The organism is Algoriphagus sp. 10J20-15, from assembly GCF_055809615.1.
In genome coordinates, this window is record NZ_JBVVUG010000048.1 from 114234 (window position 1) to 229576 (window position 115343).

Sequence of the window (115343 nt, forward strand, 5' to 3'; positions counted from 1 at the left end):
TATTGGTTTATTTTGGTGTAGCCTTATCTGTGATCAAATTTAGAAGGAAGCAACCAGCTAATTCAGGAGATTTCAAAATTCCATTTGGATATACAGTTCCAATTCTGGCAGCTGGAATTATCCTCTTTTTCCTATCCAATTTGACTGGCTATGAAAAAACAGGAATTCTTATTTTTATAGCTTCCCTTACCCTGATTTACTTCTTGGTAAAAGCAGTTTCAAAAGGAAAATTAAAATCAGAATAGCCAGCGTAAGAATCATCTAACATACACTAGAACTAGCTAATAATTAAAACAGATTTACCTATGGGACTATTTTGGGATCTAATCCAGCAAAGTCAAATTCAAGACCATAAAGCAAAAGCTGAAACACTCGAGGTCAGAGTCAGAAACTTAGAATGGGAACTAGCAAATACTAGAGAATTATTAATCAAAACACTTAAAATCCTCGAAGAGCAATCTGGTAGGGACATCGATGGAGATGGAAGAATAGGGTGATTTTTCTAGGATGAAAACTCTATCTTAGAATATCTAGTGAGACTTAGCCCAAATGACCATGTATAGATCAAGTTTCTATTTCCTTCTATTTTTACTGACCTCTAGCCTTGCGCTTGCTCAGGATGTCAAAGCTCTAAAAGATGTCGCTGTTTCCTTTGTAGAGACCTTGCCTGAAGAGCAGAAATTAGCTGTGAAGTTTGACTTTTCTGATAGTTTGAGAACCAAGTGGACCAATTTACCTTTAGGATTAGCTCCTAGAAGTGGGGTTCGGTTTGGTGATCTTTCGGATGAAAGCAAGATTCAATTTCATCGGGTATTGAGCACAATTTTAAGTTCTCAAGGCTATTTGAAAGTTTTCTCAATTATGCAGGTAGATGATATCCTGCATGAAATCATGGAAATCGGCTATCAGAAAGGTCAGATGAATGAAAATACTATCAAAATGATCCGAACCTTGGATTGGGACTATGGCAATTATTTTCTTGCCATTCTAGGTAATCCGAGTAAGGATGATAATTGGGGGTTGAAATTCGAAGGACACCATCTTTCTCTCAATCTGACTGTTTCAGGAGACAAATTTTCCATGACGCCTATGTTCCTTGGCTCTGATCCTGCACTGGTTGAAGTAACACAATATGCAGGGTTACGGCCTTTGAGTAAGGAAGAAGATTATGGTTTTTGGTTTGTAAATACACTCAATGAAGAGCAAAAAACTAAAGCGACATTAAGCGAAAAAGTACCTGGAGATATACTTACCAGCCCTGGTCGAGATCAATGGATCAAGGAATTTAAGGGAATCAAAGGGGCAGAACTAAGTGCCGACCAGCAGAAAATCCTTCATTACCTCATCGAAGAATACGTTAATAATCTAGACCACCCTAAAGCTGAGGAGTACCTTGCCATCCTGCATGCGCGAGGAATGGATGAAGTTTATTTCAGCTGGATCGGCAGCTATGAACCCATGAAAGCTCATTATTATATGATTCATAGTCCAGATTTCATCATCGAGTATGACAATGTAGGCTTTCTTGACAATGCCAATCACATTCATACTATTTGGAGGGAAAATGGAAATGACTTTGGCGAGGATATCTTAAAGCAACATCGTCTCGCACATCAACATTAGTGGGTTCCTTTTCTGTCATTTCTTGCAGGTCATTTACTAGGGTAATCTTGAACTTGTTGTAGCTATCACTTCTTCTACTGAAATTATTCTTATTTTGCTTCTTGCTTAGTCCCGCTTTTTTAATGCTACCCCAGTTTCTATGGATTTTATACTTCTGATCATTGCTTTTAGATTTCTTCAAACGCATGCGCAAACCAAGGAGCTTTATCCCGAATGGCAAAGCTTATTTTTGAAAGGTCTGATAGCTGTAAGTTGTTTTTTGGCTATCCAAGTAATTTTCAACTCAACAGATATTTTGATGCGTTGGGTTGCTCATTCCCTCAACCTCTATGTTATTTATGCAGCCTACAACAGGAATGTGTTCTCGCCGCTTAAGCCTTACGTATACGCATTCTTACCTGTAGTATTGATTCATGTAATTCAGGATTTCACTAAGCTGGTTGCAAGCGATTTTTATCACAGTTGGGAAAATTGGTTTGATACTGCTGCACTTTTTGGCTGGATATGGCTTGTCGCTCAATTCATTATTAATAGGAAGCAAAGAAAGGCCTTAGAGCTTGAGCGTATTAAAGCTGCAGCCCAAGAGCTTGAATTCAAGAAGTCCCAAAAACAAAAAGACGCTCTGGAAATCCAAGTGGCTGAACGCACAGCTGAAATCACTGCCCAAAAAGAGTCGTTGGAAAAGACCTTACACGAACTCAGAGCAGCACAATCACAATTAGTACATTCTGAAAAAATGGCCTCACTAGGTGAGCTGACAGCAGGAATTGCTCATGAGATTCAGAATCCTTTGAACTTTGTCAACAATTTTTCTGAGCTAAATAAGGAACTTCTGGAAGAATTAAAAGTAGAATTGGCTAAGGGAGATCTGGATGAAATAAAGCTTATTGTAAGTGATCTGGAGGCGAATGAGGAGAAGATAGTTCATCACGGAAAGCGTGCAGACGCCATTGTAAAGGGAATGCTCCAACATAGCCGCAGCAGTACTGGAGTGAAAGAACCTACAAATATCAATGAGCTGGCTGATGAATACCTACGCCTTTCTTACCATGGACTGAGAGCAAAAGATAAGTCATTCAATGCAAGCATAGAGACTGATTTTGATGAAGAAGTGGGAACAGTGGATGTCATACCTCAGGAGATAGGAAGAGTGATTCTAAATTTGGTGAACAATGCATTCTATGCTGTATCTGAGAAGAAAAAGATATTAGGCACCTTGGAGGATACAGAACTGGCGAAGAGCTACAAACCTACGGTTTGGGTGAGTACGAAACGAATAAGCAATGGAGTAGAGATCCGAGTGAAAGATAATGGTACCGGAATGCCAGACTCTATTAAGGAAAAAATATTTCAGCCTTTTTTTACGACCAAACCATCTGGACTTGGAACTGGATTAGGCCTCTCCTTGAGCTATGATATAGTCAAAGCCCATGGAGGAGAATTGGCAGTAACTAGTCAGGCAAGTGGGGTGGAAACCGGACAGGAGTCTTGGACAGAATTTTTCATTTCTTTAACCAATTAAAAGACCTACAAGTACAAAACAAACTTCCCATTAACTTTTTCAAAATTGGACTTTTCAAATTTCAACTTATACCCAAACTTTTTGAAATAAGTAAGAATCAGACGTTTTGCAGTGGGTTAAGATTGGAGCAATTATTAAAAAAGTGCAAAAATAGTTTTGTGTAAGGCATTTTATATGGCATAAAATATATTTACCTTTTACAATTCTTTTTAGGACATCTAGGCCAACGGATTTATACCAAATTGAGTTTTTGTGATGAGAAATTTTCTCTTTTTTTTAGGAGGCGTACTATTTATTTTTTCCTGTGCTACACCACAGGAGGGCAAATACGCACCTACAATTACTCCACTGGCTATTCCCCAAATGAACTCTCTGAGTGATCTCACAGACTCATTACAGCCGATTAAAACATATTTATCCAAAGTACCAGAACCAGTCCGAATAAAGGTTCCAACCCAATCTGGAAGCTCTTATACCTACATCAATGAATCTGGCACACCGTCTCGGGTCAATTTAGAAGCCCCAATTTCTCAAAACTTACCTTACTTAACGGATGAAAATGATCAATTAGTAAAAGATTCAGCTGGCAAGCCCTTCATCCAAGGCAACGGGGGAGTTTCACAATTCAAAAATTACTCGACTGACAATGGTTTGGCTTTAGATGCAGTCAACAGCGCCATTTTGGATAGCAGAGGACATCTTTGGTTTGCTACAAATGGAGGAGGTGTGAGCAGATTTGATGGTATAGCTTTTACAAATTATACAACCTCCCAGGGATTAGCTGGGAATTCGGTTCGTGTGGCGTTGGAAGATAGTAATGGCATTCTATGGTTTGGTACCGTGGGAGGTGGTGTCAGTCGCTATGATGGTAAGGTCTTTACAAACTATACCACTGAAAATGGTCTGGGAGATGATGCGATTTTGAGCATAATGGAGGACTCTGAGGGTAATATTTGGTTTGGAACCTATGGTGGTGGCGCAAGCAAATTTGATGGCAACACTTTCCAAGTTTACACAATGGAGGATGGGTTAGCAGATGATGTAGTGATTAGCATTGCACAAGACCATTCTGGTAATATTTGGTTTGGTACCAATGGTGGTGGGGCAAGCAAATTTGATGGTAATACGTTTACAACTTTTTCGGTTTCTGAAGGGCTCCCATCCAATAGGATTCGAAGTATCAAAGTTGATCGATCAGGAAAAATCTGGTTTGGAACTATAGGAGGCGGCGTCAGTAGCTACGATGGGCAAAACTTCAAATCCTTGGGTCATGCAGATGGACTTGCAAGCTTGGTAGTGCGAAACATAGCAGAAACCCGAGATGGAGTACTGTGGTTTGCCACTGAAAAGGGAGCGAGTAGGTATGATGGAAAGCAGATGACCACTTATACTAGAGAACAAGGCCTGGCTAGTAACAGTATCCTTGACGTAGTCATAGACGCAAATGGCAAACTTTGGTTCTGTACTGAGGGCGGGGGCGTCAGTAGGTGTGACGGGGGTAGCTTTACCAACTTTACCACATCTCAAGGTTTAGGTGGAAATATTGTTTTAAGTACGGTTGAGGATAGAGATGGAGATTTATGGTTTGGAACGGCAGGAGGTGGCGTAAGCCGTTTCAACGGTGAAAATTTCACAAACTATACCGCTGCTCAAGGGCTCGCTGGTGAAATCGTAAGTAGTAGTCATCGTGATCAAAACGATAATCTTTGGTTTGGTACGGGTGGAGGAGGCGTGAGTTTGTACGATGGAGAAGCATTCACTACCTACACAATTGACCATGGATTGGCAGCAAACGAAGTCTATAATATCAATGAAGACGATAAGGGAAATTTGTGGTTTGGCACTGATGGTGGAGGAGTCAGCAAATTTGATGGGGAAGCTTTTATTACTTACACCTCACAGAATGGCTTAGCAGGTGATGTGATTTTAGGTATTGAAGAAGATAATTTCAAAAAGCTATGGTTTGGAGCAGCAGATGGTGGATTGAGTAGATTTGACGGATTGACCTTCACAAATTTCACATCTGATCAGGGCTTAGCTGATAATGCCGTGATAAGACTTATAAAAGACAAACAAGGAAATCTCTGGATAGGCACTGAAAATGGACTAAGCATATTGAGTGCGGAAAAAATCAAGCAAATAGAAACTGTTCGTGAGCTGAATGATTACAAGACAATTTTAGAAGCCCCCACCTCTTTGTTTCAAAACTTTACCACAAATGAAGGGCTTCCAGACAATGTGATCCTACAAATCGCAGAATTGCCTAATGGAAAAATGGCAGTTGGAACCAATCTTGGGATCGCAGTTTTTGATGGAGCCAAAGAAGGTAAACCACTGGATTCACTCAGAAATATTGAAGTGTTTAATTCCGAAACAGGCTTTCCAGTCAAAGATCTTGTTGATGGACAAAATGGAATGTATGTCGATCAAAAAGGTATCCTGTGGGCGGGAACAGGGAATAACAAAACTGCTTTAGTCCGGTTTGATTATAATAAATTAAAGCGAAATCATACCACCCCATCTGTCCTGATAAAGGAACTTCGATTAAGCGAGGAAGTAGTATCATGGCACAGTTTAAGTAAGCAATATGAGGCAGTTTCTACCAATACTTTTCCTCGTACCATTGATGAATTAATTGTTTATGGTAAAGAATTGAGTGATACCGAGCGGAAAGAGCTGCAGGATAAATACAAGGGAATAGAATTCGACAGTATTTCTGGCTTCTATACTTTACCACAAAATCTTGTTCTTCCCTACAGAAACAATGACATCAATATTGACTTTGGAACAGACGAACTATCGAAGCCATTTTTGGTGGAGTACCAATATATTCTTGATGGGTATGATGAGCAATGGAGCCCGATTCTGAAAAAAACCACAGCCAACTTCGGTAATATTCAAGAGGGTAAATACACATTTAAGGTAAAAGCCCGCTTTACGGGTCCTGCAGACTCAGGTGCGGGGCAGTGGACAGTTCCAATTAGCTATAGTTTTGAGGTCTTACCTCCACTTTATAGAACTTGGTGGGCATATTTAATTTACGGGTTACTATTCATTTCACTGCTTTACCCAATTACCATTTATCAGCGAAATCAGGTGATCAAGGCTGAAAATGAACGAACGAAGGAACGTGAACTAGAACATGCCAAAGCTATAGAAGTAGCCTACACTGAATTAGCAACGACACATGAAAACTTGAAGGATACCCAAGCTCAGTTACTTCATTCTGAAAAAATGGCTTCTCTCGGTGAATTGATGGCTGGCATAGCACACGAAATTCAAAACCCGTTAAATTTCGTAAACAATTTCTCAGAAGTGACCAATGAATTGGTTAAAGAAATTAAAGAAGAAAGATCCAGACCTAAGGATGAGCGCGACGAAGAATTAGAAGATGATATTCTCGAGGATATTGAAAGTAACCTTGAAAAAATCACCAAGCATGGTAAGCGAGCCGGGGCTATTGTAAAGGGAATGCTTCAGCATAGCAGAAGTGGCAAAGGATCCAAAGAACCAACAAGTATTAATGTGCTTGCAGATGAGTATTTAAGATTATCTTATCATGGCCTTCGTGCTAAAGACAGCTCATTCAATTCTGATTTTGAAATGGACTTTGACTCAACACTGCCATTAATTCCAATGGTAAGTCAGGATGTAGGACGGGTACTACTTAACCTCTTTAACAATGCATTTTATGCAGTCAATGAAAAAAAGAGCGAGGCAGGAGAAGATTATAAGCCTTTAGTAACCGTGCAAACCTCGAAAATTGAGATGGGCAATGACAAAAATGGTATTCAAATCAAAGTAACTGATAATGGAAAAGGAATTCCAAAGGCTATCGTAGAAAAGGTTTTCCAACCCTTCTTTACAACCAAGCCAACCGGACAAGGAACTGGATTGGGGCTTTCTTTGAGTTATGATATTATCAAGGCTCACAACGGCGAAATCCGGGTGGAGTCTGTTGAAGGGGAAGGGACAACCTTTACAATCAACCTGTTTATTTCATCCTCCAACCCTAGTTAATTATGAAGAAAAGCTACCGTCTTGTATCAACCTATGTACTTTTTCTATGCTTGATAGTGATAGTAGCGTCCTGCCAACCAAGTGGTGAGGTACCTTTTCCTGAAAATCCCTCTAATTCCCAGGAACCAAGTGTAAAACCTTTTGAAATACCTAAAGGCAAACCGCTATCCTGGAATAAAATCCCAACTGAAAAGGTCCCAAAGGCGGTCACTCATACCATCGATTTTACTAAACTACCTTCCAAACCCTTTGACATTTTGGATTTTAAACCTCTAAAATCCAAACCATTCGTTACGCCAATACCCTGGCAGAATGAGGATGAAATAAAACTAAATCTAGATACTATTGCTGGAGTTTCCATTCCTGTTAGAAAGCAGTTATTACTAGAACCGCAGATTACAAAGCTGGCATTTCTTTCCAAGTCAGACTTATCCAATTCTGGCATTTTGAGAATTGGCCAAACTGAAGGGTTAATTGGAAATAGAGTCTTTGCCATGGTCACTGATATGAATGGCATGATTTGGATTTCCACCGAAAGAGGCCTTTCAAAATTTACAGGAGATCAATTTGAAAATTACAATATACTTCCTAGAAATCCTGATGGGCTGATCGACTACATTGTAGACTTAGAAATTGGAAATGATGGCAGTCTTTTGATTTTGTCTCAATTATCTGGTCTTTATGTACTTGACATAAACCACAGTTTGCTTACTAATTATCAAATAGGGACACAGTTTGCCAGAATATATGAGGATGAATCAGGACTATTTTGGGTTGCTAATCTTAATACAGGAATTCATTTTCTAAACCCCAACACTAGGACACTCCATTCTCTAAAATTCCTGAGTGAGCTAAGTACTCGGACCTCGGCGGGAATACACCTGGATAAATCCAATAATCTCTGGTTGGGAATGAAAGGAAAAATCGGAGTTGTCAACCCTGAGCGAACATCTATTAGATTTATCTCTGGAGATGAAGTAATTAGCTCAACTTCATTTTTCTATGAGTTTACAGAAAATTCGAAGGGTGAAGTATGGATATCCTCAGCTGAAGAAAGACCCATTGCTATATCTTTAGAAGAGAATAAGTTCACTAGACTTGGCCCTGAGCAGGGTTACTACGGCAAAGCCAGGTCTGTCACTTTTGACTTGCATAACAGGGCTTGGATTACCGACAATGATACCATCAGCCTCTATGATCCAGTAATTCAAAAAATCAAGAAAATTCATACGGGATCCAAATTTGCAGTTTCTGGTTTTCCCTCGACTACGATGACCGATGCCAAGGGAAATGTCTGGTTAGGCACAGAAAATTCTGGTGTCCTTTTGATCAATCCTGAGGGAATGCTGGCTCAGCACTTTAACGCCAAAAGCGGCCTGGTAAATGATGAAGTTTGGGGGATTCAAGAAGGGCCAAATGGGATGGTCTGGATGGCAACGTATGAAGGAATTAACATTTATGATCCTGCGAAAGAGAGAATATACCTTCTGAAGTTCCCAGGAAATGCAAATATCAATAACCATCGATCAGTCTCCAGAATATCTGATCACGAACTCTTATTTGGAAGTTTTGGTGGCTTTACCCTTGTTGACCTAAACACAAATAGTGCCTCCGTGTTTGAATTAGACCCAGGTGTTGCCAGAATCGCATGGAAGTCAATTCGTGATTCTAGGGGAAACATTTTACTGGGAACGGTAGACGGTGTACTCAAATTTAGTCCAGACCTCTCCTCTCTAGAAAAAACAGATGAATTTTCAGGGCTAGCATCCAGCCGTGTGTGGCTGATAGAAGAAGATAAAAACGGGAAACTATGGTTCGGTAATGACATAGGAGTAGACGTGTTGGATCCGTCATCTGGAAAGGTTAGCTACTTAAGCGAGCGAACTGGATTGACCAGCGATTACACTTCGATTATGATCAAAACTCATAATGAAGAAATAGTAATCGGGGGGGATGCTGGGTTCTCCATCATTGATTTGACAAGTAACACTATTACAAACTTAACTCCGGAGCAAGGCTTAAATCCGCCAGTGATGTACGATATGGTAGAAGTAGGAAATGACCTGCACATCGGCTCAGATAATGGTATTATAGTAGCAAAGCGCCCACTTCAAGACAATCCAAAATCCATTTGGCGCTTTTACAATTATGGTAAAAGGGAGGGCTTCCCCTTCAATGATTACAATCAGGCAACAGCAACTTATACCTCAAATGGTAATGTCTGGTGGGGTGCTGCCCCAATAATGTCTGTAAATACGCAGGTTCCTAAAATTGATACATTACCCCCAGCGGTAGTGCTCACCAAAATCAATATTATGGACCAGAATCCTGATTTTCTTGGCACCAATTTTATTAAAAGTTTATTCACCGATGAAGATTCCATTTGGAATACAGATCACACGGAATTTTACACCAAAAAAGATATTCCAAACGACAGCAGCTATTTGATTCAAAATCAAATCACCTGGGATAGTGTCAATTTGGTTAGTAAAATGCCGGTAGGCTTAGTTCTTCCTTTTGATCAAAATTCAATGAATTTTTCATTTATGAATCAGGATGTACTGGGAAGAGACAAAATAGTATATAGATATGTCTTGGAAGGTGAAGACAGGTCTTGGTCTGAAATCAGTGACCGAAGTACTACCCAAAACTATTACAATCTTCTTCCAGGTGAATATAACTTTAAAGTGGCTACAAGAGGGTTTAATGGGGTGTGGAGCGAGCCAGCCAGTATTAAATTTACAATCTCACCTCCTTGGTGGCAGACTTGGATAGCATACTTGATTTTCGCCTCCCTACTAGCAGCTTTTATTTACGCCATAGTCCAAGTACGCTCCAAATATCTTCAAAAAGAAAATCGCATTTTGGAAGAACGAGTATCTCACAGAACAGCTCAGCTTAAGAAGAGTATTGACGATCTGAAAAATGCTCAAAGCCAGCTTGTTCAATCAGAGAAAATGGCTTCACTCGGAGAGTTAACTGCTGGAATTGCCCATGAAATACAAAACCCTTTAAATTTTGTAAACAACTTCTCTGAAGTGAGCGGGGAACTGCTGGAGGAGATGCGGGAAGAATTGGAAAAGGGTGACCTAGAAGAAGCCAAAGCAATCAGTGTAGATATACAACAGAATCTGGATAAAATAAACCAGCACGGTAAACGCGCAGATGCTATCGTAAAAGCAATGCTTCAGCACAGTAGGATAAGCGGAGGCAATCGAGCGCTGACAGATATTAATGTACTCGCTGATGAATACCTGCGTCTAGCTTATCACGGTTTGAGAGCAAAGGATAAATCTTTTAATTCTTCAATGAACACCGATTATGATCCTTCAGTTGGGAAAATAGAACTAGTAGCTCAGGAATTAGGTAGAGTTTTACTTAACTTAATAAACAATGCTTTTTACTCAGTGTCTGAAAAAAGGAGCGAAAGCAAAGCTGGGTATGAACCACTGGTCGAAGTCTCCACCAAGCGACTTGGAGATTGGGTAGAAATCAAAATAAAAGATAACGGAAAAGGAATTAATCAATCAGTAAAGGAAAAAATTTTCCAACCATTTTTCACGACCAAACCTACTGGACAAGGGACAGGCTTAGGTTTGTCAATAAGTTACGATATTGTAAAAGCACACGGAGGAAAAATTCTTGTAGAAAGCAAAGAAGGTGAAGGCACAGAGTTTTGTATTCGATTACCGATAGATACCCAAAATTATGGATAAGGTACAAGAAGATTGGATTGAGAAAAATAAGGAGCTAAAACGCCTCCTAAAACTAAGAACACTGGAGCTTGAGAAATCCCTGAAAGGGTATCAGGAGCTTCAAGAGCAATTAGTATTACAGGAAAAACTAGCAAGTCTCGGGCAACTTTCTGCCGGTATTGCTCATGAGATTAAAAACCCAATCAACTTTATCAATAATTTTTCGGAACTAAGCATAGAGTATGTAGAGGAGATAGTAGAGGAGCTCAAAAACCTAAAGCAAAACGATACAATCGCGGATATTGAAGAATTGCTGCATGATATCAGATCAAACCTTGAAAAAATCCTCCAGCACGGAAAGCGCGCTGATGGTATAGTGAAGTCCATGTTGATGCACTCAAGAGGTGGGCAGAGTGAGTTTGTACAGACAAACTTGAATGGCTTGCTTCAAGAATTTGTGAACTTGGCTTTTCATGGGATGCGTGCAGGTAAAAACCCAATTAATGTGAGTTTTGAGTGGGATTTAGATTCAGAAATTGGATTGGTATCCATCATCGCAGAAGATTTCAGTCGAGTGATTGTGAACCTATGTAATAATGCATTTGATGCGATGAGAAGTAAGCTCAACTTACTTTCCGAAGGAGACCAAAAACCAACCTATCAGCCAAAGCTGATCATAAGAACTAAACAAAAGGCAACTAAAATAATAACTGAGATAGAAGACAATGGAGCTGGAATCCCAGAGCCAATCTTGAACAAAATTTTGGAGCCCTTTTTTACCACAAAAAAAGGAAAAGAAGGTACAGGCTTAGGCTTGTCAATAACGCACGATATAGTGAAAGCCCATAAAGGCAGCTTGGCGATTTTATCTAAAGAAGGCGAGTTTACCAGATTTGAAATTACATTACCACCCATATCACCAACAGCATGACAAAAATATTAATAGTCGATGATGAGCGAGACGTAGAACTACTTTTTCGTCAAAAATTTAGAAAAGAAGTTAGAAGTGGACTTTTAGAACTTGCCTTTGCCTTTTCAGGGGATGAGGCACTGAAGCTACTTGATAGCGAGCACCCACCCGAGGTTGTTTATGTATTTTCAGACATCAATATGCCAGGCATGACAGGCCTAGAATTGTTGGAAAGAGTGAAAAGCCAATTTCCAGCTATTAATGTCAGTATGATTTCTGCTTATGGAGATACTGAGAATTTTAAAAAAGCAATGGAGTCTGGCGCTAAAGAATTTTTCACAAAACCGATTGATTTTGATTCACTTCGTAAAGAAATCGGTAAAATTATTAACCAAGAGTAGATAATTAAACTATGTCTAAGATACTTGTAGTAGATGATGAGGCAGATTTAGAAGTCCTTATCACCCAGAAATTCAGGCGTAAGATCAGAGCAGGAGAATACGATTTTGTATTTGCGCTAAATGGTCGTGAAGCATTAGATATTTTAAAAGAGCAACCAGATATCGACATGATTCTGAGTGACATCAACATGCCAGAAATGGACGGTTTGACCCTATTGACCAAGGTGAAAGAGCAAAACCCTTTGCTGAAAGCTGTAATTATTTCAGCCTATGGCGATTTGGAAAATATCCGCACCGCGATGAATCGAGGAGCATTTGATTTCATCACCAAGCCGGTAGATTTTCAGGATTTGGAGATCACCATTGAGAAGACACTGCAGCACATCAATCAGATCAAATCAACCCTTACTGCCATGAGGGAAAACAACATTCTGAAAATGTATGTGGATGAGACTGTGCTTAACTTCATGGTGGGAAAGGAATCTGAAACCTCATTGATGGAAAATGAAACCGTGGAGGCCACCGTGGCTTTTGTGGATTTATGTGGGTTTACAAAGATTTCTGAAAATGAAGAGCCTAATATCGTAGTCCCGCTACTCAATGAATATTTTGATTTGATGGTCCGGGAGATAATCGAGGAAAAAGGTGCTGTGGACAAATTCATTGGAGACGCTGTGATGGCTGTTTTTAAAGGTCCAGATCAAATTGCCAGAGCACTAAGAGCTTGTGTAGCGATCAGAGATAAAATGAATGCTATGCCTATGTACTCCGAAAAATCGAATTTTAGCCCTAAAGTGTCAATTGGTCTGAATTCCGGTGAAATGGTATCTGGAAATATTGGTTCGCAGTCTTTGAAACGTCTTGATTATACGGTAATTGGGGATGTAGTAAATGTGGCTGCAAGACTTCGAAATGCTGCAGTTCCTGGCCAAATTTTGATCTTGGAGAAATGTACCCTTGAAATCCAGGATATGTTTACATTTAAAGATCTAGGAGAGTTCACACTTAAAAATAAAGCCAAGCCTGTATCAGTTCTAGAAGTAGTAAAATAAGCTACCTGAATTGCTTATTCCTCTAGCTATTCCTTACTTAGTACCGTGAAAAACAATCTCCTCACGGCAGTTCTCTTCCTACGATTCCTGACTTTTCGGAAACTTTTGAACTATGCCTTGTTGGCGATTTCTTTTCAGGTTTCAAGAATTTTAGGCAGACCTTTTCTCTGGGGAAAACCAACTACACTTTCGATAGAACCCACTACCAGCTGCAACTTAAGGTGCCCAGAATGTCCCTCCGGATTACGTGATTTTTCCCGCCCGACAGGAATGCTTCAAGAACGGCTATTTAAAAAAACAATAGATCAGGTTCAAGACCATTTAACCTGGCTACACCTGTATTTCCAAGGCGAGCCCTTTCTCAATCCCCGCTTTTTGGAAATGGTCAAGTATGCAAACTCAAAAGGCATTTTCACCTCCACTTCTACTAATGCACACTATTTACAGGAAAAACAAGTAGCTGAAATATTACAGAGTGGCCTCAGGCAATTGATCGTATCGATGGATGGAATTACACAAGACATCTATGAAAAATATAGGATTGGAGGTAATCTGGGAAAGGTACAGGCAGGATTAAAATTACTCTTGTCTGAACGAAAAAAATCCGGACAAAACTTCCCGCGTGTCGTCTTACAATTTCTCGTCACCGGACAAAATGAGCACCAGCTTCCAGAATTAAAGCGTTGGGCCAAAGAAATGGAAGTTGATGAACTTCAATTGAAAACAACCCAGATCTATGACTTTGAAAATGGTTCTGAGTTGATACCTTCCGACTTAGGCTATTCAAGGTATATACCTGCGGGAAATGGCAAATGGAAATTAAAAAAGCGCCTAGAAAACAAATGCTGGCGCATGTGGCAAGGTGCAGTATCCACTGGGACGGAAAGATTGTACCCTGCTGCTTTGACAAAGACGCTGAATATGTCATCGGAGAATTACAAAACCAATCATTTCAATCCATCTGGTCGTCCCTACCTTACCAAAACTTCAGGAAGCAATTGCTAAACGATCGATCACAGATCGAAATATGTAAGAATTGTACGGAGTGAGTATCTTCGAGGCGGCATGAGAACTTAGGTTTTTGGAACTATATTTGGTAGAATTAAGAAATTCATGGATTTTTAATCTCCATATTTGTTCTTGATTCACCTGGGACTACCTTTTCTATATGATTTCAATTATACGATTCTCTTACTTTTTTGTATTTATAGCCTTTTTGGGGTTAACAGTTGCTCCGACTTTTGCACAGGATATTAATGATGCTAGCAAAATCAAAGTTGATGAACTGTCTGACGATCAAGTTCAAGGTTTACTTGATCGGGCAACAAACGCTGGGCTTTCAAAGTCAGAGTTTTTGAAAACGCTTGAAATACAAGGCATGCCTCCGAGCGAAGTGGCTAAAATGAGAATGAGAATATCTCAAGGAGAAGAAGAATCCATCCGCAACACCAAAGTTTCCAAACGTGACGAACGCGAGCAAGTCGACATGGATGAAATAGCTTTAGGAATGCTACAATTTTCTGAGGGTACAATAAATCACACAGATGGGAATGAAATCTTTGGAACATCTCTTTTTTATCATAGAAATCGACGCTTAAGTTTTGAGCCAAGTCTAAATCAAGCCACTCCAAAAAGTTATGTATTAGGTCCTGGAGATGTGATTTATGTAGATATCTATGGGCAATCAGAGCAATATTATGAAGCGACAGTTAATCCGGATGGATTTGTTCTATTGGATAATATTGGACCTGTATCTGTATCTGGAAAATCTATTGAAGAAGCTACTGGAATCCTGAAAAATAGAGTCGGAAAATATTATCCTGGTATACTAGGGAGCAATCCCAACACATTTCTTCAAGTGACTTTAGGAAATGTAGGCTCCATTAAAGTCAACATTTTAGGGGAAGTTCGCCTGCCCGGTACATTTACCCTGAGCGCCTTCTCCACTGTCTTCAATGCATTGTATGCCGCTGGTGGGCCAAATGAAAACGGCTCCATGCGGAAAATCAAGTTGGTAAGAAATAATAAACAAATCGCTGAGATAGATGTCTACGATTTGTTGATTAATGGCACTGCAAAACTTGATCTAAAGCTACAAGATCAGGATGTAATCCTAGTACCTCCATACATTTCCCATGTCAAAATCAAAGGAGAAGTGAAGCGCCCAATGGTTTTTGAGGCTGTAGAGGATGATACGTTTTCTGATATTTTAAATTATGCTGGTGGATTTACCGATCAAGCATTCAAGGACCGAGTAGCCATTTCCAGAATCACAGGAAATCAGCGCTCTGTATCCGATGTTTATCAGAACCAATTTGACATGTTTATCCTCAAAGGAGGAGATGAAATCACAGTTCAGCGTATCCTGAATCGCTATTCCAATCGAGTTCAGATTAAGGGTGCTGTTTACAGAGAAGGTACTTTTGCTTTAGATGAGGGGCTTACCTTATCCCAATTGGTGAAAAATGCGGAAGGACTTCGAGGCGATGCTTATACTACTCAGGCAAGTATCCTAAGAACTAAGGATGACCTAAGCACAGAGATGATTCAGCTTAATCTAAGGGGAGTTATGGATGGAACTGCTCCTGACGTACCACTTCGCCGCGAAGATGTGGTAAGAATTACGAGCATCTACGATATTAACAATGAACAGTATGTGCAGATCCTTGGCGAAGTTAAAAAAGCAGGTGTCTATCCGTATTCTGCTGAGATGAAAGTAGAAGATTTGATCGTAATGGCGGGAGGATTCCAAGAATCTGCTAATGCTCAGGATATAGAAATTGCCAGAAGATTGGAAGATTCTGATTTAGGCACATTAGCCGACATCATTCCAACACAGGTAAATCCAGACTTAGGTTACAATCCAACTTCTCCTTCTTTGGTGCCATTTGACCAAGTCATTGTAAGAAAAAGAGCAAGCTTCACTATGCAGAAATTAACTGCTGTGGAAGGTCAAGTAAATTCACCCGGAATTTTCGCCATTCAAAGTAGTGGAGAACGTATTTCAGATTTGATCAAAAGAGCTGGGGGGCTCAATCAATTTGCTTACGCAAAAGGGGCTACTTTAATCAGACGCACTGAGTTTTTCAATACGGAATCCGAGCAAATTCGACGTCAACGGAATTTGGAAGGCTTAAAGATGAAACTTGCTGAAGACCCGAGCAACTCTGAGGCTCAAGCAGAATTGCTGCAACGCTTATTGACGGAATCTCCATCCAAAGAGTCTCCAGTTGACAACCAATTAGCTCAAAGCAAAAAGGAGTCACTGGATCAAATAGCATCAGAAACCCCAGGATTTGCGGTGAAACTTAAAGAAACTGAAGCAGTCGCTATAGATTTGGAAGAAATACTAAGAAATCCAGGCTCAGAAGACGATCTTCTCATTGAAGAAGGAGATATACTTTCTGTGCCAAAGCTTTTTCAAACAGTGCGGATGAGAGGTGATGTAGTATATCCAACTACCCTTCGTCACGAGTCAGGAAGAAGTTTGAAACACTACATAAATGGTGCAGGAGGTTTTGAGCGTCGTGCAAATAGAAAGCAAACGTACGTGGTTTATGCCAACGGTGCAGTAAAACGAACCAATGGCTTCTTAGGAATTAGAAATTATCCTTCGGTAGAACCTGGGGCAGAAGTAATAGTACCAACCAAAGGTCCAAAAGTACCTTTAAGATTAGGTGAAGTAGTTGGAATCACTACTGGTTTGGCAACCTTAGGCTTGGTAATTTCTCAAATCAACTGGTAATGTCCGGATCAAAACATTTCACAGAAAATCAATTCACCATCAAGGAAGTCCTCCAAAACTTCGGTAGTTGGATCGCTTATTTCATTTCCCAATGGAAAATTCTCCTCTTTGCAGCACTTCTGGGAATAGGATTGGGAGCATTAGTTTCTATTTATAAAAAACCTGTTTTCGTCGCGACTACTTCATTTGTACTGGAAGATGGAGATGGTGCCGGAATGGGTCAAATGTCGGGATTAGCATCATTGGTAGGAGTTAATTTGGGTTCCATGGGCGGGACCAGTGGGCTTTTCCAAGGCGATAATATTATGGAGCTTTATAGATCTGAGCGTATGCTGGATGAAGCGCTATTAAGTCCTTTTGATGAGAACCAACTATTGATCGATCGATTTATTGAATTTGAAAAAATCGATAAAAAGTGGGCTTCCAAAGTAGATATAGCGTCAATGGACTTTTCTATTCCACGGGAAAACTTCACCATAGCCCAGGATTCTGTAGTCAAAGAAGTAGCAAAACTTGTGCGGGAAAATCAGCTTTCAGTCGCTAAACCTGACCGTAAATTGACAATCATCCAAGTAAGTGTCTCCTCAAAAGACGAACACTATGCCAAGGCATTCAATGAACATCTGGTAGAGAATGTAAATGAATTTTACAGAGAGACTAAAACCAAAAAAACCAGCGAAAACTTAGCTATTCTTCAGTCTCAGGCAGATAGCGTCCGCAAAATATTAGATGAAAGCATAGGAGCCTTTGCATCCGCAACTGACCGTGTTCCCAATGCCAACCCACTGCGCTCTTCAGCAACCATAGAGACGAAAAAGAGGCAAATTGACGTACAAGCAACTGGTGCGGTATATGAGGAAGTGGTAAAAAATCTGGAAATCGCCAAAGTCAATCATCGAAACAATTCTCCTTTGATTCAAATCATCGACTCCCCGAGATTTCCATTGGAACGATCGGAGATTCGTCTGGTAAAAGGCATGGTTTATGGATGCGTTATCCTAGGAATGCTCACAATTATGTGGCTTTATTTCCGACGATTATACCGGAAGCATGTGCAGGAAAGCTAAATAACAGCTGGCATGCTAGAAAAACTCGGGCTCATTCCTTTAAGTAACATCGTTAAGAATAAATCTATCCAGAATTTTCTTTTTCTGGCGATTATTCAATCCTCCAATATTTTGATCACTATCATTTCCATGCCTCTGTTGATTCAGGGGATTGGAGTCGATCAATTTGGATTAGTTAATCTCGCACTTTCGGTCATTATACTTTTGAACATAATTGTAGGCTTTGGCTACAACCTAAACGCCCCCCGGGAAGTTGCTATTAATCAGCAAAATAGAGTTGAATTATCACATATAGTTTCCAACATTTTTTCGGCTAAAATTTTACTTGCTACAATAGCCAGCCTTGCTATAATCATCGGAGTTTTCGGCTTTAACCTATTCCAAGAATATCAGGTCATTTTGGTGTTTTCACTAATGCTCCTTTTTTCTGAAGCTACGTTACCGCTTTGGTTTTTTCAGGGTATGGAAAAAATGAAGCTGGTCAGCATAGCGAATATTTTCAGCAAGCTACTTTTCCTCTTAGGTATTGTGCTATTTATCCACAAGCCAGAACAAAGCAAATGGGTAAATTTCATGATGGGTTTTTTTGGTCTAGGAGTTAATATTTTTCTGCTGATCTACATTAGAATCTATATGCGGATCACATTTTATAGACCCGAGTTTCATGCTATTTGGAAGAGCCTTAGATCAAATGTTCTCCTGTTTTTCTCTAATCTAGGAAGTCATATAGCCGTAAATGGAGGATTGATAATACTCAGCTTTTTCACCGCTGCAGAAACGCTAGGTATGTATAGCTTAGCCGAGCGGGTGATCATGGTGATGCGTATGCTTCCTTCGCTAATTGTACAAGCGGTTTATCCAAATGCTGCCAAATTATACAGTGTAAACAAAAAAGCATTTGTGAGATTTTCAATCAAAGTATTACTCCTTTCCATTGGTTTAAGTGCGTTTTTGTCATTAATAACCTTTCTTTGGTCAGATTTCATTATCTCAGTTTTATCACGAGAATCTCTTCCAAAATCTGTCGAAATTCTAAAGATTTTAGCTTTTATCCCACTTCTGGCTTCCTTTAATATCTGGAATATTATAGTGTTTCTTATCAATGACCAGAAACAACTAATGTTCAGAACTTCTTGGCTGATGTGTATTTACATGCTTATAACCTCTGTATTCGCAACTGCTTATTATGGGGAAATAGGCCTAGCTTTTGCACTACTATCCACCGAAGTTGTTGCTTTTATTATCTCATGCTATTTCAACTGGAGCCACAATAAAGCGTTGGTACTTGGTCTTTTTACTAAAAATTGATTTTTAAAATCCATCTTTGATTTTTATTTGAGTCTTATATTTGAGCGCTGATACACATATTACTACAGCAACCACATACATTTTCCACAAACCTTTCTGAATGAGTTCTTCACCTTTTCCTTCCGTAGCAATAGTTTTGATCAATTGGAAAAATTATGAAGACTCTAAAAAATGCATTCTCTCACTTCAAAACTGTACCTATCCCAATTTTAAAACGATTATGATAGACAATCACTCCGGTGATGGTTCTGGAGAAAGGCTTGAGAATGAATTTGGAGATTTTGCACATTTTATCTTTACTCAGGAAAATCTAGGCTTCTCCGGGGGTAACAATGTGGGGTTTCGATATGCTTTGGAGAATGGGTTTGACTACATCCTAGAACTAAATAATGACACTGAAGTCGAACCCGATTTCCTGGATAAATTGGTTTTTTCTATTGATGATAAGCCTGAGTATGGTATTGCACAGCCCCTAATTTTCTATAATGGCGAACGTAGAAATGTCATATGGAATGCAGGTGGTAAACTCATTGCTTTTCTAGGTCTTTCTCTCACAAAAAAGGAAGGAAAAACTGATCTAAGTGATGTTAGATCGGAGGAGACAGATTGGACGACTGGTTGCGCTACTTTAATTAAAACAAAAGTACTTCGGGAAGCAGGTCTTCTGAAGGAATTCTTCTTTTTCGGTTCATTTGAAGATGTGGATCTTTCCATGCGAGTTCGTGAAAAAGGCTACAAGCTTTGGTTTGAATCAGAGGCAAAAATCTATCATTCCGTAGGGAATTCTTCCAAGTCAAAGACTAAGGGAAAAGAGGGTTTTCTAAACCCAATAGTCCATTATTTGGCCCAGAGAAATCAAATGATATTCATTAAACATCACACTAAAAATATTTTTATACCTTTGGCCGTGGCCGTCCAATTTGGCAAAATGCTTCTTTATTCCATTTATTTTATTGGTAGATGGAGGCTTCAAAAGTTAAAGATGGCCTGGAAAGGCTTTGCTGATGGCCTAATAAAAACCTACCATGATTAAGATTGAGGAGATTAAAAATAGAGTAGAAGAGTTTCACTCCGTCTGCACCTTTTCCACATTTAGTTATCGATGATTTTGTAGAAGAAAAATTTGCAAAATCTCTATCAGAAGAGTTTCCGGTGATAGGTGATGCTAGTCTATTCACCTATTCAAATCCGCTTGAAAAAAAGTCAGCTCTGAACGATTGGAATAAGTTTCCTGAGTATACTTATAAATTTTTTGAATACTTATGCTCTGAGACATTTGTCAACAACTTAGGAGCAATTTTGGGAATCAAATTGTATCCAGATTTTGGCTTACATGGTGGCGGATGGCACATGCATCCTGATGGAGGAAAACTCAATCCTCATCTAGACTACAACATTCATCCTAAGCTGGGATTACAGCGAAGAATAAATCTGATTATATATCTTTCTCAAGATTGGAAACCTGAATTCGGAGGCCATTTTGGACTTTGGAGTAATGATGCAGAAAACCATCGACCTCAAAAGCTGGAAAAGGAAGTGGAAGTGAAATTTAATAGGGCAGTTATTTTTGATACTACCTTCCAGTCATGGCATGGCTTAAGTAGAGAAGTGAGCACCGAAGGAACGAATATCCGAAAGTCTCTTGCGATCTATTATCTATGCGATCCTCCTGCTAATTCTGTCAATCGTCAGCGTGCTCTCTATGCACCAACGGAGGATCAAATCTCAAACCCTGAAATTGAAGAGCTAATCAGAAAAAGAGCTGATAATCAGCTTTACAAAGACCAATACATTACTAAAAGTTGATTTCAGGTTCGGCATTGCAACTTGCTTGTACAATTTTCAAAAGCTGGTTAATTTGCTTATTGTCGTTTGAAGCATTGATTCAATTATTACTGAACCTGAAAGTATAACATAATGGTAAGCCGATGCCTTTGATATTTTTCATTTTAATCGCACTTGCGGTAGCAGCCGGATCTCTCTGGACGCTTCAGGAAATGATATTTAAAGGGAAATGGACTTATTTTATCTTCTTCCTTGCTGCTTTTTTGCCATTTTATATCACCACGCTCAGTGTGGCATTTTTGGTGACTAGGTCGCCCATGATCGTAAGTTTATTTCAGGTCAGTAAGGAAATCATCGTTCTGACGGCAGGGTTGATTTTTGTTATTTATCAAAAGAAAATATTCAGCTACCCCTTGCGACTTCAATCCACAGATTGGTACTTGCTGGCTTTTATGGTATTGACAGTCGTTTTCCTTGTGGTACCAATAGGACAGGCAAGTTTTGTGAACAAAGCACTCTACTTCAAGAGTATGTTCATTCCTAGTTTGATCTACTTGCTTGGCAGAAATACTCAGTTTGGTGATTTCGAGTTGAAGCGATTGTTTCAGATCATTTTTATCATTGCCATTGGAGCATTTCTAATGAACTTGGTGGAAAACTATCTTTTAAATGCACACCTACAGCAATTTACTGGCTATGCCCTTTTCAACGAAGAAATAAATAATATTGAGCCACAGGGGCATTATAACCTGACGTGGACCTTTGAAACTACCAATGCAATGAAGCGACTCGGGAGTTTTTTCTCAGATCCTTTAGAGCTGGCCAGCTCTGTTTTAATGGGGTTTTCAGCAGGATTGATTTGGTTTTTAACTTCAGAGAGGTCACATCAATGGAAATATGTTCTTGTGATGCTTTGCTCTATTGGAAGTCTTGTCTTTGCTTCTTCCAGAGCATCATTTGCTGCATTTTTTCTGATGATATTCTTTGTTGCCCTGGTCTTCAAACTGTATAAATTAATTGGTTTTGGGTTCCTGAGTTTAGTCTTATTTGTGGGATACGTGCTTTTCTTTGCACCGGAGGATTTCTACTTCTACGTGATTGATACCTTAACGCTCGCAGATACATCAAGCATTGGCCACGTGGTGGAATGGGTACTGGCATTAGACTCAATGATGACAAATCCTATGGGCATTGGACTTGCTATGAGTGGAAATTTTGGCAGTGTGACTGAAGAATTACGGGTTGGCGGCGAAAATCAGTTTTTAATATATGGAGTTCAACTGGGTTGGGTTGGTATGTTTTTGTACATAGCAACACTCTTCTCAGGTATTTGGACTTCGATCTATGTCTTTAAAAATTCTGATAATTTGAATTTGGCAAGAATGGCATTTGTAGCAGGAACTGTAAAAGCAGGATTATTACTACCCTTATTTACTGCAAATGTGGAAATCTATACTTACATTCTCATGGATTTCCTGGTGGATGGTTGGAATTAGCGTGAGGGAATATTCCAGAATCCAAGTAGAAAACTATGGCAAAGAAATAGTAGTCTAATTTTAGGCCAATTAAAAAATTGTATAATTAAAGATTCGGCTATAAAGTTATTTATCAGAATATTATACTTTTTAAGAAACTGAATGAAAGAAATCTATTAACTCTACATGAAAGTCCTACTCGATTTACAATATTTGAACGTCGCCACTACAGGTATCAAAACCTATATGATGGAATTGGCGGAAGCCGCATTGGCTTATCCACATCCAGAGATCGAATGGATTTTTTCCCATGATCCAAAAACCCAAAGTGCTGATCAGACTTTTAAAGGGCCTCAATCCAAAATTCAGCGTCTCAATTATCACATGGATTACTTTCGCTGGAAGGAATTCCAATTACCTGATTTGGTGAAAAAGCACCAGCCGGATGTGTTGATTTGCCCGGATTTTGTCTCGCCTGTGGCAAGCCTTCCATGTCGGAGATTAACAGTGATCCATGATGCTTTCTTCTGGCAAATGCCTCAAAACTACCCCAAGTGGTGGAGAACATACTTCCTGCGGTTGATCAAAAAAGGCCTGAAAGAAAATACCGAGATCATCACCACAACGGAATACTCCCGAAAATCACTCTACAAATACTTAAAGAAAATATATCCGATGACCGTTATTTATCAAGCTCCAAAAAGGCTTGAGAATGGCCTGGATACTACTTTTTTGGAAGAGAATGGATTGGCAGACCAAAAATATTTTATGCATTTGGGCACCTTCGATAAGCGCAAAAACCTTCCCATGCTCGTTCGCGCTTTTGACAATTTCCTCAAGAAAACTAAAGTTGATTTCAAATTGGTATTAGCTGGAGGGGCCGGACAAAGTGCGCAAATGAATGACCTCCCCATTGTAGAAAAGCTGGTGGAAGAACTTGGCCTTCAGGACAAAGTTTTCCTGCTTGGATATGTAAATGATCATCAAGTGGCTGCCTTGTACAAAAATGCTTTTGCTTATGTATTCCCTTCCGAAAATGAGGGCTTTGGAATCCCAATTTTAGAAGCTATGGCAAATGGAATTCCTGTAATCCACTCTAACCAACCTGCATTGATGGAGGTAGCTGGAGGATGTGGACTTCCGTTCAAAACTGGTGACCAGCAAGATTTAATGGAAAAAATGATATTTTTGGCTTTAGATGATGACCAAATCAACTCGATGGTTGGTAAAGGTCTCGAGCAATCCAAGAAATTTTCTGCACAGAAATTTATTGAAGGATTTCAAAATGTAATCCTTAAAAATTAGCAACCGGTTTTTCAATTGACAGTACTCTTCCTTAATAGTTCATCAGACCGATATGGCTCTTCCAGAATACTGATTGAAGTAGTAAAGGTTTATAAAAATGCTGGACTAAAACCAGTTGTGGTCTTGCCCGAACCGGGCCCTTTGCAACAATATCTTGTAGAAGAAGGAGCTATAGTCCGAATTCAAAACCTTGGAATTTTGCGACGTAAATACGTGAACATTCCCGGACTAGTGAATAGGCTATCTATGAATTACAAAGCCTATAGATTTTTAAGCCAGCTGCACAGTGAGTTCAAGTTCGACCTAGTTTACTCCAATACCCTCGCAGTGGTAGTCGGGGCACAATGGGCAAAATTGCATAACCTGCCACACTTTTGGCACATACATGAAATCCTACTTGGGCCTACACCTTTGGTAGGCCTCTTACGACGATTGTTAGATCGTACTACTCCCTCACCCATCGTAGTATCACAAGCGGTGAAAAATCACTGGGACAATAAGTTAGAGGTATCAAAACCTACAGTTATCCACAATGGAATACCCTATTCAGAGTTTCTTGAAAAACCTGGAATACGCCCTCAGGAGTTAGGAATAGCCGATGATCACCTGATTATTACCATGGTTGGTAGAATCAATCCTGGTAAAGGACAACTTTTCTTCTTAGAAATGGCCAAGAGGATAGTAAGTTCTTATCCACATTGCCACTTTCTATTAGTTGGAGATCCATATCCTGGTTATGAGAATTTGGAGGTGCAAATGAAGCATTTTATCAATGAGCATAGACTGGAAAATCATGTAACAAATCTCGGCTTTAGAGAAGATATAGGCTCCATCCTGAAGACAACAGATATTTTTGTCTTACCATCGATTTTACCAGATTCATTTCCTACGGTCATACTGGAAGCCATGGCAGCAGCCTGTCCAGTCATTGCTACGCAATCCGGAGGAGCTTCGGAAATGGTGGTGAACGGTGAAACAGGATACTTAATCCCAATTTACAATCTAGATGAAGGAGTAAATGCGTTAATTAGTTTAATTTTGGATCAAGAACTTAGAGAGAGGTTTGGGAGTGCCGGTAGAAATCGGGTATTGAAGGAGTTCAGTTTGGATAGTTTTAGAAAAAAAATTGAAAACCATTTATGGCAGCAGCTAAGAAGAAATTAAAAGTAGCCATAATGGGGGCAAAAGGATATCCCTATGTGTATGGAGGATACGACACCATGGTCAAAGAGCTTGGTGAGCGACTCGTAGCCAAGGGTGTTCATGTCCGCGTATATAATCACAAAGCCCTATTTCAAGAAAAACCAAAATTTGTAAATGGCATAGAATGCATTTACATAGGAGCAATTGAATCAAAGATAGGCACCCAACTTTCGCATACTTTTTTCTCCATGATGCATGCCTGTTTCTCAGACGTGGATGTGATTTTCGTGGTCAACAGCGCTAATGGACCTATCGGCTGGTTTTCCAGACTTTTCAGAAAAAAAACGGTGATCAACGTGGATGGTCTGGAGTGGCTCAGACCAAAATGGAAAGGCATGGGATCAAAGTATTTTTTCTGGGCATCTAAGATGGCCACGAAATACTACGATCAACTGATCAATGACTCGGATGAAATGCAGCGTGTTTACAAGGAATTATTCAATGCAGACTCCAAAGTCATCGCATATGGGGCAAATCCACGAGCAGATGTAGCAGCTGATCCCATTGAGAAATGGGGAATTGAACCGCAGGATTATTTCCTGATCGTAGGCCGACTTATTCCGGACAACAATGCAGACCTTATAATCGATGGATTTTTAAAGTCTAACTCAAAGAGAAAGCTCGTAATAGTTGGCGACGTACCATTCAATGACGAGTATGCCAATGTCCTCAAAAACATAGAAGACGAAAGGCTATTGTTTTTGGGATACATCACTGATCAGAATGAATTAGCAGCATGGTACTCTCATTGCTACGCCTATTTTCACGGTCACGAATATGGTGGGACGAATCCAGCGATGTTGAAAGCACTTGGTTTTGGCTGCGCTATCTTAGCTTTGGATACCCCATTCAATCAGGAAATGCTCCAGAACGGTAAACATGGTTGGTACTTTCAAAAGACTAAAGAATCGGTTCAGGACATCGTGGAAGCAGCGGAAAGTAGTAAGGAAAGAATGGCATATTTCCGAAGCACCGCTCGCGAGGGGCTTGTACAAAGATACAATTGGGACTATGTGACCGATCAATATTTGGAGGTATTTCAGAATTTGTCAGGTAAAAAAGCATCAACTAACCCGCCTGAAAAACCGAAAATGGAAAAGGTGGAAAATTGATGATTCTAAGCTTTAGCTGAACTTATACGCACATATTTCCCTTTAACTATTATAACTTTTAACCCTAAAATCTTTTAAACCATGATCAGAAAAGCAACCGCCGTATGGCAAGGAACAGGTAAAGATGGCAAAGGTCATTTGACTACGCCTAGTACTGTTTTAGACAAAACACAATACTCTTTTGGGTCCAGATTCGAAAGTGGAGTGGGTACCAATCCTGAAGAATTAATCGCAGCAGCGCACTCTGGATGCTTCGCAATGAAATTGAGCTTCAATCTGCAAGAAGCTGGCTACACCGCAACAGAATTAGATGTGACTGCAAACATCACATTTGAAGAAGGAACATTGAAGCAATCTCACTTAGTCCTAAAGGCTAAAGTGGACGGTATCGCTCAGGATAAATTCGATGAGCTAGTGAAAGACGCTGAGGAAAATTGCCCTATTTCCAGAGTTTTGGATTTGGAGATCAGTGTGGAAAGCACGTTGAATTAAGAGCCTAGATTCAAGTATTAAGATTTAAGAACGGCGCTTTGATTCATTTCAAAGCGCCGTTCTTATTTCCGAAATTTCAAATTTCAAATCCACCAATTTCAAATTCTAACTCCATCTTCTCTTCCTCCAGTTTTCCTGTTGCTCTGGATTCAAGAAAGTCCATGCGATAAACCTGCTTTTTTTGTTACCCTGAGTCATTTGTATGATCCTCCGATCTGCAACACGGGCTTTTTTCAAAGCTAAAACCAATTCCTTTATGTGCTCTTCCTTAGAGACAATGGAGGTAAACCAAAAGCAATTGAATTTAAAAGTGATACTCTCACGAATCATTTTTTGAATAAATGCCAACTCGCCTCCTTCGCACCAAAGCTCGTTGTTTTTTCCTCCAAAATTCAATGTGACCTTCTTACCAACTTTTCCTTGTAGATTTTTCACTTTTCTAGTACTACTTGCTTCTGCAGCAGCTTGGGACTCATGGAATGGAGGATTACAGGTAACTAAATCAAAAACATCATCTGATTTGATGATTCCTGAAAGTATTTCCTTTGAATTTTCCTGAAGTCTTAAGGTGATTTTTCCTCGAAACTGAGGGTTCGCATATAGGTTCTCCTGAGCTGAGTCCAACGCTACAGTATCTATTTCGGAGCCAACAAATGACCAATCGTAAATAGCATTTCCTAGCATTGGATAGATGCAGTTCGCTCCTGTCCCGATGTCCAACACTTTGGTCTGATCACCGGCTGGCAGTTTATTACCATTGCTATCAGTAAGTAAATCTGCCAAATAATGAAGGTAATCTGCTCTTCCGGGTATGGGAGGGCAAAGGTATCCACTTGGAATATCCCAGGATGAAATCTTATAAAAATGCTTTAACAAAGCTCTGTTGAGTTCCTTTACTGCATTTGGATCAGCGAAATCAATGCTGAGGTCTCCGTATTTATTTTCTGCCACGAATCTGCCCAACTCAGGCTGAGTGGCAATTAAGCTTGGAAAATCGTAACGCTCCCGGTGGGCATTGCGGGGGTGAAGGGCGGTTTTTGTAGTCTTATTCTCTTTCACATCAATTCAATCTAGCACAAAGATAACTGCCTAGGCGGAATGGTGATTTATTTATCCTAATTGCCTGACTATTACTTGAAAATACTAGTCTTAAAGTAGCTCGATAGACTTTAATTTCAGGTGAAATTTCTGTTCTTTTTTATTCCCAATCAAAAATGCCAATTCCTCAATCTGCTCTTTGTCAAAGTTAGGAATTGAAAGTTTACGCCCTCGAAATGCAGGGTACATATCGGCTAGATCGATTTCTATGGTTTCCCATTCTCCGCTTGTTTCAAATTGAGAGATATAGGAATGGCGATCAGAAACAGATGCCTTTACTCGAAATTGATATGGGCTACCATCCCCTTTTAAATGGATTTTAATCGTTGTGTGGGACTGAATTTGAAAAGTTTCCCTATATGCTGACAGAGGAAAACCCTCCATTATTTGCTAAGGACACAACCCCTTCAAATACACCATTGCCAGATTCATTGATATGGAAATCACCAGATGATCTCCCTCCCATTACTACATCATCCACTATTCTCCAATCTGAAGTAGGTGAGTTTTTGGTAAACTGATAGAGGACAATAAATGAAGACATAAGGGATAATAGGATTAAAGCTTTCACATCATGTAAAAGCACAAAGGGCAGCAATTGTTTGAAAACGTCTTTTAATCGACCTCAAAAATCAACTTCATCGTAATCGAAGCGGTTTTGTTTTTATCCGCTGTATTAAATGTGCCACCCCAAGAATAGTCTTCCCCTGAGTTTTGACCTGTGATCTGAAAGATTCCCATATTGGCTGAGATCAGGTCTCCAAGATCCCCTTTGGAATTTTCGGCGATTCGCTCAGCACGGATGGTTGCATCTTCTGTAGCTTTAGCAATCATTTCCAATTTCAGTGATTCCAGCTCAGTATAGTAGTAGCGTGGAGACTGGGAGTAAAAAGCAATTCCTTGGTTGAGCAGTTCTGTGATCTCTCGCGAAATCTTTTCAACTTTTTCCACTTCTGTAGATTCGATTTTCAAGGATTGACTAAGAGTATAACCTTTGAAGGTTTGTCCCAAATATCGGCCATCATTTGAATAATTTTGGTCATAGTTTGGGTTGGTATTAACCGCGTTGAAAATCAACTTCTCAGCAGGAATTCCTTTGGAAATCAAATAGTCCGAAACTAGCTTTCTGTCTTTCTCTAAATCAGCATAGGCAGATTTCAAATCAGAGCTTTCGCGGCTAAAATTACCTTCCCACACCACTAGGTCAGAGGTAAAATTACTCTCTCCCAAGCCCGTGACATTGATCGTGCCTTGAGGTCGGTTTCGGTTGATTACTGCATTTCCCAAAACAATCGAAGCAATTACGATCGCTACTGCAAATAGAATGGCTGATACATTATTTTTCATGGATTCTAAAAATTATTTATAAGACTAATAACAAATAACCCGCCAAGTGGCGGATTAAATTAAACATTTTGAAATATTTACCTTTAATAAATTCTCTGCTTAAATTCCTGATCTTTTGGATGTTCCAGATCAATCAGATATCCATTAACTACTGCATATTTTCTCACTCCATCTTTCTCCAAAAAGAAATTTGTCCCTTCCCCGGTTCTCCAGCCAGAAGAAAAGGTTTCTGTACTTTTCAACACCAAGATGGGAAGATTATGCAAATCGCCTTTAGCTCCATTTTTCACTTTTACTGCCAAATACCCCTGCTTCAAAAGCTCTATAGCTTTTGCTTCATCAAGCATGCTGACGGACTCAAATTCACTTGCATAGACTTTCCCTTCTGCATATTTCAGTCCAGAAGCATCAAATTCCTCCAACCCAAAATACACCTGCAGGTCACCTAAATCATCCACTGAAGCAGACATGTAATAGGTTTCTCCAGCTGTAATATCTCTTCTTCTGATTCCCAGATCGACTGGAAAGTATTTGCCATTTACTGGCACCTGAACTTCATTAAGTAGCAAGTCAACCAACTGCAGGTCATTATCAGGAATAGCAAAATATTCCTCAATAGTAAATTGCTCATAGCTTTTGGTGGCAATTTGCTCCAAGGCATTAAGAATAATCATAAAATTCAGCTGGCGGATGTACTGCTTATCTGGATCATTGGGATATCCTCCAGACTCGATCAAAATCGTGCTCGTGCCCCACTTGGTGATGTTGTCACCAAAAGCTCTCGGCTCAAATGCATCGTCGTATTTTCCCACGTGACCAGGCACTACTTCTTGCAAAATCTCATTCATGCCTACGATAGTTTGCATAGCTCGAGTCCTTACTGCATTCACGTCCGTGTCATAATTATATGCTGGCGCCAAAACTGAAATTGTGGCCTGTTTTGGAGTTCCAGAGGCATTATAATAGGTTTGTTGATCATGTAAATTGAAACCAAACTCAGGTTCAAAATCATCTCGCGCACCTTTCAGGATGATAGCCTCAGGAGAAATCTGAGATATTGCATCTCGATTCAAATCTATATCAATCGCATTTCTTCGTTTGAATTGTTCCGCTCCATCGGGATTAATCATAGGGATAAATTTAAGATCCAGCTGTGATTTTAGAAGAGTACGCAAATCGTCATATTCATCTCCATTGCCTTCAAGAAAATTGAACAAATCGAACAGAGCCATGGTCGCAGTACTTTCATTTCCGTGCATTTGAGACCAAAGCATTACTTTGGTTTTTCCATCTCCCCAATCCAAGCTGGAAATACTTCTACCTTCTACTGATTCTCCCAATTTTGTGATTTCAAAAGCTCCTGAGTGCTTTTGGATGAGTGGCTGTAGATCTGCATGCTTGAATCTCCTGTGCGTGATAGCAGGTTCCTTGAATTTGGAAAAGGCAGATTCCAATGTAGAGACATTGCTTGCTGAAGAAACTGGCATCTTTGCCGTTTTACAACTAAGTATTAAAACCAAAAACAGCAAAAAGAAGCTGATTGATAATTTAGAATTGACTTTCATAGTAATTTCTATTTACCTTGAATAAAATATAAATCTACCTACCATTCAAGCAAAAAACAGGTTAATTTTGCTCCAAATAGAATATTTATCGAAATGAACTTATCTTTTCAAGTAGTCGATCTTCCTCTCAAGCACACATTTACCATCGCACATCAAAGCAGGGATGTACAAGATACCTTAATTGTAAAACTGCAAGATGGTGCATTTTTCGGTTTAGGGGAGTCAACTACAAATCCATTCTATGGCATGACTATCTCTAATATGATGGAATGCTTGGAGAGATTCAGACCAATAGTAGAAAAAGCTGAGTGGAAAACTCCCGCTGAACTTTGGGATTTAGGGAAAGAAATTTTTAAAGAGAACCCTTTTGCTCAATGTGCCTTAGATATGGCAGCTTGGGATATCTATGCCAAGAAATCTGGAAAGAAACTTTATGAACTCTTAGATCTAAATCCTGCTGGAATTCCACTTACCAACTTTACAATTGGAATCGATACGGTAGAGAAGATGGTGACAAAAATGAAGGAAGTTCACTGGCCGATCTATAAAATAAAACTGGGTACTTCTGATGATTTGGCAATTATCCGTGAACTCCGGAAGCATACAGATGCAATTTTCAGAATTGATGCGAACTGTGCTTGGACTGCAGATCAGGCTATCAATTATTCTGGTGAATTGAAAAAATTGGGCGTGGAATTTATGGAGCAACCTCTTGGCAAAGATGATCTGGAGGGAATGAAAGAGGTTTACAAGCACAGTAAATTACCAGTGATTGCAGATGAGAGCTGCATCGTAGAATCCGATGTTAAAAAATGCCATGGACTTTTTCATGGAATCAATGTGAAGCTGGTAAAAGCCGGAGGAATAACCCCGGGATTACGCATGATCCACGAGGCGAAGAAACTTGGAATGAAAACTATGGTAGGTTGCATGACTGAATCCTCGGTGGGTATCACAGCCATTGCGCACATTGCTCCGCTGCTGGATTATGTAGATATGGATGGAGCAATGCTACTATCCAAAGATCCTGCGAAAGGAGTAATCATCACGCCAGAAAAAGTCACTTTCCCTGAAGGAAATGGAATTGGAGCTGAAATGATTTTCTAAGTATCAAGTAGCTAGACGTTAGTATCAAGGCTTTGGATGCTAGTATCTAGATATTAGAGAAATAGAATTCCAAAAAATAGAAAGCCAGAGTGATTTAAGATCGCTCTGGCTTTTTGTTATTAGTATTGTTATTGGAAAGTCACCATTGTAAAAACATCCGACATCGGTCATTAAACATCGGGCTTCTTATCCTTCGCTCACAATCAGCTTAAAGCCTTCTCCGTGAACGGTAATGATCTGCACTTTAGGATCATCTTTCAGAAGTTTCCTGATTTTACTCAAGTACACATCCATACTTCTCGCATTAAAGTAGCTGTCATCGCCCCAGATTTGTTTCAGAGCATGACTTCTGTTTACCAGATTGTTGATTTCGGAAGCAAGTAGGCGAATAAGCTCATTTTCCTTCGAAGTCAACTTGTGCCGGCCTTTTGGTCCATCTAAGAATTGCTCATCGTAATGCAGTGTGAAACCTCCGAAAGTATATACTTTCAGCGGATTGATATCTTCACTTTTATGAGTTCGCTTCAAGATCGCATTGACACGAAGAAGTAATTCCTCCATGCTAAATGGCTTAGTGATGTAATCATCCGCGCCAATTTTAAGGCCTTCGATAATGTCATCCTTTTGGTTTTTTGCCGTGAGGAAAAGTATCGGTAAGTTTTCCTCCACTTTTTTAATCTCTTTAGCTAGGGTAAACCCATCTTTTTTCGGCATCATAATATCCAGAAGACAAAGATCAAATTTCCCCTTCTTGAATTTATTCCAACCCTCTTCACCATCACGGCAAAGCGTAGGTTCATACCCTTTCATTTCCAAATATTCCTGCAGGATATCTCCCAAATTTGGATCGTCCTCGACCACTAATAATTTTGCTTTACTCATTGTTTCTTTGGTATGTTAATGGTGAATGAGCTTCCTTTTCCAAGTTCGCTACTTACTTGAATTCCTCCCTTATGTGCCTCCAACATGGCCTTTACGTAAGAAAGCCCTAGGCCGAAACCTTTGACATCGTGAACATTTCCTGTAGGAACACGATAGAATTTATCAAAAATTTTCCTTTGCGCATCTTTATTCATCCCAATTCCTTCGTCTTTGATGGTAATGAATACCTCTTCCGTATTATCTTTTGCTACAATCGTTATAAACGGAGAGTCAGGAGAATACTTGTTTGCATTATCCAATAGATTATTGAAAATATGGGTAAGGTGAAATAAATCTCCTTGAACCATAGGTTCAGTTAGCTCATTTATAAAGGTGATCTGTCCACCCTTCTTTTCGACTTGCAGGCCAAAATGATCAACAGTAGTTTCTAAAATTTCTGCCAGATTTAGAGATTCTATTTTCAGTTTGAAATCCTTCTTATCCAACGCAGCCGCCTGAAGAACGTTTTCTACCTGAGACACCAAGCGCTTATTTTCATCCTTAATTATGCCCAAATACCTTGTCCGGAATTTATCCTGACTGGAGAGTTCTGGATCTTGAAGCGCCTCCACAGCCAGGCTCACCGTGGCCAAAGGAGTCTTGAATTCATGAGTCATGTTATTAATGAAATCATTTTTCGTATCCGAGAGGGCTTTTTGACGGATAATCACCTTGATGGCATATATGAAACAAGAAATAATAACGATAATAAATAAGATAGAACTAGATAAAGGCAACCAAACTTCACGAATCACATGTGCATTTTTTTCAGGAAAATAGACAGTTAAGAAATTTGCCTTGCCAAAGATGTCATTTGGGAATAATCGCGCTTGAATCCCTTGTTGGACTAATACAAATTGCTGTTTAACAGGCCCAATTGGCAATAAAGACCGGTCATCCTTAAGTAGCGCTAGTTCAAAATCTTCGGTAATATTTCTTTCCAACAAAAAGCCCTTCAGAATTCTTCGAACATTCGCTGTGTCCATTCTGTCCAAAATTGCTTTTTGTCCAGCCCCTATTTCATCAACATATTTATTAATAAAATCAATCTTTATGTTTGTCCTATATACCTTTTCCAAAGCATCTGAACTGATGTTGAACTCTGGACGCATCTCCACCACTTGTTCAATTTGAGAAGGCACAGATTTCTTTGTAGAGGTCTCTATTCGACTTAAATATTGAAATTGCCGCTCTTTTTCTTTGAGCAATACCTCCATTTCATCCGGAGTAAACATTTTAGAGGCTAATTCTGGAGTCATGTAGGCAAAAAACGCTTCTAGCTCTTCCAGTTGATTCATGTCAACTCCTTGAGATTCTAGGATTCTTTTGAAAGTCTGACTCACTCGCGGAGCCGGCTCTTGAAAAAAGGAATCTACCAATGAAGGTCTTGGCCTAGTTATTCTTCTTGAGCTCACAGTAAGATCAAAATCAATCGGATCAATTTTTTCAAAAAGTGACCTACTAATAATTGAATCCTGCATCATATAGCCATAAAAAGCCGCTGATGTCTCTCCTTTCTCCAACTCATCTACAGTGGAGGAAAGTGCCTGATACACATTTTGATCAAATCGCTCTCTATTAATGCGAATAGCATTCTTCACCCAATAGAATTGAAAGCCCATCAAACCAAAGCTGGCTAGGGACATCAAAACAACGATAAGGATAATATTACTCTTCGACATTGTACAAATTTAATCCTATAATCAGGCCAAGTAGAGAGCTTAACAATATTTAACCGCTTCAAATTGGGTAGAAAGAGGTTAAATTGACCTCCTTCATCTATATTTAAACTCGGAAATAAAATTTTCTTAATTACACTATAACTAATGAAAATAGGGGGCAAATGCCTCCTTTTTTTGTTATTTGGCTATCTTTGCCCGCAAATTTCAGACAATGTCAGCACCTCAACATCCTACTCAGCTTCAAGGAATAAGCATAGAATCGATTGCTAAAGAATTTGGTACGCCGGTATATATATATGATGGAGAAAAGATCGTAAGTCAAATCAAATCTCTACAGACTGCCTTTGCCTCAGTTCCTCTAAAGATTAAATATGCTACTAAAGCTTTATCCAATATAAGTATTTTGAAATTGGTTAAGAAAGCTGGAGGAGGCGTCGATGCCAGTTTCTATCGAAGAAGCGAAGATTTGTATGTTGGCAGGGTTTTCTGCTTCTGAAATCATGTATACGCCGAGTGGAGTTAACTTTCGAGAGGTACAAGAAGCGGTGGAATTGGGAATAATGATCAATCTTGACAGCATTCCACTAATGGAGGAGTTTGGTGCAGTCTATGGAAATACAAAGCCAGCTTGCATTCGTATTAATCCTCATATTATGGCTGGTGGAAATGCGAAAATTTCTGTAGGCCATATTCAAAGTAAATTTGGGATATCTATTCATCAGCTTCCCGAGATACTAGAGGTAGTGAAGCAATACAATATCAATATCGTGGGGCTTCATATCCATACAGGATCTGATATACTTGATGCTGAGATCTTTTTGAGAGGTGGAAATGTGCTTTTTGAGGCCGCTATGAATTTTCCAAATCTCTCATTCCTGGATTTTTGGGGGAGGATTTAAAGTTGCCTATAAAGATGGCGACCCATCCACTGATATGGCCGAAGTTGGCACTAAAGTATCCAAGGCATTCAATACTTTTTGCGAGAAATACGGTAGAAAACTGGAGCTTTGGTTAGAGGCCTGGGAAATTCCTAGTGAGTGAATCTGGCTATCTGGTGGTAGAATCCAATGTCGTGAAAAAGACGCCTCAAATCACATTTGTAGGAGTAGATTCGGGTCTGAATCATCTCATCAGACCAATGATGTACGACGCATTTCATGATGTATATAATCTCAGCAATCCTGAGGGAGAATTGAATCCATATAATGTAGTTGGTTACATCTGTGAAACAGATACGCTGGCAAAAGATCGTATGCTTGCAAAAGTCAGCGAAAGGGGATCTTTTAAGTATTTAAAAATGCTGGGGCATATGGAATCAGTATGGCCTCTAATTACAATTCCAGACTTCGACCTGCTGAGGTATTGGTTTGGGGAGGAAAAGCGCAATTGATTAGAAACCGAGAATTATTTGAAGATTTGATAAGAAATCAGGTCGAAATAGACATTTAATTCCACCTATCATAATTCTCTTACCCTTTGGTATAATTATTGAACAGCGGTAGCATTAATTCGAATGCGCTACAAATTGGTAGTGCTTCAAAAACAATGCTTTGAAACTCATTTGATTGAGCCCCAATCATAAGCCCTAGGTGTTTCAAGTCGTTAATTCATAATAATATAACCCTTGCCAGTTAACAAATGCATAAATTTGTCTGGTAAAGGCGTAATTGTCTATGTTCAGGAGAATATTCGGTGTATTTATTACTATAGGGGCTATTTGTTGCATTTTGTCCGATGTAATAGCTCAAGATACCCAGTACTCTCAATTCTACGCTGCACCTTTATACTTAAATCCTGCTTTAACTGGAGCCAGTGAACTTACCCGTATAGGGGTAAACTACCGTAACCAGTGGCCAGGCTTAGACCAAAATTTTAACTCCTATTCAGCTTATATTGATCATTATATATTTGACTATAATAGTGGTATTGGATTAATATTTAATGGAAGCCAAGAAAGCTTGGCAAACCTATCCACCAATGAAATCGGTCTTTCTTACGCATATCGATTGCAATTGAGTGAAAATACATTTTTCAGAGTCGGAGGTATGGTCAGTTATATGCAACGAGATGCATTCTTCTCAGACTTGGTATTTGGATCTCAGATTGATATCATCAATGGAACGGTTGGCGGAATCACGGATGAACTCAATGGAATTCCTATCGATAGTCGCTACAGTTTCCTGGATTACAGCATTGGGGGCATGTTTTATTCTAAGAGGATCTGGCTCGGAGCTTCAGCTCATCATCTTTCGGAGCCAAATACATCTTTCGTAGAAGGTCAAATTTCAAAACTGCCTATGAAACTATCTGCGCAAGGTGGAATTAAGTTTGACCTTGGTGGAGGTAGAAGAAATTACTTCACCCATTCTTTTTCAGAGCGATCTGTATCCTTTGCTTTCAACTACAAACAACAAGACCCTTTCAATCAATTAGACATCGGAGCACAATTTTTTCTAGAGCCGCTAGTCCTTGGGATTTGGTATCGCGGAATCCCCACAAAAAATAACCTTCCAAATAATGAAGCTTTCATTGGCTTAGTCGGTGTTTCTCTCGAAAATGGGCTTGATATTGGTTACTCCTATGATGTAACCATATCAAAATTAGGTCTTAGAAATAGTGGTGGTGCACATGAGATTTCCCTTACTTATTCATTTTTATGGGGAGATTCTAAGAGCAGAAATCTAAGAGATCGAATTATACCTTGCTTCAAGTATTAAGCTGGATAACAACTTATTATACCTTTCAGGAAAAAAAATTTAAAATATTCACAATTTTTTTTTAAAAGCCTCTTTTTGAGGCTTTTTCATTTTTACAATAACAAAAAAGCATCATTTCCTACTTTTTTTGATTATGGTAATTTATAAGGAAAAATAATACTTTTTTTAGATGCATTTCGTTTTAGCGACTTTTCATCAACCGCTTGCATAAAAGAATAATTCTATACTTATTTCGGAATACGCCCCATTTAAAAGAATATCATTTTGTTGTATATGATATACATAAAATAATATTCTTAAAAATGAAATGCAGTAATCTTGATTTATAAGACAATTTTAGAAAGTTGAAAAGTCACCCAGCTTCCCTCAACTACAAAGCTCTTGAAAAAGGTATATTCAACATATGGCCTGATGATACTCCCACTCCTATTGAGTGTGATGATCTGTATCCCTGCTTCAGCCCAGCTGCGTGCGGAAAAGGCAGCATTGGATAGTGATAATAATAGAATACTTGCTACAAACGGAATCTCAGTAGAGGTTTCAGGAAAGCTTGCACTTTGCTCACATAGCGAAAAAGGCAGCATTATACTAGATGTTAAAGGAGGGTTAGCTCCTTATACTTATCGTTGGAACACTCTGGAGACTACCAAAGACAGAACCAATTTATACGCAGGTACTTATACAGTAGAAATTACAGATGCAGCCGGCACTGTACATATAGAAAGGATCGTAGTTCAGCCGCCTTACCCCCTAATTCTTAATCCGCTCGAGAAAACAGATGCTTCATGCGGCTCGGGAAATGACGGTTCGGCGAAAATAAGTGTAAAAGTAGGTAGAGGAGAACCTTACCAAATCACCTGGAGTAATGGCATGAAAGATACCTGGGAGGTAACTAATCTCGCGCCTGGTTTTTACTCTGTAAATATTGCAGACATATTCAATTGTGACGTCACCACTTCATTCGAGATCAAAGCTGCCTCAGAAGGAATGCAAGTTTCTGAAGCCATTGAAAACTTAAGTTGCTCTGGCCAAAATAATGGGTCAATAAATTTGGACATCAAAGGTGGTCAGGCACCTTATACCTATAAGTGGAATACCGGATCATCGTCCCAAAATCTAAGCAATCTGGCAGCAGGTACCTACAGTGTCTTAATAAAAGACCAGACAGGTTGCTCATTTCAAGCTTCCTATTCTATCAAAGAAGCAACCTCAATTCAGCTAGAAGAAAAGCTTTTACCAGAAAGTTGTGCTGGTGCAGGGAATGGAGAAATCCAAGTGACTATTCAAGGTGGATCTGCCCCCTATACTTATATATGGAGTAACGGCCAGACTTCTTCCAAGCTAAGTGGTGCAACAGCCGGAAATTATTCTCTTAAGGTTACAGATGCACTAGGCTGCACTGTAGAAAAACATTTCACACTTGGCACAGCTTCAGCACTCGAATTGGAATTAATAGAGCAAACTGATATTTCCTGTGCTGGTTCAAATTCCGGAACCATCCGATTAAAAGTGAAAGGCAATTCAGGAAACTACGCTACAAAATGGCTAGACGATCCATCTGCTGGCTTAAATAGAGAGAATTTGTCTGCTGGCACTTACCAACTTTTAGTATCAGATGAAAGTGGTTGTACCGTGAGCAAATCATTTACCATCGCGGAGGCTGAGCCAATACAAGCAAGAATAGAAACTGCCCTAGATGTGGATTGTACCATTGGTACCATCACCGGAGTGGCGTGGGTATCAATACAAGGTGGAGTACAACCATACAAAATTTCTTGGAGCAATGGAGAAAATAATGCTCGAGAAATCAATTTCAACTCTTCAGGTAGTCTCAAAGTCCAAATAACAGACGCTTTAGGCTGTACTGCTCAAACGGAAGTAAGAGTAGATTTCCCTTCTCAAATTAATAAGGCTGGAAGACTTGATTTTGACTATAGAAAGTTAGAAATCAACAGCGAACCAGAAGTTCAAGTAGACGAGGAAATCATCTTCGAAAGTATCATTTCCGAAGAATTTATAGGCTGGGAATGGTCTTTTGGAGATGGAAAATCCTCTAAAGAAAAAGACCCAATTCACAAATTTGAGATTGCAGGAAATTTCGAAGTTATTCTCACTGCTTACGATATCTATGGCTGTTCCAGTACTGAGAAAAATATCATCCAAGTAAATGCCCCTCTAGAATTTATTACCATACCCAATGCTTTCACCCCCAACGGAGATGGCCTGAACGATATGTTTATCCCCAAACTCAGAGCCTTAACCGAATTCTCCATGACTATTTTCAACACATGGGGAGAGAAAATCTATTCCACCAACAGCCTTGAAACTAAAGGCTGGGATGGAACACACCAAGGTCAGGCATCACCCCCTGGCAATTACCTATATCAAATCACCTACACCTCCAAAGATGGTGAGCAATTCACCAAGACAGGAGGAGTCACCCTTATTAGATAGAATATGAAAAACGTTTATCTGCTATTTACCCTGTGCATAGTATGCTTGACAGCGAATGCTCAGGATATTCAATACTCACAGTTTTATGCTGCTCCATTGTATTTAAATCCAGCTATGACAGGTGCTTCCGAAATGACAACAATTGGTGTCAATTACAGAAACCAATGGCCTGGACTCGATCAATCCTTCAACTCCTATTCCGCCTATGCTGATCATTACATCTTCGGCGCAAATAGCGGTGTGGGACTAATTGTCAACAGGTCTGAGCAAAGTATGGCAAATCTGAGCATGACTGAGATCGGAGCGACTTATTCTTATAGAATGAGATTAGGATTTAGATCATTTTTAAGAATGGGTGGACAGGTAAGCTACATGGATAGAGATGCTTACTTCGGGGATTTAGTCTTCGGATCCCAAATTGACGATCAAACAGGCGCTGTTGGTGGAAATAGTGGAGAAAGTCTAGGTGATGGCATCAGTCATCAGTTTATGGATTACAGCTTTGGAATGGTTTTTCACAACGAAAACCTATGGTTCGGTCTTGCAGGGCATCACTTGACTCAGCCAAATATTTCATTTATGGATGGCGCCAACAGCAGACTCCCGCTAAAGATCTCAGCACATGGTGGAGTGAAATTTGATCTTTCCGGAGGTAGTTCTAGCGAATATTTAAATCAAAGATTTGGAACCAGAGAATTGACATTTGCCTTTAATTATAAGAATCAAGGATCCTTTTCCCAACTGGATGTGGGAGCTCAGGTGAACATTCAACCACTAGTTTTAGGTGTATGGTATAGAGGAATTCCTGTGCAGCAAGACAATTTACCAAACCATGAAGCAGTCATTGGATTGGTAGGAATTTCTCTGGGAGGAGGACTTGATGTAGGCTATAGCCATGATTTCACACTTTCTTCCCTTGGAAATGCAAACACTGGCGGTGCTCATGAGATCAGCATACGTTACAGTTTCCTTGCTACAAATAAGCGCGGAGCTGGAAGAACTTCCTCTATGCCTTGTTTCAAATATTGAGTAAAACAAAGTAGTAGAAAAAGGGCTTTTAATTGAAAGCCCTTTTTTTATGCCCAAAACATTACGCTTAATACTCGGTGATCAGCTGAATTACCAGCATTCCTGGTTTTTTGAAGAAAAAGATGCGTCTGTGACTTATTTTTTGCTTGAACTAAGACAGGAGACTGACTATGTGCCGCATCATATTCAAAAAGTAGTGGCTTTTTTTCTGAGCATGAGAAACTTTGCGGAGCATCTTAAAACTCAGGGACACAAGGTCAACTATGTGCAGCTGGATCAAGAAGGCAACTCTCAGGATTTGGAGAAAATGATTAAATCGTTTGTAAAGAAAGACAGCTTTGATCAGTTCGAATACCAGCTACCTGACGAGTACAGATTGGATAAGCAATTGAAATTAATCAGTAAGAACCTAGACATTCCATGCCGAAGTGTTGATTCAGAGCATTTTTTGACCGAAAGAGAATTTGTCGAAGACTTTTTCAAAGGGAAGAAAACATTCTTTATGGAAAGCTTTTATCGACAAATGCGAAAAGACTTTAATGTCCTCATGGATGGAAAAGAACCTCTTCAGGGAAAATGGAATTTTGATCATTCGAATAGGTTTGCCTTGAAGGACAAACGGCTTTTGCGCAAGCCAAAACTTCATCCTAAAAAGGTAGCTGACATCCTGAAAATGCTTGAGAAAGCTAAGGTCAAAACTATTGGGCAACTAGATGAGGAATCTTTTACCTGGCCTTGTTCGCGGGAAGAAAGTCTGGAAGTCTTAAGTCATTTTTGTAAGCATCTACTAGTGCATTTTGGAGACTATCAAGATGCGTTGACTACTTGGGACCCTTTTCTATTTCACTCCAGACTAAGTTTTGCTTTAAATACCAAAATGCTTTCTCCGCTAGAAGTTGTGCAAGAGGTAGATACATATTGGAAAGGACACCAAGATGAAATTCATATATCTCAGGTAGAAGGATTCATTCGGCAGATTCTAGGCTGGAGAGAATATATGCGTGGGATTTATTGGGCTAAAATGCCGGATTTCGCAAACATGAATTTCTTCGACAATCAGGGGAAATTACCAGAATGGTTTTGGACAGGAGAAACCAAAATGAAATGCCTTAGCCATTCAATTGGACAGTCCTTAGAATTGGCATACGCTCATCATATCCAGCGATTAATGGTCATAGGAAATTTCGCTTTGCTAGCCGGAATTCATCCAGATGAGGTAGATCAATGGTATTTGGGAGTGTATATTGATGCAATCGAATGGGTTGAAATCACCAATACAAGAGGAATGAGCCAATTTGCTGATGGAGGAATTGTAGGCACTAAACCCTACGTTTCCACGGCGAATTACATCCATAAAATGGGTAATTATTGCACTCATTGCGCCTATAGTCATACCAAAAAAGTTGGAGAAGGAGCTTGCCCTTTCAATAGTCTCTATTGGCATTTCTATGAAAGAAATAGGGAAAAATTGGAGAATAACCCAAGAATTGGAATGGCTTATCGCACGTTGGATAAATTGAAAAATAAGGAGGAATTATTGAAGCAGGCTGAAGAATACTTGAAGAGTTTGGATGCTTTATAATTTTGAAATGAAGGCAAATTTAACCTTTCAACCCCCGAAAAAAACTTCGTGTAAATACCTTCCAGGCGCAAGAGTAAATCCTCCAGCCAAAATGATGGCCCCTATATAAAGTAAGATCATTTTGCGCTGGTGAGTTTTAACTTTCCCCTTTCGGATAGCTAGATAAGCAGTAGGAACAGTCCAAAATACGAGCAAGCAGAAAAGGTGAATGTAGCCAAAGTGATTAACTAATTTAGGCCCAACTTGAGCTTCTAAAAATATAGCAATAAACGCCGTGAGCAGCATTAATATCATATAGATCTTCCCCAAAGTTCGATGAACTTTACCCCCTTTTTTGCTGAGGAGTAGATAGGCTCCTATAAAAATACAAGGAACGACTGTAGCCAAATGGCTATACATCAGCATATCAATAATCACGATTTGGCTATAGGCTTTTGGGTCATTTCTACTCGGGTTTTTGGAAGGCTTTCAGGATAGTTTTTCTGGATAAATTCAATCATTTTCTCTCTAACAAATACTCTTAAATCCCAGGCCGTTGGGGAATTTTTAGCACTTACCAAAATACGGGTTTCTACTGTAAATTCTTTAGCATCAGACACCTGGAGTACTTTCACTTTTTTATCCCAAAGCGGGGTTGTTTCCAAAATTCGATCTAGTTCCTTTCTCAGCTCATCAAACGGCACGGTGTAATCGGTGTAAAGAAACACTGAACCGAGTAAATCGGCTGAAGTTCGAGTCCAGTTTTGAAAAGGATTTTCCAGGAAGTAGGTAGTCGGAAGCACCAGCCTTCTCAAATCCCAGATGCGAACTACGATGTAATTCAAATTTATTTCTTCGATCCAACCCCACTCGCCTTCCACCACTACAGCATCTTCTAGTCGAAAAGGCTGAGTAAACGCAATCTGAATACCTGCTATCAAGGTACCGATAGCTTTCTGAGCTGAAAAACCAATAATAATACCTGCAACTCCTGCAGAGGCAAAGAACCCTACACCCACTTTCCGGACAGAATCGAAAGAGACCAAAATCAAACCTATTCCAAGTAAAATGATGATGAAGTTTGCTATTTTCACCAGCATATTTATTTGAGTCAATACTTTTCTAGCTCTCAAATTATCCTCCTGAGAAATATCGTATTGCTTCAAAAATAATTTTTTGACAATCTGCATTCCTACCAATAAACACCAGGTAAATCCACAAATAATAAGAAGTGTATTGATATGAGGTAGGTAGGCAAATGCACCTTCCCAATCTTTGGACTCCGTACCAAAATAAAACTTTGAAAATGCCAAAGTAAGGGTAACCAAAAGTGGAAATATTAATCTGTAATAGTACTTCATAAACTCAATTTGAAAAAGGGTGGAACTAAGTTGGACTGAAAAATCCAGTCACTGAAAAAGGCATTTTGGGTGAGTTCAGCTTAGAAATTAGGGAATTGAGATTAGAAAGCCAAAAATGGCTACTCTAGTACTAATCACAAGGAACAGGAGTAAGTGCTATTTGATGACTGTAATCTAAAGAATCCATGTTCACATAAACCGGGATTCCATCCACAGTTTTTATCTCTCCATAGCCTTCTTTCCAGCCTTCTTCAGTATTCTTAAAGACAACTTGGCGGGTTGAAGTGACTCCTTCTGACATAAAAGTATATTCAGCAATAATCAAATCGTCACGGATTTCTCCTTCGATAGTCCCAGTATTTTTATCTTTTTCAAAGAGCGAATAGTCTAAAGTACCCGTGATTTTCGTACCGTCTACATGAGTAGTAAGTAGTACAGTATCTTTGTCCCCATAGTATCGAAAGCATTCTGTGTTGATTTCTTCAACATGCTCTTCATCTGGGGAAAATGCTACCTCAACTGGGGTATCTTCCTTAGGACCTTTGCACGCTGACATTACTAAAGCAGCGAAAAATAGTGTGGATAAAGCTTTCATAGCTATTTTTCAGTTGGTTAGAGTGTAATAAAAACAAAAAGACCGCCAAATTTGACGGTCTTACTATAATCGATTGGGTGCAGATATCAATCACCGATCCACTCAGCCACAAAAAGGTTGGTGTCTCTGGTACCTCCATTATTTCTGTTACTAGAGAATACTAAATATTTGCCGTCGTTTGAGAATACTGGAAATGCATCAAAAGTACCGTCATGGGTAATTCTAGTCAGCCCTGTTCCATCCAGATTAATCATGAAAAGATTAAACGGATAACCTCTTTCGGTTTGGTGATTTGAAGCGAAAATGATTTTTTCGCCAGATGGATGGAAGAAAGGTGCCCAGTTGGCTTTGCCGAGATCTGTGATTTTTTTCACGTCAGTTCCATCGGCATTTGCTACATATAATTCCATGCTGGTAGGCATTACCAAACCTTCCTCGAGTAAATCTTTGTATTCCTTTACATCTTTATCAGAAGTTGGGCGGGATGCTCTCCAGATGATTTTGCTTCCGTCAGGCGAGAAAAATGCTCCTCCATCATATCCTAAATCGGAAGTGATTTGCTTCACATCTGTACCATCGATATTCATAGTGTAAAGCTCCAAATCTCCTGTTCTCAAAGAAGTGAACACAATTTTATCACCTTTTGGAGAAACCGTCGCCTCGGCATCATACCCAGGTTCATTCGTCAGCTGGGAAATAATATTTCCTTCCAGATCAGAAGTGAAAATATCAAAGGAATCATAAATCGGCCAAACATATTTTCCATCAGTTCTGCGCTCAGGAACTGGAGGACAATTATCACCACCAAGGTGCGTAGAGGCATAAACTATACTTTTATTGTCTGGAAGAAAATAGGAACATGTAGTTCTTCCTAATCCAGTACTGAGTCGTTTTGGCTGAGAATTCTGCAGATCATCGGTTTTCCAATTTGTATAGAAAACTTGGTCACATTCAGCTCCCCACTCACTATAGTCGGATTGAAAAACCAACATTGAATCATCAAAAGACCAATATGCTTCTGCATTGTTTCCCCCGAAAGTCAATTGTTTGATATTTTTCAAATACTTCATTTCTTCTGGTGTCAACAATAAAGAATCGGATGCCGAATGAACTTCAGTTTCTATTTCTGTTTGAACATCATTTTTGGGGCTGCAGGCAAAAGAAAGTAGCAGGAGGGCAACAAGGATTTGTCTCATTTTTGAATTGATTTTTTAGTATTGCTGCACAAAGTTACCATTTATTATCTTTGCCAAAAGATGATAAAAAGCATGAAATTTCTACCTAAACATACACTTGCAGCAGTTGCAGTAACATTATTTACTTGGAGTTGTGATACTGCTCCGACGGATGAAAGCCTAAAAGCTGGATTAAAGGAAGATGTGACCTATCTAGCTGCAGATGATCTTGGAGGTCGAGCCATTGGTACAGAAGGCGAGCAGAAAGCTGCCGAGTATCTGGCTGCCGAATTCAAGGAAATCGGGCTTGAGCCAAAGGGAACTGAGGAGTACTTCCAGGCATTTTCCGTATCAAAGCCATCAAATCCTCATGAGGAAGCAGTAATCGGTACAGATGGCGAAGGAGTAAAGGGCAGAAACGTAATTGGTTTTATTGACAACAAGTCTGAAAATACGATAGTAATCGGAGCGCATTTTGATCACTTGGGAATGGGCGGACAAGGTTCCCTTCATCGTGGTGATTCGGCTATCCACAATGGAGCCGATGACAATGCCAGTGGTACGGCCGCTTTGGTAGCTCTGGCTAGAATTCTGAAGCATGAAGAACATAAAAGTAACTTCCTGTTCATAGCATTTTCGGGAGAGGAAAATGGTCTTTGGGGTTCAAATTACTTCGTGAAAAACCCTACAATAGATCTCAAAAATGTGAATTACATGATCAACATGGATATGGTTGGTCGATTGAATGCTGAAAAGACGCTGGCAATTAATGGAGTTGGAACTAGCCCAAGCTTTGTCTCAGCTTTGGATTTGGCGAATGCTGATAGCTTGAAATTGGTCACTTCAGAGTCTGGTGTTGGTCCTTCCGATCACACTTCCTTTTATTTACAGGATTTGCCAGTACTTCACTTTTTCACCGGCCAGCATGAAGACTATCACAAGCCTTCGGATGATGCCGAATTGATCAATTATGATGGCTTATTACTTGTTGTGAAATACATTGATCGTTTAGTAGATCAATTGGATGCCGAACCAAAGCTTGCCTTCACCAAAACCAAAGATAGCTCAGGAGATTCTCCACGCTTTACAGTCTCCTTGGGCGTAGTGCCAGATTATCTTTTTGATGGAAAAGGAATGCGAATCGACGGGGTATCTGAGGATAAATCAGCACAGGTAGCAGGTCTATTGAAAGGCGATGTGGTCGTGCAAATGGGAGATTCTACTATTGTTGACATGATGAGTTACATGCGGGCATTGAGTGCTTTCCAAAAAGGAGACGAAGTACTTCTAGGCTATGAGCGAGATGGGGAGAAAAAGGAAGTGAAAGTGGTTTTTTAAGAGCCAAGAAGCTAGAATTTAGAACGAAGAGTGTAAAAAATAAACTCCGAGATCTCATGAATCCCGGGGTTTTGTTTTACCTTTTATCATTAAGGTAAAATAAGGGTTTTCATATTTTACTTTCCTTCTCCATATCCAAAGGCTTGTAAATACTCTTTTATTCAAAGGATTAATCAATTGGATTTGCTTCTACTCCCTCAAAGGTCATTTTGACTGGCTTGATTGTTCCGTCTTCGTTGAATTCCAATACATCTATTGCAGTCACTCGGTGATCTCTTCCTTCGTTTGGAATTGGACGTCGATGATAGACCATATACCAATCATCGCTCCCTGGCTTTTGGATAACTGAATTGTGCCCGGCACCAGTAGCTACAGTGGTATCATTTTCCAAGATGGTTCCGATTCTGTCCCATGGGCCATTGATATTGTCTGACATGGCATACGCAACCTTATAGCTGGAGTTTGTCCAACCACCTTCTGACCACATGAAATAATATTTTCCGTTTCGGATAAATACAAAAGGCCCTTCTACGTATCCCTCAGGCGTTATTTCATGAAATAGCTCACCGTCTTCCCAAGGTTCAAATCCTGTGAAGTCAGCATTTAGTTTACCAATATTACAGTGACTCCATCCTCCATACAGCATGTAATAGGTGCCATCGGTGTCCTTGAATACAAATTGGTCGATTGGCTGTGCATCATTGTAAAACTCCGAAAGCAAAGGCTTGCCAATATGGTCTTTGAAAGGTCCTCCAGGTGAGTCAGCTACCGCGACCCCTAATCCTCCAAAGTGGTTGATGTCATTATTTGGATCCCAACCATCGCGGCTTGGTCGCTGGATATCATTTGCAGAAAAGAAAAGATAATATTTCCCGTCTTTCTCGATTGCTGCGGGAGCCCACATGGCTTGTCTAGCCCATTTGATCGCTGCAGTGTCCAGAATATTTGCGTGCTTTTCCCAAGTCACTAAGTCTTTTGAAGAAAATGCATCGAAATGCAGTTGGTCTGTATAGCCAGCTGAGAAGGTTGGGTAAACCCAATATTCGTCTCCGAATACAATTCCTTCAGGATCGGCATACCAGCCTTCGACAATTGGGTTTCCACCTCTTTTCGGAGCTTCTGTTTCTTCTACTGTTTTTGGGGAAGAGCAGGCAAATACCAAGGCAAGTCCTCCTACAAATAATGAGTTACTAACTTTCATAAGTTGGAATTTTCGAATGAAGCAGAAAGTTAAGCAGCTTGATCCAAATGAGAATGCGCTTGGTGTAAAAGGGATAAAATATGAAGATTTTCTTAATGTGAGCCGAATAATTAATCTAATCGGCTCAAAAATATTAGAATCATGAGCCGAATAAGTTGTATATTCGGCTCATGAGTTATAATTGGGAACAGTCGGATTGGCCAACATTCACTTACAAGGAAGGTAAGGCTGGGAAAATACTGCTTGATTTTCTCATGAAATCCGGGCAAATGTCTGGTGTCCTCACTGGTTTGGCAGAAGGAAATCAGACTGAACTACTAATGGAAATGATGGTGATGGAAGCTATCAAGACTTCCGAGATCGAAGGTGAGTTTCTCAGCCGACCAGACGTAATGTCTTCTATCAAAAAGAATCTTGGGATACACGAGGAGCAGCCCTTACTTGTAAAGGATCAGCGGGCAAAAGGCATTGCCAAGCTGATGATCAAGGTACGTTCGGAATTTGCTCAAGAATTGACAGAAGAGATGCTTTTCGAATGGCATGAGCTGCTCATGGAAGGCAATCGTTATGTACGAGCTGGCCAATGGCGGGCGGATTCTTCGCCCATGCAGGTGGTTTCTGGAGCTATTGGAAAAGAAATTGTGCATTTCGAAGCGCCTCCGTCAGCACTGGTTCCTTCGGAGATGGCAGCTTTTATCTCTTGGTTTAACAAAACTTCTCCAAACAAGGCTGAGCCTATAAATAATCCCCTGATACGATCTGCTATTACGCATTTATACTTTGAGTCTATTCATCCCTTCGAGGATGGCAATGGACGAATTGGCCGCGCTTTGGCAGAAAAAGCCTTGCATCAAGGATTAGGACATGCCACATTGATCAGTCTTTCCAGTGTCATAGAAGAGAAGAAGAATGAGTATTACAAGGCATTGAAAAGTGGACAAAGCTCCAATGAAATCTCTGATTGGTTGGATTTTTTTGCTGAAACTGTCTTTCATGCACAGCTGAGTGCCGAGCAATTGGTCAATTTCACCCTTCAAAAAGTCAAATTTTTTGATCGATTTAAGGCGTTATTAAATGATCGCCAGATCAAAGCTGTCAATCGAATGCTGGCTGAAGGACCAGCGGGGTTTGAAGGAGGAATGACTGCTAAGAAATACATCGCTATTACGAAAACTTCCAAAGCGACTGCCACACGGGATTTACAGGCTTTGGTGGAATTAGGCGTCTTTTTGCCGCAAGGTGGGGGAAGAAGTGTGAGTTATGAGTTGGTGCTTTAACTATCGAAAGATTGGAAAATTTGAAGATTGGAAAATTGACCCCGTTGCTTCATTTATTGAAAGCTGGCATTTTTTCCAATTGACCCTCCCAAAAAGGGGGATTTCTCCTATCTTTGTGCCTGCTTTTGAGGAGGATGTTTCCTTGATTGCGTGAGGGATAGAAGCGGCATCCACACAGCGAAGCGAAGTGGATATAGCGGATAGCCCGACCCCGGCTTTTTCAGACGGGGGCACGCCCAAAAATAAATTATCACCTACTTGCCCTTAAGAAAGGATACAGTGAAGACATATCAGGAATTTAAACAAGTGGATTATCCCGAAATCGGGGAATCTGTATTGAAGTACTGGAAAGAAAACCAGATTTTCGAGCAATCAGTAGCCAACCGTGACGGTGCGGAGACATTTACTTTTTTTGAAGGCCCTCCTTCAGCAAATGGAACGCCGGGAATTCACCACGTAATGGCACGTGCAATCAAAGATGTTTTCTGCCGCTACAAGACCCTTCAAGGTTTCCAAGTGAAGCGTAAAGGGGGTTGGGATACGCACGGCTTGCCTGTGGAATTACAGGTAGAGAAGGAACTCGGTATTACCAAAGAGGATATTGGAAAGAAGATTTCTGTAGAAGAATACAATCAAAAGTGCCGCGAGACGGTCATGCGTTTCAAGAATCAGTGGGATGAGATGACTGAGAAAATCGGTTATTGGGTGGATTTGGATGATCCTTACATCACCTTTGAGCCGAATTATATAGAGTCAGTTTGGAGCCTGCTGAAGAAGCTTTATGAGAAAGATCTGATTTATAAAGGCTACACAATTCAGCCCTATTCTCCGGCTGCTGGTACAGGTTTGAGTTCGCACGAACTGAACCAGCCAGGTACTTATAAGGATGTCAAAGACACTTCTATCACTGCTCAGTTCAAATTGAAAGGTGAGGAAAATACTTATATCCTAGCTTGGACGACTACCCCTTGGACTTTGCCTGCCAACTCAGCTTTGGCGATCGGTGAGAACTTGGATTATGTGAAAGTGAAGACTTTCAACCCATATACCTACGATGCCTGCACGGTGATTTTGGCGAAAGCCAGAATGAATGCCTACCTGAATCCAAAAGCAGCTGAGCTGAAATTGGAGGATTACAAAGGCGGTGACAAATTAATTCCTTTCGAAGTAATCGAGGAATTCAAAGGAAAGGACATGCTAGGTTGGGAATATGAGCAACTGTTCCCTATAGCAGGTTTGGCGCTTGGGCATCCAGCTTTCACGGTTGTTTCTGGTGACTACGTGACTACGGAAGACGGTACTGGTATCGTCCACCTGGCAAAAGCCTTTGGTGCGGATGACTTTAGAACTTTGGCGCAGAATAATGTGCCTGGTGTCTTCGTAAAAGATGAGCAAGGAAAGGATCTTCCGATTGTGGATAAGCAAGGGAAATTCATTTCGATGGTTGGTGAATACTTGGTAGAAAAAGTAGCCGAACATGCGATCACAGCCCACAAAGAATACGGTGTGGATGATTTTTATGTGAAAAACTACACCGAGGATGATGAGAATGCGACGGACTTTAAGAGCACCGATGTAATTATCTCGATCATCCTGAAAAATGAAAATAAGGCTTTTAAGGTAGAGAAATACGAGCACAGTTATCCACATTGCTGGAGAACTGATAAGCCGGTACTTTACTATCCTATGGACAGCTGGTTTATCAAAACCACTGCATACAAGGATAGATTAGTAGAGCTGAACAAGACCATCAACTGGAAGCCTGAGGCAACCGGAACCGGACGTTTTGGTAATTGGCTGGAAAATCTAGTGGATTGGAACTTGAGTAGATCCCGATTCTGGGGGACGCCACTTCCGATCTGGAGAACTGAGGACGGTAAGGAAGAGCGCTGCATTGGGTCGATAGCCGAACTAGAAAAAGCTATCGAGGAATCTATTGCTAAGGGCTTTATGGAGAAGTCTCCATACGAAGGCCGTGAGCTGGATCTTCACCGTCCATTTGTTGATGATGTGATTTTGGTCTCTGCTTCTGGAGAAAAGATGTTCCGAGAGTCAGATTTGATCGATGTTTGGTTTGACTCTGGAGCTATGCCTTATGCCCAGTGGCATTACCCATTCGAAAACGAAGATATTTTCAACGCAAACTATCCTGCAGATTATATTGCGGAAGGCGTGGATCAAACTCGTGGTTGGTTCTTTACGCTTCATGCGATTGCAGTGATGCTTTTTGATAGCGTGGCTTTCAAAAATGTGATTGCAAACGGACTGGTGCTGGACAAAAACGGCAACAAAATGTCCAAGCGCTTAGGCAATGCAGTAGATCCTTTCAAAACGCTGAAAGAATATGGTCCTGACGCCGTGCGTTGGTACATGCTAAGCAATGCCAATCCTTGGGATAACTTGAAGTTCAATCTGGATGGAGTTACTGAGGTGCAACGACGTTTCTTTGGTACACTTCAGAATACCTATAATTTCTTCGCGCTATATGCGAACTTGGATGCTTTTATCTATGACAAATCCAAAGCAGTTCCAGTGGCAGAGCGTGCTGAGCTAGATCAGTGGATTGTTTCCAAGCTTCAGTCCTTAATCGCTGAAGTGGAAGAAGCGATGGACAATTACGATGCGACCAAAGCTACCCGTGCGATCATGAGTTTCACGGTAGATCAACTTTCCAACTGGTACGTTCGATTGGCTCGTAAGAGATTCTGGAGAGGAGAAATGAATGCTGATAAGCAAGCGGCGTATGAGACCTTGTACGAATCCTTGCTAACACTTACTCAGCTGATGTCTTCATTTGCACCATTCTATTCGGATTGGTTATATCAAAACTTGACTGAATCAGGCTCTGATGCGAAGGCTTCTGTCCACCTTACTGATTGGGTGGCTGTAGATGCTGGGCTGATCAATAAAGATCTGGAAGAAAGCATGGAATTGGCGCAGACGATTTCTTCTTTGGTTCACTCCCTGAGAAAGAAAGAGAAGATGAAAGTACGTCAGCCGTTGCAGCGTATCTTGATTCCAATTCTGAAAGAAAAGACCAAAGCTCAGATTTTACATCTAGAGGAGTTGATCAAATCAGAAGTGAATATCAAAGACATAGAATTCATCGATGATGCTTCGGGTATCTTAGTGAAAAATGTGAAGCCTAATCTTCCTGTACTTGGAAAGAAACTAGGTCCAAAAATGCGCTTTGTAGTAGCCGCTATCAACAAGTGGGGACAAGCCGAAATTGCAGAAATAGAGCGTGAAGGTAAAATCTCCGTGGATGTAGACGGCGAAAGTTTAGAGTTACTTTTGGAAGAAGTGTTGATCACTTCTCAGGACATTCCTGGCTGGTCTGTGGCTTCTGATCAAGGTGTGACAGTTGCGCTTGATGTGACCCTTTCCGATGAATTGAAGCAAGAAGGTGTAGCAAGGGATCTTGTAAACCGGATTCAAAACCTACGTAAAGATATGGGGCTGGAGGTTCAGGATAAGATTAACATCAAGATCGCAGACGATAACGAATTGGTGAAAAATGCGCTAGAGTCTTTTGGGGAATATATCCAAACTGAAGTACAGGCGTTAAACTTGGAGCTTTCTCCTTCGTTAGATGGAGCTACGGTGCTTGATATGGATGATTTTGAACTAGCTGTTTTGGTAGAAAAAGCCTGATAGCAAAACGTATATAATGAATAAATACCTGAAATACTTCGGCATTGCTTTATTGGTAATTCTGATAGATCAAGCAGTGAAAATGCTAGTTCATTTTCAAATGGATTTTGGCTCCCCTGGTCAGATTCCGATTTTCGGAGACTGGTTTAAGCTTCATTACACGACCAATCCGGGCATGGCTTTCGGGATGGAGCTAGGCTCCGATTATGGCAAATTACTGCTAACATCTTTCCGATTGGTGGCAATGTGCGGGATCGGATATTACCTATATCATATCATTGAGAAAAAACAACCTAGCTTATATATAGTATGTATAGCGATGATTCTTGGAGGAGCAATCGGTAATTTAGTTGACTCTGTATTTTATGGTGTTTGGTTAAATAATGCTCCTTATAATGCTTCAACTCCATGGTTTCATGGTCAGGTAGTAGATATGTTTTACTTTGACATATGGGAAGGCTATCTACCGGATTGGCTGCCAGTGTGGGGAGGTAGTTACACTGCCCTTTGGCCAATTTTCAATGTGGCAGATGCTGCAATATTTGTCGGTGTGGCTATGATTCTGATCTTCCAGGGAAGGTTTTTTCCTGAAAAGCCTGAAACTACTAACTCAACAAAGGAGGAAGAAGTAAACCAGGTTTCTGAGTAAAAATTCACCTCTTTTTATTAAAAATCCTTCAAGATCATTTAGGATGATTTTGAAGGATTTTCATGTTTTCAGCCAGATAATTGCCATAAATCAAGTTTTTAAGCTGTATTTTTTGTAATTTTCAACTTGCTTTTCCCTTTTTTGGGATCCTTAACCCCGACTTGACTTCTTTTTGCTTAACCCCTAATTATATAGAAGTTATGTCCTTCCGACAATAATATGATAGTAGATGCTGATAAGCCCTTTCAGATAGTTTATTCTATATATAGCCACGAGTCTTTAGGACTTCTTATTGAATCTTTTGTAGTTCAGATAGACCCACAAGGCAGGCTTTCTCTCGCATATCAAAATATTAGCTCCGCAAATGCGAGTGAATTTGATTCTGGTTTAAATAAAACGGATTATGATTTGATAAAAATCATGGATTCTATGAACCCAGAAGTGGTAGTCAAACCATTTATCAAACGTGGAAATATCCGGCCTAAGCAATACCTAGAGAAGATTTTTGACCCGAAAACGGAAGATAAAAAGACGCAGGACTTAATAGAAGAAGTGATTGAGAAGAAGCGGTCGAAAATAATGCCGTTGCTCATCGGCAAGCGACTTTTCGAAATGGGAAGTGATGGAAATCCGGTATGGAAAGAAATTATCGTCAATGCTGAGCGGGCAAGTGTATTATTTCATTTTCACAAAAATGAAGAAAACACGCACTACTGGCCAACGATCAAATACAAGGGAGAGAAATTAGATTGGCAATATAAGAACGGCTATTTTATCAGTAATGAACCTGGTTGGTTGATCGTCAATGGCCAGCTCTTTCACTTCGAAAAAGGAATTGACGGAAAGAAACTTAAGGCTTTTTTAAATAAAAAATTCATCGTCATCGATAAGAGAATTGAGCCAAGCTACTATAAAGGCTTTATGGCTAATCTTATTTCTCAGTTTGATGTGGAGTCAGTTGGATTTGATATTCATATTGAACGTGGCACTCCGGAGGTTTTTATCAACATCTCTGATCTACCTGGAGGAGGTGGAAAGAATCTCTTTGGAGAGGATGGAGAGAAATTGGAAGAGGATAAGATCGTATTTGAACTTCGATTCAAGTACGGAAACATAGATTTCCCGGTGCAGACTCCGAGTTCTGAAAAGCATGGTGCATCAGTAAGGCTGGAGACAGGAGAGGATAGCTATACATTCTACAAGACGATTCGAAGTACTCAAAAAGAAAAAGCATATATAAAGTTACTTCGTGACCAAGGCCTTGAGTTCAAAATGGGAAAGGATGCTTTGCCGAAGACAGAAGCATTTGAGTGGATAGGAGAAAATGAAGATTTTCTGGATATAGAGAAAATCAAAATTGTCCAAAAACCTAATGCTAAAGGCAAGGTTTATAATATTGGAAAGGCTCAAATATCAATCGAAGTCAATGAAAATATTGATTGGTTTGATGTTAAAGCACTGATCAAATTTGGAATTTACTTGGTGCCTTTTGCGAAGCTCAGAAAACTTTTGCTTCAAGGCAAAGCAGAATTTGAATTGCCAAATGGAGAAATTGCTGTGATTCCAGCTTCCTGGTTTGTGGATTACTCGGAGTTATTCAATTTCATGGAAGACCGTGGAGACGAGAACTCCATGGTGCTACGCAAGCACCATCTGGCACTAGCCAGAGAAATGGAGATCGGGAATCTGGTTCAAGTTACTTTAAGCAGAAAATTGGAGAGACTCAGAGATTTTGAGTCAATAGATGAGTACGATCTGCCAAGTGGATTCGATGGAACCCTTCGCCCTTACCAGCATGCCGGTTACAATTGGCTTCGATTCTTAAATGAATTTAAGTTTGGTGGCTGCCTAGCAGATGATATGGGTCTGGGTAAAACTGTGCAGACACTTGCTTTGCTCGCACATGAAATGGAAGCAAACCCAGGTTTGACTTCACTCTTGGTGATGCCAACTTCCCTGATTTATAACTGGGAATTGGAGGCTAGGAAGTTTACTCCAGATCTGAAAATCCTTGTGTATTCCGGTACTCAGCGTATCAAAGATCCGTGGAGATTTGGAGAATATGATTTAGTACTGACATCCTATGGAATAACCAGATTGGACATTGAAGTTCTGAAGGATTTCTATTTCAACTACATCATTTTAGATGAATCCCAGGCAATTAAAAACCCGGGAAGCAATATCGCTGGTGCAGTAAATCAGCTGAAGAGTAAGCAAAAGCTGATTTTGACAGGTACACCAGTAGAAAACAGCACGATGGACCTTTGGTCGCAGATGAACTTCATCAATCCGGGATTACTTGGTAATCAAAATACCTTCAAAAAGCAGTTTTTGCAGCCAATCGAAAAGCAAGGAGATGTGGATAAATCTGCCAAGCTTCATGCGATGATTAAGCCTTTTATTCTTAGAAGATTGAAATCTCAGGTAGCGACAGATCTCCCAGAAAAGATTACCAATGTCAAGTATTCGGACATGACTGCTGCGCAAGAGGAGGTTTACGAAGAGGTGAAAAGCTACTATCGAGAGAAGATCATTTCCGATATCCAGAGTACAGGCAGAAACAATCAGCAGTTTACCTTACTTCGTGGCTTAACTCAACTCCGTCAAATTGCCAATCACCCGAAACTAGTTCGAGATGACTATGAAGGAGAATCAGGAAAGCTGGAAGATGTGACTTACATGCTACAGTCTACCATATCTGAAGGACACAAAGTGCTTGTTTTCAGTCAATTTGTACGGCATTTGGCTATCGTAAAGGAATACTTGGAAGAGCAGGGAATTCCTTATGCATACCTCGATGGCACGACAAAAGACCGTCAAGCGCAGGTGGAGAAATTCCAGGAAAATGAAGACATCAAGGTATTCTTAATCTCACTAAAAGCTGGTGGTGTAGGTCTAAACCTAACAAAAGCGGAATATGTCTTCCTTCTGGACCCATGGTGGAATCCTGCTGTGGAGGCACAGGCGATAGATAGAGCGCATAGAATAGGCCAGGAAAATAAAGTGATCATTTACAAATTCATTACGCGTGGATCAGTAGAGGAGAAAATCATGGCACTTCAGGATCGTAAGCTAGCCCTTGCTGGCGAGCTGATAAATACGGAAGAAAGCTTCATGAAGAGTTTGGGGCAAGATGATATTGCCGCATTATTAGAATAAAATATATGATTATCCGCAATGATGCCAGTCACCTTAGATTCTTTGCTTATCAGGTTGGAAGACCGATGACCGAAGACTCCCGCAATGGCGGGACAGGCAGAAGTGGCCTCAATTCTTAAGTTTAACAGATCTTACATTGCTTTTGCTGTCTTACTGGTAGAAAAGCGGATATACATTATAAAATATTTAGATTTTTACAAAAAGGACAGAACCATAAATTCTGCCCTTTTTTTATTGGATTGATAGTCAAGAGCATAGAGAATGGTCACATTTAATTAACCATAAATTCTCATTGAAACTTTGTCAATAGCCCGAATATTTTTCTAAATTAAATCACATAGTACCACTACACTACCTGCGCATGCCTAGAGCCAAATCCGATAAAGATCGGAAAATCTTTGTGCTGGATACTTCTGTGATCCTTTACGCACACAACTCCATTATGAACTTTGCCGAGCACGATGTGGTCATCCCAATCACGGTGCTGGAGGAACTTGATCAATTCAAGAAAGGCAATGACACCAAGAATTTTGAAGCCCGTGAATTCATCCGATTACTGGATAAACTTTCGCAGGATCATATGATTCACAATTGGACTCCCCTGAATGGGAAGATCAAGGGGAATTTTAGGGTGCTGATGAATCCAGAGAATCAGATCAACGCCAATGAGATTTTTGGTGAAGAAAAGAATGATCACAAGATTCTAAACTGCGCCTTGTATCTAAAGCAGCACGAAAAAGGCAGAAAAGTAATCTTGGTCAGCAAGGATATTAATCTCCGCCTGAAGGCTAAATCCATTGATTTGCTTGCTGAGGATTATGAAACTGGAAAGATCAAAAATATCGTTGAGCTGGAAAATACCGGGAAATACATTCTGGATAATATTGATCCTGAGCACATCAATAAGCTCTATGATCAGGGCTACGTAGAAGCAAAAACTGTATTGGGAACCCGCAAGAGAAAATCAAATGCCTACTACATTCTAAAAAGTGACAAGAACTCTGTTTTAGCTTATTACAATTCAGATGAAAGCATTCTGGAGCGAGTAGATAAAAAGCTTGCCTACAATATCAAGCCTAAGAATGCTGAGCAAACTTTCGCGCTGCATGCCATCACAAATCCTAATATCCGTCTAGTATCAATTCAAGGTGTAGCTGGAACGGGTAAAACCTTGCTGGCTTTGGCAGGAGCATTGGAACAAAGAAGAGAATACAAGCAGATCTTCTTGGCCAGACCGATCGTACCATTGAGTAATAAGGACATTGGATATTTACCTGGAGATATCAAGTCCAAGTTGAATCCATATATGGAGCCACTTTGGGATAACTTGAAATTCATTCAGAACCAATACAAAGAAACGGATAAAGAATTTCAGAAGATCACTGAGCTAGTCAATCAGGAGAAATTGGTTATTCAGCCATTGGCCTATATCCGAGGTCGTTCTCTTTCGAATATCTTCTTTATCGTGGATGAAGCGCAGAACTTGACTCCCCATGAGATCAAGACGATTATTTCCAGAGCTGGTGAAAACACAAAAATCATCTTCACCGGAGATGTCTTTCAGATTGATACGCCTTATTTGGATTCCCAGTCAAATGGACTGTCCTACTTGATCGATCGGGTCAAAGATCATCCGCTCTATGCGCATATCAAGCTGGAAAAAGGCGAACGCTCGGAGCTGGCTAATCTGGCGAATGAGCTTTTATAAAAACTCCCATTTTGACTATAAACAGAAAGCTGTCTCTAAAGTGACAGCTTTCTGTTTTTTACATTAACAAGACTAAAATCAACTCCTTTATTCCTACTCTTTTATCTTATAATTAATTAAAACTTCCTCCTCCTTCAATAAACTTACCCCATAAAAGCTATTACTCCTCTCGTCAAAAGTAAAGGACATAATTGGTCTGTCTAATATGTAACCATGTTTAAAATTACCTTCCCAATCATATTCTAAAATTCTCGAATTCGGATAAGGCCCTCTTTCTCTAATGTTCAAAAATGTATTTCCATCTAATAAAATATAAATACTATTCGAAGTGACTTCCATTTCTATAGCATATCTTTTCAGGCTAGTATTTGTTAAATTTTGAGAGGCTAAATCTTTAGAAACGTGATTTGAAATATCATAAATACTTCTAGTTTGCAAAGTCCCATCGAAATTATAAATATCCAATTCGCCAAATAAAAGTGGATTAATAGCGATTAATTCTTTCTCTAAATTGACAGCCATAGAGACCTGATAACTTATCCATTTTTGATCTTCCTGAATTTCGACATTAGGAACCGGAAAATAATCTACAACTTTATTATCTGTGGATGATTTGCCGAAAAGAACGAGCATACCACCATACTCAGGTGAATAAATATTTAAAGAATCACTCCTAAACCCAATATAATTAGGAAAATAGCCTTCAGAAAATGAAATTTTCTCCAATAGAGTCAATTCAACACTATCATAAAATAAATTATAGTCATAAAATGTATTTCGATCTAAGTCATGTATACTAAACATACCTGACTTTTTTGGAACTACGTCTGCAGGAAAAATTGGAAAAGAAAATTGCTCTGGAATAAGATCAAGCTCCCCAAATTCTTGTATAATAGAATCTCTATTTGGATCTATAATAGAGAAGAGTCTATCCCCTTTTTGGTTTATGGAAATTATTAAGCTATCAACCATTTTTATTCTGGGAATCCCCAAAATTTCTAGATCTAATGCTCGACCTTCTAATTTCTGAAAAGAGTCCATATCTATATGAACCACATCTTCATGAGAATCACAACTAGTACATAATAAATATGAAATTACTATTAGCGGAAAATATTTTTTGAACATATGGAAATAAAATTTGGGGAAGGCAAACCCTCCCCAATTTAGAAACAAAACAGAAATCAACCTCCTATCACAGGTGGCTCAACATTACAGTAAGTGCATGTAGACTGTGCATCGTATGTGTCAAAATAAGCCCTACCACATTTAGTATTGTCACAAACCCTCGCCCTCATCACACCTCCTGCTGAACTCCAAGTTTCAGCATCATAACATGTAGTTGTAACTGATGTACCTTCACAAGCTAGTCCAACACCAATTGAAGCAATTAGTGCAATAACAAATCCAAAAGCATACTTTTTCCAACCTTTAGTTATGGTATGGAAATTCTTTCCAAACTTAGTAAGTTTCATAATTTTTTAAAATTGATTTTCTCCCTTTTGCACTATGCCGGGCGGGATTATATACCACTTTGAAAAATCAAAAAATCGGCACCTATTTGATTTCAAACTAATATACCCCCCCCCCTAAACTATAAAAGCAAATTTCTCATCAACTAATTATAAGTTTTAATGATTGTCCCAGCAACTTTTCCTAGTTTTAATGATGCCGCATTAAATTAAAAGGAATACTTTTTCTCTCAAACTTAGATCTTATTTTCAAAAATTCTTCAACTACTTGTAACCCTCTGAAGTTAAAGTAATTGTCCACCACTGACTTATTGGTGTTCATCACCGTACAGGTATTTTCCCTTGATTTATCATAACTATCTGTATTTTAGAAACTTATAATTTTGGGTCGCTTTTTGGCATATAGCCAATATAGAAATTAAACCAACTTATTACTGCCATGATTACTTCACTATTTTCCCAAAAAAACATTTGTGCTGCATTGGGCTTGGTAATGGCGCTCACCATTGTTTGGCAAGCTAAAGTAGAAACAAATCTCGCAAAGCATACTGCCCTTATTGACTATACTGAACCAACTTACAATACTGGCAAATCATCTAATTCGGACAATGAAAAAGTCTATGAATTCAAAAAAATAAGGACCGCTGATGCAGTCCTCTGATAATCTTACTGGGTGAAATTCCCATAACGAATACTCGTAAGGGTAGATTTGGTTGATTGGTTAATCGAAAGAGGTGGGTGATAACCCACCTTTTTGTTTTTAACTTTCTGTGATGGTACTTAGTTTTGCTAGAAAACTATTGTAATACTGCCTTCCGACCTGCACCATCGATCCAGAGCGAAGCGTAATTTCTTTAGTATTGAAGCTCTCTATTTGTCCCAATTGAACAATGAATGACTTTTGTACTCTTAGGAATAACTGAGAAGGAAGAATCTCCTCTATTTCCTTCATGGACTTCCTAATATTGTAGTCTCTATTTTTGGTGAATATTGTAACCATATTTCCATTGGCCTCCACATAATAGATATCTTCATAAGATACACGCTCAAAAGCATTATCCGCTTTGATAAAGACCGCATCAGTTACCAAAAACGGGCTATCGCTAGCTGCACTAACTGTAGCAGTTTCTGTGGTAGGTTTGGTGCGTTTGTTATAGAGAACGATCTCCACAATGGCATGAATGTCATTTGTATTGAAAGGCTTCACAATAAATCCCGCTGGATTAATTCTTTTAGCCCGTTCGATGATTGTAGGATCTGAGTAGGAAGTCACATAAACCAATGGTGCATCTACCATTTGCTTTACGATTTCTCCTAGTTCTATTCCATCCTTATCGCCTTTGAGTTTGATGTCCATGAAAATCAAATCCGGACGATATTTCTTGATGATTTTAATGCATTGATTTGCAGAGTTTGCAATGTCTGTATTGACATATCCCAGGAGTTCTAATATTTCCTGAATGTTCTCTGCGATACTGATATCGTCTTCGACGATTAAGATCCGCTCTTCTTTCATAAGATGGTGGCAGATGATGCGTTTTAGTGTGAAAAGTAAATTATCATGCTATTCCAAGCAATTACTCTCTATTTACAGAATTTATCTCTGAAATCAAATGCTTTTTATTGGATATGAAAGTTTTAAAGGCTCATCATTTCTTTGAATCGTGCCGCTTGCCTTCTGCTGACCTCAATTCTATCACCACCTCTTAAAGTCACTACAAGGCCTCCATTGAACCAGGGTTCTATACCTTCTACCCAACCAAGGTTGATGATATGCTTTCGACTTGCTCTGAAAAAAGATTTCTCATCCAAACGCTCATCCAGCGCATTTAGTGATTTATGAATCATTGGCTTAAAGTTATCAAAGTACACTTTGATGTAATTGCCATCTGATTCAAATAAGCGCACATTGGATAATCTTACAAACCAGCATCTATCTCCATCTTTTACAAAAACTTGATCTTCAAGCGTTAACTTTTTTTGATTTTGACTGGAAGTAGATTCCTCACTCTTGGAATAGCCTTCAATTTTACTTTGAAGCTTTGTAATTGCCTCTTCAAGTCGTTTGGGCTCAATAGGTTTCAACAGATAATCGAGTGCATTTACCTGAAATGCTTTCAAGGCATACTCATCATAGGCTGTAGTAAATATTACATGGGGCACATTGTCCAATTCTTCCAATAGCTCAAACCCAGTTTTTTCTGGCATCTGAATATCTAAAAAAATAACATCAGGATTTAATTGATCAATTTTTTCCTTGGCATCATCAACGTTTACTGCCTCGCCTACTACTTCTACACTTTCAAGCTGATTTAAGAGGGTGATCAGTTCTTTACGTGCTAATCTTTCATCATCTATTACAATGGCTCGCATTTTTCTTGAGTTTGTTATTCGAATGTAACTTTTTGTTTCGGAATCTTAATTTCTGTAATAACGAACTGAATTCCTGAGTTGAAGATACGGAAGCTTGCTTTATCTCCATATATCAACTTCAGTCTTTGTACAGTATTACTTAATCCGTGCCCTTGTTCATCTTGGGAATTCAATGTGGGCTGATGGGTAAGCTGTCCGCTATTCTTAACTTGAATATACAGATCATCGTTCAAACCTTCCCTACACTTGATTTCAATCGTCCCCCCTTTCACTAGATTGGAAACCCCGTGCTTTATTCCATTTTCCACGATCGTCTGCAACATCATAGGTGGGATTTTATAGCTAAACGCCTCATCTTCTATGTGGTACACTACGTTTAGCCTTTCCTCAAAACGAATGGATTCAAGTTCTAAGTAGTCTTTTACCGTATTGAGTTCATCCCCAAAATCAATGGTTTGTTTCTTATCCATCATCAAGGAAAAGCGCAACATATTGGAAATTCTAGTAATGGCAGTTTTAGCTTTTATAGGATCTTCATCCACCAATGCTCGTACGCTATTCAGCGCATTGAAAATAAAATGCGGATTGAGCTGACTTTTAAGGTGATTAAGTCTGATTTCATTGATTTTAGCCTCATACTTCAGTGTGGTATTATAATTATCCAAAAAGTGAACTAAGAAGTAAATAACAAACCAAAGCGCGAATATCAGGAATGCCAAAAATATGTTAGACAAAATCACCAATACCTTAAAATCCTCAGAGGGATTAAGAATGCCAAAGGCAATATTAATAAGAATTTGCGCTACAAAATTGGCAAGAGAAAGTGCCACAATAGCAAGGAAAGACTGAAACAATAGCTGAGGAATACTTAGCTTAAACCAGTTGTATTCTTTGACTACATGGCGAAGGAAATGTGATGAAATAAGATTGGTAACAGCAAGTACAATAAATGCCCAAACCTGAACCGAAGAAATTTCGCCCGTCAAAGTGGCTAAGGCAATAGTGACCAAGGCGAATCCACCCCAACCTAATATCTGCAAAAACCAATAAAGCCTAATTCTGTTCATAATCGCCCAAAGATAAATAACAGAGTTGTGGCCTTTTTTATAATTTGATAAAAGGAGGATACCCTTGATTATTCCCCTTGTTAGCTATTTAATTCCATTTTCAGGAATTTACCAGTGTAGCTGTTTTTAGTAGCTGCTACTTTTTCTGGAGTGCCTTGTACTACGATTGTTCCGCCTTTGTTTCCACCTTCAGGTCCCAGGTCCACCATGTAATCAGCCATTTTGATCACATCCATATTATGCTCAATTATCAACACCGTATTGCCTTTTGCCACCAATCCATTAACTACCAGCATCAACAATTCAATATCCTGAAAATGAAGCCCAGTGGTAGGTTCATCAAGGATATAAAACGTCTTTCCTGTATCTTTTTTAGATAGCTCAGTCGCCAACTTCACCCGCTGAGCTTCTCCACCAGATAGCGTAGTAGCATGCTGCCCAAGGGTGATGTAGCCCAACCCCACATCATTTAGTGTTTTGATTTTCCTAAGGATTTTCGGAAGCTTATCGAAAAACTCCACTGCTTGTTCCACAGTCATATCCAACACATCAGAAATCGATTTGCCTTTGTATCGGATTTCTAGCGTCTCCCGATTGTAACGTTTGCCTTTGCAAGTTTCGCAGGGCACATGCACGTCTGGAAGGAAATCCATCTCTATCAGCTTCATTCCTGCGCCTTCACAGTCTTCACATCTTCCACCTTTTACATTAAAAGAAAACCGACCTGGTTTATAACCTCGAATTTTTGCTTCAGGAAGCTCGGTGAAAAGTGTGCGAATATCTGAGAAAACTCCAGTGTATGTAGCAGGATTTGACCTTGGAGTTCTGCCTATTGGGGACTGATCTACTTCTATTACCTTATCCAAATGCTCCAAACCTTCCACACTTTTGTATGGCATCGGGTTTTTCTTCGAATGATAGATTTGCTGATTGAGTATTGGATAAAGCGTCTCGTGAATGAGTGTACTTTTCCCACTTCCTGAAACTCCAGTGATGCAAATCAAGGTCCCCAGTGGAAGTGTAAGGTCAATATTTTTAAGATTATTGCCTGTAGCACCCTTTATTACTAGTGTTTTTTCTTTTCCGCTTCTACGTTCTTTAGGTACTGGCAGGCCAATCTTTCCAGCAAGGTATTTTGCTGTAAGTCCGTCTGTTTTCAATATCTCAGCAGGCGTTCCATCTGAAACAATATGACCTCCATGTCTACCAGCACCTGGCCCCATATCTAATACATAGTCAGATGCAAGCATCATGTCTTTGTCGTGCTCTACCACTAAAACAGAATTACCCAAATCTCTTAGGCTTTGAAGCGCTTGAATTAATTTTTCATTATCGCGCTGATGGAGACCAATACTCGGTTCATCCAAAATATAAAGTACACCAACCAATTGGGTACCTATTTGAGTAGCTAATCTGATCCGCTGAGCTTCTCCGCCAGAGAGTGTTCGAAGCGGCCTATTCAGAGAAAGGTAATCCAAGCCAATATCGAGCAGAAAGCCAATTCTCTTCCGAATCTCTTTGAGAACCTCAGCAGCAATCACATTTTGTTTGTCAGAAAGCCTAGATTCCAAGCCTTCAAACCACTCTCCCAAAGACCGAATATCCATCACCGCCAATTGCCCAATGTGCGTGTCATCAATTTTGATATGAAGAGCCTCTTGCTTTAGCCTATAACCATGACAATCAGGACAAGTTTGAGTGATAGTGAACTCGCTGACCCAATCTTGAATTTTGTCAGAACTACCTTCCTGATATTTCTTCAAAAAGTTAATAATGCCTTCGAACGTTGTGTGCCATTTGGTGCCCGGGTGTTTTACAGAATCTACTGCAACTTCAATTTTATCCCCACTGAGGAGGATATCGACCACATTTTCTGGCAAATTCTTAATTGGCGTACTCATGCTGCACTTATAGTGCTTGAGAATAGCTTCTATCTTCTTGAAAATCCAAATATCCCGGTATTCACCCAGCGGTGCAATTCCCCCTCGCGTGATACTTAATGTCGGGTCTGGGATTATACTTTCTCGCGTGATTTCTTCTGTAATCCCTAAGCCATTACAAGTAGGACATGCTCCATAAGGACTGTTAAATGAAAATGTATTTGGAGCCGGTTCTTCGTAAGAAAGCCCTGTCTCTGGATCCATTAGGTACTTAGAGAAATGGTGTATTTCTCCTTCTTCATCCCGAATCATGATCACCCCTTTACCATGCTGTAAGGCCGATTTCAGAGATTGAGTGATTCTAAAACGATCGGATTCTTCAGCTACTATTCTATCAATTACAATCTCAATATCGTGGATTTTATAGCGGTCCACCTGCATTTTGGGAACCATCTCCATCACTACGCCATCCACTCGTACTTTTGAAAAACCCATTTTCCGGATTTGTTCAAATAGCTCACGATAATGGCCCTTTCTTCCTTTTACCACAGGGGCAAGGATGTAAAGTTTCTTGTTTAAAAAATTCTCAAACAGTAAATCGATAATCTGATCTTCTGTCTGACGAACCATCTTTGTTCCAGTCAAATAGGAATATGCCTCGCCTGCTCTCGCATAAAGCAGACGCATAAAATCATAAATTTCAGTAACGGTACCAACGGTAGAGCGAGGGTTTTTAGACGTTGTCTTTTGCTCGATGGCAATGACAGGGGAAAGCCCGTTAATTTTGTCAACATCGGGACGCTCCATTCCACCGAGAAAAGATCTCGCATAAGCCGAAAACGACTCCATGTACCTTCGTTGACCTTCAGCATAAATCGTGTCGAAAGCGAGAGAGCTCTTACCACTACCACTAAGACCGGTAATTACCACCAATTTATTTCGGGGAATTTTCAGGTCTAGATTTTTAAGATTATGCTCTCGGGCTCCAAATATCTCTATGTATTCTTCCTGTGCAGGAGTGACTTGACTCATATAATCGGCGGGCAATTTTAAACGGCGAAGGTACGAAATTTCAGCTGCACGAGGCAGTAAAGTTCAAAGAGTATAACCAGAGTTAGGAGGATTGGTTCAATGAATTGACAGACTTTGTCGGGTATTGCTTATTCTCTTTCTTGAAAAGAACTGACTTACCTTTTTCAACAAATTATTCCGGTAATGTGATCTCATACGTTTTACCTCGCTTTACATTGAGGTCTTTGTCACGCAGCCAAGGATTATACAACTTCAATTCCTTGTAATTACTTCCCTGCTGCTTGGCCCAGTGGGCAAGATTTTTAATGTCAGCATTTACGCTCACCGTTTTAAACCTTGGGTTTTGGTAATAATCTGACTCCCTCAAATGAAAACCAAATTCTCCTGGGTTTTCAAAGATTACTTTGAAAGCGAGTATTCTAAAGAGGTACCTGCTCGTTTCATCATTCAGGTATAGATCATAGTAGTTTTTAGCCAATTGATCCTCTTGTCTCCGGGAAAAGCCAGCCTGCCCCATGTTATAACTTGCTGCCACTGCTGTCCAATCACCAAACCTATTATGAGCTTTATTGAGGTATTTTGATGCAGCAAGCGTAGCTTTTTCAAGATTATATCGCTCATCTACATCTTTGGATACTTCTAGTCCATATTCTTTACCCGTTGATTCCATTATCTGCCAAAAACCTTTTGCTCCAGCCGGCGAGGCTACATTCATTAGGGCAGATTCAGCCATTGCCAAGTATTTGAAGTCATCGGGAATTCCATTTTTTTTCAACATTTCTTCAATTTCGGGAAGAAATTTACTTGAGCGCTTCATTAGCAAAATCATATTTGATTGCCAATAGGCATTCACATAAATCTCTCGCTCCAATCTCTCTTTTACATCTTCTATTTCCAGCGGAACTTTTTCTCCAGCAAAAGTCAACTCAGTAGGAATATTAAATAACCGAACCGTGTCTCTAGAAGCAAGAGGCATGGATTGTAATAGTTGAACATTCGCTACGCTGGGTTCTGAGCTTAATTCTGCGGGTGTTTTCCAGATTGCATATCCAGCCATACCCAGACAAATAAAAACTAAAACATAAAGGGGTAGTAATTGAGGCTTATTCATGCAATAAAGATGTAGAATTAGAAATTTGGACTTAATAAATACTTGCCATAAAAATCATCAATTACTTTCACAGCTTCCGTTTCATCTTCTACTACAGAGAACAGATCTAAATCTTCTTCATTAATATAGTGATGACTTAGCAATGATTTTTTGATCCAATCAACCAGTCCAGTCCAGTATTCCTTCCCTACCAGCACGATAGGAAACTTCCCGATCTTGTTAGTCTGAATTAACGTCAAGGCTTCAAAAAATTCATCCATGGTGCCAAATCCACCCGGAAGCACCACAAACCCCTGAGAATATTTCACAAACATTACTTTTCTCACAAAAAAGTAATCAAAGGTGATCAACTTATCTCTATCAATATAAATGTTGTCAAACTGTTCAAAAGGCAGAACGATATTTAATCCCACAGACTTACCTCCTTCAGAATGAGCTCCCTTATTACCTGCTTCCATGATCCCTGGACCGCCACCTGTGATAACTCCATATCCATGGCGAACGAGCTTTGCAGCGATTTCTTCTGCCATTTTATAGTGATGGTGGTCCCTAGGAGTTCGAGCAGATCCAAAAATAGATACACAAGGGCCAATTTTGGCAAGTTTCTCAAAGCCTTCCACGAATTCCGACATCACTTTGAAGATTGCCCATGAATCAGCACTTTTTATTTCATTCCAATCCCGCTCTTTGAATGCTTGGCGGATCTTATCTTCTTCATTTTGATTTTCTATACTGCTCATACGCTTGTTTTTAATAAAGAAAACGATCTCTGCGCTGAAATGGACAGGGAAAGTAGCACTATTAAGCTTTGAGAAAGCTAATTACCTGATGCTCAATATAAAAAAATAGTAGCTCTCGAGAATCAATCGACTAAGACTGGTGTATTTTTGCGCCACAATTTGAAATATTGAGATGAATCTCGCTGAAAAATCTCAAGCTACACTGGACGTGTTCGGTGAGCTAGAGTCAGAAACAAAGCAATTTGTATCTGAGAGTGGATTAGGCTGTGTGTCAGGATGTGGTTTTTGCTGTGCAAATCCCAAAGTACCAGCTTCCCCGTTAGAATTTCTGCCATTGGCCTTTGACCTCTATGCCAAAGGCTTGGCCGAATCAACTTTAGAATCACTCGATAGCCTCGAGGAAGGTGCTAGCTGTGTGATTTATAGACCTCAATCCGCAGACGGTAAACAAGGTTTTTGTGGCAATCACAGCAAAAGAGGCATGATCTGCCGCCTATTTGCAGCCTCGGCCCGAAAAACCAAGTATGGCAAAAAAGACCTCATTATCTGCAAAGTTCTAAAGGAAGAGAAGACTGCGGAGTTTCAAAATACAAGCGATAGAATTAACATGGACATGGAGATTCCGCTTGCTACTGCATTCTATAGCCGATTAGATGAGATAGATCAGTCTCTTTGTCAGCAATTCACAATTAATGAGGCAATCGCCTTTGCATTGGAATTAGTTTTGAGATATAAATTCTACGAGGAGCAGGAAGTTGATGTGGTTGCATAATTTTTTTGCTCCTTTCAATTCAAGTATATTGTGTTCTATTTGAAGAATAAAATCTCACAAATTTTTAATTATGCTAAAAATCGGAGAAATAGTACAGACAGTCAAAGGGATAGTTGAGACCAAAATTGACATGGTCAAACTGGACATTCAAGATCAGTTTGCGAGTGTATTATCAAGAATGATTTTCTTGATATTGATGGGAGGCAGTCTCCTGCTGGTTCTTTTATTCTTGAGTTTATCTTTGGCATTTTTCTTAAGCCAATATTTTGAATCTCCTCATATGGGGTTCTTGCTTGTAGGATTACTTTACTTACTAGTTCTTTTGATTTTATTTTTGGCTAGAGATCATGATCCCACACAAGAAAAAATACAAAAGGGAATGAAGAGCTTTGTTTTTAGGACTAGATTATTCAAAAAGCTTAAGGGAGATGAATAAGGACTTGAAAAATAAGGAAAAGGAGCTTGAGCAAACGCTAGCACGACAATTAGAATTGTTTAAAGCTGAATCTGGAGATTGGATAAAAGTAGGGGGCATGGTGGTTGCCGGTGGTTTGATAGCCTTAGCAATTGTACAAACTCGTAAAAAACGCAGAGACCGGAAAACAGATGAGGCTCTAGAAGTACTCGAACGAGAAGGTTTGCTTACGAAGGAAATTGAGAAAAAACTTACAGAAGGCTCTAAATCATCCTTTTGGCCTAGCATAGGACAAAGATTATTTATTTTAGGGCTCGCTTTTGCAAAAGAGAAGTTTCTTCCAAATCTATTTGCTACTCATTCAGAAGATGTCACAACTGAAGAAGAAAGTCAGTAAAATTCTTAAGGACCTTAATAGCTCAGGTACCAAAGGACTGGCTTGGTTGGTTGACCCAGACAAAATTATCAACCCTACGCTTTTCAAAGAAAAATTTGACTGGGTTAAGGATTCTTATTTGGATTTGATTTTTGTGGGTGGAAGCACGCTTAGTCGGGATAATTTTCGGGAGGTAGTCCTCTCTGTGAAACAAATCGCCGGAGAAATCCCTGTAGTAATTTTTCCTGGATCTTGAAATGCAGCTTGCGGAGGAGGCAGATGCTATTTTATTTCTTTCACTAATTTCAGGTAGAAACCCCGAATACTTAATCGGACAACAAGTCTTAGCTGCGCCTATCATTAAAAAAATGAACTTGGAGGCTCTTCCTACCGCCTACATGCTGGTAAATGAGGGTGAAATCACTAGTGTACAGTATGTGACTCAAACAATTCCTTTACCTAATTCTAAGCCTAATCTTGCTAAAGCAACAGCCCTTGCAGGCCACTATTTAGGAATGAAGTATTTCTATATGGATGCCGGGAGTGGAGCCAAATCACCCGTGTCACCCGCAGTGATAAAAGCAGTAAAATCGGTAACCAAAAAACCAATTATTGTCGGCGGAGGATTGGATTCATTAGAAAAAGTGAAAAATGCCTACGAAAGCGGGGCTGATCTGTTGGTGATAGGTAATGCAATAGAAAAAGAGCCTAGCTTTTTAGCTAAGGTCTTAGATTATAAGGTGCTTCTAAACTTGTCGTTAAACGTTAATTAGCGACTCTCTTCTTCTCATTTTTCCGGCTGGAACTCCATACATCATTTTAAATCTACGGCAGAAATAAGCTGTGTCTTTGTAGCCAACTTCTTTGCCTATGTCTCTGATGGATTTTTTAGTAGTTCTCAAGAGCTCCACTGCAGCTTCCATACGCTGGTATTCGATATAGTCCTGAGGATTAATTCCAGTAAGCATTTTGAAATACTGACCTACGTAGTCTTCAGAAACATTGGCAACTTTAGCGAGAATCTTATTGGATAAATCACCTCCCAAGTTAGTCTTGATAAAATTGAACAAATCAATCAATCGTGGGTCTTTGAAGTAAGTAGCATTGGTTGAAGTTTCTGAGAAACAACCTGTTTTTGAGAATGTGACGAAGTAGCTCGATGACTAGTAATTCCGTGTGGGATTTCAGCGCTCACTCTACCGACGTTACTGACTTCCACTTCTTTCATCAGATCCTCAATTATTGTCGCCAAACGATCGTTAAACCGAATAATAAATGGAGGAATATCCAGTGAATTAAAAAAGTTTACTACATCAAAGACTTTAGATTCAAAACCAAGAATAGAAATACAATCGTCTTCTGTACTTTTTATATCCCTGAAACTAATACTCTGCAAGTACTTTCTCTTATTCTCCTGAAATTGCTCTTTAGAGATTTCACCTTTTTTTGACCCTCCTCCCAATGTAAGTTTGGTTTTTTGATCCGCAGGCAAAAAGAGTACTTCTCCTTCGTTAAGTAATTCTTGGTCCTCTCCAAACTTAAGTGTACCATGGTGAAGTAGAATCAACGTATTATCAGATTCAGCATAATCATTTACTGAAATAGGTTTTTCGACGCTGAAGTTACTCCCTCTAATGAACCTCACATTGACCGATTCGATCACCTTGTTGTAATATTCCATGAATAATTATTAAAAAAACAGAATAACAAAAATATAATTTTATTAATGAATATTCATAGGTTTTGTATAGATGGTGTTAAAAAAACAAAAAAGGGCATAGTTTTATTTAACTATACCCTTTTCTGAATAAAATAGTTTTTACCGGAGAATACCTCGGGATATGACTATTTTCTGAATTTCCGAAGTACCTTCATAAATCTGGGTGATTTTAGCGTCCCTCATCAGTCGTTCTACATGGTACTCTCTCACATAACCATAACCTCCATGTATCTGAACAGCTTCAATACTCACGTCCATCGCTACCTGAGATGCGTAGAGTTTGGCCATGGCAGAGGCGTGAGAATAATCTTGTCCTTGATCTTTGAGCCAGGCTGCTTTGTACACCAAAAGTCTAGCTGCTTCTATTGTAGTAGCCATATCAGCTAGTTTAAATTGTATAGCCTGGTGCTGACTGATTGGCTTACCAAATGTCTTTCGCTCTTTGGAATACGCCAAAGCAAACTCATAAGCTCCTGCTGCAATTCCAAGTGCCTGTGCAGCAATTCCAATCCTGCCTCCATTTAAGGTTTCCATAGCGTATTTGAAACCAAATCCTTCGTCACCGATTCGATTCTCGACTGGCACTTTCACATCAGTAAACATCAATGAGGTGGTGTCGGAAGCCCTGATGCCAAGTTTATCTTCTTTATGACCTGAAGTAAAACCTTCCCAGCCTTTTTCAACAATAAAAACGGAAATTCCTTTGTGCCCTTTGCTATGATCCGTTTGGGCAAAAACTAAGTAGGTATCAGCTTTTGATCCATTCGTAATCCAGTTTTTAGTTCCATTCAAGATGTAGTGGTCCCCATCTAAATAAGCTTCTGTTTTCTGCGAAGTAGCATCCGATCCTGCTTCTGGCTCCGAAAGCGCAAAAGCTCCCAGCTTCTGACCTGATGCTAAAGGCTTACAGATTTTCTCCTTTTGGGCTTCGGAAGCATATTTTTCCATTCCCCAACATACTAAGGAATTATTTACAGACATGACTACTGATGCTGAGGCATCAATCTTAGATAGTTCTTCCATCGCAATGACGTATGAAACAGTATCCATTCCACCTCCACTATATTTTGGATCGACCATCATTCCCATGAAGCCGAGTTCTCCCATTTTTTTGATTTCTTCTACTGGAAATCTGCATTCAATATCTCGTTCTATTACTTTTCCTGGAAGTAATTCATTTTTAGCAAAATCTCTCGCAGCTTCTTGGACTGCGCGATGCTCTTCTGTTAATTCAAAATGCATGATTATCTCTTTGGGTTTAGCTATCTGCATTGAATATATGGCAAAAAAAAAAGAGGGACAATCTTTGCCCCTCTTCCAAAATTTTATTTGATCTGTATCAATCCCGATTACCAAAGAAGACGAAAATGTAATAAGCTAAAGTGGCCATAGAAGCTAATGCTGCCACCACGTAGGTCATTGCAGCCCATTTAAGCGCATCTTTGGACATCGTATATTCATCAGGGGTAACAATATTTCTAGTTTTGATCCAAGCCAAAGCCCGATTGCTCGCATCAAACTCGTGAACTGGCAAGGTTACAATAGTGAAAAGTGTCATTATGCTATATGCACCTACAACTATAAAACCAACCCATTCGTAAGGTAGGCCTAAAGCAAATCCGCCAAATAAAGAAGCAATCAAGACAATATTCAGGATCTTTCCAGCACTGTTTTGAAGCGGGACAAGCGTCGACCTCAGGTTAAGCCAAGTATAGGATGTGGCATGTTGTACAGCGTGTCCACACTCATGGGATGCAACTGCAGCGGCAGCAGCATTTCTTCCATAATACACATCAGGGCTTAGATTTACAGTTTTGTTTGCAGGATTATAATGGTCTGTCAACTGACCCTCTACAGCATGAACCTGGACATCTGAGATGTTGTGGTCAGCAAGCATCAGCTTAGCGATTTCTGCTCCGGACAAGTTGGCCTTAAGGGCAACTTGTGAGTATTTAGCAAATTTACTTTTGAGTTTTCTACTTACCACAAATCCGGCAATGGCGAAAACGACTACAATTAAGATAAGTATCATAAGATATAATGTTAGCAGAGTTGATTACGTGTTATACTTCTTCAGGTTTAATCCAAGAGGGTAATTTTATCATAATTAACCAACTTATAAGTCCTGCACCTAATACAAGAAGAACCTGTGTACCGTGGATAATAGCTGCAAATATTTTTCCATCTATTTCCGATATACCTAACTGTATCAAAATGAAGGCCACTAGCGCATGAAAGGTACCTATACCACCTTGGACAGGCGCTACCATGCCAATACTGCCCATTACCATGACTAACAGGACTTCTCCATGAGACAAATTGGCAGTACTTGGTATTCCAAAAGCAATCGTGTACATAGTTAAAAAATAAATCATCGAGAGTAGAATTGAGCTGATCCAAAATCCGGCAGGGTTGGCCAGAGTCCCTATTCGTTTGAGACCAGAAAGGATTTCTCTGAAAAAATGTTGCAGTTTATTGATTAGTCCATGATCACGAAATCTCTTGAGAATATAGATAACCAAAAGCAAAAGAATTGCTAACCCTCCTATGACTATGGGAAGATTTGAAACTAACTGTTCAGCCAAAGTATCAATCGAAATAAGCTGACTGGCAAGGTTTAAAAACAACTCTTGTTCGACAAGAAATGCTAACAAAATTACCGAAACAAGGCAAAGCAAATCAACACTGCGCTCCACGATGACAGTACCTATCAAATACCCGACAGAAATTCCATTCGTCCGGGTGAGTACACCACATCTGGCTACTTCTCCAGCCCGGGGAATAAGCATATTGACTAGATTACCAATCATTACTGCATGATAAGCACGGGAAACTGAGACCTTCTTACCTTCTTCCGCATCAATCAGTAGGGTCCACCGCCAACTTCTCACTAGGTATCCGAGCATTGAAATAGACAGCGATAACACTATCCAAGCCCAATTACTTGTTTTGATCTGGTCAATAAGAGAATCAAAGGCTATATCCTTATACAAAAACCAAAAAATCCAGATTGCAATTCCTAATGAAATTACTACCTGGATAAATTGCTTGATGTATTTTGGACCCATCAGATGAGTTTATTTTGCTCGTCTGGGAAAATCAAAACGGGCTTGTATTTTTTAGCTTCCTCTACTTCCATTCCTGCATAAGAAATGATGATTACAACATCTCCCACCTGAGCTTTTCGCGCAGCAGGACCATTGAGGCATACTTGCCCAGACCCTCTTTCGCCAGTGATGACGTACGTTTCCAATCGTTCGCCATTATTTACATTGACGATTTGAACTTTCTCATTTTCAATTAGATTCGCTGCATCCATCAGATCTTCATCGATGGTAATTGAGCCTACGTAGTGCAATTCTGCCTGGGTAATTTTCACCCGGTGAATTTTGGATTTCAGTACCTGAATTTGCATTGGTTTAATTTTGCCGCAAAATTAAGGAATTATTGGAAGGTTGTCGATTAATCTGATTTTTCCTAGATAGGCCGCAATACAAATTGAAGACTTTTGTTTTGCATCAAACGCTGAATATCTTGTAAAACTCTCAGGATGAATCAGTTCGAAATATTCCAAACTAGCCAAAGGCATTTCCTCAAAATCGTGATTGATTTGATTCTGGACCTCAAACCATGGCTTACTAGCTAAAAGTTCCTGCTTTGCCTTTTCCAAACTGTTAATTAAAATCAATGCTTGCTTTCTTTCTTCGGAGGAAAGACGCAGATTTCTAGATGACATGGCCAGTCCATCATTCTCTCTTTTGGTAGGCACTATTACCAACTGGACATCCATTGACAAGTCTTTGACTAATCGCTTAATGATTCCTGTTTGCTGTAAATCTTTCTGACCAAAGAAGGCTTTATGAGGCCGGATTAAATTAAATAATTTGGAAACAATAATCCCGACTCCGTTAAAGTGGCCTGGCCGAAAAGCACCTTCCAAGACATTCTCCAGGTCCCCAAAATTAATGCTCAGTTCAGGTTTTTCAGGATAAATTGTTTCTGTTTTTGGCAGGAAAACAAAGTCCACATTTTCTTTCCTAAGTTTATCAAAATCTTCGTTTATCGTAGTTGGATAATTGTCATAATCTTCCTGATTATTGAATTGTGTAGGGTTTACAAAGATGGAAACGACTACAATATCCGTTTCTGACTTGGCTTTTCTTACTAAGTCGAGATGGCCTTCATGAAGTGCCCCCATCGTTGGGACCAAACCTATTGTTTTATCGCTTTTAAGGGAATTAAGCCAGTATTTTTGCCAATCGGCGCCAGTATAGACTATATGCACTGGAAGAGGGTTTAGTATGGGTAAATAGGGGCAAATGTATATTATTATTCAACAAAACAAGGCTATTAAGGCTTTTTTTATTATCTTTGCGCAGTTGTTTTTTCACCTTCAACATTAAAATCCAATAAACATGTCCAAATTACGTATCCTCTACGTTGCCAGTGAAATCAACCCTTTTCTCCAAACATCAGAAGTCGCCAATTTCTTAAGATCCCTTCCTCAAGCTATGCAAGAGCGTGGAATGGAGATTAGAATTTTGGTTCCAAGATTCGGCCTGATCAACGAGCGAAAGAATAGACTTCACGAGGTAGTGAGATTGTCAGGAATTAATATTGCGGTAGGAGAAGAGGAAAAACCTTTGGTGATTAAAGTAGCTTCCATTCCAAATGCAAAACTTCAAGTTTACTTCATAGACAACGAAGATTATTTCCAGCGGAAGCATGTATTCCATGACAAGCAGCAAAAGTTCTATGAGGACAATGATGAGCGAGCTATTTTCTTCTGCAAAGGCGTAATTGAAACAGTGAAAAAACTTGGTTGGGCCCCGGATATCGTGCATTGTAACGACTGGATGACCAGCTTGATCCCGATGTATTTGAAGACCACTTACAAGAGCGAGCCTTTATTTAAAGACACGAAGTCTGTATTTGCGATCTACAACAACGGATTTTCTCATACCTTTGGCGATGATTTGTTAAACAAGGTTAAGATGGTGGATATAGATGACGCTATTTTAGCACCTTTGAAGAGCAAAGACTTTACAGGATTTATCAAGATGGGCATGGAGTATGCTGACTTGGTAGTCAAAGGCGGTGAAGTTTCCGCAGAATTAAACCAACTAATCGAGGATTTCTCAAAAGACAAGAAGTTTGACATCAGCATTGAAGCAGAATCAGAAGCACAAGCTCACGAAGAGCTGTTCGATATTTACACGAATCTCGCCGGTTAATCTGGCTTTTGGCGCAATCGCGTCCCTTATCCTTATTAGTTCATGTAGTGACCCTGCCACTGTAGGCATTGAGCTTGCTCCCGGAAACAACCAAATCGGTGTTGTTTTCGAGGAGTTTGAGCTTCCTGCTACGGTAGTATTACTGGATTCTTTTAATACTACAAATCAGTCTGTACTGGTAGTAGGAGAAGAGGAAGATGATTTCTTTGGTAAAACCTCTGGAACCGGCTATTCTAGATTGTACATTAATTCATCTGCTGATAGACCAGAAATGGACGCTATTCTGGATTCTATTCATTTTGATCTCAATATTTTGAGTGTAGATGGAGCTAACTTAGATGAACCGAAATATTTCTCCATCCATAAGCTAACTGAGCCAATATTGGATACGCTGTATTACAATTTTGATGAGCTTTCCTATGAGGCTAGCCCGTTTTCATCTGGAGAAATTGTATTTGGAGAGGCGACAGATTCCCTTGCGTCTTTTCAAGTGGAAGAACCTTTTGCAGAAGAAATTTTCAGCAAAATGAAAACTGGTGTTGAATTCAATGATCTCTTTAGCTTCCGTGACTATTTCCCAGGAATAGCTGTAAAAGCTAGAAAAGGAGACAATTCTTCGATAGGAGTGGGTGTGGGTAGTTCTACTGGACTGAAGATTTACTACCACTATGATGGAGATACTACTTCTACCCTTTATAATATTACCACAGCCTCTTCCAGAAGCTTCAACGGAGTGAAAAGTGATCGAAGCGGCACACCAACTTCCTCAGTTACTGAAACAAAAACCGCTTACAATATTGGCCCTTTAGTGGGAATAAAATCAAATCTTGGGATGGTTATCAAATTGGATACCAGTCCGTTTGATGAGTTTTTGGATACACTTTCAGGAGTAACTTTCAATCAGGTACTTCTTGAACTTGGAGAAATTGAGCCGTTTGCCGATGAGCAAAGTCAGCCAACTTATTTATCAATTTATTTTACTGACAATACCAATGATTTTCTAGAGAACAGCTCTGGGAATTATTATACCGTACAGGCAGAAGGTCAGCCTCAGGTATTTACAAATGAAAACGGAGATCAAACATTAAATGTAAATGCTCCGGCAAGGGTTTTTTATGATACTGAGTCCAAACAATATAGTGAGCTAATCACCTCACATGTGAATGCGTTATTTAGAGGTGATCTCACAAGGAAAGATTGGCTAATTTATGGAGGTTATATAAGCGGAAAACTTAACACCAGTAGTGATCCATTTAGAAAATCGTTAAGCCAGTTTGTAGTAAACAACAATAAAATAAAGGTTAAAGTGATTTACTCTAGATCCAGGTAGCAGAGGTATTTTAATAAAGAACACTCAATCCACTTTCTAATTTACAGGAAGTGGATTTTTTTTATGGCACGAAAGCTGTTTCTTTGTCGAAGTTCAAACAAACAGAAAGAATTTTTATTTATGTGTGGAATTGTAGCCTACGTAGGACAGCAAGAAGCTTTACCTATTATTATCAAAGGACTTAAAAGATTAGAATATCGGGGCTACGATAGCTCAGGTGTTGCACTATTAGATGATAAAGGCCTTACTGTCTATAAAAAGAAGGGTAAAGTAGCTCAATTAGAAAAAGTTCTACACAGCTCCTCCAATTTAGAATCCAAAATTGGAATTGGCCATACGCGCTGGGCTACTCACGGAGAGCCTAATGATGTAAATGCTCACCCACACTGCGGATCTTCACAAAAAATTGCAATGATTCATAATGGAATCATTGAAAACTACGAGGTTCTAAAGAAAGACTTGTCCAAAAAAGGATACACCTTCCAATCAGATACAGATACTGAAGTATTTATTAAGTTTATTGAAGACATTCAATTAAACAATCATTGTAGCCTAGAGGAGGCTCTTAGACTTGCGCTTCACAAAGTAGTCGGGGCATATGCGATTGTACTAATCAATCAGGATGAGCCCGACACACTTATTGCAGCAAGAAAAGGTTCCCCCTTGGTAATTGGGGTAGGTGAAGATGAATATTTCTTAGCATCAGATGCTACCCCAATAGTGGAGTACACGAACAAAGTGATTTATCTGGATGATTTTGAAATCGCAGTAATCCGTAATAATCGCCTTCTTATAAAGAATATAGAGAATGTAGAAACCAATCCTTACATCAATAAACTGGAAATGGAGCTGGAAGCCATCGAAAAAGGTGGATACGAGCATTTCATGATGAAGGAGATCTATGAGCAACCCAAGTCAATCGCGGATTGCTTAAGAGGTCGCTTGGATGCTAAAGCAGGGCGTTTAGTGCTTGGAGGTTTGCGGGATTATATGAATAAATTCCAAAACGCTGAGCGGATTATCATCACTGCCTGCGGTACTTCTTGGCATGCTGGACTAGTCGCTGAATATTTATTCGAGGAATTTGCCCGAGTACCTGTCGAAGTGGAATATGCTTCAGAATTCAGGTATAGAAATCCAGTTATAGGAGAAAAAGACTTTGTAATTGCGATCTCTCAATCTGGGGAGACAGCAGATACTTTGGCCGCAATTGAGCTTGCCAAATCAAAAGGAGCCACAATTTTTGGAGTTTGTAACGTAGTAGGCTCATCCATTCCTAGAGCTACCCATGCAGGTTGCTATACTCACGCCGGACCTGAGATTGGCGTAGCTTCCACCAAAGCTTTTACCGCTCAGATTTCTATTTTAGCTATGATGGCGCTTAAACTTGGCTATCAAAGAGGTACGTTAACAGAGAGCAAATACATTCAGCTTCTATACGAACTTGAGGCAATTCCAGGAAAAGTTGAGCAAGCGTTAAAATCTAATGAGGCAATCAAATATATCGCAGAGGAATACAAGGATGTGAGAAATGCACTTTACCTAGGTAGAGGGTATAATTTCCCGGTAGCGCTAGAAGGAGCGTTAAAGCTGAAAGAAATATCTTATATCCATGCAGAAGGATATCCAGCAGCAGAAATGAAACATGGGCCGATCGCCTTAATTGATGAGGAAATGCCAGTTTTCTTCATAGCAACTAAGGATAGTTCCTATGAAAAAGTGGTAAGCAACATCCAAGAAGTGAAAGCTCGAAAAGGAAAAGTGATCGCAGTTGTTACCGAAGGAGATACGCAGGTAAAAGCCATTGCTGATCATGTGATTGAAATTCCTGAAACTCACGAGGCCTTTGCTCCTCTAGTGGCTGTGGTTCCTCTTCAGCTACTTTCTTATCACATAGCAGTGATGAGAGGTTGTAACGTAGATCAGCCTAGGAATTTGGCTAAATCTGTAACTGTAGAATAACATAAAAGGCTGTCCAATCGGACAGCCTTCTTTAATTACATGCACCTAAAGTCCAAGAAGTAACACCTGCCATATCAGCAGCGCAAGCATTCCCATAGGTTTTGCCATCACATCCACAAACTGGAACATATTCCAAAGTGCAAGGCCCTTCCCTAATTTTGTCTTTGTCAATGCAGCTCTTATTAGGCTCTTCCTTTTCACAAGCCATGGTAAAAAGGGAAATTATTAAAATGAGTAAAACCGGAACCTGTTTCATAGCTCTGAGACGATTTGGTAGTATAAAACGCTACTCCTTTTCAAATTTATTACTTAGGATGTATTTTCTGCCTCCGGATAAATTTGCCTACTTTTGCGCAGCGAAAAAAATACTATGCTAGACAAATTACAATCAATCAAAGAACGTTTCGAAGAAGTAGGTCAATTGATCATTATGCCTGAGTCTATGGCCGATATGAGCAAGTACACCAAACTAACCAAGGAATATAAGGACTTGGAAAAAATTGTAAATGTCTACAATGAATACAGCTTAGTACTGCAAAATATTGCTAGTTCAAAGGAGCTATTGGATAAGGAAAAAGATCCTGATTTCAGAGAAATGGCCAAAGCAGAGCTAGACGAATTACGACCAAAGAAAGAAGAGCTTGAGAATGAATTGAAGCAGCTTTTAATACCTAAGGATCCCAATGATGCGAAAGATTGTATCCTTGAGATTAGAGGTGGTGCCGGAGGTGATGAAGCATCCATTTTTGCTGGCGATTTATTCCGTATGTACGAGCGCTTCTGCGAAATGCAAAATTTAAAGCTGACCGTATTGGATTTGACTTTTGGCTCTGCTGGAGGATACAAAGAAATCATCGCCACCATCTCAGGCGGAGATGACGTATATGGGCGGATGAAGTACGAATCTGGAGTGCACAGAGTACAACGCGTACCGGCTACGGAATCCCAAGGGAGAGTTCATACTTCGGCAGCATCTGTGGCGGTTTTACCAGAGATGGATGAAGTAGAAGTAAATATCGACATGAATGATGTCCGAAAGGATACATACTGTTCTTCTGGCCCTGGTGGACAATCAGTGAACACTACCTACTCCGCTGTTCGTTTAACCCACGAACCATCAGGATTGATTGTAACCTGTCAGGATGAAAAGTCCCAGATCAAAAACTTCGAGAAAGCACTGAAAGTATTGAGATCAAGGCTATATGAAATTGAGCTTGCCAAACACAACGATGCAGTAGGGGCACAGCGTAAATCTATGGTTGGCTCCGGGGACAGATCGGACAAGATCAGAACCTACAACTACCCTCAATCAAGAGTTACGGATCATAGAATCAATAAAACTGTGTATAACCTCCCCGAGGTAATGGATGGACATATTGAGGATTTTATATCCGCTCTGCGATTTGCAGAAAATCTTGATCGAATGAATACCAGCGGATTAGAAGATTAGGCTTAAGAATTGTATAAATTACTCTTGAATTTTATTGATTCTGCGATTAGCCTATTATCTTGAAGAATTAACCATCAGACTTTTATGATTATCACCGGAGAAAGAGAAATAAGATTAGTGACCTGGAATGAGGCTCATTTTCACCAACTCTATCCTTTGGCCAATAATCCCAAGATTGCAATGAATCTGAAGGACAGTTATCCTCAGCCTTATACGATTCATGATGCTCGTCACTGGATAGAGCACAATCAAAAATATAACCCTCCACAAAATTTTGCTGTGGAGTTTGAAGGAAGGCTAGCTGGATCAGTGGGATCAGATAGAGGGAAAGATGAGCTCCGCACCAATATGGAATTAGGATTCTGGGTAGGTGAGCCTTTTTGGGGAAAGGGAATCGCTACTGAAGCTGTAAAACTTTACACTAAGTACATTTTTGAGAAGTTTGACATTGAGCGAATCTTTGCTCAAGTCTATGATTTCAATGGCCAATCCATGAATGTATTGGAGAAAGCCGGATATTTCCCTGAGGCTATCTTGAAAAAAGCATTCGTGAAAAACTCCACTGTGGGGGATATTTTCCAATATGTTAACATTCGCGGAGAGCAATAATTTTCGGCCTTTAGCCCAATTAATTAACAATCACTTTCCTGATTACTACACTTGATTCAGTATGGAGCTGGATCAAATTCATTCCCCTAGGCAGATTTTCCAGCGTGATTTCCTTTGTGCCATTTGCTAAATCGATTGATTGGATGATTTGTCCAAAGGCATTTATGACTTGGATGCTCTTATAATTACCAGCTCCCAATTGCACTTTAATTGCTCCTGAAGAAGGATTTGGGAAAATGTTTACATTCAAATCCTCTTTCTCCGGCAAGGCAGTAATCACATTTACATTGACATTTAAGATTCTGGCTACTCCATTATTGCATGCATTTTCAGGAGTCACACTAAGCTGAAAATCTCCTTCCTTTTCCCAAAGGACAGTAACTTTTTCAGTTCCTTGCCCTTGCAGAATTGATCCTCCTTCATTTGAAATACTCCATTTGAAATTTACAGATTCCTGAATTGGAACAGAATATTCTACTTGCCAAAGCCCAGTTTGTATCTCACCTTGTATTTCTCCGGGCTGATTCTGGCGGAATATTTACGCTTATAGGCTTTTCCACTGGATCAGCCTTTCCACATTGATTTTCTTGGATCAAAGCTATCCTTTGACTTCCGGAAGTATTCCATTTTACATGAATTTGAGAAGTACCTTGCCCTTGAGTAATTTCCCCTCCGTTTATCTCCCATGTATAAGTTATACCCGGTTGATTTGGGACAGAGTAAAGCTCGACATCTTCCATACAAACAGAGCCATTTCCTGATATCTGAATAGTTGATGTTGGACTAGCAGACACAATAACTTCCAGAGAAGATGTACTTCCATTTCCGCAAAAATTCTCCATGCTCACAAATACCCCATTTCTTCCAGGTGTATTCCACAACACCTCTATCTCAGAGGTACCTTGACCTGAAATAATTTCTCCTCCATCTACACGCCAGACGAGTTGGGCGCCGGGAATAGCAGCATCTGTTATCGCATATTGCCCTATCGTTTGGCAAAGTTGACCTTCTCCGATAATCTCCGAAAGATCGGTAGGTTGAATACATTCATACCTCAAAATTGTCCCATCATCTCCCACGGCAAAGGCAACAGTCGGAGTTCCTACACTTACTCCGGAAAGGTTTCGACCTGTACCTGTTGGAATTTGTATCCAAGATTCTCCTCCGTCTTTTGTCTGCAAAATCAAGCCATTTTCTCCTGATATAAATCCCAGGTATTTATCCCAAAAGTCTACTGAAGTGAAATTCTCAGTATAGGGAACATCAATCTTTCGCCAGGTTTTTGCCATATCCTCAGACTTGAGAATAACCCCAGCATCGCCTACTATTATGGCAGTGGAAGAATCTAATTTTGAAAGCGCATTTAAATTTTCTGATGTCAACTTTGGAAGATTTTCCCAAGTATTTCCTCCATTTGTCCAGCTGATTTGCCCATTATCACCCATGGCAAACCCTACCTGATAATCAAAATAAGTAACGTCTCGTAAGTTTTCAGTGGTGTTCGTTTGAATTCCAGCTGCATCCCAAGTTCCGCCGGAGTCAAATGATCTGGCTATATAGCCATTGGTACCGGTGACATATAAAACAGAGGGGGCGAATAGGTAAAATCCAGTAATGGTTTCTGCAGTTTGAGCTGGCACAGGAACCCAAGTAGATCCGCTGTTTGATGTTCTGAATATTTTACCTGCGTTTGACCCTACATAGCCAAAAGAGTTATTCCAGTAATCTAATCCCACCAAATCTAGAGGCTCATTAATTGGTCTGGAAACAACAGTGGTGGCTCCATTGGAGGTCACATAAACGGCACCTTGCTGGCCGATAATGTGTCCTACCCGATCTGTTTTAAAATCAATTCCAGAGAAATCATTTCGGATACCTGCCAGTCGCTGGGTATAGCTACTTCCGGCATTAGTTGAAGAAATCATGTAGCCATCCTGTCCAACTGCATATACTAGATTGCTAGCAGGCTTAAAATGTAAACCTTTGACATTTCTGATGTTCGTGGTGCCTAGATTTGCTTTTCCAAATGTTGCTCCAGAATTAGTAGAACGGAGCGCGGTGGCCGAACCCCCTACAATTGCAACAATACGATTATCTAAAGGGCTAATAGCGACTTTCTTCAAATCAGTGGTTACTGGCGAATTTTGAGGCACCCAGTTTTCTCCACCATCCAAAGTCTTCAGAATAATTCCAGCGTCTCCGACGGCATAGCCTATTAAAGGTGTGGAAAAAACAATTCCTTGTAGATTTGAGGAGAGGCCAGAATTCAATGTGGACCATTGGCTACCTCCATTATATGTTCTCAAAATCACACCCTGATCCCCGGCTATATAGGCAGTGTCAGTATTGACAAAGCTGAGGTCATTCAAGCTCTGGGTAGTCCCAGAAGTTTGCTGTGCCCAAGTTTCTCCTTTATTGTTAGAGACGAGAATTTGGCCCCCTTCGGAAATTGCGAGTATTTTATTCTCAGAAGCTATTTCTACATTTTTCAAGGATTGTGTAATTCCTGATGGAATTGAAGCCCAAGAATTTCCAGCGTCTTGAGTTTTCAGAATTAAGCCATTCTCTCCCACTGCAACTCCTGTACTTTCATCCCAAAAGGCTACATCAAGAAGTTTTCCCTCATAACTTACCTGCAATTCTTGCCAAGTAGTACCGCCATCTGCTGTTTTAATTATCAGGTTTTCACCAACGCTGTACCCTACATTTTCATCCACCCAGATAATGGCTTCAAGGTCAAGGCCCCAGCTTTGCATTCTGGCCCAAGTTTGGGAAAAAAGCTGCGTGCTAAGCAGCATCCCTAAAAAAAACAGACCTACGATTTTTTGCATCTTCATAATTGAATAAAACAAAAATAAGTTATTTAAAGTCTTCTCAAAGTGATCCTTGCCACTTGGACGAATTAACTTGGAGGGTTTCTGGCAGCTTAAATAAAAAGCCAATAATGATTAGTAAATTTATCTCCCTATACTACTCAATCTCATGAAGCATTTCCCATATTTTCTTTTGGCCATTGTTTTTCTGGTTTCCTGTGGCCCTCGAGAGCGTATTTCCAAAGAGGTATTTGACAAAGTGAATAATTCAATGGAAGCAAAAAAACTTTCAGAAGCCCAAATTACGCAAGAAGCATTGATTTGGGGAGACTCCATAAGTACCGTAGCGCAACAACAATTAATGTCCAGCCTACACAAAGCAGTTGAAGAAAAAGGGTTTGGAGGTGCTATTAGTTTTTGTAATGTAAATGCAGCGCCGATTGTCAGCGAGCTAAGTGAGAAATATGGTGTGCAAATCCGTAGAACTTCTTTCCGTGCAAGGAATCAAGCTAACCTGCCAACAGCAGAGGAATCTCAAATCCTAGATGCATATCAATATAATGTAGAAAACAGCAGAGAAAATGAGCCGAATATTCAAAAAATTGAAGGCGGAGATATTTTACTTTATACTAAGGCAATTGTTATCCCTTCGGAATTTTGTTTGGCATGCCATGGCGAGGTGAAGAATGATATAGAAGTAGAGCTTTTAGATAAAATAGATTCTCTTTATCCGAATGATTTGGCAAGAGGTTTTGGACTGGGACAATTGAGAGGAATGTGGTCTTTAAAAATTCCTAAAAAAGCTGTAGTCAACCGATTGTAGAAATCACTTTTAGAAATCGATTGCATCCTAATCCAGGGCTATTTTTAGGGGGTGGCTAGCATTATGTCTTTCAGTTGACATATAGCTATTATACAACTTTTCACCAAATAACACAATATTGAGCTGTTAAGACTATAGTTGAGGCCCAATTGAGTCAAAATTCAGTCAATTATTAGCAAAAAACAGCTTGCTTTTGCCAAAGCATAGGCGGAAATTGAATTGTTAAATTTTATTAATTAATAATAAACCCCTATGCCAATGAGAAACTTTACTCATTTAAAGCTATTTAGTCTGACAATCATTTTTTGTCTAGGGCTACTTAGCACTGCATTCGCACAGACCCGGGAGGTGTCTGGTGTGGTAATTTCAGGAGAGGATAATTTACCTCTGCCTGGTGCCTCTGTTCTTGTCAAAGGCACAACAAACGGTACCGTCACTGATATTGACGGTAAATTCACTCTTACTGTATCAGGTCCTTCTGATATTCTGGTTTTATCTTTTATTGGTTTCACCAATATGGAAGTTCCCGTAGGAGACAGATCTACTTTTGATCTAACCTTGATGCCTGACACAAAATCCTTGGAAGAGGTTATCGTGGTAGGTTATGGTGAGCAGAAAAAGGAAACTATTACAGGTTCAGTAGCCACGGTAAAAGGTAAGGAGCTCGTGAAATCTCCTGCCATGAACTTATCTAACTCAATCGCTGGTCGTATGGCTGGTGTGGTAGCTGTAAACAGAAGCGGTGAAGCAGGTTATGATGGATCAGGCATTAGAATTCGTGGTTCCAATACCTTAGGTAACAACAATGCCTTGGTAGTAATCGATGGTATTCCAGCAAGAGCTGGTGGTTTGGAGCGCTTGAATCCAAATGACATCGAGAATATCTCCGTATTGAAGGATGCATCCGCGGCGATCTACGGATCAAGAGCAGCAAATGGTGTAATTCTAGTAACAACCAAGAGAGGTACTACTGGTGCTCCAGAATTGACATTCCAAGTAAACCAGGGATTTGCTCAGCCAGCATTACTTCCAGGGCTATTAAATGCTGCTGAGTATGCTAATGCATTGAATGAAATCAATATCTACGAACTCCCAACGAGTGAGTGGGCAGCTGCAAATCAAGCTTATAAGCAAAATGGAGAATACACCAGACCAAATGGTCAGGTAAGAACTGCTCCTTATTCGCCTGATGAATTAGAGTTGTATAGAAACGGTACTGACCCATGGAATTATCCTAACACCGATTGGTATGGTGAAACACTTAAAAATTGGTCTCCTCAAAGCAGATACAATCTACAGTTGGTAGGTGGTAGCGAAAATGTTAAATACTTGACTTCTTTGGGCTACCAAAATCAAGATGCATACTATAAAGATGCCGCTACCGGCTACAAGCAATATGATTTCCGTATCAACCTAGATGCTAATATCAATAAGTATATGAAAGTTGGTTTGGGAATCTTAGCTAGAGAGGAATTTAGGTTTTTCCCTACTGTAGGGGCCGGAGCGATCTTCCGTATGCAAATGAGAGGTAAGCCAAATCAGCCTGCTTACTGGCCAAATGGCAAACCAGGACCAGATATTGAAAATGGTCAAAACCCAGTGGTGATTACTACTAACCAAACTGGATATGATAATGATAAGCGTGATTATATTCAGACCACGGGTACCTTGGAAATCAAAATTCCTGGAGTTGAAGGATTGAAATTTACTGGTACTGCAGCCATTGATAAATATATACAGACCACTAAAAGATGGCAAATTCCTTGGACTTTGTACCAAAAAGGAAATGGCTTCGAGGCAGATGGCGTAACTCCAGTATTGGTTCCGAGTAAAAGAGGTCCAGCTGAGCCAAATCTAAATGAGTCTAATTCAAATCAACTGAATATCCTTTTAGGAGGTGTCTTGAATTACGATAAGACTTTTAATGACGTGCATACCATTAATTTGGTTGCTGGTGTGAACCGCGAAACAATTGAAGGAAATAACTTCAGTGCTTACAGAAGGTTCTTCATCTCCACAGCAATTGATCAACTATTTGCTGGTGGCGATCTTCAAAAAGATAATAGTGGCGGAGCTTTCAATAGAGCACGTCTGAACTACTTCGGTAGAGTGGCATATAACTACAAGGAAAAGTATCTAGCCGAGTTTCTTTGGAGATATGATGGTTCGTACATCTTCCCTGAAGACACCCGATTTGGTTTCTTTCCTGGCTTAATGCTCGGATGGGTTGTTTCTGAAGAAAATTTCTGGAAAAATTCTCTAGGAAAAACCTTTGATTTCTTCAAGGTTAGAGGTTCTTGGGGTCAGCTAGGAAACGATCAGATTGGTGAATATCAATTCTTGTCAACTTATGGCTTTAGCTCTTATATAGTTGGTGGTGCTGAAACTAAAACTCTCTATGAAACAAGAGTTCCTAACCAAGCAATTACTTGGGAAGTAGCTAACAACTCTAACTTAGGTTTTGAAGGTCAGTTCCTTCAAGGAAAAATATTCTTCGAGTTTGATTTGTTCTACAACAAGCGTACGAATATCCTTTGGCAGAGAAATGCATCCGTCCCTCAGACAACAGGTCTTTCTTTACCTGCTGAGAATATTGGAGAAGTGGAAAACAAAGGATTTGACTTGAATCTGGGTATTAGAGGAGGAAAAGGTGAGTTCCAGTATACTGCAAGTGTAAATGGAGGCTATGCTAAGAATTCAATTTTGTTCTGGGATGAGTCTCCAGGAGCGCCTGAGTGGCAACAATCCACTGGCAGACCCATGGGCACAGCCCTAGTTTATCAGTACGATGGTGTCTTCCCAGATCAGCAATCCATTGATTCGGAGACTTTAGATTATTCTGCTATCACAGGCAATCTAAGACCGGGTGATATGAAATATAAGGATTACAATGGTGATGGAAAAATTACTCCTGATGATAGAGTACGATTGGATAATAATACAATCCCACTGTTTCAAGGTGGAATTAACTTAGGAGCAAACTGGAAAGGCTTTGATCTAGCGATTCTATTCCAAGGCTCTTTAGGAGCAAGACAGTATATAAGCGCTGGTGAGTCTGGAAACATTGGTAACTACCTATCCGATATCTATGATGGAAGATGGACAATCGACAATCCAAGCAGCACAGAGCCAAGACTTGCCAACAGAAATGATCAGTATTGGTCTGGAGGTAATGATTATTGGTTTAGACCATCTGACTACTTGAGATTGAAAAACGTAGAGATAGGCTATAATATTCCTGCTACTCTTACAGAGAAAATAGGAATCAAAAATGCTCGTTTATATGTAAATGGACTGAACTTAATCACCTGGAGTAAGACGAAAGTGTATGATCCAGAGTCAGATGCTTCTACAGGACAGTATTATCCTCAAGCAAGAGTAATCAATACAGGTCTTTCTGTTTCATTTTAAATAACCCAAAATAATGAAAAGAAATATTAAACAATTAGTAATTCTGATTGCAGCAAGCTTAACAATTGCCAGCTGTAACAGTGATTTTCTAAATACAGAACCGCTTGGGGAAATTTCTCAATCGGCGGTATGGACTGACCCTGCCTTGGCAGAGGCATTTGTAATAGGAATCTACCAAGGATTTGGAAATGGTGGGTTTGACGAGCAAAGACTTGCTTCCCTAACAGATGAGGCAATTTTTACACACCCTGGACGAGGTATAACTACCATCACTGAAGCTAGAGTTAACTCTGCTGATTTAGGCTGGGTAAACAATACCTACAGCTGGGGTAACATGTATAGCTACATTCGTAGAGCAAATATTGCAATCGAGAACCTATCAGATCCTCAGTTTTCTAACGATGGTGGCATAGTAGATAAGCTTCTTGGTGAAGCTAAGTTCATGAGAGCTTATTACTACCAGCAACTCGCCAGATACTATGGTGGTGTTCCTATTGTAGATAGACCTTATGGTCTTGGTGAAGAGTCCTATGAAATTGCAAGAGCAACATGGGACGAGACTATTAGCTTTATTGAAAAAGATCTAACTGAAGCAGCTGCTTTATTAGAAGGCAAGCCTAAGGTGGCTGGCCGCGCATCTCAGCTTGCAGCATTGGCACTAAAGTCAAGAGTCTTACTATATGCGGCTAGTGATCTACATGATGGTCCTACTGCAGCAGCTAATTCTTCGCTATTGGCTTCCTATCCAAACCTTGATCTTGTTGCTTATCCTAGCGGAAATAGAACCGAAAGATGGCAGAAAGCCCAGAATGCAGCGAAAGCTGTATTGGATATGGCCAGCGGAAATAATTTGGGTTTTACTGAACCAGTATCGCATGAAGAAGGTATCCAGAATTATATCAACAATGCCATGGCAAGAAATGGTGGCGAAAATGAAATAATTCTCGGTAGATATTTTATTAACATGAAGCAAGAGAATGGTGGGCGTCAGGGTCTTTTTAATGGACCAAATGGCTACAATAACTGGGCTGGTAATAGTCCTGTTCAATTGCTTGTTGATGATTATGAGATGATGGATGGTACAAAGTTTGACTGGTCAAATCCTGAACATGCATCTGCACCTTATGAAAATAGAGACGCACGTTTCTATGCGTCCATCCTATATGATGGAGCTCAATGGAAGCCTAGATCTTCTGCTAATCAATCCAGAGATCCTTTAGGACAAATCCAATCAGGTACATATGAAGTAATTGATGGTTCTGGAGCTAAAGTGACTCATTTTGGATTGGATACTAGAAACAGTCCTATTGAAGACTGGAATGGTAGTTACACTGGCTATTATACCAGAAAATTTGTTGATGCAGATCCAGCAATTGTAGATCAGAATACTTGGCAAGAAGTTCCTTGGCCTATCTTAAGATACACTGAAGCAGTGTTGAACTATGTAGAGGCTTCCATAGAACTTGGTCAAGAAGACGAAGCTAGAATGTGGTTGAATAAAATCAGATTCCGTGTAGGGCAACCTGCAATTACTGAATCTGGTGATGCATTGATGGCTCGCTACATTAATGAGCGAAGAATTGAGATGTCTTATGAAGAGCAAAGATATCATGATACTCGTCGCTGGATGATTGCAGAGGAAACCTTAGGTCGCAAAGCGAATATTATCAATATCACTGGTACACTTAAACCAGGTAAGACGCTTTCAACCTATCGTTATGACACGGATTTTTACAATTACGTTTACAAAGTTCTTCCTATTGACCCTGGAAAAGAAAATAGAACTTGGCTAGACAAAATGTATTTTGTACCAATCCACAGAGATGAGATTAACAGGAATGGTGCCCTTATCCAGAATCCTGGAATAGAATAAAGTAAGTATTCTTATAAATTTGATCTAAGCCATTCCATTGGGGTGGCTTAGATTATTTTAGATTATGACTAAAAGAAATCTCATAACAGCTTTGGCTTTCAGTGTATTGATGGCGTCTTGCACTGAAACAGACCAGGCCAACCAAGCTGATAATTCCTCAACTTCTAATACCACACCTCTCTTTAACTTATTGACTCCAGAACAAAGCGGAGTTACCTTCTCAAACAGAATAGAAGAGAACTTAAACCTCAATGTCCTCATGTACGAGTACCTATACAATGGAGGTGGCGTAGCAGTGGGCGATCTAAATGGTGATGGCTTGGAGGATATTTATTTTTCTGCCAATGTCAGTGGCAATCAACTATACCTAAACCAAGGTAATCTCAAATTTAAAAGAAACGGCCCAAGCCTCAGGAGCTACCGGAAGATCAGGTCCCTGGAAGACGGGAGTCGTCTTCGTCGACATAAACGGCGATAAGAAATTAGACATTTATCAGTGCTACTCTGGGAATTTACCAACTGAGAAACGTACGAACGAACTTTTTGTGAATCAAGGTAATGACCAAAATGGCATTCCTCTTTTTAAAGAAATGGCAGAGGAATATGGCGTAGCTTCCAATGCGCCTAGCACATCAGCCAGCTTTTTTGACTATGATCTGGATGGAGATCTTGACCTATTCATCTTAAACCATAACACCAAATCCATCCAAAATCAGGATGTGAATCTCACTAAAGTATTACTTAAAGAAAAACACGAAGCAGGACCACAGCTTTTTGAAAATAAAAATGGAAAGTTCTCCGAAGTCACATTAGATGCAGGCATTTCAAGCTCAAGCCTTTCCTATGGTTTAGGAGTCGCAATATCCGATATTAACCAAGATGGCTGGCCGGATATCTACATAGGGAATGATTACTCCATGCCGGATTACCTATACATCAATCAAAAGGACGGTACCTTCACCGATGAGATTCTAGCCCGATTAGGGCATACTTCGCATTTCTCCATGGGAAATGACATAGCAGATTTCAATAACGATGGCTTGCCAGATATTTTTACGTTGGACATGCTACCAGAGGGAAATGAAAGACAAAAGCTACTTCTTGCTCCGGATAATTTTGAGCTTTTTGAACTGAATGTAAACAAGGGATTTCATCACCAATACATGAGAAATATGCTTCATGTAAATTCTGGCGATGGTACATTCCAAGAAATAGGACAGCTGGCCGGCGTGTCCAATACCGACTGGAGCTGGTCATCTCTCTTTGCTGATTTTGACAATGACGGCTGGAAAGATCTATTCATTACCAACGGCTACCTGAGAGACTACAACAAGCAGGACTTTTTGAAGTACATGGACAATTATGTACGTACATCAGGAGGGAAATTAAAGCGCGAGGACTTACTGAATATGGTCAAAACCATGCCATCCTCCAATTTGACTAATTACATTTTCCAAAACACAGGTAAGCTGGCTTTCCAAAACCAAACCGATACTTGGGGAATCAATCATGCTGCAAACAGTAGCGGAGCAGCATACAGCGATCTTGACAATGATGGCGACCTTGATCTTATTATCAACAACATCAATTCACCTGCTTATATTTTTGAAAATCAAGCAAGTCAATTGAAAGAAGCAAATTATCTAAATCTTAAACTTTCAGGATCAGAGACCAATTCCTCAGCAGTTGGAGCTAAAGTTGAGTTATTTACAGGCAGTACAGTTCAGGTATTGGAACAAAATCCTTACCGAGGATACCAGTCCTCAATTTCTACTACTCTTCATTTTGGCTTAGGCAAAATTACCGAGATAGATTCTATTCAAGTGAGCTGGCCTGGCGGAAAAATGACTAAGCAGTATAAGGTTGGTGTAAATCAAACATTGGAATTAAGCGCAAGTGATGCCATTTCTACTCCTTCCATTAGGCCGAAATCTTATGATACCTACCTCAAGCAAAAAAACGAATTGAACACCGAAGTCGGACGAAATTTTAATGATTACAAAAGACAACCACTTCTGATTAACCCTGTTTCTGGAAATGGAAAGGCCATGGTTTTCGCAGATTTTAGCGGTGACGGGAAAGAAGACCTTTTCGTAGGAGCAGCCTCTAATGCCACCGCTTCATTCTATGTACAGAATGCCAATGGATCATTTGCAAAACAGAATTCTAGTGTATTTGCTTCAGCTTCAAAAGCTGAGGATACTGACGCAATCGCCTTTGATGCGAATGGTGACGGCAATTTAGACTTATTTGTTGGCAGCGGAGGAGTATATGATTTTAATGTAGGAGACGAAGCTCTGCGTGATCGACTATACCTAAATGATGGTAAGGGCAATTTTTCTTTAGCCTCAGAAGCAATCCCCACTGAATCATTCCCTACAGGCACCGTACAAGTTGCAGACCTTAATTTTGATGGAACTCCCGATTTATTTGTAGGCGCTAGAATAAATCCAGGTCAGTTTCCAACCTCGTTTGGCGGAAGAATCTGGGTCAATGACGGCAGCGGAAACTTCAGCGATCAAACTAAGCAGCTCGCACCTACATTTGTCAATTTAGGAATGTTAACTGACTCTGGTTTGGCAGATCTCGATCAAGATGGTAAGCCTGAGTTAATCGTATTAGGGGAGGCAATGCCAATTCAGATATTTTCCTTCCAAGATAACCAATGGAAAGAAACAACATTGAACTACTTCGAAAAGCATGAATTTGGATTCTGGAATAATCTGACCCTAGCAGATTGGGATGGCGACGGAATGGTAGAAATATTGGCGGGTAATCTGGGCACTAATACTCAAATCAAAGCAAGCAGTTCAGAGCCTGCAGAGATTTTATACAAGGACTTTGATGGAAACGGATCAATTGATGCATTTCTGGGGTACTATGTACAGGGAGAAAGATACCCAGCTGCAAGCCGTGACGAAATTCTTGGTCAGGTACTTTTTCTTAAAAAGAGATACTTGGATTTCAAGTCTTTTGCTAATGTTAAAATGAGTGAGCTTTATACAGCTGAAGAACGAAGAAACTCCAATTCAATCTTTATCAATCGATTAGAGACAAGCTATTTTACCAAAAATGAAACAGGAAAATTTGTAGCGAAAGAACTTCCCATACAAGCTCAATTCTCGCCTGTATATGCCTCAGAGGCTGTTGATGTCAATGGAGATGGTAACCTGGATATGATTCTGGGAGGAAATACGGGGTATGGCAAATTATATTTTGGTAAATATGATGCAAGTCAAGGTCTAGTTTTGCTAGGCAATGGAAAAGGACACTTTACCAAGGTAGATAAATCTAAAAGCGGATTAGATTTAACCGGAAATGTAAGGAAAATAATAGCAGACAAAAGCCTGATAATGATTTATTTGGATGAATCCAAAGTCAGCATTTATTCGCTCCATCCATCAAAAACAAATTAAATTAGAACCCCTATACTATTATATTTAGTGCTAAAGACTTTTTCTTTAAACATGTTTAAAACAAACCCAAAACCCCTTGTAATTGGTGCATTGATGCTTATGAGCTTTGATGTGAATCATGCCAATTTTGAATCTTACACCCAGAAAATCCCTGGCACAGAAGTTACATTCCAAATGACCCCCATACCTGAAGGAACCTTCATGATGGGATCCGAAAGTTCTCCAGATGAAAAGCCAGTTCATGAAGTGAAAATCGCTCCTTTTTGGATGGGAACTCATGAAGTGACTTGGGATGCCTTTGAGCTTTTCTTAGATAAAAATTACGAGTTAGCCGTTTCTGAGGGTCCAATCGGAGAAGTGGTAGATGGACTGACTAGGCCAAGTATGCCGTATTTGGATATGACTTTTGGTATGGGAAAAGAAGGAAAGCCTGCAATTGGAATGACGCAGTACGGAGCAATTCAATTTTGCCACTGGCTGTATTTGAAAACTGGTATTTTCTACAGGCTTCCTACAGAAGCAGAATGGGAATACGCTGCAAAGGCTGGATCAAAGACCCGATTCTTTTTTGGCGATGACCCTTCTCAATTAGGAGACTATGCATGGGTTAAAGAGAATTCTGAAGAGATAACACATCCTATTGGAGAGAAAAAACCTAACCCGTGGGGACTCTACGATATCTATGGAAATGTGCTCGAATGGACCTCCGATCAATACGAGCCTGACTTCTATGCTCAATCGCCATCTGAGAATCCTACTAACCCATCTACTGAGCTCTATCCTAGAGTAGTACGTGGAGGTTCTTATGATACAGAAACTGCTGAAATAAGCTCTACTAAACGATTTGTGAGTTCCCCAGATTGGAAGAGAATTGATCCTCAAATCCCTAAAAGTCAATGGTGGTTTCCCGAAGCACCATTCCTAGGATTGAGATTGGTAAGGCCGCAAATCCCACCAAGTCCGGAAGAAATTATGGCTTATTATCAAGCCGCACCTATAACTGATTATTAACCCTTAATACCTATACTTATGAAAATCGAAAATTCACGTAGGGATTTCATCAAAATCTCTGCTTTGGTAACTGGCGGATTGATGACTACTCCTTTTGCTTTGCCAGGAGCCTATGCTGCTCCTGTGAATGAATTGAAAGTTGCTTTAATTGGCTGCGGTGGACGTGGTACCTGCGGCGCTACTTTTCAAGCTTTAGCCACTGGACACAACATCAAAGTAGTCGCTATGGCAGATGCCTTCAGAGATCGCTTGGATAATGCATTCAAAGCTTTGAGTGAAAAATATGCGGACAAACTTGCAGTAACTGAAGAAACGAAATTTGTCGGTTTTGACGCATATAAAGATGCGATGGCGCTCGCAGATGTAGTCATTCTTGCTACTCCTCCAGGCTTCCGTCCTATGCATTTCGAAGAGGCTGTGAAACAGGGTAAGCAAATCTTCATGGAGAAGCCTGTTGCTGTTGATGCTGTCGGTATCCGTAAAGTTTTGAAAGCAGCAGAAGAAGCAAAAGCAAAAAAACTAAATGTGGTAGTTGGTCTTCAAAGACACTATCAAGCAAATTACATTGAAACTATTAAACGTATCCATAATGGTGACATTGGCGATATCATCAACGGTCAAGTGTATTGGAATGATGGTGGTGTATGGGTGAGAGAGCGGCAGCCAGGTCAAACTGAGATGGAATACCAAATGAGAAACTGGTATTATTTCAACTGGCTTTGCGGAGACCATATTAATGAGCAACACGTGCACAACATCGATGTGGCCAACTGGGTGAAGCAAGGGCCACCAGTGAAAGCTGAAGGTACCGGCGGAAGATTGATTCGTACAGGTAAGGAAAACGGAGAAATCTTTGATCACCACGTATTGACTTACACCTATGCTGATGGAACTGTGATTCACAGTGAGTGCCGTCACTTCCCGGGTGCTCAAAACCGTGTGGATGAAAGCTTCCAAGGTACCAAAGGAACAGCTTATTTAAGTGCTGGAAACTATGGTATATTGAAAGATTGGAAAGGCAATATGCTGTATGAACATGACCGAAAAAATCAGCCTAACCCATACCAAGTTGAGCATGACCAACTATGGGCAGCTTTGTTTGCTGGGGAATACAAATTTGCAGATGCGCAAAATGCTGCAAATAGTACCATGACTGCAATAATGGGTAGATATGCAACTGACTCAGGCAAGCCACTAACATTCGATGAAGCATTGAATGGACAAATTGACTTGATGCCAGATACACTAGCATGGGATGCAATGCCTAAGGTGTTGCCTGGGGAAGACATGTTTTATCCTCATGCCATTCCTGGTAAAACCAAAGTAATCTAATAATGGAAAGAAGAGGATTTATAAAAAAAGTAGGCCTTGGAAGCACCCTATTGGGTGTTTCTGGAGCTATGAGTCTGCCCTCCTTTGCTGCTGGAAATGCAGAGCCAACCTTCAATATGGATTTTGCACCACATTTCGGAATGTTTCGAGAATTCTGCTCCAGGAGGGATTGTCGATGAATTGAAATTCATGGCGGATCTGAGGTTTTAGATCTTTGGAAGACAATGGAATGCTTCGTAGATCAGAAGAAGAGCAAGCTTTGATTGGCAAAACACTGGAATCACTTGGTATGAGAATGGGAGTTTTTGTGATAGAAGGTGGAGATAACTGGAAAGTTTCTCTCACAACAGGTAAGCAGGAATTCATAGACACCTTTGTCAATACGTGTAAAAAATCTGTAGAAGTAGCCAAGCGCGTAGGCGCAAAATGGATGACTGTCGTTCCTGGATATTTTGAGAGAAATCTCCCTATAGGAGTGCAAACAGGCAATGTAATTGAAGCTTTTAAGCGTGGAGCTGAGGTACTGGAGCCACATGGATTAGTTATGGTCATGGAGCCTTTGAGCGACAACCCGGATCTTTTCTTACGTCATGCTGATCAGTCATATATGATCTGCAAAGGTGTGGATAGCCCTGCTTGCAAAATCCTTTATGATATTTACCATATGCAGCGTAATGAAGGAAACCTAATAGCTACTATGGAAAAAGCCTGGGAAGAAATTGCTTATATACAAATTGGAGATAATCCAGCGGCAGAAGGAACCAGGAACCGGAGAAATCAATTATAGCAATGTATTCAAATACATCCATGAAAAAGGTTTCAAAGGTGTGATGGGTATGGAGCATGGAAATGCCTCTCCTGGAATAGAAGGTGAAAAAGCATTGATCCAAGCCTATAGAAAAGTTGATGTAGTCTGATTTTAGAATAAAATGATTAAAAGTAAATTATTGGCGCTATCATTATTGATAGCGCTTTTTTCCTGCAAAAAATCTGAGGAAAACCTAGCTGAAATGCCCACTGGATGGGATATTTTGGAAACTCCAATCCAATCCTCCCTACGAGGGCTAGCTCCACTCACAGGGGATATCGCGTGGGCAAGTGGTAGCAATGGAACTTGGCTGCGCACCTTAGATGGTGGCAAAACCTGGCAGCATGGCGTTATAGCCGGACTGGACACGGTAGATTTTAGATCCATTCATGCTTTTGATGCGCTGACGGCCGTTGCTGTTTCGGCAGGTCAGCCAGCCGTGATTTACAAGACAATAGATGGAGGTGAAACTTGGGAATTAAAGCATCAGGAAAATGAGTTGGCTTTCTTGGATGGAATTAGTTTTTCTTCAGAAACCAGGGGATTTGTGATTGGTGATCCCAGCGAAGGAAAGTGGACTATCCTGCAAACAGCAAATCAAGGAGATACTTGGTATCCACTGGATTCATTGCCTGGAGCTGCGGAAGGAGAAGCGGCTTTTGCGGCCAGCGCAACCTCACTTTTGGCCGAAGGAAACCAGCTATGGATAGGCACAGGCGGCACTGAGTCCAATCTACATTATTCGAATAATTTGGGCGGAACATGGGAGAAGTTTACAAGTCCATTTGTTCAGGGAGAGTCCTCTCAGGGGATTTTTTCGATTACTAGCATTGGAGGGAGTGAAATAGTAGGAGTGGGCGGAGATTATTTGAAAGAGGATTTACAACAAGAAGTATCCGGGATTTTTGTTTCCAATACAAAAGAGTGGGTAATTCCAGAGCAGGAACCTGGAGGATACCGATCTGGTGTTGTGTACTTTCCAATGCAGAAATGGCTGATAGCCGTAGGACCGGGCGGTTCGGACTTCTCTAAGGATGCTGGTATTACCTGGCAGAAATTTTCCGACGAAGGTTTTCATGCAGTAAAAATGGGGCATGCAGATGGCTCAGTTTGGGCATCTGGAGCACAAGGGAAAATTGCTAAATTGAAGTATTAACTTCCCTTTTATTGAGTATAGTTAGTCTTACAAAGTAGACTTATCCTAAAAGATTTGCATATTAGGTAAGCTGAAAAGTGCCAGTCCGTACTATCTTTAGGCTAAATCGTAGTACCCATAAACCTGAATAATTATAAGATGTTTGAAATTATCCCTTCCATATGGCTTATTAATGGAAAATGTGTCCGACTTAAAAGAGGCGATTTTTCTACTGAAGAAGTAATTTCCAATAATCCTCTGGAGATTGCACAAGCCTTTGAATCTATAGGGATTCAGAGAGTGCACTTGGTTGATTTGGATGGCGCACGTAGAGGAGAGCCAAAAAACTACCATATCTTGGAAGCTATTGTAGGATATACAAATCTGAAAGTGGATTTTACAGGCGGAATCTCCACTCATGGTGATGTGATTAAATGCTTCGAATTCGGTGCCAATACCATTACCGTGAGTTCTATGGCGGCAAATCACCCGGAGCGCTTTGCCCAATTTTTACTTAGCTATGGGAGGGAAAAAGTAAATCTGGCAGCCGATACCAATCCTATTGATAATAAAATAAAAATCAGAGGATGGCTGAAAAAAACGGAAATTGACCTATTCGATCACATTAATTTCTTTTATGAAAGAGGGCTAAAATATCTGAAATGCTCAGACATAACTAGAGATGGGGTAATGGAGGGGCCCAACTTTGCACTCTTTCAAAGTGTATTGGACAAATTTCCACAGATTAATTTGGCAGCAAGCGGAGGAGTAAGAGGAATCGATGACTTCAGAAGGCTTAGAGACATGGGAGTCTCAGCGATTGTATTTGGAAGAGCCTATTCTGAAGGAATGATAAGTATCCAAGATTTAGAAGATTTCTTGAAAAAAGGCTGATTAGTCAGCCTTGAATTTATCTACGATATAAAGAAAAATATTGAAGGATAATGTCGAAGGTGTAGGTTCGACTTTTTTACCTTCACCACTTACTTGATTTTCTGCTTTTTTCGGAGAAACTGTTTTTACAATAGGAGTAGGAGCAGTTGAAGCAGGAGAAAAGTTGTCTTGCAATGGTATATCAACTTGATCCGAGTGATTTTCTGACAATGGCTTAGTAATTGGCTTCTCACGCTCAATTTCTGATTTCTCCCGTTCGCTTTGAGCCATGGAATCGCCAGCCCAGAGGCATAAACCAAATGCAGCGATGCCGAAAACGGTTAAATTTTTAATGGAAAAAACAGTTTTTAAGATCATATACGGCTAATGTAACCTTTTTCTTTAACAAAAGGTTTTGTAAAGGGCTCATAAAATTAGGAAAAAAATTAACTATGCAAACGATTGATGTTCAAAGATTTTGACAAAATAGAATTACGCGTCGGAACAATTCTGCGGGTAGAACAGTTTGAAAAAGCTAAAAAACCTGCCTTTAAAATTTGGGTAGACTTAGGTGAGCAACTTGGTGTTAAAAAATCCTCAGCACAAGTCACGGTTCATTATACACCAGAAGACTTAATAGGGCGACAAGTGGTTTGTGTGTGCAACTTTGCACCTAGACAGATTGCTGATTTTATGTCAGAAATCCTGATCACCGGATTCAGTGACGAGGAGGGAAATATTGTATTGACCTCAGTGGAAAGGCAGGTACCAAATGGAGCAAAACTACATTAGTTGGTTTTAAAATAAGGGAAGTGAAGAGGGTTTGGAAAATCAAACTCGAAACCTGTTTGTAGTATTTTTTCTCCTGACACAAGGCGATCTATACTTTCAGAAGCATTTTGGTAACTGCTCGGAGGCTCAAAACCCAATTCACGTACATTTTGGTCATAGATTTCTTTTCTTACTGTATGCACAGGCGCAACACCATTGTAGGTTTCATTCCAAAGTTCTTTTTCTATTATCCAAGCAAGCATTCTAGCAGCATCACTTCTATAGATGAAGTTTACACGCGTATGCCCGGCTACATTTTCTTTACCTGCCACATATTTGCCAGGAATTCTATCATCGCCAATCAACCCACCAAACCTAACAATAGTCAGCTCAGTCGCATTCTTAAATGTTTGCTCCCCTTTCAACAGGGTTAAATTTCCTGTCGTTTTTGCGGTAAGCTCTTCCCCCTCCTTATACGGGTCTTCTCTAGATTCACTTGGGTAAACGCCTGAACTTGAAACGAAAAGTACTTTTTGAATTCCTGCTTGATCTATCATAGTCCGCAGGTATTTCATTTGCTCTAAATAAAATTTACCGTCAGTAGTACGTGATTTAGGAGGAATATTAATGACAAGCACTTCGCTGGTGAACAGTTGCTGAAAAGCTTTGCCTTGAGGAAAAGGTACAAGGGCGAATTGAATAGCCTGTACTCCTTGATCCTGAATCTCCCTCTGCTTTTCTTCACTCGTAGTACTTCCTATGACAGAATGACCCGCTTTTTGAAGCAAATGAGCTAGCGGTAAGCCAATCCATCCTAATCCTATAATCGAAACTTTCGTCATAACTCGTAAAGAAAAAACCTCTCAAATTTGAGAGGTTTATGATTATTAATCTTTCTTAGGGATAGTACCTAGTATATAATCCCATAATGGCGTACTCACTCCAAATGCTACATCTGGATCTTTATAATGATGAATAGCGTGGTGTACCCAAAGTACTTTCATAAAATTTTTTGGTGGCTGCATAGCATGCACCAAATAGTGAATGCCAAGATATAATGCATATCCTAACAGAAAACCTGGCAAGAAGTAGTAAGCGAAATCTCCCATGGTCAATTTAAATATAAGATAAAGTATAGCTGCATAGGCAGCACTCACAAATGGAGGCATTGCCAGTCTGTACTTATCCTTAGGATAATCATGGTGAACGCCATGTACAGTGTATTGCAATTTATCTTTGATAGGGGTATTCGGCTCCATGTGGAAAAAATGCTTGTGCATCATATATTCCACTAAAGTGAAGCCAATATAGCCAACTATAAATAACACGACTGCTGTTCCAATGCTTACAGATGTTTTCTCAATACCAAAATATATAGAAACACCGCCCAAAAGGATAAATATGGCAATTGGCATCCAAATCGGTGTCCGGGTTAACCTCTCAAGAATAGGGTTGGTGAACATCTGGGCTGTGCCAAAGTTGTCCGGCTTATCCAATCTTCCAATCTTTTTCATACGCTACTAATTCTAATTTTACTAAAATTCTGAGATCCAATTAAGAACCTACATGCAAAGATAATTCAAAACGGCCTTTTGTCACTGAAAAATTAATGACAATAATCAGTTTTTAATCAAATCTGTGCCATTGTTGATTCGATAGTCTTTTGATAATATGCAACATAATGTGGTAGAATATTGGAAATATCAAATTCCTGAGCTCTTGCCAAGGCATTTTTTTTGAAGGTAGGAAGGTTTGCATCATCTAAAATAAAGAGCGCTTTTTCCTTCATATACTTGATATCTCCAATCTCTGAAACAAAACCGGTGACTCCATCCACGTTTAGTTCTGGAATCCCTCCTGCATTTGAGGAAAGAATAGGCACTTCGCATGCCATTGCCTCTAATGCTGCCAGTCCAAAACTTTCCTTCTCAGATGGCATCAAAAATAAATCCGCAACAGAAAGTACTTCTTCTACTGCATCTAACTTTCCAAGAAAACGGACATCATCGCAGGTACCCAATTCTCGACAAAGCCGCTCCATCTTATCTCTTTCAGGACCGTCTCCTACCAATAATAATTTGGCTGGAATTTCTTTTCTGACTTCATAAAATACTCTAATGACATCCTCGACTCGCTTTACTTTTCTAAAGTTGGAGGTGTGCACCAAAAGTTTTTCACCATTTGGACAAATTGCCAATTTGAAATGCTCCTTCTTTTGTCGTTTGAAGCGTTCCAAATCAATAAAGTTTGGAATGACTTCAATCTCACGCTGTATATCAAAAAAAGCATAAGTTTCCTTCCTTAAGTCTTCAGAAACGGCTGTAACTCCATCGGATTGATTGATACTGAAGGTAACAACCGGCTCATAGCTTGGATCTTTACCCACCAAAGTAATATCTGTACCGTGAAGGGTAGTCACTACAGGAATTTGAATTCCTTGAGTTTTCAGAATTTGCTTAGCCATGTATGCAGCAGATGCATGAGGAATAGCGTAATGAACGTGGAGCAAATCCAATTTTTCGTACTTAACTACACTAACCATTTTACTAGCTAGAGCCAGCTCATAGGGAGCATGTTCAAAAAGAGGATAACTTTTTATATCCACCTCATGGTAGTATAGATTTTCGCTAAAAAAGTCTAATCGGGTAGGTTGCTTATAGGTAATGAAATGAACCTCATGACCAATTTTCGCAAGACCTTTACCTAATTCTGTCGCTACTACTCCACTACCTCCAAAGGTCGGGTAGCAAACAATGCCTATTTTCATGTGCAAATAATTTTCAATAAAAGGCCACAAGGAATCTCGCTCTTTTTAACATCTTCCAGAAAGGATAAAGGAGTGCTCGATTTCATATTTGTGTGGGCTGGTTTATAAACCTGATTTTTAACACGCGTTAACCCCTATTTTGTTCAAATTCTAAGTCAATTAACCAATTAATCAAGACTTTTATATGAAAACCTCTGAAAACCAACACTTCCAGCAATTTTTTATTACTGTTCAAAATCAAAAAACCCTTAGGAATACATGTTCTTGCCTAAGGGTTTTTACCTAATGAATTGAATGCTCAATCAACCTTTCTTGCTTTCATTCACTGCGTGGTGCGCAGCTCTCGCTGCAAATGCCATGTAGGTCAATGTAGGGTTTCGTGTAGAGGTAGAAGTCATGCAAGCACCGTCCGGTCACATATACATTTGGGACGGCATGTAGCTGATGATTGCCATTGAGCATAGACGTTTTTGGATCCTTGCCCATTCTTACGCCCCCCATTTCGTGAATATCCAATCCTGGGGTTCTATGATCGTCATTTACCCTAATGTCTGTAAATCCTGCTTTCTCAAACATTTCGGAAACCTGCTCCTGATAATCCAAGATCATCCTGTTTTCTTCATCATTGTCATCGTAAGACACATTGAATTTCAAAGTAGGTAAACCATAGGGGTCAAGTTTGTCTTTGTCCAAAGCAATGTAATTCGACTCTTTAGGGATAGTCTCTCCCATCATATGTGAGCCAACTCTCCAAGGTCCATCAGGCGGAGTTTTATTCAGCATGCTATTTTTCAAATCCATTCCTACTCTCGCGTCAGCTACGTAGCCTCCACCTCTATAAGCACTAAATCCCCCTGCATAACCACGTAAAAAATCGGTTTCCTGCTTTTTCACGTTTCTAAATCTAGGAATATAACCACTGGTAGGACGTCCGCCTGTGGTGGTGTATTCCATAAATCCTTCGTAAGAGCCATTTACTTGTGCACGGTAATTATGGAAAGCAAAATATTTACCCAAAACCCCACTGTCGTTTCCAAGTCCATTAGGGAATCTAGCAGAAGTAGAATTCATCAAAATGGCATTGGAATTAATCGCGGCAGCATTGATAAAGATTACATCTGCATAGAATTCTTCAACTTCTTTAGTATGTGCATCAATTACTCTAACGCCAGTTGCCTTACCTTTTTCATCGTCGTAAATAATGGAATGGACCACACCGAATCTGGTCTTAGCGTTACGTTTCCACTTTTCAAAGCCCAGGAATCGTAGAAGAATTGCTACTGAAATATCCTCCAAAAGGACATCCGCGTTGACAAAGATTTCTGTTTTGACAAGAAGCTCTTCCTTGTGCAGTAAATTCTGGCCTTGGCTCATGAATGTGCGCACATCTGGCAGAAATCAGATACTGTTCGATCCCCACCGGATAGGTTTCTTTTAGCTTTTGGGCAAAATGCTTCTCTACAATATTTAAATCATATCCAGGCAAAAATTCCCCATCAGGCAACGTATCTAGTCCATCAAGATTTCCAGAAACACCCGCAAACTTTTCCACATGGCTGTACCATGGAGCAATATCCTTGCATCGAATCGGCCAGTCCACCGCAAATCCATCTCTCGCTGGACCCTCGAAATCATAGTCTGACCAGCGTTGAACTTGTCTAGCCCAAAGAAGGGATTTTCCACCTACCTGATATCCTTTAATCCAGTCAAATGGCTTTTCCTGGAGTGTAAGGCTGCTCAGCATCTTTGGCAAAAAAGTGCTCAGAATCTTCTCCAAAGGCGTAGCATTTAGAAACAATAGGGTTTTCATCGAGGACCTTTTGGGGTAATTTTCCTCTGTAACGCTCGAATTCGTAAGGAAGAAGGTTGGTGGTAGGGATAATCCTTGATATGCTCTACATTTCTACCTCTTTCGAGCAAAAGAGTTTTCACCCCCAAGTCTCCAAACTCCTTGGCTGCCCATCCTCCACTGGCTCCAGAACCTACGACTATGGCTTGATACGTTCGTTCCTGTTTGTTTCTGATATTCAGATTAGCCATTGATTCTAGGTTTTTGAGTTTCTGAGATGAGTCGTTGCACCGTTGTATGGCCCAAGGATAAGTGAATAAGGAATGATTTCCGTCTGAATATACTCTGAGGCCATATAACCCTGCATGGTTAATCTCTTGGTTGTATTAAGGAAATAAGAGATAGCTCGTTCTTTTTACCTTCAGGCGTTTCAGCAGGCTTCAAATCAATTCCCTGTTGGATGAGATCTTCTTTCTCCTTGCTACTGAGATTATCATATTTTTTGCCTGATGTATTCTTGGCGTATTCAGAAAAAGCCGCTAATCCGGTACTGAAAAGAACCTGATTATCCGAAGTCATACAATCATTCACCATTACGAGAATGAAGTCAGGTACTTCCAACTCTAAAGCACCTTTGAGTTCACCTGCTGGTATTATTGTATTGGAGATGTCTCGCAAAAGTTGCTTTTGCGAAGCAGTAACCTTGAGATTTTCATATGCGGCAAGAATATCGTCTGAGCTGAAGTCGCAGGAAGGAATTAGGGCAAGTCCTCCAGAAATCAGCGCGAGATGCCGAAGTGCGATTCGTCTGTTCATGTTATAACTAAGTTATGGGTAATAAACTTTGCCTTCAAAATAGACAAATCAATTATTAATTTCCACCTTATTTTGATCTTGGAGTCCAAAACTCCTTTAAGCCAATCCTCATGTAGAAGTAATAATTCTGCTGTAACCTCAGGATATTCCAATTTTAGATTTTTGGATTCCGTGCTGTCCTGAGACAAATTGACCAGATAGAGTTCTGTCCTCCTCGGAAAATGTCAATTTCTTGGCAGGATCACGAGGGTTGCCAAGTAGTTTCCACGGTCCTTTTCGAACTGCCCAAGAGTTGGTAGTTACTTCAGGGTTGCCAGTAACCCAATGCATCACATCATGTCCAGAAGGTGCCTTATCGTAAATGACATCTCTTAAGCTGATGCCAACATCCATATCCGCTGCATTTGGCATTTCTACTTCTGCCAAGTCAGCAAGTGTGGGAAACCAATCCACACTTCCAGCCCATTGATTTCTTACTTCGCCTTTGGGAAGATCACCACCTGGCCAGGAAATGATCGCAGGTACTCGAATACCTCCTTCCAGCATGCTGATGCTTCTGCGCCATTGAAAGTGCCCGGCATTACCTCCACCAAAATAGGCACGTTCTTCTGTGCTGTGTCCATGATCGGATTGGAAGACGATAATTGTATTATCCAACTGACCCGTTTCCTCCAAATGATCCAATACATTTCCTACCAACTCATCCAACGTGGAAATAAAAGCTGCATATTCCTTACGCGGACTTGGTAAATCCTTATAATGCTCTAACCAACTAGGTCTGCCCTGATATGGATAGTGAGGCATATTGATCGCCCAATAGATGGAAAGAAGGGATCTGCCGAAGGTTGAGTAAACTCCTTCACTTCCTCCACCATCAAGTCGCCAAAGAATTCTCCAGGTCCGATAGATTTCTTTCTCGTTTTGATACAAATCGTGAAGATTTGGCCCGCGCTCCCAGAAGAAATAGTGGGAGTAATTATCGATACAGCCTCTTTGGTGCCCGAAGAAATAATCGAAACCTTGACCGTTTGGAAGCTGTTCTGGGGTATGTCCCAAATGCCATTTACCAATGGAAGCTGTTCTATAACCTGCCGGTTTGAATAGCTCAGCCATAGTAATTTGCTCGGTGGGCATGCCTGACTTTCCTTCCGGGTCATGAGCAGGAATATCCACGTTTCCATAGAGACCTGCATTGTAATTATACCTTCCCGTCAAAAGTCCAGCTCTGGAAGGTGAGCAAACCGGCGCCACAGCATAGAATTGAGTGAATCGTACTCCCGAAGCTGCCAATCGGTCAAGGTTTGGTGTAGATAAATCAGTTGAACCATAACTATTCAAATCCAGCGTGCCTTGATCGTCCGAAAGGATTACAATAACATTTGGCTTAGTTGGAGCAACCTTTTTTTCTTCTTTGGCACAGGAAGCGAACAAAAGAGTAGCTCCCAGAATTAGACCTAATTGGAGTTTCATTATATTTTACTTTCTGATATTATTTTGTCAAAACTCCTACTTCCGCGAAAGTCGCAGGATTTCCATCTGCAGTTTTGGTTGCTTTCAAGCGGATAAAGTGTGCATTCACAGCATCAAATCTGATGGTTTGCTCGATTGGACGATCGACGATATTTGAAAATTCTCCTGAAGCTACCTGCTTCCATGAAGTGCCATTTTCACTTACTTCAAACGCAAAATTGGTAATAAACCCACTTGGATATCTTCCCTGCATAGGCAAGTAGGTGAAACCTTTCAAAGAAACCGATTCACCTAAGTCCACGGTAAGAATATTATTCTCACTGGTAAAGTAAGACCCGGCGTTTTCGTCAATTGCTTTGGCAGATTTTTCCGTTGAGCCGACCCATTTTGATTTTGCTAAATCCACATCAATTCGAAGTGACTCGCTTTTCTTACCAGTAGCTGGATCGATAGAAATTGCTTGCAAAGTACTTGCTTGTTCGATTTGAAAAGGCTCTGAATATTGCTGACTTGCTACGCTTGGTTCTGATCCATCTACAGTGTAATAGATTTCCAATCCTTCGTCCGGAGCGCTTAAAGACACATCACCTGTCGTAGCTCTGGAATAGCTTGGAGGAAGTAAGAGCTTAGGTGCATTGTAAATTCCTATCTCTTGAAATAACCGGAATATCCTTCCCATCGGTGAATCTCACCCTAACCTTTGTCGCTGTGACATCAGGAAATCTGAGAATTCTTTTGTGACCAACGGTCGTCTCCTTTCAGCGATTTTCTCCCAGGCTTCACCAGATTCTTTCTCAAGGACAAATGCTTTCACTCGCTGGCCAAGAGGGGTGTATTCCTGAATTAAAAGTCTATTGAAAGTCGTTTCTCTACCAAAATCTATAGTGATCTCTCCAGTTTTTCCTCCATCAGGAATAGTCCAATAGCTTTCATAATTTTCATCTTGAATATTTTCGGCCTCATATCCCGCTGCTCTCTCCTCATCAGCACTTACGCTGGCTTGGGCTGCAAGATTTACAGCAAAGTCCTCTTTCACTTTTTCACCAAATTTTAAAATCGCCTCCACATCATTTTCGTGAATCAAGCCACGCGTGTCCACGGGAAAGTTGATCAGTAAAGAGCTGTTTCTCCCGATGCTTTTATAGTAGATTTCCAGAAGCTGTTCAAGTGACCTGACCTTGTGATCTTCATATTTATGATAATACCATCCTGGGCGAATGGAAACATCTGCTTCCGCGGGAACCCAATGCGTACCATTTTCTTGACCTGAAGCATATTTTTCGGGATACTCCGGCATACCAGCATAGACAGAGTCACGCATTAAATTTGACCAAGTTGTCTCATAGGCAAAGCCATGCTCATTTCCTACCCAACGTACGTCAGGCCCGCCATCGCTAAATAACATGGCTCCCGGCTGCAACTCACGCACCAGCTTATAGGTATTTGGCCAATCATAATACGTTAGTTTATCTACTTTTCTAGCCTCATTTGCTCCACCATAATAACCGTCTCCGCCGTTTGCTCCGTCAAACCAGACTTCGAAAATATCTCCATAGTTGCTAAGCAATTCCGTCAACTGATTTCTCATGTAGGTGATATATTCCGGCTTGCCATAGTCAGGGTGATTTCTATCCCAAGGCGAATAATAGATTCCGAATTTCAATCCGTATTCCTTACATGCTTCAGCCAGTTCTTTGATCAAATCACCCTTTCCATCCTTCCAAGGGCTATTTTTAATCGAATGCTCTGTATAAGCCGAAGGCCAAAGGACAAATCCATCGTGGTGCTTAGCCGTGATGATCAATCCTTTCATACCAGCTTCGGCAGCGACCTGAGCCCATTGCCTAGGCTGGAGATCAGTTGGATTAAACATCTCTGGTTTCTCATCACCAAATCCCCACTCTCTATCTGAGAATGTATTCATATTGAAGTGCACAAAACCGTAATATTCCAATTCTTGCCAAGCAATCTGCTTTGCATCTGGAACGGGAAGAACAGGGGTAGGTGGAGCAACTTTTTCTTGACAGAAAGTAAGAATTAACAAAAGTGCAGGCCAAAGTATTTTTGTCATAAGGAATAAATTATGCGAGAAAATTAGGGCTTATGCCTCAATATTGAAAGAAGTATCAAATCTAAACATATTAGAAATGATCATTGGTGTAATCTCAATACTAACTTCGAGGGAAAGACATTAATTTGCGTTTATGTTTAAAATTTTGACATTGGCTTTTCTTCTTTCCTCCTTTTTGTGCCAGGCACAGATTCAGATAAAAGTCATCGACGCTAAAACACAAACTCCATTGGAAAACGTGCGAGTACAACCTGAAAAAGGCAAAGCTCAACTCACCAACATCTCAGGAATTTTGGCTTTTTCAGGGTCGGAAAATCAGAGTTTCTCTTTCTTCAAATCGGGTTATGAACCTCTCACTGCGATATTGGGAGAAGGCGAGCATACCGTTGAATTAACCGAAAAATCGCTTAACCTATCCGAAATCACCGTTTCAGCCTTTGAATCTGAGCGCCCACTGCTAGAGCAATCGGCAGCAATTGTCGTTGTTTCAGAGCAGGATTTTAATCGCTTTAATGAAACGTCAATTGTCAATTCATTCAACACGAAACCTGGAGTACGTATAGAAGAACGTGCCCCAGCAAGTTATAGAATTTCGATTCGTGGCAGTTCCATTCGAGCTCCTTTTGGCGTGCGAAATGTGAAGGTGTATTGGAATGAAGTCCCATTTACCGCTCCTGATGGTACCACTGCTTTGAATTTGCTAGATCTATCTAATATCCGAAATGCTGAAGTCATCAAGGGCCCATCGGGAAGCATCTATGGCGCTGGTAATGGCGGCGTGGTAAATCTCTACAGTCCTGCTGATCCAATTGGTGGAAGAGTAACGGCCGATTTTATGGCTGGAGATTTCGGAATGACGCGCTACAGATTGGGAGTTTCTCAGCAAGTTGGAAATGGTGGATTTGAGGCTTCCTACGTTAGCCAAAAATCAGACGGCTATCGTGAGCAATCAGCCATGGATAGACAAGTCTTCCAATTGGGAGGATTTTTCAGTGTTTCAGACAAGCAGGAGGTTCGCACTCAGCTATTGATTTCTGATTTGAATTATCAAATTCCTGAAGGACTCAATGCAGATCAGGTGGCGGAAGACCCAACTCAATCCAGACCTGGATCAGTAAATCAAAACAGTTCAATTTCCCAGCAATCCGTATTTGCTTCAATTGGTCATTTGTATCGTTTTTCTTCCAAAGTAAAGAATTCCACTACCCTCTATTTGAACACCAATGACTTTGAAAACCCCTTTCTTTTGGATTACAAAAAGGAACTGGGATTTGGTTTTGGTGGCAGAACGAAATTCACTTATGATGGGAAATTAGCCGCAAAAGACCTGAGAATCATCGCTGGAGGTGAATATCAAACCAGTTTGACGGATGCCCAAAATTTTGGAAATGTGAATGGTGTAGCCGATACGGTCAGATTCGCTGATAAGCTTCGGGCTACTCAAGGATTTTTATTTCAACAGGCAGAGTGGAATTTGATGCAAAACTTCATGGTGACTATCGCACTGAGCGAGAATTTCAGCAGTCTGGAAATCGATCGACAAATCGACGCTTCTGGCGGAACTTTAGGTTTGCAAACGCGGAATTTTGATCCGATTGTTGTTCCGCGTTTTGCGCTGAATTATCAGCTCAACAACTACTCAGGAGTATATGGAAGTATCAGCAGTGGTTTTTCTCCACCGACTATCGATGAAGTGCGGACGAACGAAGGGAGTTTGAATCTTGATTTGGAAGCAGAAAAGGGAATCAATTATGAACTCGGCTATAGGCTGGGAAAAGGAAAATTAAATCTGGATCTGACTGCTTTTTATTTCAAACTTGATCAAACCATCACCACTTACACCAATCCGCAAGGCGTGGTTCTATTCCGAAATGCAGGGTCCACAAATCAAAAAGGAATAGAAGCAGCGATTGATTATGCGCTAATCAGCAATGAAACGGGATTTGTCCGTAATCTAAAAATCGGGACTGCATTCACTGGGAATTACTTCACTTTTACGAATTATCAGAAGGGAGATAACGATTACTCAGGAAATGACCTGACCGGCGTCTCCCCAAATATGCTGGTTTCTCGCTTGGATCTTCGAACTGCTCCAGGATTTTACCTGAATTTCACTCACCAATTCACCGATGAGATCCCGCTCAATGATGCCAATACTGTTTATCAGGATGCCTATAATTTGGTGAATGCAAGATTCGGCTGGGCAAGAAGTTTTGCGGGAAAATGGGAATTGGAAGCCTTTGCGGGTGTGGATAATTTACTGAATGAAAGCTACTCACTTGGAAATGACCTCAATCCCTTTGGCGGAAGATATTATCAACCAGCGCCAACAAGGAACTGGTTTGGAGGGGTGAAGGTGGCGTTTTTGTATTGATAGCTAGACATTAGTAGCAAGACGGAAGACAATAGATATTAGAACCAAGATTCGAGAGCCAAGACTTGCGCAACTCTTCATTGCCGTAGCTCCCCCTTAGATTGCACAGTTTGCTTGGATTCGAAAAGTCAATTAAAGGGGGCAGGGAGATTTTCAAAAAGTATCTAGACTGAGCGTAATTAGTAGGTATTAATCTAGAGCAATCCATCTACCAAATCACTATCTATTCCGAAGCTATCTGTTTGAGTAAGCACTAAAAATCTGCCTTACAATATTTTTAACTACAACCTCCCTAGGTTACCGAACCCTTGCCAACGGCAAGGCCAGTAAAAGCCCAGAATGCAATTCTGGGTTTAAACAGTTTGTAATTTGTTTTTAGAGTACCAACGGCACGATCAGTACCAAACAAATTTAATTTGACTGAAGATCAAGCTTTTAAATTAGTGTTGGATTAGTAGTAATTATACTTTGAATATGCCTTGAAATGGTGGGATTCATGCGCATGTAGCTAGTAATTACCGATCGTGCCGTTGGCACTCGGGTGATCATTTCAGCTGACCATACCCCGAATTTCGCTGCGCTGCATTCGGGGCTATTACCAATTTTGCCTTTGGCAAAAGATACGAATTTGGAGCAAACTCTCATGACCTGCCTATCGGCAGACAGGCTTGTGCCAATCCTAATTGCAGTCTGAATACTGCATCAACCTGAAGTCCAAGACTGAAGTCTTGAATTAGTCACAGCATGAAAACCTACTCTATCCCATCCAACTCACTCAACTCCAACCAAGTCAATTCCAATTCTTCCAATTCTGAATCGATTTCTCCGATCCGGTTGGATTGCTTGATTAGTTCTTCGTGATCAGCTATTCCTGCGGCTATTTTATCAGTGATTTCTGCCTTTTCTTTCTCCAATTTGGCCATGGAAGCATTCACTTCCTTAAACTCATTCTTTTGCTTAAAGCTGGCTTTTACTTTCGCCGGAGCAATTTCTTTCACCTCAACTTTCTCATCTTGCTTCTTTGGTGCTGATTTACTTCCGTCTTCCGTCTTCGGACTTCGGTCCTTTTCCACTTCCCGGAATTCAGAATAATTCCCAGGGAAATTCAGAGATCTCTCCTTCTCCTTCGAATACAAACAAATGCTCCACCAAGCGATCCATAAAATATCGATCGTGGGAAACGATGATCAAGCAGCCCGGGAAAGAATCTAAAAACTCCTCCAGTGTATTAAGCGTCATCAAATCCAGATCATTGGTAGGCTCATCGAGAATCAGAAAATTAGGATTCTTGATCAAAACCATCAGCAGCTGCAATCTTCTACGCTCACCACCGCTGAGTTTGGCGATTGGCGTATGTTGCTGCTTGGGAGGAAAACCAAACTGTGTCAAAAACTGGGAAACAGTAATTTCTGCACCTCCCGCGATAGTCACCACTTCAGCCACTTCCTTCACGATATCTATCAGACGCTTTTCCTCATCAAAGCTACTTTCTTCCTGTCTGTAATAACCAAAAGCAGTAGTTTGTCCGATGGAAACTTTTCCAGAATCAGGCGCTAACTGACCCGTGATCATATTAAGGAAGGTAGTCTTTCCAGCACCATTTGGGCCTACAATTCCTACTCTGTCTTTCTTTTTGAAGGTATAGGAGAAGTCATTGACGATAGTTTTATCGCCAAAAGCCTTATTCATCTTATCGATCTCAATGATCTTATTACCCAAACGTTGAGTGGTCACCGTCAATTGAATATCACGTTCCTCCCGCTTCTGAGAGGCTTTTTCTTTGGTTTCTTCGAAAGCGTCCACACGATACTTTGCTTTGGTGCTTCTCGCCTTTGGCTGACGACGAATCCAATCCAATTCTTTTTTGTAGAGGCTTTTGGCTTTTTCGAGTTCTATATCCTCGATCTCCATACGCTCTTCTTTTTTATCTAAGAAGTAGCCATAGTTGCCTAAATATCTATGCACTTTACCCTGATCTAGCTCTAGGATCTCATTGGTTACTTTCTCCAAAAAATACCTATCGTGAGTTACCATGAAAAGTGCAAGATTGGCTTTTGCCAAATAGTCTTCCAGCCATTCGATAGTTTCCAGATCCAGATGGTTGGTAGGCTCATCAAGTAAAAGTAAGTCAGGCTTTTCCAGGATTGCTTTCGCCAAAGCAACCCGCTTACGCTGACCACCGGAAAGTGTTCCTACTGGAAGATCGGTGTCATGAAGCCCCAGTTTGCCGAGTACTTCCTTCACCTGATATTCAAAATCCCAGGCTTGGAAAGCATCCATTTTCTCAAACAAAACGGACATTTTATCCGAATTGTCAATACCGCGCTCTGCATCTAACATGGCTTTGTGGTAATCTTCAATCACCTTCAACACTTCCGAATTACTTTGATCAAAAATCGTTTGGTAGATGCTCATCGTACCTTCAAAAACCGGGTTTTGATGCACATAAGCGACTTTTACCTGCTGGTTTATTCCAACCTGCCCTGTATCAGGAATCTCCAAACCCATGATGATTTTCATCAGCGTGGATTTGCCTGCACCATTGATGCCGACAAGGGCGATTTTCTGACCTTGAGAAATGCCAAAAGAGAATATTGGAAAAAAGCTTGCGCTCACCGAACGCTTTACTGAGATTTTCGACCGAAAGGTAATTCATGCCGCAAAAGTAGGGAAAAGAAGGCACGTAAAAGGGTGGAATTGTAAATTCTCCCCAGTCGTATCAATAATTTATCTACAGGCAGATTGGGTTAGTCTTCAAATATTATCTAAAATAATGACTATTCTTTTTAAAAATCATTGATTCGGATCTTAAGTAGGTACGGGTTTTCATATTGATCAAAATCTTGATAGATACGATCAACATATGCATTCTTTTTTAAAAATTCAGGAAGTGACGGATTTCCATTCAGTTTATCGATTTCCGATTTAATTGAGTAAGGGTCTATAGAGAAATATAAGAATTGGCTATCACTACCAATCGGGGTATAGGCTGAATAAGAACTCAAATTTGAAAAATCACTCCCAAATTCGGTCGACCAACCTTTTGCTATTCTAACCTTATTTTTAGCTCTATCTACTGTTGCAGTATAATAATTAGAACCCTGAATTATGAAAAGGAATATATGCTTGTCTGTGGGTTGTATTGAAAAAACTGAAGCATAATTATTTTCTGCTGCTTGATTTCTAAAGTCCATGATGTTTTCAAAGGAACGATCAAAGAACTCTGGAGGAGTTTGAAATTTTCCTAAGTCAAAAATATATTTTACACTAGATCCATTTTCGCTCAGTGTATAAAGAGAGTCACTATCGGAATAAAAAAACTCGATACCTCCATCTTTAGCATAAAAAGTGTCATTATTAAGTACGCTTAAATAGCCTCTTTCATTTCCAATTTTGCTGAATCCTTCCTTTTTCTCACCAGTTTTTCCAGATACCAAGACAGCGCGATCCCCATCTCCACTAAAAAATACGCCGCCATAAATGAAATAATCGTCCCCCTGAGGCATAAAGGAAGTGGCTAAGTATAGGTAAGGATTATTCCATTCATTTTGAAATTCCCCTTGGGAATTAAATCGTATTAATTTACCGCTGTTTTTATCTAACACCTCTAAAAAATTGGAACCATCATTCCATCGGATATCATCAACAGTTTGAAATTCTCCTGGCCCTTTTCCCTGACTAGAAATCGAATCCAAAATTTCCCCATCTGAATCTAGTTTTAAGATTTTATTCGAAGTAAGAATCCAATAATTACTTTCCCTCTGCAGGATTCTTTTAATTTGCTTTATTGGAATATTTTCAGACCCTCCAATAGACATCATTTCCTCTATTGCAAACATTGAGTCAAATTTATCAGGATTTGCATCTTGGAGATTTATTGAAACTAATTTTGATTCAATTCTTTCATTCTTTTCTGGAGAAGAACAATTGAAAA

89 protein-coding genes and 7 pseudogenes (2 of these 96 cut by a window edge) are annotated in these 115343 nt (G+C 40.1%); 55 read left to right on the forward strand and 41 right to left on the reverse strand.

Features of this window, described 5'->3' with window-relative positions:
* The 20 genes and pseudogenes from AC0L6R_RS23225 to AC0L6R_RS23320 all read left to right on the forward strand — a co-directional run.
* Positions 1–245, forward strand: partial view of an APC family permease gene (locus tag AC0L6R_RS23225; RefSeq protein ID WP_473273340.1) — the 3' portion only. Its footprint begins 1063 nt before the window's first position; only the last 245 of its 1308 coding nucleotides appear in the window; its start codon lies off the left edge, out of view; the stop codon is at positions 243–245.
* A gap of 60 nt (positions 246–305) precedes the next feature.
* Entirely contained in the window at positions 306–497 is a 192-nt protein-coding gene (locus AC0L6R_RS23230) for a hypothetical protein (protein WP_283412094.1), read from the forward strand.
* Positions 498–555: 58 nt separating this feature from the next.
* Positions 556–1623, forward strand: coding sequence for a DUF3500 domain-containing protein (locus AC0L6R_RS23235; protein WP_473273341.1), 1068 nt, complete (start codon positions 556–558; stop codon positions 1621–1623).
* Positions 1624–1762: 139 nt separating this feature from the next.
* Positions 1763–3145: a sensor histidine kinase gene (locus tag AC0L6R_RS23240; protein ID WP_283412092.1), complete on the forward strand. Its 1383-nt coding sequence runs from the start codon at positions 1763–1765 to the stop codon at positions 3143–3145.
* Between the two features lie 255 nt (positions 3146–3400).
* Positions 3401–7165 (forward strand): two-component regulator propeller domain-containing protein, encoded by a 3765-nt coding sequence (locus tag AC0L6R_RS23245; protein ID WP_473273342.1) that lies wholly within the window; start codon positions 3401–3403, stop codon positions 7163–7165.
* 2 nt (positions 7166–7167) lie between these two features.
* Entirely contained in the window at positions 7168–10881 is a 3714-nt protein-coding gene (locus AC0L6R_RS23250) for an ATP-binding protein (RefSeq protein ID WP_473273343.1), read from the forward strand.
* Positions 10874–11791 (forward strand): sensor histidine kinase, encoded by a 918-nt coding sequence (locus AC0L6R_RS23255; protein ID WP_473273344.1) that lies wholly within the window; start codon positions 10874–10876, stop codon positions 11789–11791. Before AC0L6R_RS23250 ends, AC0L6R_RS23255 begins: the two co-directional genes overlap by 8 nt.
* Positions 11788–12171 (forward strand): response regulator, encoded by a 384-nt coding sequence (locus AC0L6R_RS23260; RefSeq protein ID WP_283412089.1) that lies wholly within the window; start codon positions 11788–11790, stop codon positions 12169–12171. The genes AC0L6R_RS23255 and AC0L6R_RS23260 overlap by 4 nt, the downstream gene beginning before the upstream one ends.
* An 11-nt stretch (positions 12172–12182) precedes the next feature.
* Positions 12183–13223 (forward strand): adenylate/guanylate cyclase domain-containing protein, encoded by a 1041-nt coding sequence (locus tag AC0L6R_RS23265; RefSeq protein WP_473273345.1) that lies wholly within the window; start codon positions 12183–12185, stop codon positions 13221–13223.
* A 45-nt stretch (positions 13224–13268) separates the two neighbouring features.
* Positions 13269–14272 (forward strand): annotated as a pseudogene (locus tag AC0L6R_RS23270) (radical SAM/SPASM domain-containing protein).
* A 119-nt stretch (positions 14273–14391) separates the two neighbouring features.
* Positions 14392–16968: an SLBB domain-containing protein gene (locus AC0L6R_RS23275; RefSeq protein WP_473273346.1), complete on the forward strand. Its 2577-nt coding sequence runs from the start codon at positions 14392–14394 to the stop codon at positions 16966–16968.
* Positions 16968–18035, forward strand: coding sequence for a GumC domain-containing protein (locus AC0L6R_RS23280; RefSeq protein WP_283412085.1), 1068 nt, complete (start codon positions 16968–16970; stop codon positions 18033–18035). Before AC0L6R_RS23275 ends, AC0L6R_RS23280 begins: the two co-directional genes overlap by 1 nt.
* Before the next feature lie 12 nt (positions 18036–18047).
* Positions 18048–19343 (forward strand): oligosaccharide flippase family protein, encoded by a 1296-nt coding sequence (locus AC0L6R_RS23285; protein ID WP_473273347.1) that lies wholly within the window; start codon positions 18048–18050, stop codon positions 19341–19343.
* A gap of 100 nt (positions 19344–19443) precedes the next feature.
* The gene (locus AC0L6R_RS23290) at positions 19444–20376 is read left to right on the forward strand and encodes a glycosyltransferase family 2 protein (protein WP_283412083.1); all 933 of its coding nucleotides are present in this window, start codon (positions 19444–19446) and stop codon (positions 20374–20376) included.
* 119 nt (positions 20377–20495) lie between these two features.
* Positions 20496–21149 carry a 2OG-Fe(II) oxygenase gene (locus AC0L6R_RS23295; RefSeq protein ID WP_473273348.1) on the forward strand — a complete coding sequence of 218 codons (654 nt, stop codon included), beginning with the start codon at positions 20496–20498 and terminating at the stop codon, positions 21147–21149.
* 122 nt (positions 21150–21271) lie between these two features.
* Positions 21272–22624, forward strand: coding sequence for an O-antigen ligase family protein (locus AC0L6R_RS23300; RefSeq protein WP_473273349.1), 1353 nt, complete (start codon positions 21272–21274; stop codon positions 22622–22624).
* Positions 22625–22789: 165 nt separating this feature from the next.
* Positions 22790–23908: a glycosyltransferase family 4 protein gene (locus AC0L6R_RS23305; protein WP_473273350.1), complete on the forward strand. Its 1119-nt coding sequence runs from the start codon at positions 22790–22792 to the stop codon at positions 23906–23908.
* Between the two features lie 15 nt (positions 23909–23923).
* Positions 23924–25072, forward strand: a complete 1149-nt coding sequence (locus AC0L6R_RS23310) for a glycosyltransferase family 4 protein (protein ID WP_473273351.1) — start codon at positions 23924–23926, stop codon at positions 25070–25072.
* Entirely contained in the window at positions 25048–26223 is a 1176-nt protein-coding gene (locus AC0L6R_RS23315; protein WP_283412078.1) for a DUF1972 domain-containing protein, read from the forward strand. The genes AC0L6R_RS23310 and AC0L6R_RS23315 overlap by 25 nt, the downstream gene beginning before the upstream one ends.
* An 81-nt stretch (positions 26224–26304) precedes the next feature.
* On the forward strand, positions 26305–26715 hold the full coding sequence (locus AC0L6R_RS23320; RefSeq protein ID WP_473273352.1) for an OsmC family protein: 411 nt from the start codon (positions 26305–26307) through the stop codon (positions 26713–26715).
* A 105-nt stretch (positions 26716–26820) separates the two neighbouring features.
* On the opposite strand, the gene rlmF is transcribed toward AC0L6R_RS23320, so the two are convergent.
* From rlmF to AC0L6R_RS23345, 5 genes are all read right to left on the reverse strand, one after another.
* Positions 26821–27774, reverse strand: coding sequence for a 23S rRNA (adenine(1618)-N(6))-methyltransferase RlmF (rlmF, locus tag AC0L6R_RS23325; RefSeq protein WP_473273353.1), 954 nt, complete (start codon positions 27772–27774; stop codon positions 26821–26823).
* 90 nt (positions 27775–27864) lie between these two features.
* Complete coding sequence (locus AC0L6R_RS23330; RefSeq protein ID WP_473273354.1) at positions 27865–28197, reverse strand: CIA30 family protein; 333 nt, start codon at positions 28195–28197, stop codon at positions 27865–27867.
* Positions 28169–28357: a CIA30 family protein gene (locus tag AC0L6R_RS23335; RefSeq protein ID WP_473273355.1), complete on the reverse strand. Its 189-nt coding sequence runs from the start codon at positions 28355–28357 to the stop codon at positions 28169–28171. The genes AC0L6R_RS23330 and AC0L6R_RS23335 overlap by 29 nt, the downstream gene beginning before the upstream one ends.
* 71 nt (positions 28358–28428) lie before the next feature.
* Positions 28429–29160, reverse strand: a complete 732-nt coding sequence (locus AC0L6R_RS23340) for an SIMPL domain-containing protein (RefSeq protein ID WP_283412074.1) — start codon at positions 29158–29160, stop codon at positions 28429–28431.
* 83 nt (positions 29161–29243) lie between these two features.
* Positions 29244–30647 (reverse strand): M14 family zinc carboxypeptidase, encoded by a 1404-nt coding sequence (locus tag AC0L6R_RS23345; RefSeq protein ID WP_473273356.1) that lies wholly within the window; start codon positions 30645–30647, stop codon positions 29244–29246.
* A 171-nt stretch (positions 30648–30818) separates the two neighbouring features.
* On the opposite strand from AC0L6R_RS23345, the gene AC0L6R_RS23350 reads away from it, so the two are divergent.
* Positions 30819–31832 (forward strand): dipeptide epimerase, encoded by a 1014-nt coding sequence (locus AC0L6R_RS23350; RefSeq protein WP_473273357.1) that lies wholly within the window; start codon positions 30819–30821, stop codon positions 31830–31832.
* Positions 31833–32018: 186 nt separating this feature from the next.
* On the opposite strand, the gene AC0L6R_RS23355 is transcribed toward AC0L6R_RS23350, so the two are convergent.
* Together AC0L6R_RS23355 and AC0L6R_RS23360 are read right to left on the reverse strand one after the other, a co-directional pair.
* Positions 32019–32714, reverse strand: a complete 696-nt coding sequence (locus AC0L6R_RS23355; RefSeq protein WP_473273358.1) for a response regulator transcription factor — start codon at positions 32712–32714, stop codon at positions 32019–32021.
* Positions 32711–34435 (reverse strand): sensor histidine kinase, encoded by a 1725-nt coding sequence (locus tag AC0L6R_RS23360; RefSeq protein WP_473273359.1) that lies wholly within the window; start codon positions 34433–34435, stop codon positions 32711–32713. Before AC0L6R_RS23360 ends, AC0L6R_RS23355 begins: the two co-directional genes overlap by 4 nt.
* Positions 34436–34646: 211 nt before the next feature.
* On the opposite strand from AC0L6R_RS23360, the pseudogene lysA reads away from it, so the two are divergent.
* The 5 genes and pseudogenes from lysA (at position 34647) to AC0L6R_RS23385 (ending at position 42217) form a co-directional block, all read left to right on the forward strand.
* Positions 34647–35884: pseudogene (gene lysA / locus AC0L6R_RS23365) on the forward strand (diaminopimelate decarboxylase).
* Positions 35885–36108: 224 nt separating this feature from the next.
* A complete protein-coding gene (locus AC0L6R_RS23370) occupies positions 36109–37152 on the forward strand; it encodes a PorP/SprF family type IX secretion system membrane protein (RefSeq protein WP_473273360.1) in 1044 nt (347 codons plus the stop codon).
* Positions 37153–37563: 411 nt separating this feature from the next.
* Entirely contained in the window at positions 37564–39606 is a 2043-nt protein-coding gene (locus AC0L6R_RS23375; RefSeq protein ID WP_473273361.1) for a T9SS type B sorting domain-containing protein, read from the forward strand.
* A gap of 3 nt (positions 39607–39609) precedes the next feature.
* Positions 39610–40635, forward strand: coding sequence for a PorP/SprF family type IX secretion system membrane protein (locus AC0L6R_RS23380; RefSeq protein WP_473273362.1), 1026 nt, complete (start codon positions 39610–39612; stop codon positions 40633–40635).
* A 49-nt stretch (positions 40636–40684) separates the two neighbouring features.
* A complete protein-coding gene (locus tag AC0L6R_RS23385) occupies positions 40685–42217 on the forward strand; it encodes a cryptochrome/photolyase family protein (RefSeq protein WP_473273363.1) in 1533 nt (510 codons plus the stop codon).
* Positions 42218–42244: 27 nt separating this feature from the next.
* Here the strand turns inward: AC0L6R_RS23385 and AC0L6R_RS23390 are convergent, their stop codons facing one another.
* From AC0L6R_RS23390 to AC0L6R_RS23405, 4 genes are all read right to left on the reverse strand, one after another.
* Positions 42245–42622, reverse strand: a complete 378-nt coding sequence (locus tag AC0L6R_RS23390) for a DUF2306 domain-containing protein (RefSeq protein ID WP_473273411.1) — start codon at positions 42620–42622, stop codon at positions 42245–42247.
* A gap of 8 nt (positions 42623–42630) precedes the next feature.
* On the reverse strand, positions 42631–43557 hold the full coding sequence (locus AC0L6R_RS23395) for a mechanosensitive ion channel family protein (RefSeq protein WP_473273364.1): 927 nt from the start codon (positions 43555–43557) through the stop codon (positions 42631–42633).
* Positions 43558–43687: 130 nt separating this feature from the next.
* Positions 43688–44152 carry a hypothetical protein gene (locus AC0L6R_RS23400; RefSeq protein WP_473273365.1) on the reverse strand — a complete coding sequence of 155 codons (465 nt, stop codon included), beginning with the start codon at positions 44150–44152 and terminating at the stop codon, positions 43688–43690.
* An 86-nt stretch (positions 44153–44238) separates the two neighbouring features.
* On the reverse strand, positions 44239–45348 hold the full coding sequence (locus tag AC0L6R_RS23405) for a TolB family protein (RefSeq protein ID WP_473273366.1): 1110 nt from the start codon (positions 45346–45348) through the stop codon (positions 44239–44241).
* A 72-nt stretch (positions 45349–45420) separates the two neighbouring features.
* Between AC0L6R_RS23405 and AC0L6R_RS23410 the strand changes: the two genes are divergently transcribed.
* The gene (locus AC0L6R_RS23410) at positions 45421–46665 is read left to right on the forward strand and encodes a M20/M25/M40 family metallo-hydrolase (RefSeq protein WP_473273367.1); all 1245 of its coding nucleotides are present in this window, start codon (positions 45421–45423) and stop codon (positions 46663–46665) included.
* Between the two features lie 169 nt (positions 46666–46834).
* Here the strand turns inward: AC0L6R_RS23410 and AC0L6R_RS23415 are convergent, their stop codons facing one another.
* Positions 46835–47866, reverse strand: coding sequence for a glycoside hydrolase family 43 protein (locus AC0L6R_RS23415; protein WP_473273368.1), 1032 nt, complete (start codon positions 47864–47866; stop codon positions 46835–46837).
* Between the two features lie 170 nt (positions 47867–48036).
* Here AC0L6R_RS23415 and AC0L6R_RS23420 point away from each other — a divergent pair, with 170 nt between their 5' ends.
* The 5 genes from AC0L6R_RS23420 to AC0L6R_RS23440 all read left to right on the forward strand — a co-directional run bounded on the left by AC0L6R_RS23420 (position 48037) and on the right by AC0L6R_RS23440 (position 58313).
* Positions 48037–49143, forward strand: coding sequence for a Fic family protein (locus AC0L6R_RS23420; protein ID WP_473273369.1), 1107 nt, complete (start codon positions 48037–48039; stop codon positions 49141–49143).
* Between the two features lie 279 nt (positions 49144–49422).
* A complete protein-coding gene (ileS, locus tag AC0L6R_RS23425) occupies positions 49423–52797 on the forward strand; it encodes an isoleucine--tRNA ligase (RefSeq protein WP_473273412.1) in 3375 nt (1124 codons plus the stop codon).
* 16 nt (positions 52798–52813) lie between these two features.
* The gene (locus AC0L6R_RS23430) at positions 52814–53446 is read left to right on the forward strand and encodes a lipoprotein signal peptidase (protein ID WP_473273370.1); all 633 of its coding nucleotides are present in this window, start codon (positions 52814–52816) and stop codon (positions 53444–53446) included.
* Between the two features lie 219 nt (positions 53447–53665).
* Positions 53666–56605 (forward strand): DEAD/DEAH box helicase, encoded by a 2940-nt coding sequence (locus AC0L6R_RS23435; protein WP_283412056.1) that lies wholly within the window; start codon positions 53666–53668, stop codon positions 56603–56605.
* A 361-nt stretch (positions 56606–56966) separates the two neighbouring features.
* The gene (locus AC0L6R_RS23440; RefSeq protein ID WP_473273371.1) at positions 56967–58313 is read left to right on the forward strand and encodes a PhoH family protein; all 1347 of its coding nucleotides are present in this window, start codon (positions 56967–56969) and stop codon (positions 58311–58313) included.
* 93 nt (positions 58314–58406) lie between these two features.
* Here the strand turns inward: AC0L6R_RS23440 and AC0L6R_RS23445 are convergent, their stop codons facing one another.
* Together AC0L6R_RS23445 and AC0L6R_RS23450 are read right to left on the reverse strand one after the other, a co-directional pair.
* The gene (locus AC0L6R_RS23445; RefSeq protein WP_473273372.1) at positions 58407–59441 is read right to left on the reverse strand and encodes a BF3164 family lipoprotein; all 1035 of its coding nucleotides are present in this window, start codon (positions 59439–59441) and stop codon (positions 58407–58409) included.
* A 56-nt stretch (positions 59442–59497) separates the two neighbouring features.
* Positions 59498–59788, reverse strand: a complete 291-nt coding sequence (locus AC0L6R_RS23450; RefSeq protein WP_473273373.1) for a hypothetical protein — start codon at positions 59786–59788, stop codon at positions 59498–59500.
* A gap of 436 nt (positions 59789–60224) precedes the next feature.
* Here AC0L6R_RS23450 and AC0L6R_RS23455 point away from each other — a divergent pair, with 436 nt between their 5' ends.
* Positions 60225–60446, forward strand: coding sequence for a hypothetical protein (locus AC0L6R_RS23455; protein ID WP_283412053.1), 222 nt, complete (start codon positions 60225–60227; stop codon positions 60444–60446).
* A 99-nt stretch (positions 60447–60545) separates the two neighbouring features.
* Here AC0L6R_RS23455 and AC0L6R_RS23460 read toward each other — a convergent pair whose 3' ends face one another.
* The 6 genes from AC0L6R_RS23460 to AC0L6R_RS23485 form a co-directional block, all read right to left on the reverse strand.
* Positions 60546–61301, reverse strand: coding sequence for a LytR/AlgR family response regulator transcription factor (locus tag AC0L6R_RS23460; protein ID WP_283412052.1), 756 nt, complete (start codon positions 61299–61301; stop codon positions 60546–60548).
* 122 nt (positions 61302–61423) lie between these two features.
* Positions 61424–62158: a LytR/AlgR family response regulator transcription factor gene (locus AC0L6R_RS23465; protein ID WP_283412051.1), complete on the reverse strand. Its 735-nt coding sequence runs from the start codon at positions 62156–62158 to the stop codon at positions 61424–61426.
* A gap of 14 nt (positions 62159–62172) precedes the next feature.
* The gene (locus AC0L6R_RS23470) at positions 62173–63225 is read right to left on the reverse strand and encodes a sensor histidine kinase (RefSeq protein WP_283412050.1); all 1053 of its coding nucleotides are present in this window, start codon (positions 63223–63225) and stop codon (positions 62173–62175) included.
* Positions 63226–63305: 80 nt separating this feature from the next.
* On the reverse strand, positions 63306–66137 hold the full coding sequence (gene uvrA, locus AC0L6R_RS23475; protein ID WP_473273374.1) for an excinuclease ABC subunit UvrA: 2832 nt from the start codon (positions 66135–66137) through the stop codon (positions 63306–63308).
* Between the two features lie 172 nt (positions 66138–66309).
* Complete coding sequence (locus AC0L6R_RS23480) at positions 66310–67248, reverse strand: lytic transglycosylase domain-containing protein (RefSeq protein ID WP_473273375.1); 939 nt, start codon at positions 67246–67248, stop codon at positions 66310–66312.
* A gap of 17 nt (positions 67249–67265) precedes the next feature.
* Complete coding sequence (locus tag AC0L6R_RS23485; RefSeq protein WP_283412047.1) at positions 67266–67988, reverse strand: LOG family protein; 723 nt, start codon at positions 67986–67988, stop codon at positions 67266–67268.
* A 172-nt stretch (positions 67989–68160) separates the two neighbouring features.
* On the opposite strand from AC0L6R_RS23485, the gene AC0L6R_RS23490 reads away from it, so the two are divergent.
* The 5 genes from AC0L6R_RS23490 to AC0L6R_RS23510 all read left to right on the forward strand — a co-directional run bounded on the left by AC0L6R_RS23490 (position 68161) and on the right by AC0L6R_RS23510 (position 70324).
* Positions 68161–68760 (forward strand): YkgJ family cysteine cluster protein, encoded by a 600-nt coding sequence (locus AC0L6R_RS23490; protein WP_473273376.1) that lies wholly within the window; start codon positions 68161–68163, stop codon positions 68758–68760.
* A gap of 70 nt (positions 68761–68830) precedes the next feature.
* Entirely contained in the window at positions 68831–69196 is a 366-nt protein-coding gene (locus tag AC0L6R_RS23495) for a phage holin family protein (protein ID WP_283412045.1), read from the forward strand.
* Positions 69197–69200: 4 nt separating this feature from the next.
* Positions 69201–69572 carry a hypothetical protein gene (locus AC0L6R_RS23500; RefSeq protein ID WP_377919241.1) on the forward strand — a complete coding sequence of 124 codons (372 nt, stop codon included), beginning with the start codon at positions 69201–69203 and terminating at the stop codon, positions 69570–69572.
* The gene (locus tag AC0L6R_RS23505; RefSeq protein WP_473273377.1) at positions 69544–69807 is read left to right on the forward strand and encodes a hypothetical protein; all 264 of its coding nucleotides are present in this window, start codon (positions 69544–69546) and stop codon (positions 69805–69807) included. The genes AC0L6R_RS23500 and AC0L6R_RS23505 overlap by 29 nt, the downstream gene beginning before the upstream one ends.
* A gap of 1 nt (position 69808) precedes the next feature.
* Positions 69809–70324: a geranylgeranylglyceryl/heptaprenylglyceryl phosphate synthase gene (locus AC0L6R_RS23510; protein WP_473273378.1), complete on the forward strand. Its 516-nt coding sequence runs from the start codon at positions 69809–69811 to the stop codon at positions 70322–70324.
* Here the strand turns inward: AC0L6R_RS23510 and AC0L6R_RS23515 are convergent.
* The 6 genes and pseudogenes from AC0L6R_RS23515 to panC form a co-directional block, all read right to left on the reverse strand.
* Positions 70310–71232: pseudogene (locus AC0L6R_RS23515) on the reverse strand (AraC family transcriptional regulator). The gene AC0L6R_RS23510 and the pseudogene AC0L6R_RS23515 sit on opposite strands and share 15 nt — an antisense overlap.
* Positions 71233–71370: 138 nt before the next feature.
* Complete coding sequence (locus tag AC0L6R_RS23520) at positions 71371–72513, reverse strand: acyl-CoA dehydrogenase (protein ID WP_473273379.1); 1143 nt, start codon at positions 72511–72513, stop codon at positions 71371–71373.
* Between the two features lie 97 nt (positions 72514–72610).
* Positions 72611–73303 carry a zinc metallopeptidase gene (locus tag AC0L6R_RS23525; protein WP_473273380.1) on the reverse strand — a complete coding sequence of 231 codons (693 nt, stop codon included), beginning with the start codon at positions 73301–73303 and terminating at the stop codon, positions 72611–72613.
* A 31-nt stretch (positions 73304–73334) separates the two neighbouring features.
* A complete protein-coding gene (locus AC0L6R_RS23530; RefSeq protein ID WP_473273381.1) occupies positions 73335–74339 on the reverse strand; it encodes a lysylphosphatidylglycerol synthase transmembrane domain-containing protein in 1005 nt (334 codons plus the stop codon).
* A complete protein-coding gene (gene panD, locus AC0L6R_RS23535; protein WP_283412038.1) occupies positions 74339–74686 on the reverse strand; it encodes an aspartate 1-decarboxylase in 348 nt (115 codons plus the stop codon). Before panD ends, AC0L6R_RS23530 begins: the two co-directional genes overlap by 1 nt.
* Before the next feature lie 21 nt (positions 74687–74707).
* Entirely contained in the window at positions 74708–75556 is an 849-nt protein-coding gene (panC, locus tag AC0L6R_RS23540) for a pantoate--beta-alanine ligase (protein ID WP_473273382.1), read from the reverse strand.
* 130 nt (positions 75557–75686) lie between these two features.
* On the opposite strand from panC, the gene AC0L6R_RS23545 reads away from it, so the two are divergent.
* From AC0L6R_RS23545 to glmS, 3 genes are all read left to right on the forward strand, one after another.
* Positions 75687–76505 (forward strand): glycogen/starch synthase, encoded by an 819-nt coding sequence (locus AC0L6R_RS23545; RefSeq protein ID WP_111609750.1) that lies wholly within the window; start codon positions 75687–75689, stop codon positions 76503–76505.
* Positions 76426–77835, forward strand: a complete 1410-nt coding sequence (locus AC0L6R_RS23550) for a DUF4270 family protein (protein ID WP_283412036.1) — start codon at positions 76426–76428, stop codon at positions 77833–77835. The genes AC0L6R_RS23545 and AC0L6R_RS23550 overlap by 80 nt, the downstream gene beginning before the upstream one ends.
* A 120-nt stretch (positions 77836–77955) precedes the next feature.
* Positions 77956–79797 carry a glutamine--fructose-6-phosphate transaminase (isomerizing) gene (gene glmS / locus AC0L6R_RS23555; RefSeq protein WP_283412035.1) on the forward strand — a complete coding sequence of 614 codons (1842 nt, stop codon included), beginning with the start codon at positions 77956–77958 and terminating at the stop codon, positions 79795–79797.
* 31 nt (positions 79798–79828) lie between these two features.
* Here glmS and AC0L6R_RS23560 read toward each other — a convergent pair whose 3' ends face one another.
* Positions 79829–80053 (reverse strand): Kazal-type serine protease inhibitor family protein, encoded by a 225-nt coding sequence (locus tag AC0L6R_RS23560; protein WP_283412034.1) that lies wholly within the window; start codon positions 80051–80053, stop codon positions 79829–79831.
* A 114-nt stretch (positions 80054–80167) separates the two neighbouring features.
* On the opposite strand from AC0L6R_RS23560, the gene prfA reads away from it, so the two are divergent.
* Positions 80168–81247, forward strand: a complete 1080-nt coding sequence (gene prfA, locus AC0L6R_RS23565) for a peptide chain release factor 1 (RefSeq protein ID WP_283412033.1) — start codon at positions 80168–80170, stop codon at positions 81245–81247.
* An 84-nt stretch (positions 81248–81331) separates the two neighbouring features.
* Complete coding sequence (locus tag AC0L6R_RS23570; protein WP_283412032.1) at positions 81332–81856, forward strand: GNAT family N-acetyltransferase; 525 nt, start codon at positions 81332–81334, stop codon at positions 81854–81856.
* Between the two features lie 19 nt (positions 81857–81875).
* Here AC0L6R_RS23570 and AC0L6R_RS23575 read toward each other — a convergent pair whose 3' ends face one another.
* From AC0L6R_RS23575 to AC0L6R_RS23585, 3 genes and pseudogenes are all read right to left on the reverse strand, one after another.
* Positions 81876–82196: a T9SS type A sorting domain-containing protein gene (locus tag AC0L6R_RS23575; protein WP_473273383.1), complete on the reverse strand. Its 321-nt coding sequence runs from the start codon at positions 82194–82196 to the stop codon at positions 81876–81878.
* A 9-nt stretch (positions 82197–82205) separates the two neighbouring features.
* Positions 82206–82394, reverse strand: a pseudogene (locus tag AC0L6R_RS23580) (hypothetical protein); the annotation flags it as partial.
* The gene (locus AC0L6R_RS23585; RefSeq protein WP_473273384.1) at positions 82357–84612 is read right to left on the reverse strand and encodes a YCF48-related protein; all 2256 of its coding nucleotides are present in this window, start codon (positions 84610–84612) and stop codon (positions 82357–82359) included. The pseudogene AC0L6R_RS23580 and the gene AC0L6R_RS23585, both read right to left, overlap by 38 nt.
* Before the next feature lie 226 nt (positions 84613–84838).
* On the opposite strand from AC0L6R_RS23585, the gene AC0L6R_RS23590 reads away from it, so the two are divergent.
* From AC0L6R_RS23590 to AC0L6R_RS23635, 10 genes and pseudogenes are all read left to right on the forward strand, one after another.
* On the forward strand, positions 84839–85492 hold the full coding sequence (locus AC0L6R_RS23590) for a Tll0287-like domain-containing protein (RefSeq protein WP_473273385.1): 654 nt from the start codon (positions 84839–84841) through the stop codon (positions 85490–85492).
* Positions 85493–85750: 258 nt separating this feature from the next.
* Positions 85751–88903, forward strand: coding sequence for a SusC/RagA family TonB-linked outer membrane protein (locus tag AC0L6R_RS23595; protein WP_473273386.1), 3153 nt, complete (start codon positions 85751–85753; stop codon positions 88901–88903).
* Between the two features lie 13 nt (positions 88904–88916).
* A complete protein-coding gene (locus tag AC0L6R_RS23600; protein ID WP_473273387.1) occupies positions 88917–90776 on the forward strand; it encodes a RagB/SusD family nutrient uptake outer membrane protein in 1860 nt (619 codons plus the stop codon).
* Between the two features lie 64 nt (positions 90777–90840).
* On the forward strand, positions 90841–91254 hold the full coding sequence (locus tag AC0L6R_RS23605) for an FG-GAP repeat domain-containing protein (RefSeq protein ID WP_473273388.1): 414 nt from the start codon (positions 90841–90843) through the stop codon (positions 91252–91254).
* A 67-nt stretch (positions 91255–91321) separates the two neighbouring features.
* Complete coding sequence (locus AC0L6R_RS23610; RefSeq protein WP_473273389.1) at positions 91322–94192, forward strand: VCBS repeat-containing protein; 2871 nt, start codon at positions 91322–91324, stop codon at positions 94190–94192.
* Between the two features lie 51 nt (positions 94193–94243).
* Positions 94244–95203, forward strand: a complete 960-nt coding sequence (locus AC0L6R_RS23615) for a formylglycine-generating enzyme family protein (protein WP_473273390.1) — start codon at positions 94244–94246, stop codon at positions 95201–95203.
* 18 nt (positions 95204–95221) lie between these two features.
* Positions 95222–96535, forward strand: a complete 1314-nt coding sequence (locus tag AC0L6R_RS23620) for a Gfo/Idh/MocA family protein (RefSeq protein ID WP_473273391.1) — start codon at positions 95222–95224, stop codon at positions 96533–96535.
* A 2-nt stretch (positions 96536–96537) separates the two neighbouring features.
* Positions 96538–97452: pseudogene (locus AC0L6R_RS23625) on the forward strand (hydroxypyruvate isomerase family protein).
* A gap of 30 nt (positions 97453–97482) precedes the next feature.
* Positions 97483–98499: a WD40/YVTN/BNR-like repeat-containing protein gene (locus AC0L6R_RS23630; RefSeq protein ID WP_473273392.1), complete on the forward strand. Its 1017-nt coding sequence runs from the start codon at positions 97483–97485 to the stop codon at positions 98497–98499.
* A gap of 138 nt (positions 98500–98637) precedes the next feature.
* Positions 98638–99372, forward strand: coding sequence for a 1-(5-phosphoribosyl)-5-[(5-phosphoribosylamino)methylideneamino]imidazole-4-carboxamide isomerase (locus AC0L6R_RS23635; protein ID WP_473273393.1), 735 nt, complete (start codon positions 98638–98640; stop codon positions 99370–99372).
* Here AC0L6R_RS23635 and AC0L6R_RS23640 read toward each other — a convergent pair whose 3' ends face one another.
* Positions 99373–99729 carry a hypothetical protein gene (locus tag AC0L6R_RS23640; RefSeq protein ID WP_473273394.1) on the reverse strand — a complete coding sequence of 119 codons (357 nt, stop codon included), beginning with the start codon at positions 99727–99729 and terminating at the stop codon, positions 99373–99375.
* A gap of 87 nt (positions 99730–99816) precedes the next feature.
* On the opposite strand from AC0L6R_RS23640, the gene AC0L6R_RS23645 reads away from it, so the two are divergent.
* Positions 99817–100143, forward strand: a complete 327-nt coding sequence (locus tag AC0L6R_RS23645) for a tRNA-binding protein (protein WP_473273395.1) — start codon at positions 99817–99819, stop codon at positions 100141–100143.
* Here AC0L6R_RS23645 and AC0L6R_RS23650 read toward each other — a convergent pair.
* The 8 genes and pseudogenes from AC0L6R_RS23650 to AC0L6R_RS23685 all read right to left on the reverse strand — a co-directional run bounded on the left by AC0L6R_RS23650 (position 100140) and on the right by AC0L6R_RS23685 (position 109035).
* Positions 100140–100964, reverse strand: coding sequence for an NAD-dependent epimerase/dehydratase family protein (locus AC0L6R_RS23650; protein ID WP_473273396.1), 825 nt, complete (start codon positions 100962–100964; stop codon positions 100140–100142). The genes AC0L6R_RS23645 and AC0L6R_RS23650 overlap by 4 nt on opposite strands.
* 45 nt (positions 100965–101009) lie before the next feature.
* Entirely contained in the window at positions 101010–101636 is a 627-nt protein-coding gene (locus AC0L6R_RS23655) for a sterol desaturase family protein (protein ID WP_473273397.1), read from the reverse strand.
* Between the two features lie 116 nt (positions 101637–101752).
* Positions 101753–102889, reverse strand: a complete 1137-nt coding sequence (bshA, locus tag AC0L6R_RS23660; protein WP_283412018.1) for an N-acetyl-alpha-D-glucosaminyl L-malate synthase BshA — start codon at positions 102887–102889, stop codon at positions 101753–101755.
* Positions 102890–103191: 302 nt separating this feature from the next.
* Positions 103192–104929, reverse strand: a pseudogene (locus AC0L6R_RS23665) (GMC oxidoreductase).
* A gap of 118 nt (positions 104930–105047) precedes the next feature.
* On the reverse strand, positions 105048–105494 hold the full coding sequence (locus AC0L6R_RS23670) for a gluconate 2-dehydrogenase subunit 3 family protein (RefSeq protein ID WP_473273398.1): 447 nt from the start codon (positions 105492–105494) through the stop codon (positions 105048–105050).
* Between the two features lie 138 nt (positions 105495–105632).
* Positions 105633–106964 (reverse strand): sulfatase family protein, encoded by a 1332-nt coding sequence (locus AC0L6R_RS23675; RefSeq protein WP_473273399.1) that lies wholly within the window; start codon positions 106962–106964, stop codon positions 105633–105635.
* A 19-nt stretch (positions 106965–106983) separates the two neighbouring features.
* Positions 106984–107643, reverse strand: a complete 660-nt coding sequence (locus AC0L6R_RS23680; RefSeq protein ID WP_473273400.1) for a discoidin domain-containing protein — start codon at positions 107641–107643, stop codon at positions 106984–106986.
* A gap of 9 nt (positions 107644–107652) precedes the next feature.
* Positions 107653–109035: an alpha-L-fucosidase gene (locus AC0L6R_RS23685; protein ID WP_473273401.1), complete on the reverse strand. Its 1383-nt coding sequence runs from the start codon at positions 109033–109035 to the stop codon at positions 107653–107655.
* A gap of 133 nt (positions 109036–109168) precedes the next feature.
* Between AC0L6R_RS23685 and AC0L6R_RS23690 the strand changes: the two genes are divergently transcribed.
* The gene (locus AC0L6R_RS23690; RefSeq protein ID WP_473273402.1) at positions 109169–111409 is read left to right on the forward strand and encodes a TonB-dependent receptor family protein; all 2241 of its coding nucleotides are present in this window, start codon (positions 109169–109171) and stop codon (positions 111407–111409) included.
* A gap of 752 nt (positions 111410–112161) precedes the next feature.
* Here the strand turns inward: AC0L6R_RS23690 and AC0L6R_RS23695 are convergent.
* Positions 112162–114065 (reverse strand): annotated as a pseudogene (locus tag AC0L6R_RS23695) (ABC-F family ATP-binding cassette domain-containing protein).
* 130 nt (positions 114066–114195) lie between these two features.
* Positions 114196–115343, reverse strand: the 3' portion of a protein-coding gene (locus tag AC0L6R_RS23700; RefSeq protein ID WP_473273403.1) for a 6-bladed beta-propeller. The gene runs 49 nt beyond the window's last position; the window shows 1148 of its 1197 coding nt (coding positions 50–1197); its start codon lies off the right edge, out of view — the gene reads right to left on this strand; the stop codon is at positions 114196–114198.

Coding starts and splice junctions, on each gene's coding strand:
- AC0L6R_RS23230 (WP_283412094.1), top strand. CDS start 306: ATGGGACTATTTTGGGATCTAATCCAGCAAAGTCAAATTCAAGACCAT.
- AC0L6R_RS23235 (WP_473273341.1), top strand. CDS start 556: ATGTATAGATCAAGTTTCTATTTCCTTCTATTTTTACTGACCTCTAGC.
- AC0L6R_RS23240 (WP_283412092.1), top strand. CDS start 1,763: ATGGATTTTATACTTCTGATCATTGCTTTTAGATTTCTTCAAACGCAT.
- AC0L6R_RS23245 (WP_473273342.1), top strand. CDS start 3,401: ATGAGAAATTTTCTCTTTTTTTTAGGAGGCGTACTATTTATTTTTTCC.
- AC0L6R_RS23250 (WP_473273343.1), top strand. CDS start 7,168: ATGAAGAAAAGCTACCGTCTTGTATCAACCTATGTACTTTTTCTATGC.
- AC0L6R_RS23255 (WP_473273344.1), top strand. CDS start 10,874: ATGGATAAGGTACAAGAAGATTGGATTGAGAAAAATAAGGAGCTAAAA.
- AC0L6R_RS23260 (WP_283412089.1), top strand. CDS start 11,788: ATGACAAAAATATTAATAGTCGATGATGAGCGAGACGTAGAACTACTT.
- AC0L6R_RS23265 (WP_473273345.1), top strand. CDS start 12,183: ATGTCTAAGATACTTGTAGTAGATGATGAGGCAGATTTAGAAGTCCTT.
- AC0L6R_RS23275 (WP_473273346.1), top strand. CDS start 14,392: ATGATTTCAATTATACGATTCTCTTACTTTTTTGTATTTATAGCCTTT.
- AC0L6R_RS23280 (WP_283412085.1), top strand. CDS start 16,968: ATGTCCGGATCAAAACATTTCACAGAAAATCAATTCACCATCAAGGAA.
- AC0L6R_RS23285 (WP_473273347.1), top strand. CDS start 18,048: ATGCTAGAAAAACTCGGGCTCATTCCTTTAAGTAACATCGTTAAGAAT.
- AC0L6R_RS23290 (WP_283412083.1), top strand. CDS start 19,444: ATGAGTTCTTCACCTTTTCCTTCCGTAGCAATAGTTTTGATCAATTGG.
- AC0L6R_RS23300 (WP_473273349.1), top strand. CDS start 21,272: ATGCCTTTGATATTTTTCATTTTAATCGCACTTGCGGTAGCAGCCGGA.
- AC0L6R_RS23305 (WP_473273350.1), top strand. CDS start 22,790: ATGAAAGTCCTACTCGATTTACAATATTTGAACGTCGCCACTACAGGT.
- AC0L6R_RS23315 (WP_283412078.1), top strand. CDS start 25,048: ATGGCAGCAGCTAAGAAGAAATTAAAAGTAGCCATAATGGGGGCAAAA.
- AC0L6R_RS23320 (WP_473273352.1), top strand. CDS start 26,305: ATGATCAGAAAAGCAACCGCCGTATGGCAAGGAACAGGTAAAGATGGC.
- AC0L6R_RS23330 (WP_473273354.1), bottom strand. CDS start 28,197: ATGGAGGGTTTTCCTCTGTCAGCATATAGGGAAACTTTTCAAATTCAG.
- AC0L6R_RS23335 (WP_473273355.1), bottom strand. CDS start 28,357: ATGTCTTCATTTATTGTCCTCTATCAGTTTACCAAAAACTCACCTACT.
- AC0L6R_RS23340 (WP_283412074.1), bottom strand. CDS start 29,160: ATGAAAAATAATGTATCAGCCATTCTATTTGCAGTAGCGATCGTAATT.
- AC0L6R_RS23345 (WP_473273356.1), bottom strand. CDS start 30,647: ATGCCAGTTTCTTCAGCAAGCAATGTCTCTACATTGGAATCTGCCTTT.
- AC0L6R_RS23350 (WP_473273357.1), top strand. CDS start 30,819: ATGAACTTATCTTTTCAAGTAGTCGATCTTCCTCTCAAGCACACATTT.
- AC0L6R_RS23355 (WP_473273358.1), bottom strand. CDS start 32,714: ATGAGTAAAGCAAAATTATTAGTGGTCGAGGACGATCCAAATTTGGGA.
- AC0L6R_RS23360 (WP_473273359.1), bottom strand. CDS start 34,435: ATGTCGAAGAGTAATATTATCCTTATCGTTGTTTTGATGTCCCTAGCC.
- AC0L6R_RS23370 (WP_473273360.1), top strand. CDS start 36,109: ATGTTCAGGAGAATATTCGGTGTATTTATTACTATAGGGGCTATTTGT.
- AC0L6R_RS23375 (WP_473273361.1), top strand. CDS start 37,564: ATGATACTCCCACTCCTATTGAGTGTGATGATCTGTATCCCTGCTTCA.
- AC0L6R_RS23380 (WP_473273362.1), top strand. CDS start 39,610: ATGAAAAACGTTTATCTGCTATTTACCCTGTGCATAGTATGCTTGACA.
- AC0L6R_RS23385 (WP_473273363.1), top strand. CDS start 40,685: ATGCCCAAAACATTACGCTTAATACTCGGTGATCAGCTGAATTACCAG.
- AC0L6R_RS23390 (WP_473273411.1), bottom strand. CDS start 42,622: ATGCTGATGTATAGCCATTTGGCTACAGTCGTTCCTTGTATTTTTATA.
- AC0L6R_RS23395 (WP_473273364.1), bottom strand. CDS start 43,557: ATGAAGTACTATTACAGATTAATATTTCCACTTTTGGTTACCCTTACT.
- AC0L6R_RS23400 (WP_473273365.1), bottom strand. CDS start 44,152: ATGAAAGCTTTATCCACACTATTTTTCGCTGCTTTAGTAATGTCAGCG.
- AC0L6R_RS23405 (WP_473273366.1), bottom strand. CDS start 45,348: ATGAGACAAATCCTTGTTGCCCTCCTGCTACTTTCTTTTGCCTGCAGC.
- AC0L6R_RS23410 (WP_473273367.1), top strand. CDS start 45,421: ATGAAATTTCTACCTAAACATACACTTGCAGCAGTTGCAGTAACATTA.
- AC0L6R_RS23415 (WP_473273368.1), bottom strand. CDS start 47,866: ATGAAAGTTAGTAACTCATTATTTGTAGGAGGACTTGCCTTGGTATTT.
- AC0L6R_RS23420 (WP_473273369.1), top strand. CDS start 48,037: ATGAGTTATAATTGGGAACAGTCGGATTGGCCAACATTCACTTACAAG.
- AC0L6R_RS23430 (WP_473273370.1), top strand. CDS start 52,814: ATGAATAAATACCTGAAATACTTCGGCATTGCTTTATTGGTAATTCTG.
- AC0L6R_RS23435 (WP_283412056.1), top strand. CDS start 53,666: ATGATAGTAGATGCTGATAAGCCCTTTCAGATAGTTTATTCTATATAT.
- AC0L6R_RS23440 (WP_473273371.1), top strand. CDS start 56,967: ATGCCTAGAGCCAAATCCGATAAAGATCGGAAAATCTTTGTGCTGGAT.
- AC0L6R_RS23445 (WP_473273372.1), bottom strand. CDS start 59,441: ATGTTCAAAAAATATTTTCCGCTAATAGTAATTTCATATTTATTATGT.
- AC0L6R_RS23450 (WP_473273373.1), bottom strand. CDS start 59,788: ATGAAACTTACTAAGTTTGGAAAGAATTTCCATACCATAACTAAAGGT.
- AC0L6R_RS23455 (WP_283412053.1), top strand. CDS start 60,225: ATGATTACTTCACTATTTTCCCAAAAAAACATTTGTGCTGCATTGGGC.
- AC0L6R_RS23460 (WP_283412052.1), bottom strand. CDS start 61,301: ATGAAAGAAGAGCGGATCTTAATCGTCGAAGACGATATCAGTATCGCA.
- AC0L6R_RS23465 (WP_283412051.1), bottom strand. CDS start 62,158: ATGCGAGCCATTGTAATAGATGATGAAAGATTAGCACGTAAAGAACTG.
- AC0L6R_RS23470 (WP_283412050.1), bottom strand. CDS start 63,225: ATGAACAGAATTAGGCTTTATTGGTTTTTGCAGATATTAGGTTGGGGT.
- uvrA (WP_473273374.1), bottom strand. CDS start 66,137: ATGAGTCAAGTCACTCCTGCACAGGAAGAATACATAGAGATATTTGGA.
- AC0L6R_RS23480 (WP_473273375.1), bottom strand. CDS start 67,248: ATGAATAAGCCTCAATTACTACCCCTTTATGTTTTAGTTTTTATTTGT.
- AC0L6R_RS23485 (WP_283412047.1), bottom strand. CDS start 67,988: ATGAGCAGTATAGAAAATCAAAATGAAGAAGATAAGATCCGCCAAGCA.
- AC0L6R_RS23490 (WP_473273376.1), top strand. CDS start 68,161: ATGAATCTCGCTGAAAAATCTCAAGCTACACTGGACGTGTTCGGTGAG.
- AC0L6R_RS23495 (WP_283412045.1), top strand. CDS start 68,831: ATGCTAAAAATCGGAGAAATAGTACAGACAGTCAAAGGGATAGTTGAG.
- AC0L6R_RS23505 (WP_473273377.1), top strand. CDS start 69,544: ATGTCACAACTGAAGAAGAAAGTCAGTAAAATTCTTAAGGACCTTAAT.
- AC0L6R_RS23510 (WP_473273378.1), top strand. CDS start 69,809: ATGCAGCTTGCGGAGGAGGCAGATGCTATTTTATTTCTTTCACTAATT.
- AC0L6R_RS23520 (WP_473273379.1), bottom strand. CDS start 72,513: ATGCATTTTGAATTAACAGAAGAGCATCGCGCAGTCCAAGAAGCTGCG.
- AC0L6R_RS23525 (WP_473273380.1), bottom strand. CDS start 73,303: ATGATACTTATCTTAATTGTAGTCGTTTTCGCCATTGCCGGATTTGTG.
- AC0L6R_RS23530 (WP_473273381.1), bottom strand. CDS start 74,339: ATGGGTCCAAAATACATCAAGCAATTTATCCAGGTAGTAATTTCATTA.
- panD (WP_283412038.1), bottom strand. CDS start 74,686: ATGCAAATTCAGGTACTGAAATCCAAAATTCACCGGGTGAAAATTACC.
- AC0L6R_RS23545 (WP_111609750.1), top strand. CDS start 75,687: ATGTCCAAATTACGTATCCTCTACGTTGCCAGTGAAATCAACCCTTTT.
- glmS (WP_283412035.1), top strand. CDS start 77,956: ATGTGTGGAATTGTAGCCTACGTAGGACAGCAAGAAGCTTTACCTATT.
- AC0L6R_RS23560 (WP_283412034.1), bottom strand. CDS start 80,053: ATGAAACAGGTTCCGGTTTTACTCATTTTAATAATTTCCCTTTTTACC.
- prfA (WP_283412033.1), top strand. CDS start 80,168: ATGCTAGACAAATTACAATCAATCAAAGAACGTTTCGAAGAAGTAGGT.
- AC0L6R_RS23570 (WP_283412032.1), top strand. CDS start 81,332: ATGATTATCACCGGAGAAAGAGAAATAAGATTAGTGACCTGGAATGAG.
- AC0L6R_RS23585 (WP_473273384.1), bottom strand. CDS start 84,612: ATGCAAAGCTGGGGCCTTGACCTTGAAGCCATTATCTGGGTGGATGAA.
- AC0L6R_RS23590 (WP_473273385.1), top strand. CDS start 84,839: ATGAAGCATTTCCCATATTTTCTTTTGGCCATTGTTTTTCTGGTTTCC.
- AC0L6R_RS23595 (WP_473273386.1), top strand. CDS start 85,751: ATGAGAAACTTTACTCATTTAAAGCTATTTAGTCTGACAATCATTTTT.
- AC0L6R_RS23600 (WP_473273387.1), top strand. CDS start 88,917: ATGAAAAGAAATATTAAACAATTAGTAATTCTGATTGCAGCAAGCTTA.
- AC0L6R_RS23605 (WP_473273388.1), top strand. CDS start 90,841: ATGACTAAAAGAAATCTCATAACAGCTTTGGCTTTCAGTGTATTGATG.
- AC0L6R_RS23615 (WP_473273390.1), top strand. CDS start 94,244: ATGTTTAAAACAAACCCAAAACCCCTTGTAATTGGTGCATTGATGCTT.
- AC0L6R_RS23620 (WP_473273391.1), top strand. CDS start 95,222: ATGAAAATCGAAAATTCACGTAGGGATTTCATCAAAATCTCTGCTTTG.
- AC0L6R_RS23635 (WP_473273393.1), top strand. CDS start 98,638: ATGTTTGAAATTATCCCTTCCATATGGCTTATTAATGGAAAATGTGTC.
- AC0L6R_RS23640 (WP_473273394.1), bottom strand. CDS start 99,729: ATGATCTTAAAAACTGTTTTTTCCATTAAAAATTTAACCGTTTTCGGC.
- AC0L6R_RS23645 (WP_473273395.1), top strand. CDS start 99,817: ATGTTCAAAGATTTTGACAAAATAGAATTACGCGTCGGAACAATTCTG.
- AC0L6R_RS23650 (WP_473273396.1), bottom strand. CDS start 100,964: ATGACGAAAGTTTCGATTATAGGATTAGGATGGATTGGCTTACCGCTA.
- AC0L6R_RS23655 (WP_473273397.1), bottom strand. CDS start 101,636: ATGAAAAAGATTGGAAGATTGGATAAGCCGGACAACTTTGGCACAGCC.
- bshA (WP_283412018.1), bottom strand. CDS start 102,889: ATGAAAATAGGCATTGTTTGCTACCCGACCTTTGGAGGTAGTGGAGTA.
- AC0L6R_RS23670 (WP_473273398.1), bottom strand. CDS start 105,494: ATGAACAGACGAATCGCACTTCGGCATCTCGCGCTGATTTCTGGAGGA.
- AC0L6R_RS23675 (WP_473273399.1), bottom strand. CDS start 106,964: ATGAAACTCCAATTAGGTCTAATTCTGGGAGCTACTCTTTTGTTCGCT.
- AC0L6R_RS23680 (WP_473273400.1), bottom strand. CDS start 107,643: ATGGGAAGGATATTCCGGTTATTTCAAGAGATAGGAATTTACAATGCA.
- AC0L6R_RS23685 (WP_473273401.1), bottom strand. CDS start 109,035: ATGACAAAAATACTTTGGCCTGCACTTTTGTTAATTCTTACTTTCTGT.
- AC0L6R_RS23690 (WP_473273402.1), top strand. CDS start 109,169: ATGTTTAAAATTTTGACATTGGCTTTTCTTCTTTCCTCCTTTTTGTGC.